At 60.5% G+C, this 103,519-nt stretch carries 75 protein-coding genes and 1 pseudogene (1 of these 76 only partly in view); 45 read left to right on the top strand and 31 right to left on the bottom strand.

Translation table 11 applies throughout. The annotated features are described in order from the left end of the window. Positions 1-257: 257 nt before the first annotated feature. Together HX855_RS22465 and HX855_RS22460 are read right to left on the bottom strand one after the other, a co-directional pair. The gene (locus tag HX855_RS22465) at positions 258-1,112 is read right to left on the bottom strand and encodes an NmrA family NAD(P)-binding protein (RefSeq protein ID WP_177086153.1); all 855 of its coding nucleotides are present in this window, start codon (positions 1,110-1,112) and stop codon (positions 258-260) included. Positions 1,113-1,208: 96 nt separating this feature from the next. Next, a pseudogene (locus tag HX855_RS22460) lies at positions 1,209-1,651 on the bottom strand (Lrp/AsnC family transcriptional regulator). Positions 1,652-1,781: 130 nt separating this feature from the next. On the opposite strand from HX855_RS22460, the gene HX855_RS22455 reads away from it, so the two are divergent. From HX855_RS22455 to HX855_RS22445, 3 genes are all read left to right on the top strand, one after another. Next, entirely contained in the window at positions 1,782-2,681 is a 900-nt protein-coding gene (locus tag HX855_RS22455; RefSeq protein ID WP_177086151.1) for a DMT family transporter, read from the top strand. A gap of 63 nt (positions 2,682-2,744) precedes the next feature. After that, a complete protein-coding gene (locus tag HX855_RS22450; RefSeq protein ID WP_177086148.1) occupies positions 2,745-3,662 on the top strand; it encodes an extracellular solute-binding protein in 918 nt (305 codons plus the stop codon). 1 nt (position 3,663) lies between these two features. Further along, complete coding sequence (locus tag HX855_RS22445) at positions 3,664-4,446, top strand: ABC transporter permease subunit (protein WP_309139802.1); 783 nt, start codon at positions 3,664-3,666, stop codon at positions 4,444-4,446. Here the strand turns inward: HX855_RS22445 and HX855_RS22440 are convergent. From HX855_RS22440 to HX855_RS22430, 3 genes are all read right to left on the bottom strand, one after another. Next, positions 4,418-6,406 carry a U32 family peptidase gene (locus HX855_RS22440; protein WP_177086143.1) on the bottom strand — a complete coding sequence of 663 codons (1,989 nt, stop codon included), beginning with the start codon at positions 6,404-6,406 and terminating at the stop codon, positions 4,418-4,420. The two genes, HX855_RS22445 and HX855_RS22440, sit on opposite strands and share 29 nt — an antisense overlap. A gap of 485 nt (positions 6,407-6,891) precedes the next feature. Continuing rightward, on the bottom strand, positions 6,892-7,272 hold the full coding sequence (locus HX855_RS22435; RefSeq protein ID WP_177086140.1) for a RidA family protein: 381 nt from the start codon (positions 7,270-7,272) through the stop codon (positions 6,892-6,894). A gap of 120 nt (positions 7,273-7,392) precedes the next feature. Then, positions 7,393-8,718: an OprD family porin gene (locus tag HX855_RS22430; protein ID WP_177086138.1), complete on the bottom strand. Its 1,326-nt coding sequence runs from the start codon at positions 8,716-8,718 to the stop codon at positions 7,393-7,395. A gap of 595 nt (positions 8,719-9,313) precedes the next feature. On the opposite strand from HX855_RS22430, the gene HX855_RS22425 reads away from it, so the two are divergent. After that, on the top strand, positions 9,314-9,979 hold the full coding sequence (locus tag HX855_RS22425) for a response regulator transcription factor (protein ID WP_003217793.1): 666 nt from the start codon (positions 9,314-9,316) through the stop codon (positions 9,977-9,979). Further along, the gene (locus tag HX855_RS22420) at positions 9,976-11,340 is read left to right on the top strand and encodes an ATP-binding protein (protein ID WP_177086136.1); all 1,365 of its coding nucleotides are present in this window, start codon (positions 9,976-9,978) and stop codon (positions 11,338-11,340) included. The genes HX855_RS22425 and HX855_RS22420 overlap by 4 nt, the downstream gene beginning before the upstream one ends. On the opposite strand, the gene HX855_RS22415 is transcribed toward HX855_RS22420, so the two are convergent. From HX855_RS22415 to HX855_RS22405, 3 genes are all read right to left on the bottom strand, one after another. Next, the gene (locus HX855_RS22415; protein ID WP_256353005.1) at positions 11,291-12,451 is read right to left on the bottom strand and encodes a carboxylesterase; all 1,161 of its coding nucleotides are present in this window, start codon (positions 12,449-12,451) and stop codon (positions 11,291-11,293) included. The two genes, HX855_RS22420 and HX855_RS22415, sit on opposite strands and share 50 nt — an antisense overlap. A 68-nt stretch (positions 12,452-12,519) precedes the next feature. Next, the gene (locus tag HX855_RS22410) at positions 12,520-13,317 is read right to left on the bottom strand and encodes a MipA/OmpV family protein (RefSeq protein WP_177086134.1); all 798 of its coding nucleotides are present in this window, start codon (positions 13,315-13,317) and stop codon (positions 12,520-12,522) included. Positions 13,318-13,408: 91 nt separating this feature from the next. Next, a complete protein-coding gene (locus HX855_RS22405; protein WP_177086132.1) occupies positions 13,409-14,362 on the bottom strand; it encodes a LysR family transcriptional regulator in 954 nt (317 codons plus the stop codon). Between the two features lie 109 nt (positions 14,363-14,471). On the opposite strand from HX855_RS22405, the gene HX855_RS22400 reads away from it, so the two are divergent. From HX855_RS22400 to HX855_RS22380, 5 genes are all read left to right on the top strand, one after another. Further along, positions 14,472-15,650, top strand: a complete 1,179-nt coding sequence (locus HX855_RS22400) for a M20 aminoacylase family protein (RefSeq protein ID WP_177086130.1) — start codon at positions 14,472-14,474, stop codon at positions 15,648-15,650. A 15-nt stretch (positions 15,651-15,665) separates the two neighbouring features. Beyond that, the gene (locus HX855_RS22395) at positions 15,666-16,952 is read left to right on the top strand and encodes an MFS transporter (RefSeq protein WP_218175835.1); all 1,287 of its coding nucleotides are present in this window, start codon (positions 15,666-15,668) and stop codon (positions 16,950-16,952) included. Positions 16,953-16,974: 22 nt separating this feature from the next. Then, complete coding sequence (locus HX855_RS22390) at positions 16,975-19,689, top strand: glycoside hydrolase family 3 protein (RefSeq protein ID WP_256353004.1); 2,715 nt, start codon at positions 16,975-16,977, stop codon at positions 19,687-19,689. Positions 19,690-19,788: 99 nt separating this feature from the next. Further along, a complete protein-coding gene (locus tag HX855_RS22385; protein ID WP_218175834.1) occupies positions 19,789-20,940 on the top strand; it encodes a porin in 1,152 nt (383 codons plus the stop codon). A 138-nt stretch (positions 20,941-21,078) separates the two neighbouring features. Next, positions 21,079-22,020 carry a cupin gene (locus HX855_RS22380; protein ID WP_177086128.1) on the top strand — a complete coding sequence of 314 codons (942 nt, stop codon included), beginning with the start codon at positions 21,079-21,081 and terminating at the stop codon, positions 22,018-22,020. Here HX855_RS22380 and HX855_RS22375 read toward each other — a convergent pair. Then, the gene (locus HX855_RS22375; RefSeq protein WP_177086126.1) at positions 22,013-22,918 is read right to left on the bottom strand and encodes a LysR family transcriptional regulator; all 906 of its coding nucleotides are present in this window, start codon (positions 22,916-22,918) and stop codon (positions 22,013-22,015) included. The genes HX855_RS22380 and HX855_RS22375 overlap by 8 nt on opposite strands. A gap of 145 nt (positions 22,919-23,063) precedes the next feature. Here HX855_RS22375 and treS point away from each other — a divergent pair, with 145 nt between their 5' ends. After that, positions 23,064-25,130, top strand: coding sequence for a maltose alpha-D-glucosyltransferase (treS, locus tag HX855_RS22370; protein ID WP_177086124.1), 2,067 nt, complete (start codon positions 23,064-23,066; stop codon positions 25,128-25,130). Here the strand turns inward: treS and HX855_RS22365 are convergent. The 4 genes from HX855_RS22365 to HX855_RS22350 all read right to left on the bottom strand — a co-directional run bounded on the left by HX855_RS22365 (position 25,108) and on the right by HX855_RS22350 (position 30,173). Then, positions 25,108-26,112: a nucleoside hydrolase gene (locus HX855_RS22365; protein ID WP_177086122.1), complete on the bottom strand. Its 1,005-nt coding sequence runs from the start codon at positions 26,110-26,112 to the stop codon at positions 25,108-25,110. The two genes, treS and HX855_RS22365, sit on opposite strands and share 23 nt — an antisense overlap. A 15-nt stretch (positions 26,113-26,127) precedes the next feature. After that, positions 26,128-27,117: a LacI family DNA-binding transcriptional regulator gene (locus HX855_RS22360; RefSeq protein WP_309139801.1), complete on the bottom strand. Its 990-nt coding sequence runs from the start codon at positions 27,115-27,117 to the stop codon at positions 26,128-26,130. 218 nt (positions 27,118-27,335) lie between these two features. After that, positions 27,336-28,670: an OprD family outer membrane porin gene (locus HX855_RS22355; RefSeq protein WP_177086118.1), complete on the bottom strand. Its 1,335-nt coding sequence runs from the start codon at positions 28,668-28,670 to the stop codon at positions 27,336-27,338. 117 nt (positions 28,671-28,787) lie between these two features. Further along, positions 28,788-30,173, bottom strand: coding sequence for an MFS transporter (locus HX855_RS22350; RefSeq protein WP_177086116.1), 1,386 nt, complete (start codon positions 30,171-30,173; stop codon positions 28,788-28,790). Between the two features lie 529 nt (positions 30,174-30,702). On the opposite strand from HX855_RS22350, the gene fimA reads away from it, so the two are divergent. The 21 genes from fimA (at position 30,703) to HX855_RS22210 (ending at position 58,811) form a co-directional block, all read left to right on the top strand. Continuing rightward, positions 30,703-31,248 (top strand): type 1 fimbrial major subunit FimA, encoded by a 546-nt coding sequence (gene fimA, locus HX855_RS22345; RefSeq protein WP_177086114.1) that lies wholly within the window; start codon positions 30,703-30,705, stop codon positions 31,246-31,248. A gap of 85 nt (positions 31,249-31,333) precedes the next feature. After that, positions 31,334-32,026, top strand: a complete 693-nt coding sequence (locus HX855_RS22340; RefSeq protein WP_177086112.1) for a fimbria/pilus periplasmic chaperone — start codon at positions 31,334-31,336, stop codon at positions 32,024-32,026. Positions 32,027-32,156: 130 nt separating this feature from the next. Then, positions 32,157-34,745, top strand: coding sequence for a fimbrial biogenesis usher protein (locus HX855_RS22335; RefSeq protein ID WP_177086110.1), 2,589 nt, complete (start codon positions 32,157-32,159; stop codon positions 34,743-34,745). 23 nt (positions 34,746-34,768) lie between these two features. Further along, on the top strand, positions 34,769-35,293 hold the full coding sequence (locus tag HX855_RS22330; protein ID WP_177086107.1) for a fimbrial protein: 525 nt from the start codon (positions 34,769-34,771) through the stop codon (positions 35,291-35,293). Between the two features lie 11 nt (positions 35,294-35,304). Then, entirely contained in the window at positions 35,305-35,805 is a 501-nt protein-coding gene (locus tag HX855_RS22325; RefSeq protein WP_177086105.1) for a fimbrial protein, read from the top strand. Positions 35,806-35,819: 14 nt separating this feature from the next. After that, the gene (locus tag HX855_RS22320) at positions 35,820-36,758 is read left to right on the top strand and encodes a fimbrial protein (RefSeq protein ID WP_177086103.1); all 939 of its coding nucleotides are present in this window, start codon (positions 35,820-35,822) and stop codon (positions 36,756-36,758) included. 163 nt (positions 36,759-36,921) lie between these two features. After that, positions 36,922-38,094 (top strand): EAL domain-containing protein, encoded by a 1,173-nt coding sequence (locus tag HX855_RS22315; protein WP_177086100.1) that lies wholly within the window; start codon positions 36,922-36,924, stop codon positions 38,092-38,094. Between the two features lie 156 nt (positions 38,095-38,250). Next, the gene (locus HX855_RS22310) at positions 38,251-38,877 is read left to right on the top strand and encodes a response regulator transcription factor (protein ID WP_177086098.1); all 627 of its coding nucleotides are present in this window, start codon (positions 38,251-38,253) and stop codon (positions 38,875-38,877) included. After that, on the top strand, positions 38,877-41,027 hold the full coding sequence (locus HX855_RS22305; RefSeq protein WP_177086096.1) for an ATP-binding protein: 2,151 nt from the start codon (positions 38,877-38,879) through the stop codon (positions 41,025-41,027). Before HX855_RS22310 ends, HX855_RS22305 begins: the two co-directional genes overlap by 1 nt. A gap of 172 nt (positions 41,028-41,199) precedes the next feature. Continuing rightward, a complete protein-coding gene (locus HX855_RS22300; protein ID WP_177086094.1) occupies positions 41,200-42,414 on the top strand; it encodes an EAL domain-containing protein in 1,215 nt (404 codons plus the stop codon). A 6-nt stretch (positions 42,415-42,420) separates the two neighbouring features. After that, on the top strand, positions 42,421-42,753 hold the full coding sequence (locus HX855_RS22295) for a fimbrial protein (protein WP_177086171.1): 333 nt from the start codon (positions 42,421-42,423) through the stop codon (positions 42,751-42,753). Between the two features lie 230 nt (positions 42,754-42,983). Then, on the top strand, positions 42,984-43,436 hold the full coding sequence (locus HX855_RS22290; protein WP_177086092.1) for a histidine kinase: 453 nt from the start codon (positions 42,984-42,986) through the stop codon (positions 43,434-43,436). 269 nt (positions 43,437-43,705) lie between these two features. Further along, positions 43,706-44,074, top strand: a complete 369-nt coding sequence (locus tag HX855_RS22285; RefSeq protein ID WP_177086090.1) for an autotransporter outer membrane beta-barrel domain-containing protein — start codon at positions 43,706-43,708, stop codon at positions 44,072-44,074. A gap of 276 nt (positions 44,075-44,350) precedes the next feature. Further along, a complete protein-coding gene (locus HX855_RS22280; protein ID WP_218175833.1) occupies positions 44,351-45,820 on the top strand; it encodes a TolC family protein in 1,470 nt (489 codons plus the stop codon). Positions 45,821-45,823: 3 nt separating this feature from the next. Next, a complete protein-coding gene (locus tag HX855_RS22275) occupies positions 45,824-46,528 on the top strand; it encodes a hypothetical protein (protein ID WP_177086089.1) in 705 nt (234 codons plus the stop codon). Beyond that, entirely contained in the window at positions 46,525-47,856 is a 1,332-nt protein-coding gene (locus tag HX855_RS22270) for an HlyD family type I secretion periplasmic adaptor subunit (RefSeq protein WP_177086086.1), read from the top strand. Before HX855_RS22275 ends, HX855_RS22270 begins: the two co-directional genes overlap by 4 nt. A gap of 52 nt (positions 47,857-47,908) precedes the next feature. Next, complete coding sequence (locus tag HX855_RS22265) at positions 47,909-49,507, top strand: hypothetical protein (RefSeq protein ID WP_177086084.1); 1,599 nt, start codon at positions 47,909-47,911, stop codon at positions 49,505-49,507. Then, positions 49,507-56,145 (top strand): calcium-binding protein, encoded by a 6,639-nt coding sequence (locus HX855_RS33050; protein ID WP_218175832.1) that lies wholly within the window; start codon positions 49,507-49,509, stop codon positions 56,143-56,145. Before HX855_RS22265 ends, HX855_RS33050 begins: the two co-directional genes overlap by 1 nt. Then, complete coding sequence (locus tag HX855_RS22220) at positions 56,129-57,823, top strand: peptidase domain-containing ABC transporter (RefSeq protein WP_177086082.1); 1,695 nt, start codon at positions 56,129-56,131, stop codon at positions 57,821-57,823. The genes HX855_RS33050 and HX855_RS22220 overlap by 17 nt, the downstream gene beginning before the upstream one ends. Before the next feature lie 158 nt (positions 57,824-57,981). Then, the gene (locus HX855_RS22215; RefSeq protein ID WP_177086080.1) at positions 57,982-58,227 is read left to right on the top strand and encodes a DUF2790 domain-containing protein; all 246 of its coding nucleotides are present in this window, start codon (positions 57,982-57,984) and stop codon (positions 58,225-58,227) included. A gap of 62 nt (positions 58,228-58,289) precedes the next feature. After that, complete coding sequence (locus tag HX855_RS22210; protein ID WP_177086077.1) at positions 58,290-58,811, top strand: DoxX family protein; 522 nt, start codon at positions 58,290-58,292, stop codon at positions 58,809-58,811. Here the strand turns inward: HX855_RS22210 and HX855_RS22205 are convergent. From HX855_RS22205 to HX855_RS22195, 3 genes are read right to left on the bottom strand one after another with little or no spacing between them, the layout of a single operon-like run. Continuing rightward, entirely contained in the window at positions 58,769-61,828 is a 3,060-nt protein-coding gene (locus tag HX855_RS22205; RefSeq protein WP_177086075.1) for an efflux RND transporter permease subunit, read from the bottom strand. The two genes, HX855_RS22210 and HX855_RS22205, sit on opposite strands and share 43 nt — an antisense overlap. Positions 61,829-61,837: 9 nt before the next feature. After that, the gene (locus tag HX855_RS22200; RefSeq protein WP_256353003.1) at positions 61,838-63,025 is read right to left on the bottom strand and encodes an efflux RND transporter periplasmic adaptor subunit; all 1,188 of its coding nucleotides are present in this window, start codon (positions 63,023-63,025) and stop codon (positions 61,838-61,840) included. A 29-nt stretch (positions 63,026-63,054) separates the two neighbouring features. Beyond that, positions 63,055-64,680 (bottom strand): efflux transporter outer membrane subunit, encoded by a 1,626-nt coding sequence (locus HX855_RS22195; protein WP_218175831.1) that lies wholly within the window; start codon positions 64,678-64,680, stop codon positions 63,055-63,057. A gap of 304 nt (positions 64,681-64,984) precedes the next feature. Here HX855_RS22195 and HX855_RS22190 point away from each other — a divergent pair, with 304 nt between their 5' ends. From HX855_RS22190 to HX855_RS22175, 4 genes are all read left to right on the top strand, one after another. Further along, on the top strand, positions 64,985-65,620 hold the full coding sequence (locus HX855_RS22190; protein WP_177086071.1) for a hypothetical protein: 636 nt from the start codon (positions 64,985-64,987) through the stop codon (positions 65,618-65,620). A 173-nt stretch (positions 65,621-65,793) separates the two neighbouring features. After that, positions 65,794-66,750 (top strand): ABC transporter substrate-binding protein, encoded by a 957-nt coding sequence (locus HX855_RS22185; protein ID WP_177086069.1) that lies wholly within the window; start codon positions 65,794-65,796, stop codon positions 66,748-66,750. Between the two features lie 23 nt (positions 66,751-66,773). After that, positions 66,774-68,099: an LLM class flavin-dependent oxidoreductase gene (locus HX855_RS22180; RefSeq protein ID WP_177086067.1), complete on the top strand. Its 1,326-nt coding sequence runs from the start codon at positions 66,774-66,776 to the stop codon at positions 68,097-68,099. Positions 68,100-68,289: 190 nt separating this feature from the next. Beyond that, entirely contained in the window at positions 68,290-69,912 is a 1,623-nt protein-coding gene (locus HX855_RS22175) for a methyl-accepting chemotaxis protein (RefSeq protein ID WP_177086065.1), read from the top strand. Between the two features lie 65 nt (positions 69,913-69,977). Here HX855_RS22175 and HX855_RS22170 read toward each other — a convergent pair whose 3' ends face one another. After that, positions 69,978-75,440: a WGR domain-containing protein gene (locus tag HX855_RS22170; RefSeq protein WP_177086063.1), complete on the bottom strand. Its 5,463-nt coding sequence runs from the start codon at positions 75,438-75,440 to the stop codon at positions 69,978-69,980. Next, the gene (locus HX855_RS22165) at positions 75,428-76,630 is read right to left on the bottom strand and encodes a M48 family metalloprotease (RefSeq protein ID WP_177086061.1); all 1,203 of its coding nucleotides are present in this window, start codon (positions 76,628-76,630) and stop codon (positions 75,428-75,430) included. The genes HX855_RS22170 and HX855_RS22165 overlap by 13 nt, the downstream gene beginning before the upstream one ends. Positions 76,631-76,852: 222 nt before the next feature. On the opposite strand from HX855_RS22165, the gene HX855_RS22160 reads away from it, so the two are divergent. Both HX855_RS22160 and HX855_RS22155 read left to right on the top strand, forming a co-directional pair. Continuing rightward, positions 76,853-77,497, top strand: a complete 645-nt coding sequence (locus HX855_RS22160) for a dTMP kinase (protein ID WP_177086059.1) — start codon at positions 76,853-76,855, stop codon at positions 77,495-77,497. 345 nt (positions 77,498-77,842) lie between these two features. Next, positions 77,843-79,030 (top strand): GGDEF domain-containing protein, encoded by a 1,188-nt coding sequence (locus HX855_RS22155; protein ID WP_177086057.1) that lies wholly within the window; start codon positions 77,843-77,845, stop codon positions 79,028-79,030. A gap of 29 nt (positions 79,031-79,059) precedes the next feature. On the opposite strand, the gene HX855_RS22150 is transcribed toward HX855_RS22155, so the two are convergent. Further along, entirely contained in the window at positions 79,060-79,677 is a 618-nt protein-coding gene (locus tag HX855_RS22150) for a TetR/AcrR family transcriptional regulator (protein ID WP_177086055.1), read from the bottom strand. Between the two features lie 126 nt (positions 79,678-79,803). On the opposite strand from HX855_RS22150, the gene HX855_RS22145 reads away from it, so the two are divergent. Then, positions 79,804-80,508, top strand: coding sequence for a glutathione S-transferase family protein (locus HX855_RS22145; RefSeq protein WP_177086053.1), 705 nt, complete (start codon positions 79,804-79,806; stop codon positions 80,506-80,508). A gap of 175 nt (positions 80,509-80,683) precedes the next feature. After that, complete coding sequence (locus HX855_RS22140) at positions 80,684-82,012, top strand: OprD family porin (RefSeq protein WP_177086051.1); 1,329 nt, start codon at positions 80,684-80,686, stop codon at positions 82,010-82,012. Positions 82,013-82,091: 79 nt separating this feature from the next. Here HX855_RS22140 and HX855_RS22135 read toward each other — a convergent pair whose 3' ends face one another. Genes HX855_RS22135 through HX855_RS22110 form a run of 6 tightly spaced genes read right to left on the bottom strand, consistent with a single transcriptional unit; the run spans position 82,092 to position 87,541 of the window. Continuing rightward, positions 82,092-83,321 carry a dienelactone hydrolase family protein gene (locus tag HX855_RS22135; RefSeq protein ID WP_177086049.1) on the bottom strand — a complete coding sequence of 410 codons (1,230 nt, stop codon included), beginning with the start codon at positions 83,319-83,321 and terminating at the stop codon, positions 82,092-82,094. 28 nt (positions 83,322-83,349) lie between these two features. Then, positions 83,350-84,138 carry an SDR family oxidoreductase gene (locus tag HX855_RS22130; RefSeq protein ID WP_177086047.1) on the bottom strand — a complete coding sequence of 263 codons (789 nt, stop codon included), beginning with the start codon at positions 84,136-84,138 and terminating at the stop codon, positions 83,350-83,352. After that, the gene (locus HX855_RS22125) at positions 84,135-84,728 is read right to left on the bottom strand and encodes a cysteine hydrolase family protein (protein ID WP_177086044.1); all 594 of its coding nucleotides are present in this window, start codon (positions 84,726-84,728) and stop codon (positions 84,135-84,137) included. The genes HX855_RS22130 and HX855_RS22125 overlap by 4 nt, the downstream gene beginning before the upstream one ends. Beyond that, positions 84,728-85,258 carry an aromatic-ring-hydroxylating dioxygenase subunit beta gene (locus HX855_RS22120; protein WP_177086042.1) on the bottom strand — a complete coding sequence of 177 codons (531 nt, stop codon included), beginning with the start codon at positions 85,256-85,258 and terminating at the stop codon, positions 84,728-84,730. Before HX855_RS22120 ends, HX855_RS22125 begins: the two co-directional genes overlap by 1 nt. Continuing rightward, positions 85,248-86,579 carry an aromatic ring-hydroxylating dioxygenase subunit alpha gene (locus HX855_RS22115; protein WP_177086040.1) on the bottom strand — a complete coding sequence of 444 codons (1,332 nt, stop codon included), beginning with the start codon at positions 86,577-86,579 and terminating at the stop codon, positions 85,248-85,250. The genes HX855_RS22120 and HX855_RS22115 overlap by 11 nt, the downstream gene beginning before the upstream one ends. A 17-nt stretch (positions 86,580-86,596) precedes the next feature. Further along, positions 86,597-87,541: a PDR/VanB family oxidoreductase gene (locus HX855_RS22110; protein ID WP_177086030.1), complete on the bottom strand. Its 945-nt coding sequence runs from the start codon at positions 87,539-87,541 to the stop codon at positions 86,597-86,599. Between the two features lie 402 nt (positions 87,542-87,943). Here HX855_RS22110 and HX855_RS22105 point away from each other — a divergent pair, with 402 nt between their 5' ends. Together HX855_RS22105 and HX855_RS22100 are read left to right on the top strand one after the other, a co-directional pair. Then, on the top strand, positions 87,944-88,957 hold the full coding sequence (locus HX855_RS22105; protein WP_177086028.1) for an AraC family transcriptional regulator: 1,014 nt from the start codon (positions 87,944-87,946) through the stop codon (positions 88,955-88,957). 10 nt (positions 88,958-88,967) lie between these two features. Continuing rightward, the gene (locus tag HX855_RS22100) at positions 88,968-89,963 is read left to right on the top strand and encodes an AraC family transcriptional regulator (RefSeq protein ID WP_177086026.1); all 996 of its coding nucleotides are present in this window, start codon (positions 88,968-88,970) and stop codon (positions 89,961-89,963) included. Positions 89,964-90,039: 76 nt separating this feature from the next. On the opposite strand, the gene HX855_RS22095 is transcribed toward HX855_RS22100, so the two are convergent. Beyond that, entirely contained in the window at positions 90,040-90,927 is an 888-nt protein-coding gene (locus tag HX855_RS22095) for a transporter (RefSeq protein WP_256353002.1), read from the bottom strand. Positions 90,928-91,257: 330 nt separating this feature from the next. Beyond that, on the bottom strand, positions 91,258-92,202 hold the full coding sequence (locus HX855_RS22090; RefSeq protein WP_177086024.1) for an AraC family transcriptional regulator: 945 nt from the start codon (positions 92,200-92,202) through the stop codon (positions 91,258-91,260). 198 nt (positions 92,203-92,400) lie between these two features. Between HX855_RS22090 and HX855_RS22085 the strand changes: the two genes are divergently transcribed. Next, positions 92,401-93,843, top strand: a complete 1,443-nt coding sequence (locus HX855_RS22085; protein WP_177086022.1) for an aldehyde dehydrogenase family protein — start codon at positions 92,401-92,403, stop codon at positions 93,841-93,843. A 40-nt stretch (positions 93,844-93,883) separates the two neighbouring features. On the opposite strand, the gene HX855_RS22080 is transcribed toward HX855_RS22085, so the two are convergent. Both HX855_RS22080 and HX855_RS22075 read right to left on the bottom strand, forming a co-directional pair. Continuing rightward, complete coding sequence (locus tag HX855_RS22080) at positions 93,884-97,567, bottom strand: hypothetical protein (RefSeq protein WP_177086020.1); 3,684 nt, start codon at positions 97,565-97,567, stop codon at positions 93,884-93,886. 185 nt (positions 97,568-97,752) lie between these two features. Continuing rightward, on the bottom strand, positions 97,753-98,565 hold the full coding sequence (locus HX855_RS22075) for an alpha/beta fold hydrolase (protein ID WP_177086018.1): 813 nt from the start codon (positions 98,563-98,565) through the stop codon (positions 97,753-97,755). Positions 98,566-98,935: 370 nt separating this feature from the next. Between HX855_RS22075 and HX855_RS22070 the strand changes: the two genes are divergently transcribed. Further along, positions 98,936-100,591 (top strand): carboxylesterase/lipase family protein, encoded by a 1,656-nt coding sequence (locus tag HX855_RS22070; RefSeq protein WP_177086016.1) that lies wholly within the window; start codon positions 98,936-98,938, stop codon positions 100,589-100,591. 118 nt (positions 100,592-100,709) lie between these two features. Further along, positions 100,710-101,492, top strand: coding sequence for a helix-turn-helix transcriptional regulator (locus HX855_RS22065; protein ID WP_177086014.1), 783 nt, complete (start codon positions 100,710-100,712; stop codon positions 101,490-101,492). 8 nt (positions 101,493-101,500) lie between these two features. On the opposite strand, the gene HX855_RS22060 is transcribed toward HX855_RS22065, so the two are convergent. Both HX855_RS22060 and HX855_RS22055 read right to left on the bottom strand, forming a co-directional pair. Further along, on the bottom strand, positions 101,501-102,262 hold the full coding sequence (locus tag HX855_RS22060; RefSeq protein WP_177086012.1) for an SDR family NAD(P)-dependent oxidoreductase: 762 nt from the start codon (positions 102,260-102,262) through the stop codon (positions 101,501-101,503). 173 nt (positions 102,263-102,435) lie between these two features. Continuing rightward, on the bottom strand, positions 102,436-103,519 hold the 3' portion of the coding sequence (locus tag HX855_RS22055) for an OprD family porin (RefSeq protein WP_177086010.1). 176 nt of this gene lie beyond the right edge of the window; the window shows 1,084 of its 1,260 coding nt (coding positions 177-1,260); the start codon falls outside the window, past its right edge; its stop codon occupies positions 102,436-102,438.

The raw sequence follows: 103,519 nt of genomic DNA, 5'->3' as shown, positions 1-103,519 counted from the left end.
CGGATCCAAAATTGGGAGCGGGCTTGCTCGCGAAGGCGGTGTGTCAGTCACCGAATGCATCAACTGAAAGACCGCATTCGCGAGCAAGCCCGCTCCCACATTTTTGACCGCGTGCGCCCTTGCTCTTGCTCTGGCTTCTACCGCTCAGGTCAGCTCTTTCAGGCAGAACAAAGGCCAAAGCGAACTCGGTCCAAAATGTGGGAGCGGGCTTGCTCGCGAAGGTCGTTAACGATGACGCTCCCCTGCTGATTCAACCCTCAAGCTTTTGTAGCCAACTCCCGCAACACCTTCAGTAACGAGGTTTCGCCCTTGACCACCTCGGCCTGCTCAAAGCAGATCCAACCTTCATTGAATCCATCAATCATGCGCATGCGCGGCATTGGGTTCTGCGCACCTTGCTCGCGAAACATCGGCTCCCAGGTATCCCGGGGCACCACCTGTGCCGTCACGCCGCGATTGAGCACTTCGCTCAATGTGCGGGCGATGTCGTTAGGGCTGACCCACTGGCCTTCCAGTTCAACCACTCGGCGACCGGTCCAGTGTTGCTGCAGCAGTTGCGCGGCGAGGCGGCCGACGTCGGCGGTGGCGATCATGGGGACGGCTTTGTCCAGCGGTTGCAGGAAGCTGTGGATCACGCCGTGATCACGGGCCGTGGCCACGTCATACGCCGCGTTTTCCATGAACCAGCCCGGGCGCAGGAAGGTCACCGGTAGGTTTAACGCGCTCAAGGCCTGTTCCATCAGGGTGCGTTGAGTCAGCAGGTTAAGGGGCTCGGCCTGGGCGCCAATGGTCGACAGGCACACGACTTTCTGCGGCGCGGCGGCTTCGATGGCTTGGGCGACGGCGGCAATGACGTTGCGCGCCTCGGGGAAGCCGGGCTCCGGATCAAAGTCCGATGGCGGCAGGATGAACACGCCGGTGGCGCCTTTGAAGGCTGCGGTAAGGGCCGCGGCGTCGTCCATGTGGGCAACGGCGACCTCGCAGCCCAGTGCGGCCCATTCGGCACCTTTGGCGGCATCGCGAATCACCGCACGCACCGGTTGACGATCGTTGAGGAGAAAACGCGCCAGGGCGCCGCCGACTTTGCCTGTGATTCCGGTAATGACATACATGGTGTTTACGCCTGTTGTTCCAATGGGTGGATCAAGCATAAGCAGCACGCGGCATTGACAGAATAGCGATCACGTCACTGCATCAGTGACTCAAAATCATGAATCCCCCAGCGGCGGCAACCGGCGTTTTACCGGGGTTTTCTTGACGATGGCGGTGTTGGTTTCGGCGTATGCGTTGAGCCGGTCCAACAGCGTGTCCAGTTGATCCATGGTGCGTACGTGCAGGCGCGCGATGAAGCAGTCGTCGCCGGTCACCTTGTCGCATTCGGTGAACTCGGGGATCGCCTGGATCTGCCGTTCCACTTCCTGCAGTTTTCCCGGCAGGGGGCGAATGCGCACGATGGCTTGCAGCAGATAGCCGAAATGCTTCGGGTCGATGTCCACGGTGTAGTTTTTCATACGCCGCGCTCTTCCAGGCGCCGCAGCCGCTCGCTGACGCTGGGGGAGGAGAGGCCGGTGATGCCCGCCAAGGCCTTGAGGGACAGACGGGAGTCGTCCATCAGCGCGGCGATCAGTTGCTGGTCAATGCTGTCAATCATGCCCGCTCCGAAAGTAATGACGTAGGTTTGCCTAATAAGAAAAGGCGAAAACCGGAGGTCGCCTTGTTTAGCGTCTGGAGTCGCTACAAACCAGATTGCCATAATTGAGCCTCACTTGAGGAGCTCTATCATGGACAAATCCATACGTCGTGGGTCCTGGGAAATGGTCGCCGCCATGTTGATATCCGGCACCATCGGCTGGTTCGTGCTGGTGTCCGGGGTGCCGGTTGTGGAGGTGGTGTTCTGGCGCTGCGTGATTGGCGCGCTGACGTTGCTGGTGGTGTGCGGGCTGATGGGTTATTTGCGCCTGGACCTGCTGAGCTACCCGACACTGGGGCTGGCGATGCTCAGTGGCGTGGCGATTGTGGGCAACTGGTTGCTGCTGTTTGAGTCGTACGCCAGGGCTTCAATTTCCATCAGCACGGCGGTGTATAACGTGCAGCCTTTCCTGCTGGTGATGCTGGCCGCAGTGTTCCTGGGCGAGAAAATCACCGTGCAGAAACTCGCGTGGTTGAGCGTGGCGTTTGTCGGGATGCTGGCGATTGTCACCGCCCATGGCGATCAGCAAAACACCGGGGATGACTATCTGGTGGGCGTGGCATTGGCGCTGGGGGCGGCGTTGCTGTATGCGATTGCGGCGCTGATCATCAAGCGCCTTAAAGCAGTGCCGCCGCATTTGATGGCCTTGATCCAGGTGACCACGGGCGCACTGTTGCTCGCGCCATTGATGCAGTGGCAGAACCTGTCCGCCTCGATGGATGCGTGGGCGGCGCTGTTGACCCTGGGGGTGGTGCACACCGGTTTGATGTACGTGTTGCTGTATGGCGCCATCCAGAAGTTGCCCACGGCAATCACCGGGGCGCTGTCGTTTATCTACCCGATCGCGGCCATTTTTGTCGACTGGATTGCGTTTGGGCATCGCCTGGGCTGGCTGCAATGGCTCGGTGTGGCGGCCATTCTGCTCGCCGCGGCCGGGCTGCAACGGGGTTGGTGGTGGCGCTCGAAAGTGGTGGCCGGGCATGTTTCATGAAGCAGTGATAGCACCTTGGTTATTATTCGCCGCTGTATACCTACCTTTACAGCGGAACCCCTCATGTTAAAGAAAAGTCGTGCATGGCTGCTCAGTGGCCTGGTGCTGTCGGTGGCGATGTCGGTGCAGGCCGAAAGCACGCTCCATGTGGCCTACGCCGGCTCCATGGGCGTGGTGATGGACAAGGCCCTGGGGCCGGCCTTCGCTGAACGCGAGCACCTGACCTATCAGGGGCAGGGCGAAGGCGCGTATGGCATGGCGCGGTTGCTGGCCTCGAAGAAGGTGGTGGCCGATGTGTTTGTCTCCATCACCCCGGGGCCGATTGAAGTGCTGCAAAAAGCCGGGCTGGTGGACAAGGCGCTGCCGGTGGCCAGCACCCGCATGGTCATCGCCTACAACCCCAAGAGCACCTTTGCCGCCGCGCTGGAAGCCAGCAAGAACCCTGGCTCGCCGGCCTGGTGGAAAGTGCTGCAAAGCCCTGGCCTGCGCTTTGGCCGCACGGACGCCGCCACCGACCCGCAAGGGCAGAACATCGTCTTTGCGGTAAAACTGGCCGAGAAGTACTACCGGCAGCCGGGCCTGGCCCGGCAGATTCTGGGTGACGTGCAGAACCCGCAGCAGGTATTCGGTGAAGGCGGCCTGTTGACGCGCCTGCAAGCCGGCCAGATTGATGCCGCTTCCGGTTACGAGAGCGCGACGATCTCGGCCAAGCTGCCGTATATCGCGCTGCCTGACGAGATCAACCTGAGCAACCCGGCCTTCACCCATGACTGGTACGACACCGTCAGCCTGCAACTGCCGGACAAGAACGGCCAGATGCAAACCCTCAAGCCGCAGCCGTTGGTGTTCTACGCGGCGGTGCTGAAAAACGCCCCCCACCCGCAACAGGCCCAGGCGTTCGTGACTTACCTGCAATCCCCTGAAGGCCAGAAGCTGTTTGAAGCCAACGGCTATGGCCAGCCGAAGGGCGGAGCGCTTTGATGTGCTGAAGGGCTCCCGCACGCTGTGGATGAGCGTGCCGGCGGCGGTGCTGCTGATCATTCCATTTGTGGCCCTGGCGGCTGCAACGTCATGGGGGCAGTTGCACCTGGCCTACGGCGATGGGTCGGCGGTGGGCGTGTCCCTGGGGCTGAGCAGTGTCTCGACGCTGTTGATTGTGCTGCTGGGCACGCCATTGGCCTTGTGGCTGGCCCGCACGGGTTCGCCTTTGCGCAGCGGGGTCGAGGCGTTATTGCTGGTCTCCCTGCTGACGCCGCCGCTGGCCATGGGGATTCTGCTGGTGACGGCCTACGGCCCGTACGCCACCCTCGGCGAAGCCTTGGGACGGCTGGGCATATCCCTGAGCAATAACATGCCGGCGTTTATCCTGGCGCAGCTCTACGGTGGCCTGGCCTATTACATCCTGTGCGCACGTACGGCATTCGAGGCGGTGCCGCGCGCTCTGGAAGAAGCCGCCCGGGGCTTGGGTTGCTCACCGGCACAGGTGTTTTTCCAGGTGACCCTGCCCGTCACCCGGCGGGCCCTGGCCAACGCCTTGGCGATTGTCTGGGTGCGGGTGATTGGCGAGTTCGGAATTGTGATGGTGTTTGCGTATTTCCCCCAGGGGATTCCGGTCAAGCTGTTCGTCAACCTGCAGAACGAAGGCGTAGACAGTGTCTACGCCCTGTTGTGGTTGCTGCTGCTGGTGACCTTGCCGTTTCCGCTGTGGTGCCTGCGGGTACGCCGGCGCGAAGGGATCAGTGGGGCGCGCGAGGGATGGTCTTGAGCAGGTCGTCCGGGCTGATGTAACCCACCACGCTGCCCGGTTGCGGCAGGCCAAGGATGTGGCCCTTGATCTTGCCAATCACATGCATCTCGCACGGCTTGCAGTCGAACTTCAGCGTCAGCACTTCATCGCCGTGAATCAACTGCATCGGCGCTACCTTGGTCTTCACCCCCGTCACACCCTTGGCCTGTTTCGGGCACAGGTTGAACGAGAACCGCAGGCAGTGCTTGGTGATCATCACCGGCACTTCGCCGGTTTCTTCGTGGGCTTCATACGCCGCATCGATCAGTTGCACGCCGTGACGGTGATAGAAGTCCCGGGCCTTCTGGTTGTAGACGTTGGCCAGGAACGACAGGTGGGATTCCGGGTACACCGGCGGCGGCGTGGTTTCCGCCTTGCGGCCGCCCCGTGGATGAGCCTGGATGCGCGCCTCGGTCAGGGCCTCAATCACCTCACGGCGCAATGCCTTGAGTTGCGAGTTCGGGATAAAGAACGCCTGCGGTGCCTCCAGCTCGATTGACGTGGCGTGGTACTGGGTGGTGCCCAGTTGGCCCAGCAGGTCGCGCAGGGTTTCCAGGGCCTGTTCCGGCTTGTTGGCCACGCCGAACGGGCCGGGCAGGGTGACGCTGGCACTGATGCCTTCTTCGCTGGTGACGGTCAAGTCCAGGCGATCTTCCTGCAGGCGGGCGGCCCACGACACACCAATACGGCGCTCGGCGGACGTCTTGAGCAATGCCTGCTGCCAGTTATGGTCCAGGTTACGGTTCAACGGATGGTTTGGGCGCAGCTGGTGCAAACCGGCCGGCATCTCGTTGGGCTCGACGCGGTAGCGGTAGCGTTTTTCGCCGTCTTCTTCGAACTCGCCTTTTGGCTCGGCGATGTTGGCGCGGAAACCCACCACTTCGCGCTTGATCAGCACATTGAGGCCGTCGCCGTTGGACAGCGGCTCGTGGGTCACCACCTGCAAGTCACGCTTGCCGGCTTTCTCTACCACACCCACCGGCAGGCCGGTAAAGGTCGGGGTGTCGAAGGCGCCGATGTCGACCTTGCGGTCGGTGACGAAGTAGTCGGTGCTGCCACGGTGGAAGGTTTTTTCCGGGTCGGGCAGGAAGAAATGCGCGGTGCGGCCGCTGGACGCGCGGGCCAGGTCGGGGCGGTCTTCGAGAATCTCGTCCAGGCGCTGACGGTAATAGGCCGTGATGTTCTTCACATAACCCATGTCCTTGTAGCGGCCTTCGATCTTGAACGAGCGCACGCCGGCCTCCACCAGGGCGCGCAGGTTGGCGCTCTGGTTGTTGTCTTTCATCGACAACAGGTGCTTTTCAAAGGCCACCACGCGGCCCTGGTCGTCTTTCAAGGTGTAGGGCAGGCGGCACGCCTGGGAGCAATCGCCACGGTTGGCGCTGCGGCCATTCTGGGCGTGGGAGATGTTGCACTGGCCGGAGAAGGCCACGCACAAGGCGCCGTGGATGAAGAATTCGATGGCCGCGTCGGTTTCATCGGCAATCGCGCGGATCTCTTGCAGGTTCAGCTCACGGGCCAAGACCAACTGCGAGAAACCGGCCTGGTCGAGGAACTTGGCCCGGCCCAGGGTACGGATATCGGTCTGGGTGCTGGCGTGCAGCTCGATGGGAGGAATATCCAGCTCCATCACCCCCAGGTCCTGGACGATCAGCGCGTCGACACCGGCATCGTAGAGCTGGTGGATCAGCTTGCGGGCCGGCTCCAGCTCGTTGTCGTGCAGGATCGTGTTGAGGGTGGTGAACACTCGCGCGTGGTAGCGCCGGGCGAACTCCACCAACTGCGCGATATCGCTCACGTCGTTGCAGGCGTTATGGCGTGCGCCGAAACTCGGGCCGCCGATGTACACGGCGTCGGCGCCATGCAGGATGGCCTCGCGCGCGATGGCAACATCGCGGGCAGGGCTGAGCAATTCCAGGTGATGCTTGGGCAAGGACATAGTTTTTTTAGTCAGGCTTGTCACGGAGGCGGGCATTGTAGCTGTGAAATGCCGGATCGACATCTACCAGGCCCTGGAATGCACTCCCCTGTGGACGCCGGGCGTGCCCGCGATGCAGGCAGCGCGGTGTATCCGTGACACCGAGGCGATCCCATCGCAGCCTCGCTGGGGCTCGACAGCTCCCACATTGGGGCGTCGATCCCCTTAGTCCTCAGGCCTAGATCGTTCCCACGCTTTGCGTGGGAATGCCGCCTCGGACGCTCTGCGTCCCGCTGGCGCTGTAGGGTTCAAGTCTTGCGCAATGATGACGCGGAGCGTCACGGGATGCGTTACCACGCGGAGCGTGGGAACGATCAGTCAACGGTGGGCGCCGGGCTTGCCCGCGATGCAGGCAGCGCGGTGTATCCGTGACACCGAGGCGATCCCATCGCAGCCTCGCTGGGGCTCGACAGCTCCCACATTGGGGGCGTCGATCCCCTTAGTCCTCAGGCCTTGGCCGCCATCGCGGTGACTTCAACCCGCATGCCTTGCACCGCCAGGGCGGCCACGCCAACGGCTGCGCGCACCGGCCAGGGCTTGGCGAAATAGCGTTTGTAGACTTCGTTGAACGCGGCGCGGTCGGCCATGTCCGTCAGATAGATGGTCAGGTGCATGACCCGGTCAATCGAGCTGCCGGCGCGTTCCAGGGCCACTTTCAGGGCTTGCAGGGTGCATTCGCTTTGCAGGGTGATGTCGCCCAGTTCCAGGCTGCCGTCGGCGCGGGTGGGGATCTGGGTGGAGACGAGGATGCCGTTGAAGCCGATGACGTCGGAGGAGATGGAGTCCGGATCGAGGTCAGGGGTGAACGCGAGGTCGTGGTTGGCCATGGAGGTCTCGTTTTGCTGCAGAGTGAGGCCGCGCAGTTTAACGCCTCCAGCAGAACTGCCAACCCAAATAGCTGTTCAGCGTGCCAGCGACCTGTGTCGCTGGCACGTCCCGGGAAGGGCTTACAGGATGTTGAACGGGTAGTTGACGATCAGGCGCGTATCGTTGACGTCGCCGCCACTGCCCGACTCGGAACTGCCGGTGTGGTAGGCCTGGCGCAGGCGGAACGCGAGGTTTTTCGCCGGCCCGCTCTGCACCACGTACTTCACTTCCACGTCGGTTTCGTGCTCCTTGGCGCCGTTGCCGTAGGCGCCGAGGTAGGCACTGTTGGCCGGGGTGTGGCTGCCGTCAATGTCGGAACCGTTGATGTAGCGGCTCATGAAGCTAAGCCCCGGCACACCGTAGGTCGCCATGTTCAAGTCGTACCGCAGGGCCCAGGAGGCTTCACCAGGGCCGTTGAAGTCGGACCATTGCACCGAGTTGGCCAGCAGGATCGAGTCGCCGGCCGCGGCGGCACCGTTGTCACCCGCACCGATGTAGTCGAACGGCTCGTTGCCATCGATCTTCTGGAACGACAGCGTCAGCGTGTGGGCCTGCAGGAACGAATAGGCCGCCGCCAGCGAGTACGCCGTGGTGTTGATCGTGCCTGCGTTGGCACTCCCGGTATCCAGGGTGCGGTACAGGTTGCCGTCCAGGGTCACGGACTGGCCATTGCTCAGCGGCAGCACGTAATTGAGGTTGGTGTAGTACTGGCGCCACACGTCCTGCAACTCGCCGGCATACACCGTGGCGCTCAAGTCCGGGGTGAAGGTGTATTTGCCACCGACAAAACTGGCACTTTTGGTCGCCACGTTGGCGTAGGTGGCAAAGATATCGTGCTCGTGGTTGGTGGTATCGCCGCTGTTGGTCGCGGTGAAGTGGCCGGCTTCAAGGTTCAGGCCGGCAATTTCGTTGCTGGTCAGGTCAAAGCCGGTGGCGGTCTGGTCGAGCAACCCGACACCCCCGACGGCAAACACTGGCGCGGTGGGCTGCATTTCACCGTACTTGAGCTGCGTCTTGGAGATCCGCAGCTTTATCGCTCCCCCCAACGAGCCGTAGGCGTCCTGAGGGTCGCCGTTGCGATCAAGGGGCAGGTTGCCGGTGTTCGCGTATTTGCGCTGGGAGTCGAGTTTCAGCCCGCCGTAGGCATAGGCGTCGACGCCAAACCCGATGGTGCCCTGGGTGAAGCCGGAGATGTAATTGGCCATGACCCCTTGGGTCCAGTCGCGCTGGTCGGCCCGGCCTTCTTCCCGGTTACGGTTCAAGTAATAGTTGCGCGCGACCCCGGTGAGGCTACTGCCATCGACAAACCCCGTGGCGGCGGCCTGATCCGTTACTGTGTCTGCCAAGGCTACTTGGCTCAGGCTGGTAGATATGACCAGCGCTAATAGGTTCCACTGTTTAACCATGGTAATGACTTCCCCGGATTAATTAATCGCTAAAAGTTGCGTGCACAGATGCACGACCTTATTTTTTATGGCGTATATAACTTTTCGGCAGGCGTTATTAAGGCTGGCGTTGAAGCCGGGTTTCGCGTCTTGTAGTTTTAGCCGGGCACCACCCTGGCGGGCAGTGCTGGCCTGTGTGCGATGGGCGATTTTTAACCGCTTTGCGGTAAAGAACCAGTGAAGGGATCTTAAACTCGATTAATTAATATTCACTTTTTCAGGCGGCAGGCTGGTGTAACTTTGAGCCTGTCTTAGCCGCTCTGCTTCGACAAAAACCTTTGGTTTGCCGCCGCAGGCTCTGCGGCGGATTTTTTATAAATACCCCATGTAAATTTATTTAGTGTCGGGTGTATAAAAGTACGGTGAGTGCTTTGTTTTCTATTAACTTTCACAACTAATGACCGGCGCTTTTATTGGCGCGACAGCACGTGAATCGATCAACTCCCTCCGTTTTAATACTTTCTTAAAAAAATCGGTCTATGGTTACGGCCCTTGCTCATCATCCCGTATGTGTGGATTGTGTTGCCCCATTCCAAGCAGCACACGAGGGCCTGCTGTGTATTTATTGTTGGTGGAAGACGACGCCATGCTGGCCGAAGCCATTTGCGATGGCGCACGGCAAAACAGCTGGAACATTGACCATGTCAAGGACGCCTCCCACGCGCGCCTGGCCTTGGTCGAACATACCTACAACGCGGTCCTGCTTGACCTGGGCCTGCCGGGTGAATCCGGTTTGAGCGTGCTCAAGGCCCTGCGCAAACAACACGACCCCACACCGGTGGTGATCCTCACGGCCAGCGGGCAGTTGAGTGCGCGCATCGTCGGCCTGGATGCCGGGGCCGATGACTATCTGGTCAAGCCGTTCCAGCTCGACGAACTGTGGGCGCGCTTGCGGGCCGTAAGCCGGCGCAGTGAAGGGCGGGTGATCTCACTGCTGACCCTGGGGGATATCGTGCTGGACCGTAGCCGTCACGTGGTGACACGAGGCGGCCAGCGGGTGGCATTGAGCGCGTATGAATACCGCACGTTGCTCGCGCTGCTGGAGCGCCCCGGTCACGTGCTTGCGCGTGATCATTTGCAAGCGGTGGTTTATGGCCACGCCAGCAACATCGAGAGCAATACCATTGCCGTGTATATCCACCAATTGCGGCGCAAATTGGGCGATGAGCTGATCACCACGGTCCATGGCCAGGGCTATATGATCGCCGGGGCCCGTCAATGAAATCCCTGCGCCAACGCATGATGCGTGTGCTGTTCCTGACCATCGGTATCTGCTGGGCGCTGGCCTTGACGGCATTGCTGATTTACACCCAGGTCAGCTCCAGCAGCATCTGGGACAGCAAGCTGCAAGCCATCGCCACCCAGCTGTTGCTGGCTGTCCCGCAGAACAATGAGCAGCTCCCGGGCAAGGACGCCAGCCCGCAACTACGCAGCGCCGGGCTGGCCGAAGCCGGGTTGTTGACCTACCAGGTGTGGGCGCGCCACGACCGTTTGCTGGCCGGTGCGCCGGGCGCTCCGTCGACGGCGTTGCAGGGGAGTTTCCTGGACGGTTTTTCGAGCCCGATGATCGATGGGCGCAAGTGGCGGGTCTATTCAATTTCCGACAGCAACCGGCAACTGACGGTCCAGGTCGGCTACCTGCACAGTGTGATCAGCGCGGACATGCGTCGAAAAGCCTTCGTGGCGCTGTGTATCGCCTCATCGCTGCTGGCGCTGGTAGGGCTGTTGATGTGGCAGGTCTTGCGGCGTGCGCTACGGCCGGTACTGGTGATCGAAAATGCCCTGCGGGGCAGGCATCGTTTTGACCTTACGCCGTTGTGGGTGGGCGCGCTGCCCGTCGAACTGCGCCCGCTGGTGGAGGGGTTCAATCACTTGCTGCGCCAACTCGACCAGGCACTGGAAGGTGAACGGCGTTTTATCGCCAATGCGGCCCATGAGTTACGCACGCCGCTCTCGGCCTTGCAGGCCCATGCGCAAATTGCCCTGCGGGCCACGACCCTGGCTGAAAAGGACGCGACCTTGCACAAGCTGCTGGCGGTGGTGGCGCGCAGCACGCGTTTGTCTGAGCAATTGTTGGACCTGGCGAGCCTGGAGGCGGTGCATAAACCCCATCGCACCCAGGTCGACCTGAGCGAACTCATCGGCTATGTCACCGATGAATTTGAGGTGCAGGCCGCGCAGGCACAACGCACGCTGCTGGTGGAGACCCAACCGTGCCTGATCGACTGCGATGTCGACGCCATGGGCATTTTGCTGCGCAACCTGATCGACAATGCCCTGCGCTACACCGCGCCAGGCGACCACGTAAAAATCAGCTGTGGCCCATCGCCCCAGGGGCCTTGCCTGCAAGTCGCCGATGACGGGCCGGGGGTGGCGGCCGCCGAGAGAGAGTCGATCTTCGAGCGCTTTTACCGCGTTCCCGGTAATGGCGGGCAGGGCAGCGGGATCGGCCTGTCGCTGGTGAAAAATATCGTTCAAGGGCACCACGCAAGCCTCATCACCAGCAGCGGCCTGGCCGGCAAGGGATTGTCCATCAGCGTGTATTTTCCTGGGGTTGTGCCGCCTCCAGCACCTGCGCCATAACCTGGGCCTGCCATTCAAAATAAGGGTTGTACGTGAGGCGGGCATGCACCTTGCCTGCTTCCCGATAGCCCCAATCGGAATACCACACAGCGGCCCCCGCCAGGCATTGCCGGTAGCCGTCGGCGTTCTGCCCGTTGGCACACATCGGCTGTTTGCCTTGGCGACCGTACTGGGGGTTGTCCGGCGAGAACAGCACACTCATATGGGAAAACTGGCTGATGTGTTCGGCGGGAAACTGATCACTGCGCACCAGCATCCGTGGATGGCGCTGCCCGGAAACCAGGTCGCCATACCAGATCATCCGGGATGCCGGGTTCGGAAAGCGCTGACTGAACGTCTCCCGCACAAACCCCACATCCACCACTGAATCATGGGCGGCGCTGACGATCAGCACTGGCCGGTCATAGGTCTGCATCGCCAGCCTGCTGCGCACGACGGTACTGGTGAGGTAGAACTGGGCAAAGCCGTTGGTGGGTACGTTTTGGTAGCGCAACGGCGTCTGCTGGGGGGCCGGGCCGTCAGGCTGGCGCAACCAGGGCTTGACCCTGGACAGCCACGGCAGCAACCAATCGAAGGGCAGGCGGGCCTTGAACGCGGGCGAAAACAGCAGCAGGCCAGCGATGGCCGGGTCGTCCATGGCGTATTCCAGCACCAGGTTGGCCCCGGTGGAGAAACCGCCCAGGTACACCTCGTCGGCGTCCTGGCGCAGCAACGCCACTTGCCGCGCCACGCTGTGTTGCCAGTCGGTGATATCGACGCCCAGCATGTCGGCGGGTTGAGTCCCGTGCCCGGGCAGCAACAGCGTGCGCACCCGATAACCCTGGCCGGCGAGCTGTGGTGCGATGTCAATGAACGAGCCCGGCGAGTCCCCCAGGCCGTGCACCAGCAGAATCCCTTTGCCGTTGGGGTGTTCAGGCAGCCATTCGCGAGGGGCGTTCCAGGCCAGTTCCAGGGCATGGTCCGTGCCCTGGAAGCGTCGGTCACGTTCAAGCAGCAAGAGGGTTTGCTGGCGGTAGTCGGCAAAACTCGCCGGCACCGGCGATACAGGGCTGGCCGGCAGCTCGGCGCAGCCGGCGATGCAGGACAACAACAGCGTCCCGAGTGATTTCATGGGGCCTCCGTGGGCGTGAGCAAGCACCGTAAAGCCGCCGCAGGCAGGGCCCGCGACGGCCATGTCAGTCAAAAACGGTACAGGTACCAAAGCCGAGCCGAGCCGAGGGTGGATCGGTCCACGATCGGGCTGTCTTCAATCTCACTGCCCAGGCGTGTGGCGCTCAGGTCCAGATAGACGTGCTGGTTGGCCTCCAGCTGATAACCAACGCGTACCCCTGCCTCGATATTGACGGTGGCGTCACCGGTGTAGGCCCGACGCGTCGCCGTGGCTTCGCGGGCGCGTACACCGTAGTAGTAAGCGACGTAATCTTCATCCAGGTGCACCGCCGCCAGGCGCGGGGTGAAGTCGAAGCTGCCCGCGGTAAAGCGTCGCTCGACGGCCAGCCGGATGATTTGCCCGTCACTGTTGCCTGACGCATCGCCTGCCCATTGCGCGGAAAACTGCGCGACCGGGCTCTGCCAGATGGCCTTGCCCCCCAGCCAGATGCCGGGATCACGGTCACGCATGCCGTCCAGGTCATCGGAATCGGAGGCGTCATAGCCTTCACCCAGCCCGTACCGGGCCTGCAAACGAAAGGACAGCGCGCTGTCGCTGGGAATCTTGAAGTCGATACCAGGGCCCATCACGCTGATCCAGCGATTTTCATAGGACACCGCCGGCAAGAGTTGGCTGTCGTTGTCATGGCCACGGTAGGGGGAATTTGTCACGGCGGCCCCCAGGCCCAGTCCCCAGCCAAATGCCTGGTCGCTTTCTGGCGCCGCGAGGGTGGTGATGGGCATTAGTGACAGGCTGGCCAGAAACAGTGTCCCGACAAACGAGGTCAACGCGTTCACGGGCGGCGATTTAGATTCGATGGGCGACATAGGTGTGTTCTCAGAGGGAGGGCTGAGGCGGAGTATGTCGGGGAGGATTTAAGAAATTTTTAGGCGGATTAATCGCTTGTTAAGAGGGCACTCAAAAGAACAAATCCTTCGGCGACAGCCTCTCGCTGAACGGTGAACCGGGATTCCTTGCGTGTTGCTTGATGACCTGCTTCAACACGCCGATGAAGGCCGTTGCAGCTTTGCTGCGCACGTTACCCCGGCGGCTGACCACGCCGAGGATCCTTGATTTGGAGCCTTTGAACGCACTCAACGGCGCAACCGCATCGGCAAAACACGCGGATTTGAGCAATAAGTCAGGCAGTACAGTCAGCGAGTCCGTCTGCAACAGCACCGGCAGCAAAATCCCCGCCGAGTGCACGCTCACCACATGACTGGGCGGGGGTGACAGGCGAAATTCCCGGTTCAGATCGCTGATAAACGTGTTGTGCAGCGAAGGCGGGTAGTTCGCCAGCCACTTCATGGCATTCAGTTCATCAATGGAGCTGGAGTGCCGTAGCGGGTGGTCTTTACGCCCCACCACATGGGCCTGGTAGGAAAACAGCGGTTCGATGGAGAACTCGTTTTCGGTAATGAAATTACTGGCCTGGATCACCGCGAAATCCAGATAGCCGTCCCGAAGCTGCGGCACCGAAATGCCGTGCAGCCCCTCGAACACCTCGAGGAATACGTGGGGGTACTCTTGCTGGTAGAGGCTCAGGCATTCCGGCAGAAAGCTGAAGTTGATAAACGGCGAGACGGCAATACGCAGGCGTTCGGCCTGCCCGCTGCGAATCAGGTTCAGGTCGGCCTTGGCCTTTTCAATTTCGCTGAGTATCAGGCGCGCGTGGTGCAGCAGGCTTTTGCCAGCCTCGGTAAAACGCACGCCGGTGTGGGTGCGCTCCAGCAATTCCACCCCTTGTTGCTGCTCCAGATCACGCAAGGTGCGGGTGATTGCGGCCTGGGTCAGGCCGACGGATTTGGCCGCGCTGCGGATGCTCCCGGTTTCGGCGACCGCCACCAAAGCGGTGAACTGGTTGGTTTTCATGCTGCCCCTGATGACAACTAAATGTTGTCATCGAGCCTAAAGGTTGTCTTTTCATTCTGTCAATACGGGTCAGAATCAAGCCCATATCGAGTCTGAGGAGACAACAAAAATGAAGATTCTGGCAGAGATCGAACAGATTCAGGACGAGATGATAGCCATCAGGCGCGCTATCCACGCTCATCCGGAATTGGGCTTCGAGGAGTTTGCAACCAGTGACCTGGTGGCGCAAAAACTTGAGGATTGGGGCTTCGAGGTGCAGCGCGGCCTGGCCGGCACCGGCGTAGTAGGGCAGTTGCGCAACGGTGACGGCCCGCGCATAGGCTTGCGGGCCGACATGGACGCGCTGCCGATTGCCGAAGAGACCGGCCTGGAATACGCCAGCACCCAGCCCGGCAAAATGCACGCCTGCGGCCATGATGGTCACACCGCCACACTGCTGGCAGCGGCCAACGTCTTGGCCAGCACCCGGCGCTTCAGCGGTACCTTGAATGTGATCTTCCAGCCGGCGGAAGAAGGCCTGGGCGGCGCCCGCGAAATGGTCGAGCAGGGCTTGTTCGAGCTGTTTCCGTGCGATGCAATCTTCGCCATGCACAACATGCCGGGCTTCCCCCAGGGCAAGCTGGGCTTTCTCGCCGGGCCGTTCATGGCCTCGTCCGACACCGCAACGATCACCCTGAACGGAGTCGGCGGCCACGGCGCGGTGCCCCACAAAACCGTGGACCCAGTCGTGATGGCGGCTACCTTGACCCTGTGCCTGCAAAGCGTGGTGTCGCGCAATATCGACCCACTGGACACAGCGATTGTCAGTGTTGGCTCCATTCATGCAGGTTCTGCTGCCAATGTGATCCCCGCATCGGCCAAGCTGCAAGTCAGCGTGCGCTCGTTGCGCGCCGACACCCGCGACCTGCTGCAAACCCGCATTACCACCCTGGCGCAGAACATCGCGCAGAGTTACGGCGGTAACGCAGACGTGCATTACAACCGCCGTTATCCGGTACTGGTCAATGATGAGCACGAAACCGAACTGGCCCGCAGTGCGGCGCTGGAATGGTTCGGCGAGGAGGGCCTGATCGAAAACATGCGCCCGCTCACCGGCAGCGAAGACTTCGCCTTCATGTTGGCGAAGTGTCCGGGCTCGTACCTGATCATCGGCAATGGCGACAGTGCGGATAACGTGATGTGTCACCATCCCAAGTTCGATTTCAACGACCAGTGCCTGTTGGTCGGGGCGTCGTATTGGGTGAAGCTGGTGGAAAAAATGCTCAAGCACACTCCTGCTGTTAATTGAGGCCCGGACCCGATCATGGAAACTACTTCATCTGAAGCGTCTGCCGTGCCCGCGTATTCGTCGGCGCCGGTCCAGCCCCGCAGGAAAAACCATATCGCGGCCGTCACCATTGGCAACGGCCTGGAGTTCTACGACTTCACGGTCTACAGCTTTTTTGCCACGGTCATCGGTAAGCAATTCTTTCCCATGGAAGGCTCAAACCAGCTGCTGTTGGCGTTCGCCACCTACGGCATCGGCTTTTTCATGCGCCCGCTGGGCAGTATTCTGCTCGGCCAGTATGCCGACCGGGTAGGGCGCAAGGCCGCGATGGTGTTGACCCTTTGGTTGATGGCCATCGGTTCGCTGATTTTTGTGCTGACGCCCACCTATGGGCAGATCGGTATCGCAGCACCTCTGTTGATCGTGTTTGCCCGGCTGCTGCAAGGTTTTGCGATTGGTGGCGAAGTCGGCGCCTCGACCACCTACCTGATGGAAAAAGCCGGCAGTCATGAACGCGGCTACTTCACCAGTTGGCAGTTCTTCAGCCAAGGCTTGAGCGTGTTGCTCGGTGCGGTGGTGGGCTTGAGCGTGAACTACGCCCTGAGCGAAGAGCAGGTGATGGCCTGGGGCTGGCGTCTGCCGTTTGTCATCGGGCTGCTGGTCATTCCGGTGGGCTCGTACATGCGCCGGCACCTGCAGGAAAGTGACCAGGTGAAGCGCGGCGTCAGCCATCGCTTGAGTTGGGGCGAGCATAAACGGGCACTGGTGGCCGGGATCCTCATCGCCATCGGCGGCACGTCGGGCTCCTACGTGATCTTGCATTACCTGTCGAATTTTGCCGTGGCGCAGTTGCATCTGCCGCTGTCGGCAGGAATCTGGACCGGGTGCGCGGCAGGCGCCGTGCAAGTGGCACTGGCGGTGGCTTCCGGCCGCGCCTGTGACCGCTGGGGACGCAAGCGCATGATCGTCTGGTCGCGGCTGGCCTTGCTGCTGCTGATCTACCCGGCGTTCGTGCTGTTGCAGCATTCGCCCACGTTGCCCGCACTGGTGATCGTGGCGAGCATCCTCGCCGCGCTGTTGGTGTGCAACACCGTGCCATCGCTGGTGCTGCTGGCAGAGATTTTCCCCGCCCAGGTCCGGGCCACCGGCCTCTCGGTGACCTACGCCCTGGCCAGCATCGTTTTCGGTGGTTTTGCGCAGTTCTTCTGCACGCTGCTGATCTCACTCACCGGCAACCCCAGTGCGCCGGCGTTCTACCTGATTGTGTGCGGGCTGGTTTCCCTGTTGGGCCTGATGCTCGTCAAAGAACCCACTCAACGTTAACCCAGAAGTAACGGAGCTACTTATGACCCCCTCATTTACGCGGTACGGGCGTGTTCGCCCTGGTTTTTTCCGGCTGTCGATACTGGCGGCGGCGGTGTTGTGTTCAACCCTGGCAGGGCCGTCCATGGCCAGGGAGGCCGACCAGGCCCGAGTGGATGCCCTGCTGAAAAAGATGACGCTGGACGACAAGTTCAACCTGATCCGTGGCATGACCGAAGCCGACGCCACCAACCAGGGCCAGGCCGGTTACTTGCCGGGGGTACCGCGCCTCGGCGTGCCGGCCCTGCGCATGGCCGATGGCCCGCCGGGCATCCTGACCCGCAAGGCCTCGATCATTCCCACCTCCACCATGGGCCTGGCCGCCACCTTCAGCAAACAGGACGCCTTTGACAACGGCACGGTGATCGGCGAAGAAGCCAAGCGCCTGGGCATCGACGTGGCGCTGGAGCCCTTCATCAACCTGTTCCGTGACTCGGGCTTTCGGCGTGGCTGGAATACTTATGGTGAAGACCCGCTGTTGACCGGCAGCCTGGGCGCCGAGGTGATCAAGGGCATCCAGGGCCAGGGCGTGATGGCCCAGGCCAAGCACCTGGTGGGCTACGACATGACCGGGTATGACGTGAGCATTCCCGAGCAAGCCTTGCACGAGGTCTACCTGGCGCCGTTCCAGGACGCCGTGGATGCAGGCGTGGCCTCGATCATGTGTTCCTACAACAAGCTCAACGGCGAGTTTGCCTGTGGCAACGAGCAACTGCTGGAGCAGGTATTGCGCAAGCAGATGGGCTTCAAGGGTTTTGTCACCTCTGACTGGGGCGGCGTGCACAGCGCCCAATACATCAAGCGTGGCATGGACATGGAGATGCCCGGACGCATCGATGAAAAGCACCCGTTCTGGGACATCATGCGTTCTTACTACGACAACACCGAGCAGCAACAGCCAGCGTTGCACACCTCCATGGGCAGCATGAAAAAGGTGTTCGCCCGGCCGATGCCGGAGGAGTGGATGGTCGGCCAGCGGCCTAACGTGCTGCTGGGCCAATTCCCCAATGACGAGAAGCCGAGCAACCTGTTTGAAGCCATGCGGGATAAAACCGTCAAGGAACAGGACATCGACAAGGCCGCCAGGCGCGTGCTCGGGCAGATGGAGCGCTTTGGCCTGCTGGACAAGGGCAGTCATCAGCCGCAATCGACCCCGATGGTTGCCGGGTTGTCCGCCATCGTGCGCCGCACCAGCGAGCATTCTGCGGTACTGCTGAAAAACCAGGACGAGGTGCTGCCGCTGTCGCAGGACGACCTCAAGGGCCTGGCGATGATTGGCCCAGGCGCCGTGCAGCCGGTGGCGCTGGGGGTTTCCGCCGAACACGCGATCGGCATGCCGCAGTTGCAAGTCGGGCCGGCCAATGCACTGAAAGCTATCGAGCCAAGCGCCATGATCAGCGTGGCTGTGGCCAATGACATGACCGGTGTCGCGATTCCGGCAGACCGGGTTTCGTTTGATGGCAAGCCGGGTTGGGTCAGAGCGGGCGAAGGGCAGGGCCAGCGCGACAACCAACTGGCATTCACCGGTGCCAATGCCCTGGCGGCCAACACCTTGCCGAGTTGGAAAACCCAGCTGACGATCGACCAGGAAGGGGATTACAACCTCAACCTGCAGATGCTCGGCGCCGGTGCAGTGCTGAAAGTCGACGGGAAAATCATCGGCGAAAGCAGCTCGCTGAAAAATGCGCTGCACGGTGACGTGGTGCATCCGGGACAGGATGCCTTGATGCCGACCACCGACGGGCTCAACAACGTGCGGCGCATGGTCAAGCTCAGTCGTGGCGAGCACTTGATCGAAGTCAGCACCTACAACGACACCTCCGGTGCGCCGGTTCAAGTACGCCTGGCGTGGGTCACGCCGGCCATGCGTGAAGCCAACCGGGCCCAGGCACTCGCGGCGGCGCGCAGTGCGAAGAAGGTGGTGTTTTTCGCCTGGGCGCGCACCGACCCGCAATTCGGTTTGCCGGGAGACCAGGACAAGCTGATCGAAGAAATCGCCGCGATCAATCCCAACGTCGTGGTGGTGCTCAACACCAGCACACCGGTGGCCATGCCCTGGCTGGGCAAGGTCAAGGGCCTGGTGCAGATGTGGTGGACCGGCGATGAAGGCGGCCCGGCGACCGCGAATATCCTCACCGGGCGCAGCAACCCCGCAGGCCGCTTGCCGTTTACGTGGGCCCGCAGCCTGCAGGACTACCCGGCCACTGACCCGCAGTACCCCGAGCGCGGCCAGCAACTGGATGGCGTGGTCAGCTACACCGAGGGCGTCAATATCGGCTACCGCTGGTTTGAAGCGCAGCACAAGGCACCGCTGTTCGCGTTTGGCTACGGGCTGTCCTATAGCCGCTTCGATTACAGCGGATTGCAAACCCGGCGCCTGGGCAACGGCGACCTGAAGGTCGACTTCAAGCTGACCAACAGTGGTCACGTTGCCGGCGATGAGGTGCCGCAGCTGTACCTGAGTGCCCCGCGACAGACGATCGAGGGCGCCGAGTTCGCGCCGCAGACATTGGTCGGGTTTGATCGCGTCAGCCTCAAGGCCGGAGAGACCCGCGACGTGTCCATCATCGTGCCGCTGCGCAAGCTTCAGTATTGGGCCGTGAAGACTCAATCCTGGGAACTGCCGCACGGCCAGCGCACGGTGAAACTCGCCAGTGCGTCGGACAACGTGAGGGCCAGCCAAGCCGTCTCGTTCTGACCGTTACACCCCATAAAAATAAAAATATCCAGGCTTTAGCGTCACCTACCTCTTGAACGTCTGCGCCATTGCCTGGTGGCGCAGCGGGAGCACTCATTCATGATTTCCCCTGTTCGTCGTGTTGGACAAGGCTTTTGCGTGCGTCATCGTTTTATCCTGGCGGGTCTTTTAGCCTTGGGCAGTGCCCAACCGGCCCTGGCCATCGACCTGATCAAAACCGACAGTGATCGCCTGGAGCTGCATGCCCAGGGCATTTTCGCCTCCAACGACAAGGTCTACATCCAGGGCCGCCACACCGGCAGCATCGGCCACCGTATCAACATGATCTACACCCACCAGCTCAACACGCAGTGGGCCGTGGGCATGCGTCAGGAGTGGGCCTACGACCCGTTCTACTACGACGGCACCGCCGCCCAGACCAAGCGTTTCCAGTATGTATTCGTGCGCAATGCGCGCTGGGGCCAACTCAGTTATGGGCAGCAAAAATCCCTGACGTTCGACATGGTCGGCTCGATCACTGACTGGTACCTGGGGTATGGCACCAAAGGCCAGGGCACCTTCAACGGTTATGGCGGCAACCAGTTACTGGGCTTTTCACGGCCGAACAAAACCCTGTACTACCGGGTAAGAAGCGACGATTTCGAATTTGGCGTCATGTATGGCCTGGGCACCGGCCCGGTGCACAATTCCGTCAACCCGAGCAGTGTGGGCGCCGGCAAGTTTGTCGACAGTTCCCGCGATGCCCTGTATCAGGTCGGCACGGTCTGGCGCCCGGCGGAGCATTGGTCGCTGCGCCTGGCCTACGGTTACACCGAAATGAGTGAGCGTTCACTGGACGCCCAGGCCCAACTCAACACCCGGCACCCGAATGTCGAAGGCTGGTTGTCCGGCGTCACTTACACCAACGCGCCCTGGTACCACGCCGTGGTCTATGGTGAGTACCGCAACCTGAACGCATCGGCACCCACCTCCAGTGGCTATCGCGAGGCCAAGGCGCTGGAGTCCTATAGCAGCTATTCGTTTCCGGAAATGGGCGAGCTGGGGTTCTTCAAGGCGTATGGCGGGGTAAACCTGTTCTCGGACAAGAACAGTTCGGGCCGCAGCGGCTATTCGGTAGCCGGTTTTGCCCTGATCACCCTGCATGACACCCTGGCGATTGGCCTGGAGCGAAAGTTCGATATGGCCAGGAACAAACAAGGCGACTACACCGGGCAGGATGAGTACGAGCTGGTGGCCAAGTACTACTTCTAAGGAGCGTTCCTGCCCCCTGTCGCACAACTGCTGTGCGGCAGGGGGGATTAATCCACCGCCGCGCAGTGCCTATAGTTCCATCACCGCCGCAACGTCCCACGAGGCGTCGCGAAATCCAGCCGTAGATGGATGACCATAATGAACCGTGAATTCAAGCCTGACGTGACTGATACCCAGCCCCTGCACCTGCTCGACGCCGAATACTTCGAATACAGCAAGGCCGCCAACCCCATCAGCGCCAACCTGATCACCCGGATTCCTTACCATAGCTTCCCGGCCTCGCTGTACGACAGCGGCCCATCCCGGGTTGTCCCGCTGGACCTCAGCGACGAGCTGGGCTGCGAAGGCCCGGCCTCCGGCCCGGGGCTGTGCGCAAACTTCATTCGCCTGAACGCCGGCGACACGCTGGACCTGCAACCCAACGCCACCTCACAGGTGTTTTATGTGATCGCCGGGGAGGGCAGCGTGGTCCAGGGCGAGCATCGGATCGAATGGTCCAAGGGGGGCTTTATTGCGCTGCCGGGCGTGCAGCAGGCGCATTTCAGCGCAACCGAGGATGCCCGTCTGTACTACGTGCATGACGAACCCCTGTTGCGTTATTTGGGCGTGACCCGCAGCACCGACCGCTTCGTGCCAACGCTGTACCCCGCAGACCTGGCCAACGCCAAGCTGCGTGAAGCCGCCGACGATCCCCGCGCCCAGGACCGCAGCCGTATCAGCATCCTGCTGGGCAATCGCAACTTCCCGCAAACCCGCACCGTGACCCATGTGCTGTGGGCGATGTACGGGATCCTGCCCGCCGGGTCGGTTCAAAAGCCTCATCGGCACCAGTCGATTGCCCTGGATTTCATCATTGATTGCCCAAAGGGCTGCTACTCGCTGGTGGGCACCGAGCTGGACGCCGACGGGCAGATCCGCAACCCGGTGCGGGTCGACTGGTCGCCCGGCCTGGCTTTCGTGACACCGCCGGGTTACTGGCATGCCCATTTCAACGAGTCCGACACCGAGGCATTCCTGATTCCGATCCAGGACGCGGGGCTGCAAACCTATCTGCGGTCGCTGGATATCCGCTTCAGCTGACGCGCTTCCAATACGGTGTTTCGCCGAGTTGCTCGACGATAAAATCGATGAAGCACCGCACCTTGGACGACACGATGCGCTTGGGTGGATAAACGAACCATACCGCCGGCTCGCGGCCCGCGATTCGGATAGTCCACTCAGGCAACCACACCACCAGCTCCCCGGCCTCAATCCCCTTGGCCACCAGCCAGTCGGGCAGCAAGGCGAACCCAAGGCCTTGCTGCACCGCGATCAACTGTGCGTCCAGGTCGTTGATCCGGATGCAGTCTTGATGCACCAGCGGCGACACCTCATGCCCGTTGGCAAAAGCAAACTCCGCCGCCCCCAGAATCGCCGGCAGCGCCGCCAGTTCAGCCGGGCTGGATGGGGCAGGGTGCTCCAGGCAAAACGCCGCGCTGGCCACCAGTCGGTAGCGTTCATCACAGATCTTGCGTGCCTTCAGGGTGGAATCCGCCAGGGTGCCAATCCGGATCGCCAGGTCGGCGCCGGCGTGGATCAGGTTGACGTGGTTGTCATCCAGCACCAGCTCCAGCTTGATCTGCGGGTAGCGGGCCAGGAACGTATTCAAGGTGGGCAGCACATGATGGCGGGCAAAGGCGGGCGGCAGGTTGAGCTTGAGTACGCCACGGGGCTGTTCGTTCAGCGCCGAGGTGGCGGCCTTGGCCTGGTCAAGCTCGTCCAGCACCCGGCGCGCGTGCATCATGAACGTCTGGCCGCCTTCGGTCAGGCGCAGCGTGCGGGTCGAGCGGTTGAACAGGGCGATACCCAGGTCTTGCTCCAGGTCTTTCACATAGCGTGAAACGGTGGACGCCTTGATGCCCAGCCGGTCGGCGGCACGCGAGAAGTTATTGCCCTCGGCGGCCTCGACAAAGGCGGTTAACGCCGCGAAGTAGTCCACATGCAGCCCTCAGTGTTGATGATGGGGGTGCGGCCAATGCAACGAATGGCTGCCCAGGCCCTCATACAATAACCAACGGTGCGGCGATGCAAGTTCAAATGCAGGCGCTGGAATCGAATGTTTCATGACCGCAGGTGATGGATTTATGACGGATGCTGAGAAGAACCATGTGGGCTGGCTGGTAGAACAATCGATGCTGCACGCCGCCAAGCAGCGGGCCAAACTCTACTCGGGGCAAGGCCGGTTGTGGCAACAACCCTATGCCCATACCCGGCCCCGTGATGCTTCAGCCCTGGCGTCGGTGTGGTTCACGGCGTACCCGGCGTCTATCGTGACGCGCGAAAACGGCAGTGTGCTGGAGGCCCTGGGGGATGAAACCTTGTGGCACGCGCTGTCGAAAATCGGCATCCAGGGCATTCATAACGGCCCGTTGAAACGCTCGGGTGGCCTCTCGGGCACCGAACACACGCCGACCATCGACGGCAACTTTGACCGCATCAGCTTTGATATCGACCCACAACTGGGCACAGAAGCCCAACTGCAGTCCCTGGCCCGGATGGCCGCCGCCCATAACGCAGTGATCATCGACGACGTGATCCCGTCCCACACCGGCAAAGGCGCGGACTTCCGCCTGGCCGAGATGGCCTACGAAGACTACCCCGGGCTCTACCACATGGTGGAAATCCGCGAGGAAGACTGGCCACTGCTGCCCGAGATTGCCGAAGGCCGCGATGCACAGAACCTCAGCCCGCCGCAGGTCGACGCACTGAGAGACAAGCACTACATCGTCGGCCAGTTGCAGCGGGTGATTTTCTTCGAGCCCGGGGTCAAGGAAACCGACTGGAGCGCCACCGACGTGGTCATCGGCGTGGATGGCAAACCCCGGCGCTGGGTGTACCTGCATTACTTCAAGGAAGGGCAGCCGTCGCTGAACTGGCTCGACCCGACCTTCGCCGCGCAGCAGATGATCATTGGCGACGCCCTGCACGCCATCGACGTGATGGGCGCGAAAATCCTGCGCCTGGACGCCAACGGCTTCCTCGGTGTGGAACGAAAACTCGACGGTAACGCCTGGTCTGAAAGCCACCCGCTGTCCATCACCGGCAACCAACTGCTGGGCGGCGCGATTCGCAAGGCCGGCGGCTTCAGCTTCCAGGAACTGAACCTGACGGTGGATGACATTGCCGCCATGTCCCACGGCGGCGCCGACCTGTCCTATGACTTCATCACCCGACCGGCGTACCAACACGCGTTGTTGATGGGTGACACCGAATTCCTGCGGCTGATGCTGCGGGAGATGCATACCCTCGGCATCGACCCCGGCTCACTGATCCATGCCTTGCAGAACCATGACGAACTGACCCTGGAGCTGGTGCATTTCTGGACCCTGCATGCCCATGACTCCTACCTGTATCAGGGGCAGACCTTTCCCGGCGGCATCCTGCGCGAGCACATCCGCGAACAGATGTACGAACGCCTGGCGGGCGAACACGCGCCGTATAACCTGAAATTCGTGACCAACGGGGTGTCCTGCACCACCGCCAGCATCATCACCGCGGCGCTGGGGATTCGCGACCTTGAGGCAATTACCCCGGCAGATATCCAGCAGATCCGCCAGATTCACCTGCTGCTGGTGATGTACAACGCAATGCAACCGGGGGTGTTTGCGCTGTCCGGTTGGGACCTGGTCGGCGCACTGCCGTTGCCGGCGGAGGAGGTCGCCCATTTGATGCGCGATGGCGACACGCGCTGGATACATCGCGGCGCCTATGACCTGGTGGACCTGAACCCGGATGCGGAGCAATCCGCTGGGCAGATGCCGCGCCCGAAAACCTTGTATGGCAGCCTGATCAGCCAGTTGACCGACCCGGACTCGTTTGCCTCCCAACTGCAAAGAATCCTCGCCGTGCGCCGCGCCTACGACATCGCCGCCAGTCGCCAGATCCTGGTGCCGGACGTGCAGCACCCGGGGCTGTTGATCATGGTTCACGAACTGCCGGCGGGCAAAGGCACCCAGATCACCGCGCTGAACTTCGGCGCCACGCCGATCACTGAAACCCTGCACCTGCCCGATATCGCGCCCGGGCCGGTGGTGGACATCATCAATGAGCGGGTAGAGGGTGATTTGACGCCTGAGGGAGATTTCACCATTACGCTGGATGCGTATGAAGGCTTGGCGTTGCGGGTGGTCAGCAGCTCGCCGATGCTTTGAGCGGCTGCATCGACAAGTACTGTTCGATGATGTCCAGCAGCAAGCGGTTGTCCACGGTCTGCAAGACGTTCACCAGCCCACTGGTCGGCGGTGTGATGCCAACGTCCAGCCGCAGTGGCTGCTTATAGCGCCAGGTTTTGCCCCGCGTGCGGCCGGCGCGCAGTTCTACTTCCGTGTAGTACTGCGTGGCGGTGGCGACGCGCGGATCCAGCAACCAGGCAACCACCAGGGCGTCATGGATCCAGCAACCGGCCAGGCTGCGGGTGGCCATTGAATAGTTGATCCAGGGCCTGAACGTCTCGCAGATGAAACGGGCGAGGGGCGTATCGAGTTGCTGGATACGGTCCAGGTCGTGGTGCGTCATCAGGGTTTGCGTGGTGACATCCAGGGGCACCAGGGTGATATTCGCACCGCAACTGAGGACACGGTCCGCCGCTTCCGGATCGAAGCCGAAGTTGGTGTCCTTGATGAAGTCATCCAGGGCGAAAACACCGCCCATGATCACGATTTGCCTGACCGCCTTGATCATGTCCGGGTAGCGTTCAATCGCCAGCGCCACGTTGGTCAGCGGCCCGATCGCCACCAGGGTGATTTCCCCGGGGTTCGCGCAAATCAACTGGCCTATGGCGTCGGCCGCTTCCTGGGCCGGAGCCTCGGCATCAAGGGGAGGGCGCACGCCATTCCATAAATGCGCGAGCTGGCGTTTATATACGGTGTTGTCCAGCGCATCGCGCCAGGGCCCGCCGGGTTCCTGCAGTGCCTGGGTGCTGCCCCTGACCACGGGCAGCGAGCGGCCGGTTCGACTCATCAGGTCTTGGGCGACGTTGTACCCCACGGCGCTGGGGGTGTTGCCTGCCACCGTGGTGACCAGTTCAAGCGACAGTTCGGGTGCGGCCAGTGCCAGCGCCAATGCCAGACCATCGTCAACATTGGCGCCTGCAATCCCGTTTCCGGGATCGCAATCAATAATTAAACGTTTCATTTCACCTTCTTTTTTTTAGACTCGCGGTGTTTGCACAGCGCCGCATCCGCAGGACTCACCAATCACCAGACGGTGAGAAAACTCTTGCAGCTTCACCTCGCCATTCCAGGCCAGCAGCATGGCAATGGCCGCTTTGGCCATCTCCCGCACGGGCTGGCACACGGTGGTCAGTGATGGGGCATAAAACGCCGACTCCTCGGTACCGTTAAAGCACACCAGGGCTACTTGTTCGGGGACTTTTATGCCGCGTTCCGACAGGGCCCGAATACAGCCGATGGCTTGTGCTTCGTTGGAGCAAAACAGCGCGCGGGCCGGGGGGCCGTCGGCCAACATGCGCTGCGTCGCGTCATACCCGCCTTGTCGGGTGTAGCTGGCGGGCACTCTCCATTCGGCACGCTCCTCAATCCCGTAGTCCGCCAGCGCGTCACGCCAGCCGTTCAAGCGGTCCTGGGCGTTGAGCATTTCCAGCGGGCCACAAATGATGCCTACCTCGCGGTAACCATGGCTCAGCAAATGCGCGGTGACTTGACGTGCAGCGCCACGCTCGTCCACCCGCAGCATATTGACGGCCAGGCTGGGGTTGACCCGGTCGAGCATCACAAACGGCGTGCCGCTGGCCTGGATCAGCTCGATATGCGGGTGGCGGTCGACGCTGGTGTAGAACAGGCCATCCACCCGCTGGCTCAGGAGGTTGTTGATCAGGTTCAGCTCACGCTTGCGGCAGTCACCGGAATCGCCCAGCAGGATGACCAGGCCGTTGTCCAATGCTTCCTGTTGCAGTGCATGGGCGAAAGAGGCGATGAAGGTATTCGAGATATTCGGAACCACCAGCCCATAGGTGCGGGTTTTGCCCGAGGCCAGTGCCTGGGCGACGCCATTGGGTCGGTAACCGGTGTGTTTTATGGCATCCAGTACGCGCTGGCGCGTGGCTTTGGCGACAGGCCTTGGGCCGTCGTTGATCACATAGCTGACGACCGCGACCGAGGTTCCTGCTTCGCGGGCCACATCATCGCGTGTGGCCCGGGTGGGATACTGTTTTGTCAAAGCGACCTGCCATTTCCTGTGAGTCGATGGGCACGCGGGCGGTACCCGGTAACGGGTCTACCCGCGTAGATGTTTGCGGCAAGAGAAGGGGCTGAGATGGGCGGCATTATCACTGCTGGTTTATTTCAGTTTGATGACCTGTGTACGGCTCCGTTTAGTCACCCGCAGCCCCTTCAGGATCAGAAGATCGCGTAGGTGTAGCTGAAGATCACACGCGCCTGGTCCACCGCACCCACGTTGGGAATGCCGCTGCGGAAACTGCCTTCGCGCAACGAGGTGCCAAGCCCTTTCAACGGACCGCTCTGCACCACGTAGTCGATGCGCATGTCACGTTCCCACTCCGAGTAGCGGCTGGCGCCGTCGACGGAGCGGATGTTGTCGCCATGCAGGTACAGCGCCGAGGCCGAGAGGCCGGGCACGCCCAGCGCGGCGAAATCGTAGGAGTACTGGGCAAAGTTGGTGTTTTCCCCCGCGCGGATAAATGAGTTATCCATCACGTCGGTAATCAGGTACACGCTGGCGCCGCCGTTGCCTTCGCTGTTGCCGGCGCCGCCCACCACGTTGCCCTGGTTCAAGTACACGGTGCCGCCGGAGTCAGACACCTGCTGGCGGCCGAGCATGAAGGCGTTGCCGCCCAGGTAGTAGGTGAACGCCGCACTCCAGGTGGTGTTATCCACTTTGCCCGGTTCGCTGGCGTAGCCGCCGTTGTTGTTGAAGAGGTAGCCGGTGGTGCCGTTTTTACCCTGGGATTGGCTGTTGAAGTAGCGCAGGTCGGTTTTAAAGCGGGCGTTTTCACCCAGCGGCGTGGTGTTCAACAGGCCAAGGAAATCCTGGGTGTAGTAGTCCTTCAGGTCGGCGCGGTAGTACTGCAGGGTGGTGGTGGGGGTGATTTTCCAGTCGGCGCCGGCATAGGTGAATGAGTTGCTGTCCTGGGTGCCACCGGCAATGGCCAACCCTGTGGCGTTGGACGACGCACGCCCCGTGGAGCGGTTGAGTTGCCCCGCATTGATCGTCAGGTTATCGATGTCTTTGGACGTTACCGTCACGCCTTCAAAGGTTTGCGGCAGCAACCGGCCGTCGTTGGCCACCAGGATCGGCAGGTTCGGCGACAACCCGCTGCCGGCGTGGAACTCGGTCTTGGACACGCGAAGCTTGGCATTGGCCCCAAGGCGACTCCAGCTGTCCACCGGCGTGCCGTCCGAATCGACCGGCGCGAGTGAGTTCGAGGTGCTGGCGCTCGGGTGCTGGGTACCACCGGAAAGGTTGAATGCCTGCATGGCTTGAACGTCGAGACCGAAGCCGACGGTGCCTTGGGTAAACCCGGAGAGATAGTCGAGTTTGAAGCCCTGGGTCAGTTCGTTCTGATCAACGCCCGGGGTGTTCGGGTTATCACTGCGAAGGTAAAAAGTGCGCGCGTTGACCGACGCCGTGCTGTCGTCGATAAAGCCTGCGGCCAGTGCTTGTTGCGCAAGGATACTGGTCGTCACTGCCAGTGCGAGGGTGGACCGTTTCATGTCAATGCTCCTATGGATTGCCGATTTACAGGCATGGCTTCGCCCGACTGGTGGTTGAACCGTCGTGCGGGTTTGCGCCTTTCTGCGAGGCGTCAGTGGTTGTTCAGGGGGGTGAAACTAGAGGGCATCTTCCAGCGCGTTGAGGTCGCGCCCACGGGTTTCCGGGGCGACAAAGGTCGTCACGAAACCGATCCCGGCCATGGCGACAAAGTACCCGGCAATCGCCCACCAGTGGCCGGTCCAGGTCAGCAGCGCGGCCGCCACCAGCGGCGCGGTACCGCCCGAGAGGATCGAGCCCAGCTCCTTGGCCAGGGCCAGTTTGGTGTAGCGGTTTTTCACGCCGAATATCTCGACGCTCCAGGCCGCCTGTACGCCGAAGATACCCAGGGACGCGAGGCCCATGCCGACCACGATGGTGGTCATGACAATGGCCGGGTCGCGGGAATCCAGCAGCATGAACGCCGGGAAGGCGTAGAGCATCAGCAGCAGGCAGAAACAGCGGTACACGATCCGTCGACCGAACCGGTCAGACAGCCAGCCCGCCAAGGGGATGATCACAAAGCCGAGGATCGACGCGATCAACACGGACTGGGTGGCGACAGTTTTATCCACCGCAAGCACCTTCACCACATAGCCGACGATAAACCCCTGCGCCAGGTAAGAAGGGCCGTTCTCGCCAATGCGCAGGCCGACCATGGTCAGAAAGGCCCGGCTGCCTTTCCAGAAACCAACCGGCTGTACCGGGGCGGTGAGGGCGCTATCGCGCTGGGCTTGCAATTGAGCCTTTCGAAGTTCGAACACCGGCGTTTCCCGCAGGTTGCGCCGCAGCCAGAGGGCAGCCAGGGCAATCAGCGAACTGCACAGGAACGGAATGCGCCATCCCCAGTCCTGCAGTTGCTGTTGATCCATTTGCACCACGGCAAGCCACACCAATGAAGCCAGCAAGGTCCCACTGTTGGAGCCCAGGGCAATCACCGAAGACACCAGGCCCCGTTGTTTGGCGGGCGCGAACTCGCCCAGCATTACCGTGCCCGCAGCCAATTCGGCGCCTGCACCAAAGCCCTGGGTAAAGCGCAGCAGTACCAGGCATGCCGGCGCCCAGATACCGATGGATGCATAGCTGGGGACCAAGCCGATCAACGTGGTGGAAGCGCCCATCAACACGACGGTCGAGACCATGACCACCTTGCGGCCCTTGCGATCACCCAGCCATCCGAAGAACAGCGCACCGATCGGCCGCGCCACAAACCCCACCGACCAGGTCGCGAAGGTGGAAAGCAACGCCATGGCAGGCGACACAGTGGGGAAAAACACATCGCCGAAGATAAGGCCCGCCGCCAGGCCATACAGGGCGAAGTCCGCATACTCCATTGCCGTGCCCAGCCAACAGGCGAGGGTGGCGCGATACAACTCCCGGCGTCCTTGCGGGGTTATCAGGCTTTCATCCGCTGCGCCCCATGCGACAGGCGCATCGGGTTGAGCAGCACTTGCAACTGTTGACATCAAAAAACTCCTGATCCAAGGAAGGCCCGGACATGACCATTAGGTGTGTTTGCTCTGTTTCTACAGCTATCTACGCGCGTAGATAACTGGCCTTGAAAATCGGCCCGGGGTAAACCCCAAAGGCCGATCATGGACATCCATGGCCGGATCTTAGGCAGGGTTGTATTGCAGTCGAATGACAGATTTGTCGGTGGATGTGCGCAAGGTAGCGCTGATTAGCAGCGGCGGGGGCGACAGGGGTTTCGTTGTAATACGATCCGGCCGCGTCGGACTAAACGGTGGTGCTGCGGGTACTGAATAGCTCGCCGATGAACTGCTGAAAGTGCATGGATAGTCGTAATACGGTCTTCCCGGAACGTGTGCGGAAATTTCTCCTGCGTGCCGAACTATCGCTTTAAACCCCAGAACTTTCACAAGAACCGGAGGGACCTCCTTCCATTCTTATTCCGGAACTGTCTCGTTATAGTTCGTGTGCTTGAGTTGACTTATACCAAGCGCTGGAATCCCCAAAAATATGGAGTTTAGATTTATGCGGAAAATTAATCTGATTAACAGCATGATTGCTGCCTCACTGCTTTCAGTTGGCGTGGCTCACGCCGATGCAACCATTGTTAATGGCGGTACCATTCACTTTCAAGGTGAAGTTGTTAACGCTGCCTGTGCCGTCGATACGGGCTCTGCTGACCAAACCGTACAACTGGGCCAGGTAAGAACCACAGCACTGAGCGCGAGCGGCCAGTACAGCACCCCTGTTGGCTTTAATATCCAGTTGAATGACTGCGATAGCAAGGTTTCAAGTCAAGCATCCGTCGCCTTCACCGGTGTAACTGATCCTACCAACGCCCTGGCACTGGCTCTGGAGAGCTCCGCAGCCGGCTCTGCCACCAACGTCGGCGTCCAGGTACTGGACAGCGCAGGTGCGCCTATGACGTTCGACGGCGCTACGTTCGGCAAGCAGTTGACCCTGAGTGATGGCACCAACACCTTGCCGTTCCAGGCACGTTACATCGCGACAGGCCCAGCCACTGCGGGTACTGCCAACGCCAACGCCAACTTTAAAGTGCAGTACCAGTAACAACCCGTTGACAGGGATGTGCGCAGGCCAAGGAGGCCATTTTTCGCAGAAAATTCGTGTTCGCCTACAAGATTGACGTGAAAAAATGATGATGACTACAAAGACAACTAGAGCCCTGATCGTGTTGGCGGTGGTTGTACTCGCCAATCGCGCGGAAGCAGGCGTGGCCCTTGGTGCGACGCGCGTTATTTACCCTGCCGATCAGAAGCAAACGTCGTTAGGCTTAAGCAATAGCAATGATAAAGACACTTTTCTTATCCAGTCATGGGTGGAGAACAGTGACGGAAAGAAAGACGGTCGTTTTATAATTACACCGCCGTTGTTTGTGATGCAGGGAAAAAAAGACAATACGTTGCGCATTGTCGATGCCACCAACAGTAGCCTGACGAAAGATCGGGAAAGTTTATTCTGGATCAACGTAAAGGCAATCCCTTCTGCAGAAAAGGCGCAACAAAAAGACAATACCCTGCAACTGGCGATTACCAGTCGGATAAAGCTCCTGTATCGCCCACGCGCCCTCAGCATCTCCCCGGAAGACGCGCCGGGAAAGTTGACCTTCAAGCGCAACGGAAAATCGCTGGTTATTACTAATCCAACCCCTTACTTCCTGACCATCACGGAGCTGAACGCCGGCACACAGGCACTGGAAAATACCATGGTTCCGCCAATGGGGTTTGTGAATGTGGACCTGTCTGGCAGTACAAGCAGTTCGATTACTTATCGAACGATTAACGATTACGGCGCGTTGACTGCAGTGATGAAGGGAGCGCTTCAGTAAACACTGTTGCGCTAATAAACCCTTGATTATGGATCTTGCATCAGGCGGGTAAATCCAGAGCTAGCATGGAAGTTTTTTGTGCGGGAGGGGCTATGTCGTACCTGGGTTATATAACTGGCGATAACGCAAAATGAAAAATGGAACCCGGGATTCAGCACTTCAACGATTACTCTTGTCACCCTTGGCATTGCTTCTGGTAGGCCCCGTTTTTTCTGCGCGTGCAGACAACTATTTCAATCCTCGATTCCTGTCCGATGATCCTGCATCAGTCGCGGATCTATCCGGCTTTGAAAAAGGCTTGGAGGCGCCTCCCGGCACCTACCGAGTCGATATCTACATGAATGACGGTTACATCACGACCCGGGACATTACCTTTGATAAAAGCGCCAATGGGCAGCAACTGGAACCGTGCCTCACGCGCGCTCAACTCTCGTCCTTCGGCGTCAATACGTTAGCCGTGCCCGATATTGTGGCGATGAAGAGCACCGCCTGTGTTCCCTTTACACGGCTTATCACCGATGCCTCCAGTAGGTTTGATGTTGGGTTGCAGCGGCTTTACCTCAGTGTTCCCCAGGCATTCATGGGCAGGCAAGCCCGTGGTTACATTGCGCCTGAGCTATGGGATGACGGCATTACGGCGGGCCTGCTTAATTACAACTACACCGGCAGCGAAGTACGCAGCCAGCAGGGCGGGGTGTCCAACTATTCGTACCTCAGCCTGCAAAGCGGCCTCAACCTGGGCGCCTGGCGCTTGAGAGACACCAGCACGTGGAGTTACAGCCATGGCGTGGGCGTAACGGAGAGCCAGTGGCAACACACCAACACCTATCTGGAGCGGGGTATTTCCTCGTGGCACAGCCGATTGACCCTGGGTGACGGTTACACCGCTGGAGATATCTTTGATGGCATTAACTTCCGAGGTGTCCAAATTGCCTCGGACGACAACATGCTTCCGGACAGTCAACGAGGCTTTGCACCTGTTATACGCGGTATAGCGCAAGGTACTGCCAAGGTTTCGGTGAAGCAGAATGGGTATGAAATCTACCAGACGACAGTACCCCCGGGGGCTTTTACCATCAACGACATTTATGCGCCCGGCACCAACGGCGACTTGCAGGTCACTGTTGTAGAGGCTAACGGCTCAACACAGACGTACACGGTGTCTTATTCATCTGTGCCGATGCTGGAGCGTGAAGGTCAAGTGAAGTATTCGCTGACAGCGGGGCAGTATCGCAGCGGCAACACGCAGCAAGACAAACCGGAGTTTCTTCAGGGCACTGCATTATGGGGCTTGCCACATGACTGGACGGTCTTCGGAGGCACGCAGGTCTCGAACAACTATGACGCCCTGAACATTGGCGTGGGTAAGAACCTGGGCGACCTCGGCGCGATATCGGCCGACCTGACCCAGGCCCGCGCAACGTTGTCTGACGACACCCAGCATCAGGGGCAGTCGCTGCGGTTTCTTTACAATAAATCCGTTAACCAGTGGGGTACCAACCTGCAACTGCTGGGCTACCGCTACTCGACGAAAAACTTCTACACCCTGGCTGACACGGCCTGGAGCCGCATGAGTGGCTTCACGGTGGTCAACCAGGATCAGTCTATTCAGATAGCGCCGCAAATCACTGATTTCTACAACCTGAACTACAGCAAACGGGGTCGCTTCCAGGCCACCTTGACGCAACAGATGGGTAAGACTTCCACGATGTATTTAACCGGTAGCCAGCAGAGCTATTGGGGAACGGGGCAGTCAGACGAACAACTCCAACTCGGGTACAACAGTACAATAGGAGACATCAGTTGGGGAATGAACTACAGCCTGACAAAGAGCGCTTGGGCAGACAATAAAGATCAGCAGTTGGCTTTCAACATCAGTATTCCGTTTAGCCACTGGATGCGTTCGGACAGTTATTCCTCCTTTAAAAGGACCAATGCCAGCTTCAATACATCCAGTGATCTAAAAGGTCGGGACGCCAGCACGGCCGGGCTCTATGGCACATTGCTGGACGATAACAACCTCAGTTATAGCGTGCAGACAGGATACGCCAACGGCAGTAACGAGGACGTCTCGAAAACCGGCAACACTGCACTGAACTACCGCGGCCCTTATGGCAATACCAACATTGGCTACAGCACCAGTGAAGACTACAGCCAGGTGTATTACGGCCTCAGCGGTGGCGTATTGGCGCATGCGGACGGCGTGACCTTCGGCCAGCCGTTGAACGACACCGTGGTGCTGATAAAAGTACCGGGGGCGGATCACGTCGCAGTCGAAAACCAGACGGGTATACGGACCGACTGGCGCGGGTATGCGGTGCTCCCCTATGCGGTGGATTATCGTGAAAACCGGATCGCCCTGAACACCAACTCCCTGGCCAACAACATTGAGCTGGAAGACCCGATATTAAGCGTCGTGCCAACGCGCGGGGCGGTCGTGCGCGCCGACTTCAAAGCTCGCGTCGGGATGAAGGTCCTGATGACGCTGAACCACAACGACAAGCCCGTACCGTTCGGCTCAATCGCGTCTTACGGCGAGGGCCTCGCGGGGAGCATCGTGGCTGATGATGGGCAAGTTTATCTGACCGGGCTGTCGCCGACCGGGCAGATCAACGTGAGGTGGGGCGATGCTTCGAACGAACGATGCACCGCAACCTACAGCCTACCGGCTGAAAGCCAGGCGCTGGCCTTGAGTTATGCCTCTGCGGAATGTCGCTAATCGGAACAGGAACGAGTCGACCCATGAACAAGTATTTTGCTTTTTTGTGCCTGATTTCCTGCCTCGTAAGTAACGCTTACGCAGCGGACACTGTGATCACCATCAAGGGGTATCTTAAAGACAATACCTGCTCAGTTTCAGTCGACTCCAGAGACTTTACTGTGGACTTGATGAACAACGCGACAAAACAGCTCAGTCGTGTGGGGGCAACTACCGTTCCAGCGCCGTTCAAGATCGTCTTTGACAAATGCGGCGGTTCAACAACAGCGGTGAAGGTTACCTACGGTGGAGTTTCAGATAATGACAATGACGCCCTGCTGAAACTTGATAGTGGCGTCAATGCGGCAAGTGGCATGGGCATACAGATACTGGACAGTAACAAAAACTCAATCCCGTTAAAGTCGGGCATGCAGTCACTCAGCTGGACCAACCTGATCGCTGGCCAATCAAATACGCTGGGGTTTTATGCCTGCCTGATGGCAACACGTTCCCCTGTAACCGCGGGAGTTGTGAATGCGACGGCTGATTTCACTCTAGAGTTTCAATAAAGGGGCTGGGAATGAACGGTATAAAGTCTGCGCTGTTGACGGGGTTATTGCTGGTTGTCGGGGGCGTGAACACCTATGCGGCAGACGTGGATATTACCGTCAACGGGCGCGTTGTGGCGAAGCCTTGTACGGTCTCAACTCCGCCAGCAGCCGTTATATTGGAGGAGCTGTTTGCCCCAGATTTTGCTCAAGCGGGATCAACTTCGGGCTGGCACAACGTGATGCTGAATTTGACGAACTGCCCTGTGGGAACATCAAGCGTGACAGCCACATTTACAGGGGCTGCTGACGACACGGGCTATTACGCAAACCAGGGGGATGCGCTCAATCTTCAAGTGGAGCTGCGGGATGCCAATGAGAACATTTTAAATAACGGTAACTCGACTATGGTCAAGGTAGATGATTCGCAGTCGATAAACCTGCTGCTGCATCTTCGCGTGCTATCCGTCAAGGGCAATGCAACGCAAGGCAGTATTCAGGTCAATATTAATGTAGCGTATACGTACTCCTAGTCATGGTGGAAAATATGAAGATAAACGGTGGTGCCACACTATTATTGTTGCTCGCACTGTTCTTGTCAGAAAGCGCTTATGCTGTAAATTGCCAAGCGCCGGGAGTGCAGGCATCGGATGCTAAAGGAGGAACTTTTAATGTCTATGTACATGTGGGACCTATCTATTACGGGGACCGTTTTGTTATTTATCTAGGAGACTATATACAATGTGAGAGTCATTCTGCCACCGGGAATGCAAGTGTGCTTCCTCCGGGAGACGATCTGTGGAGAATTCAGAACGCCAGTCTGTCCCCAAGTCTTGTGGGTTTTTCTGGTTCTATTAATTTTTTTAATTGGTATGATCTCCCTCTTATGGGAAGCACCGCTTCAGAGTCGTATCAGACAAACCTTTATAACAAAATCAGTCTCATGCTGGCTTTGCAGTTTGCTACTGATGGTGCGCCTGGAGTCACAGTCAATGCAGGTCAGTTGCTGGCCACATTTACTATGGCGAGTCGAGCAACGGCAGGACCTAACAGTGCTTATCAAGAGACTTTACCCATTACGTGGAATATATATGCTCAAAACGACGTCAGTTTTAACGCGCGAGGTTGTGATGTTTCATCAAATAACATGACGATAACCCTACCAGATTATCCGGGAACTGCGGAAATTCCGTTAAGCATACACTGTGATCAAAGTGTAAATATCTCCTATTACCTGACAGGCACTACGACAGATAGCGCTAACACCATCTTCAGTAATACTGCCTCCGCATCCCCCGCAACGGGTATTGGCGTGCAGCTATCAAGTCGTACTGGCGTCATTGCGACCAACAACAATATCTCACTGGGTTTGGTTGGAACCAGCCCCGTAGACCTTGGAATGACGGCGTCCTATGCGAGAACCAATGGACAGGTCGTCGCAGGCAATGTGCAGTCCCTGATCGGCGTAATGTTCATTTATCAGTAGACGGCTGCACTGGCAGGCTCATCGACCTGGGCGTCGAAGCCGGCGAATAAAAGCCTTCTGCCATACCCTCGGAAATTTCCGTGCGGCATGCAGGAAAACGGCTTTCGTAATTCGCCAATAAAGACGGCAGCATGGCCCCAATGAAAACAGGGTCTGTACCAACATGATTTCTTTACGAATTCTCGTCCTCGAGGACCGCCTGCCGCGTCGCAAAGTCATCACCCGCGCGTTGACGGAGCTCGGTGTGCGTGCGATTTTCCTCGCGCCAGACGGTGATAAAGCGTTGGACCTCATCACCCGCGCCGAAGGCGTGGATGTGGTCATCTGTGACTTGAGCAACGAGAAACCGGGTTGTTTCAATTTCCTGATGGCGGCAGGCCGTGCACGCCTGGTCAATGCGTTGATTTTAGGTTCGGCGCTTGAGCCCCAGTTTTTGCGGGCGCTGGAATGTATCAATCAGTCCTCACAGATCAGACTGATCGGTGTGCTAGGAGATGATGCGCCTCGGCAAGCCTTGGATTCGATCCTGCGTGTTTACCTCAAGCACAGAACCTTTGCACCGCTGTTGACCCTCGACGGATTCAAGTTGCCTACCGAGTCCGAGGTGAGAAATGCCCTCGAGTCGCGAGAATTCAAGGCGTGGTTCCAGCCCAAGTTTGACTTGCGCTCGGGCGCCTTGTGCGGTGTGGAGGCGTTGGCACGCTGGGAGCACCCAACCCGCGGGTTATTGCTGCCCGGCGAATTTCTGCCGGCGGTGCTGGCTTACGACCTGATCGACGAGATGTTCAAGCAGGTCTTTGCCCAAGGGCTTGATCTGCTGGTCTCCCTGCGTGGGCGTAACATCTCGCTGCAGGTTGCGTTCAACCTCCATGCCTCGCAGTTGGCCCGTTTCGATTTGGCGATGTACATCGAAAATGCGTTGATCGAGCACGATCTGCCAGGCTCGGCGTTGATGTTTGAGTTGGCCGAAAACGGCCTGCTAGATATGCCGGTGGTTACCCAGAAAAGTTTGCTGTGTTTGCGGCTGTTGGGATGCGACCTGTCCATCGATGATTTCGGCACGGGATTCTCCTCGTTGACGCTGCTGTGCCAGCTGCCTTTCCAGGAGTTGAAACTCGACAGTTCGGTGGTCCAGGATCTGTCCGATCTGCGCAGCAGGGCCATGATGCTCAGCACGATCGCGCTGGCCCGAGCGCTGGAGATCAACCTGGTGATAGAGGGCGTCAGCACCCAGGCAATACGTGACCAGGCCTTAGACATGGGAGGCACGTTTGCACAAGGTTTTCACCTGGCCAAACCCATGAGTGCAAGCCGCTTGAAAGAATGGCTGGAATGACTGAGTCAATCTGAACGTGACGGCGTATTAAGAGCAAAATAATCAACAGAGACTCGATGCGGTTGGACTAGACTCTGCCGGTGTAGTCGCTTGCCTCTCTCTATGCCTTCTCGTTTCGTGATCTGTGCCCAGATAAACAGAATAAGTGAGATAGATATGCGCAAGGCGCTGGTAGTGGATGACCACCCGATCGTTCGGGCAACGGTCAAAATGGTCCTGAAACAGGAAGGTTTCGAAACGGTGGTAGAGGCGGGCGATGGTGCTGATGCGGTACAACAGGCCCGTCAGGAATTGCCCGACCTGGTGGTACTGGATATCTCGATGCCCAAACTCGACGGCCTGGAAGTCATCCGGCGCATTGTCGACCTGAACATTGCCACGCGCATTCTGGTACTGACGTCCCTGGAGGCCAGCCTGTACCTCAAGCGTTGCATGAGTGCGGGGGCTGCCGGCTTCATCTCGAAAATCGACGACCTGGATGACCTGCGCCGGGCCGTCAAAGTGCTGATGTCAGGCTATACGCATTTCCCCAATCTGGCCATCGGTTCGGTCCGGCGCAGTGACGTCGAGATAAATGAAGCGCGAGTGATCGAAAACCTGTCGGATCGCGAACTGGTGATCCTCAAGCACCTGGCCCTGGGGCTCAGCAACAAGGAAATCGGCGACTCCATGCTGCTCAGCAATAAAACCATCAGCACTTACAAGACGCGGCTGTTGGAGCGCTTTGAAGTGACCTCCGTCGTGTCACTTTCGGAAGTGGCCAAGCGCAACAGTATTATCTGATGAAGTCCGCTAAAACGATTGTTGCCGCGTTGCTGATGGCCGGTTTGCCGTTACTGGTACAGGCGGAACCGCACATTGCCGGTACCCCTGATTTTGAACTCGACATGGTGGTTCGTACCCAGGGCCGGTCCACACTTTATTGGGGGATGGCCCTGGCGGGGCTGGGTTCTATCCTCTGTTGGCATTTTGGCGGGCTGCTGTGGCGGCGCCGAACCGACGATCCCCGCAGGGTCCTGGCGACGTTTGTCGCCAACATGCGCCAGATGATCGATGACGTCCCGCGGCCGGTATTCATCCGTGACCAAAAGGGCCGCCTGGTCGCGTGCAACGACAGCTACCTGGATTTCCTGGCCATGGACCTGAACCAGGTCCTCGGCAAGCCCATCACCGACTTGCAACTCATGCCGCTGTCCGAGTCCCGGCAGTACCATGAGCATTACCTCAAGGTCATACGCGATGGGATTCCGCTGATCGGCAGTGGCAGTCTGGTGGCGCCCTACGGTGAAACGCTGGCACTTTTTTACTGGATTTTCCCATGTTTCAACGCCCGTGGACGGGTCGTCGGGGTGATTGCAGGGTGGGTCGATGTCAGCGACCGCGAGCAGCTGATGATTCAGTTAAAGGCCTCACAAAAAGAGGCCGACGACGCCAACACCGCCAAGACGTTATTCCTGGCCACCATGAGCCATGAAATCCGCACCCCAATGAACGCCGTGCTGGGCATGCTCGAAATGGCCACCAAACGGGCCGAGCAAGGCATTATCGATCGGGTCTCACTGGACATTGCCTCCAGCGCCGCCAACAGCCTGGTGGATTTGCTGGGTGACATCCTGGACATCGTGCGCATTGAGTCCGGCCAACTGACGTTGACGCCGAAGAGAGCCAACCTGCACGACGAGGTGCTCAAGGTCGCGCGCATCTTTGACGGCGTGGCGCAGCAGAAATTTCTCGAACTGCAGATTGAACTCGACCCCCAGGCCGATTGCGAAGTGCTGGTGGACGCCATGCGGATCAAGCAGGTGCTGTCGAACCTGTTGAGCAATGCGATCAAATTTACCGTTAAAGGCCAGGTGCGTTTTTTCCTGCGGTGCACCCCGGTGGTGGACGGCTCGGAGTTGGACCTGACGTTCAGCGTGATCGACACCGGGATTGGCATTTCACCAGAAGATCAGGCGCTGCTGTTCAGCCCCTTCACCCAGGTTGGCCAGCCGGGCGAAGCCATGCGTACCGGGTCGGGACTGGGGCTGGCGATTTCCCGCACGCTGTGCGAGATGATGGGCGGGCGGCTGACCTTGACCAGCGAACTGGGCCGGGGCACCCGCATCGACGTGACATTGCGTTTGCCGATTCTTGAAAACCTTGGCCCGCCTGTGCTGGATGCCATCGCGCCAGTGGTTCGAGCGAAGCGCTTGAGTGTGCTGGTGGTCGACGATTATCCGGCAAACCGTTTGCTGCTTTCGCAGCAGTTCACGTACCTGGGGCATGACGTCAGTGACGCGGAAGATGGCGCACACGGCCTGCGGGCCTGGCGCCAGGGTGCCTATGACGTGGTGATCACCGACAGCCATATGCCCATCATGAACGGCTATGAACTGGCCCGCGCGATACGTGACGAAGAGCAGCGCCTAGGCTCGAAACCCTGCGTCATCGTGGGCTTGACCGCCAACGCACAGCCTGAGGAGAAACAGCGGTGCCTGAATGCCGGCATGGACGACTGCCTGTTCAAGCCCATCCGGCTCGGAGAACTGAGCGCCCGGATGTCGATCATCGAACCCCTGACGCAGCCGAATGAAGCGCCCATCGCGATGATAGGGCAGGGGATCAACCTGGACCTTACCTCGCTGATTCAACTGGCGCGGGGCGACGAAGACTCGGTCAACGCCATCATCAATAACCTGGCACTCAGCCTGGAAGAGGACATGAGCGTGTTGATGCAATGCTATGCGAACAAGGACGTCGAAGGGCTGGCAACGCTGGCCCACCGTATAAAGGGTGGTGGGCGGATTGTCGGTGCGCAGAACGTGCTGATTCGGTGTGCGCAGCTGGAGGCGGCGTGCGAGGAGGCCGAGCCGGAGCAAGTGACCGCGGCCACCCTGGCCCTGGAGCAGGCCATGATTGCATTGAAGGCTGCCTTGATTGCCCTGACGTGAGATCCGGGGGGGCGAATTTGCCTGGATGACGAAGCGGAAGTTTCCTGTTTGTGTCGGAAATTTCCGTTTCGCACAGGGAGTTTTTCCAGATCCTATTAGGAGCGATCCTAAATACAGGGCAGGGGTGGGGCGCAATAATTTGCCGGTCGCCATCACCTGTGTAACCACTGTCATGCCTTTCCTACCGATACGCGTTCTGGTCATTGAAGAGCAGCCTTTCAAACGACTAATCGCCACCAGGCTGTTCCAGGACCTTGGGTGTGAAGACGTGGCTGCGGTGGCTGACGGTGCTGCCGCGCGGGAACTGCTGGCACGCACGGGGCCGGTGGACATCGTATTGTGCAGTTTGAAACTGCAATGCACGCTCGGACTGTCGTTGATCGAGGACCTCAGCCGGGGCGGGCTGCTCAAGGCGCTGATCATCTGCAGTGTGTATCCGGCGAACTTGCATGGTGCCCTTGACCGGATGCTGTCCATGCATGGCGTGAAGGTGCTCGGGTATGTCGATACGCCTGTGCGCGCCAGCGAACTCGGGCCGCTGGTGGGCGGGTTCCTGGAATGGATTGCGGTGCGAAGAACGGACGTTTCAAGCTCGATCAACTTGAAGTGGTTCACCCAGTCCGCCTTGAAACGAGCGATCCTGGAGAACGAGTTCAAGGTGTTTTTTCAACCCAAATTCAACTTGATCACCGGTGCGGTCGACAGTCTGGAAGCCTTGGCACGGTGGGACAACCCCAGCTACGGATTGTTGTCGCCCGCTGATTTTCTGCCATTGCTGAGCAGTTTTTATCTGATGGACGACCTGTTTTTCACCCTGTTTGAGCAAGGTTTGATGGTGTGGCAGGACGTCCAGGCCAGCGGACGACAGCTGAACCTCGCGTTTAATCTGCAGGCGGAGCAATTCAGCAACCCGCAATTGGTCGCACGCATCAGTGGGCTGATCGAGCGTTATCAGGTGCCGGCGTCCTACCTGACCTTTGAAATCACCGAGAGCGGCCTGCTCGAAACCTCCCCGGCGGTGCTGGAAAGCCTGATCCGTTTGCGCATGATGGGGGCCGGGTTGTCCATCGACGATTTCGGCGTGGGGTTCTCTTCCCTGGAGCGCCTGTGCCAACTGCCCTTTACCGAGATCAAGCTCGACGGCAGTTTCGTGCAAAACCTCGACACCAACGCCGCCAACCGCGCCATTGTCAGCAGCACCCTCGCACTGGGGGCAGCCCTGAGCATGTCGGTCGTGGTGGAGGGCGTTGAAACCGAAAGCCAGCGCCAGTCATTGATCAAGCTGGGGTGTGTCCAGGCCCAGGGTTATCTCTGTGCACGTCCCATGAGCGCCAATCGGTTGTTGTCGTGGCTGGACTCCCAGCGTGCGTCGATCAATAACGTCTGACACGTTATCCGCGCTATCCCCTGCGAAAAAGTTGAGGCTAACGGAAGAGTCTTAACCGTCAGCCTTCGACTGGATCCGATCGGCCCGGTGATCGACGCCACCAACGGCGTGCTGAGCTTGACGCCGGGTGCAGGCACGGCGACGGGGGTGGGCCTGCAAGTGCTGCATCTTTCAGGCGGACCGTGGATGTTGTCGCAGAACCAGTTGCTCAATACCGTCCTTGGCCCAGGAACCACTTCATTAAACATCCCGATGAGCGCGCGTTACTTGCAAACGGCAAGCACGATCACCCCTGGAACAGCCAATGCGGTTGCTACTTACACCATTATCTATCAGTAGATGTACTGGTCTCCCCGAAACAATGCGGTGAAGCTTCGGAAATTTCCCTTAAGCGTGGGAAGTTTCCGAATTGTGCGCGGAGTTTTCTATTAAGTCTTAGGAAGGATCCTAAATACAGGGCGGGGGTGCGGGCGCAATACTTCGCTCGCCATCATCCTATGTGTAAACACTGCCATGTCTTTTCTACCGATACGTATTCAGTTCTTCTCAACGGGAAACAAGGATGTTTCATGGTGAATCCCAAGTTACGCATCTTGTTGGTTGACGAGGAGCACACCCGGCTGGTGGGGATGGAGAAAAATCTCTCGAGGCTTGGCTATAACCGCGTCGCGCCGCTGACATCCCTACGGGAATTGCTGGTGATACTGGATAACGCCTTAACGCCGTTTGACCTGCTGATCATCCATGAGGCGGTGTTAAATAACGCGGGCGAAGTGCTTGGAGAGTCCGTGCGACGTTCACCGGCAATCAAACACCTACTTTTTTACCGCGCCGATACAATTAAAATTTTATGCACCGTTGAATCATCGCCGTTATCGATGCGTTTTGCACTGCCTTGCCCGCCTGATCGGGAGGCTATAAGGCAACTGATGGATGTTGTTGAACGAACTGAGCTACATGAGATATACGGTAAGAAGTGTGTGTATCCGGAAAAACACGCGATGCGTGAACACGATAGTTGAAACCACAAACTCCATCTTTCCCCTGTAAAGAAGTTACGTCCCTGATCAGTGCACCTGCTGGTTCCAACTGTCTGCCAAGCGGCTGCCGGGACGCTTTTTCGACTGGGCGTTTTCCCTAAATGGAAGGAAATTTTCCATGCGAATTCATTCTTCGCTGCCCAGCCTTCCCGTTCAGGCCCCCCTGCCGCCGCCACACACCACTGCGCAGCACGGTGGCGATGCGTCCCTGTTGGTGACGATCCTGATGCTGGCTTTTCCCGGCTCCAGCCATGCCGGTGGCACTGCGGGGGGGGAACACCTCACTTGCTGCACCCACTGCCCATGGCGGCGCCGGCGCCGGCCTGGACCAGACACTCAAGTCAACGTCCGGTGCCAGCACCGGCCAGGTGTTTACGGAATTGGGCTACGCACTGCCGCTGAACGCCCGCGCCACGGTCGAACCGTTTGCCGGTGCCGCCTTCAGCGACCAGCGCCTGCGCGGCTTCTCGGAGTCGGGCGGTTTTGCTGCATTGGACGGCGAAAGCAAAACCAACGATGTGACCACCACCCTGGGCCTGCACGCACAGATGGCCTTCACCGCCCTGCAGCTGCAAGCCCACCTGCATGGCAACCGTGGGCGTGCGTCATGCCTTCGGTGATGTAACGCCCGAGACGACGATGGTGTTCGAGGGCAGCCTGCCCTTTACCGTCGCGGGCGCCCCATCGCACGCAATGCGGGCGTAACGGAACTGGGTGCGGATATCACCGTGAGCAAAAAACACCACGGTGGGCATTACCTACAGCGGCCAGTTTGGTGCGGGCTACCGGCAGAACGCAGGCAACGTCAACACCAACTGGCGGATCTGAGATTCATGACTCCTATGCGGATCCACGCCAGCAAATCAGCAGAAATTTGAAGCAGGAAACATCCAACCGTGAACAGTATTAACAACCTCGGATGGCTCGTCGGCCTCGTGGCCCTGGCCTCGCAGTGCAGTTTCGCCTTGCCCGCGCCGCAGACGGATCAAGCCTTGGGCGACTCATTGCTCAGCTTGAACCAGCTGTGGCTGATGACAGGCTCGCCCGACGGCACGCTGGAGATTGACCGTTCCGGTCTCTCGGCGGATGTGGCGGATGGCGAAACACTGGAAACCCTGTCACTCAATGAGGCCCGTCGCCGCGCCGTCGAGGAGAGCTACACCCTGGGGGCTTCGCACTCCAAGGTGCAGGCCGCCTCCGACCTTGCGCGTGCGGCCTATGCCGGTGTGCTGCCGTCGCTGGATGTCCGGGTGGCCAATGGGCCGGAGACCTCTACGCCGTCATTGCGCCTGAACGATGCCACAGGCCAGGCGCTGTCCAAGAGCACGCAGACCCGCAAAGACCTGTATGCGGTGATCAGTCAACCGCTGTTTGACCTGTCGGCGGTTGCAGACATTCGCAACGCAGCGGCGATCAAGCGCGCCAGCGCAGCCAGTGAAGACGGGGTTCGGGGCGACGTTAACTACGACAGCACAGCGGCTTTCTACAACGCGATAGAAGGCGCACTGGCCCTCAAACTCTACCGGGCTCAGCAAAAGCGCCTGGAGCGACTTGACGACTGGGTGATCGCACGGGCCAATGCAGGCGGGGCCAGCGGCGCAGACCGTGAGCGCATCAAGGCCCGCGTGCTGGCCGCCAAGTCCTCCGTGCAAGACGCCATCGCCCAGGCCAACCAGGCCAATATCAACCTGAGCCGGCTCACGGGCAGCATGCCCCACGCCTTGCAACTGCCGATGCTGGCGGACGCGCAGCCGGTGGGCACACTTGAAGACGCCTTGAACTTGATCCCGACGGGCAACCCGGCAGTCCTCACGGCCCGGGAAAATGGCGAGGCCGCCCGTGAGGAGCGGCGCAAATATCAGGCGCACTTCCTGCCGGTGGTGAAGTTCGAGTTGTCCAGCGACAAAGTGGCCAACGACGGCGGCGTGGAGGGTTGGCAAAACGATCGAGAGGCGGCTGTCGTCCTGACCATGCCGTTGTTCTCCGGCGGCGCCGACTATTACAAGCAACGTGCGTCGCTGGCCAAACAGCAAGAGTACGAATACGACCGCATGGACGCCGAGCGAGAAGCCCGTCGCAGCCTGCAGATTGCGTTCAGCGGCCTGGCATCGGCCCACGAAAAGATCAATTCGTTGCGTCAGCAGGCGCAAGCCCAGGCCCGTGTCGTGGCCGCCTTTGACGCCCAGCTTTCTTCCACCACGCGCAACCTCCTGGATGTATTCGACGCCTATCAGCAGTATCACCAGTCACAGTTGGACCTGGTGCACACGAGTGTGCAAGCCGTACTCCTGGAGCAGCAGATCCTGCGGGTGACCGGGCAACTGGCGGCGAACTCCTTCAGCACACTGACCGCGGTAAAGGAATAAATCATGGCCGGAGGCAGCGCTTCGTCGCGCGAACAGAATTTTTGGCCCGGGTTTGTGGATGCCCTCACCAACGTCGTGCTCGTCATGGTGTTTGTGGTGGTGGTATTCGCCATTTCCATGTTTGGCAGCATGCTCAAAATCAGCAAGGCGAAAGTCGCCCAAGGCATTGCGCAACAGGTGGAACAACAGCAGGCACAGGTCGAGGCGTTAACCCGTGAGGTCCGCGCCCAGGCCCAGTCTGATCATGAGAAAGCCGAGCACTTGCAAGAGGAGAATCGCCAACTCACCGCCGACCTGAGTGCCGCGCAGCAGGCGCTGTCGCTGGTGAAACTGGCCGAGGGCGGCGCAGGCGTTCCGGTCAGAGAGGCTGCGCCCAAGTCGCCGGTGGTGATCTCCGGTCGCGCGCCTGCACTCGATGTGAGCTATGCGCTGGGCGTGACCACCCTGGAGAAAAAACTCATGGATGCCCTGGATGGTGCCTTTGGCAATTTTGGCACGGCAGGCCAATGGCAGGTGTCGCTGCAAGCGACCATGGCCGAGCCTTCGCCAAGCGAAGCACGGCGCCTGGCGTTTTACCGCTTGGCGGTGCTGCGTGATCACTTGGTGTCCAAGGGCGTTGCACCGAGCCACATTGAGACACTGATTCTGAATGCACCCTCTACGGACGGGCGCAGTCACGTCGCCATCCGCCTGCGGAAACAGCCATGATGCCGCCGGGGAAGGCGTCCGAGCGCTCTGCGGGCCGCCAACACCGCCAGGCCGTCATACTGGCGCAGTTGCGCGCGCCGCGCCGCTGGATCGTGGGCTTGTTCATCCTGGTGGTGCTGCTGGTGACGTGGGCCGCTTTCGCGCCGATGCGGATGGTGGTGCGCGCCGAGGGGCGCGTCATTCCCTCGACCCGAAGCCAGGTGGTGCAGCACCTGGAGGGCGGGGTGGTGATGTCCATCGACGTGGCCGAAGGCGACATCGTCCAGCAAGGCGATTTGCTTGCACGCATCAGCGACGTCCAGGGCAATTCGCAGATGGGCGAGCGCCGCGTGCATGAGCAAGCCCTGATCGCCAAGGTGGCTCGCCTCAAGGCCGAAGCCACCGGCGAAAACATGGCGCCCCTCGCGGCGTCCGGCCCCCCCGACAGTGATGCCGCACGCGCGATCCGTAGTGAGCAGGAAGCGTTGCTCGCACGGCGCCAGCGGCTGGATCAGGATCAGCAGGTCGCCGCCGAGCAGGTCACGCAAAAGCGCTCCGAACTCGCCGAACTGAACAGCCGCCGCGCCAACCTGACCTCTGAAGTCGACCTGGCCCAGCGTCAACTGCAGATTGCGGCCGACATGTTGCAGCACGAGGCCGCCTCCAAACTGGAAGTGTTGGACGCACAATCGCGGGTACAGCGACTGAAGTCCATGATCGCTGAAGCCGACACCTCCTTGCCCCGGCTGCGTGCCGCGGTGGCGGAAGCCGAAGGGCGCAGCCAGGAAGTGCAGTCGCGCTTTCGCGCCGAGGCCCGTACCGACTTGATCGCCGCCCAAACCGACCTGCAAGGCGTGGAGCAAGAACTCAAGGCCAGCAATGACAGGGTGGAGCGCACAGAACTGCGTTCGCCTGTCTCGGGGGTAGTCAACCGGGTCAACGTGACGACCGTAGGCGGTGTGATTCGCCCCGGCGACGGGCTGTTCGAGATCACGCCTTCCAGCGGGCGCATCGTGGTGGAGGCCCGGGTGCGGCCGGCCGACCGGGCAGAATTGCAACCCGGTTTGCCGGTTAACGTGCGCCTGTCTGCCTACGACTATGCCTCCTTTGGCGTGGCCGAAGGGCGCTTGACCGAGGTCAGCGCCGACACCATGCCGGATGAGCGTGGCGAGCGGTTTTACCGGGTTCGCGTAAGCCTTGACGGCGAACGTCATCCGTTCGCCGGGCGCCCCATCATGCCGGGCATGGTGGCCACCGCCGAAATCGTCGTAGGCAGCCGAACCGTGCTCGCCTACCTGTTATCGCCGTTGAACCGCTTTGCACGCACAGCCCTGAGTGAGCCGCGCTGAGTGCTCACGCACAGCGCCGCCCATGTTATCTATTAAAGACACGAGCCAAACCATGAAAACACTTAGAGCCATTCATAGGCGTCACCTTTTCCTTGCCTCGGCGCCCCTTGCCCTGATTGGCGTAATGGGCGTGATTTTTCGCGAGTTTGTCGTGCATTCCATCCTGACCAACGTCATTCTCAACTGCATCATCCTCGGCACGGCGCTGGGTGGCGCCTTACTGATGATGCTGCGCATCCAGGCGATCCGTAACGAGTGGCAAGTGTTCCAGCAGTTCGCGTTGCTCGACCCTGAGCAGGACTCCCATGCCGAGCGCATGCAGCTCAAGTCAGTGGCGTCCCGCCTGCTCGCTAACCTCGGCCGTATCCGTCGCACCCGTGAGACCTCGGCGATTGAGCAATCGCAGATACAGGAAGAGCTGGAGGATGTTCATCGGGTCCTGGAGAGTCGCCAGGAAGTGGCCCAATACGTAGTGGGCCTGATGATCGCGCTGGGCCTGCTGGGTACGTTTATTGGTCTGTTGGAAACCCTGGTGGCGGTCGGCAATTTGATTGGCGGCTTTGCCAACACCGATGCCTCCCAAGACATGGACAAGGCCCTAGCCACCCTGATCGGTAATCTGAAATACCCGCTGACCGCCATGGGGACCGCCTTCAGCGCCTCGATGTTCGGCCTGCTCTGTTCGCTGACGTTGGGCATCATGATGCTGTCGGTACGCGCCTTCCAGGTGGAGTTCCTGCAGTTTGCCCGCAGCGTGGTGGACGGGGTGACCGCCCATGTGCACATACCGCAAGGCGACACTCAGGGTAACCAGGCCGAGGTCGGCGCGCAGTGGAAGCATCGGGTCGCCGACCTCCAGCTCCAGCATGAAAACCTGCACGGGGAGGTGAGGGGCATCGTCCTCCAGAGCAAGCGCAATGAAGAGCGCCAGGCCCTGTTGCTCTCCAGTGTGGAGGGGTTGGTGGCGTTGGCGCAGCAAGCAGAAGAGAAAGCAGATGCGATGGCCAGCCACTTGGCGGCTTTGCCCGTGCTGGTCAACAAAACTGAGGAAGGCCATCAGTGGACAGCCCGGTTGATTGAAACCATGGTGCAGTCCCAGCGTCAGGGCGACCAGCAACACAAGGAGCTGGCCCATGGTTTGACTCATCAGATGAGCCAGTTTGCGGCGCAAATCGATCATGCACATGCAGAGTATGCACGGCGCACCTACGAGGCGGTGGTCGAAGTGCTGAATCAACGGTTGGCCGCTGCCGTGGCGCAGCATGACCAGGCCGACGCGCTGACCCGCTCCGTATTGCGTCAACAGGAATTGCTGGAGCATGTGTTTGATGGTTTTGGTGAACTCAACACCGCCACCCGGACGCAGGTGCTGCGCGGGCAGCAAGACTCGCTTGCATTGGTGCAGGCGCTGCAAGACTTCGCGCACACGGTCGGCGCCGCCCTGGCAGAAGCCAAAACCCAGGCGCAGACACTCAACCAGACCTTGCTCAAGCCTCACAGCGATGCAGCGGGTGATCAGGTCGCGTATGAGGTGGCCCAAGGCGCCGAACGTCTTGAACGAGAGCTACGCATCGGGCTCTCGGCGATCCTGAGTGTGCTGCGGGACGAGACGCTCAACACCGGGCGTGATCCTTCACAGGAAGCCTGCTGATGAGCACCCTGAAAACCATCACGCGCCAAGAAGGCAAGTTCAAGCTGCCGTTCAACCAGGGCGATATTGCCGGGGTGTCTGTCTCGGATGTCGACTTGGTGATTGTGCTCAAGAACGGCGAACACCTGGTGTTGTTGGGCGGCGCGCTGGATGCCATGACCGAAAATCCGCCGCCGGTGCTCTTTGCCGACGGGCACGCCCTGGCCGCCAATCAGTTGCTGCACCTGGTCAGTGAGTTTGGCGCTGCCGCCACCGACTCGCCGCTGGCGGCCGCTGCGGTCAGTCCGGTGCCTGTGGAGCCTCCCAAGGCCGTGCCGAACGAGCCGCCTGCCGAGCAACAGCCGCCGCACCCGCCGCAGGAGCCAGAGCCGGTAGACGCAGTGCCCCCGGCAGCGACGGCCCAACCGAGCCCGGTCGACGCGACGTCCGAGGCGCTCAAGGCGTTGAGCAAGCCCAGTGCGCCGCCCGAGATCGCCCAACCGATCAATGATCCCAACCCACCCCAACTGGTCCTGCCACCTGGGCGGGCCGGCAGCGTACCGATACCGGTGCACAGTGACGGACCTGCGCAGGTCAGCGGACTGTCCCTCTTCAACGTCACCGGTGACCGTCAAGACGGAGCGACGCTCTACGGTGCCGGCGGAGATCCCTCTACGGCCACTGACGGCAGCCTTGAGGCGCAGTCTGCGCCCGAGCATCTGGTCGGCACGCCGGGCAATGACGTGATTTTCGGCGATGACGCCCAGCGCCTGGGGACTGGCTTTGCCAAGGAAATGCAGCTCACGGTGAGCAACACGGCGAGCGTCAACAGCTATTCCGTTTCGGGCCTTCCCAGCGGTTATAGCTTTGAAGGCGGCACTGTCGATGCCAACGGCGTCTGGCACCTGGACGTGCCGGCGCCCCAGTCAGGCGCATCCTTCGACGGCACTTACCAGATATTAAGCAAGCTGATTTATCCCACTACCGAGGTCACCGACAGCACCGGGTTTGCGCTGAGCTTCGTGATCACTATCGACGTGTCGGTGACCGACCTGTCGCACCAAACCGTGGACTTCGAAAAAACCGCCACCGTGATCGTCAAGGACGTCAACACGCCCAGCGACCTGCTGGTGGGTTCCCTGGGGACGGATTTCACCCTGGTACTGCCGGCGCAGGGGCTGTCCAACATCATCGAAGGCGGCGCCGGCAACGACACCTTGTATGGCAGCGCTGCCAACGACACGTTGGACGGCGGCACTGGCAGCGACCTGATGATGGGGGGCGCCGGCAATGACACCTACATCGTCGATGATGCGGGTGACACCGTCGTCGAGGCCGCTGACGAGGGCACCGATACGGTGTTGGCCTCGGTCAGTCATACGCTGTCGGCGAACGTGGAGAATCTCACGCTGGCCGGCACCACCCCGGGATTGGTCGCCACCGGTAATGAGCTGGCGAACGTAATAACCGCCAACGATGCGGGCAGCACCTTGCTCGGCATGGCGGGCAACGACACGCTGGTGGGCGGCGCCGGTAACGACATCCTCGACGGTGGCGGCGGTGCCGACTCGATGGCGGGTGGCGCCGGTGACGACACCTATGTGGTGGATGATGCCGGCGACACCGTTACGGAACTGCCCGATGGCGGGACGGACCTTGTTCAAAGTAGCCTTTCCTACACCCTGGCGGACAACGTCGAAAACCTCACCCTAGTCGGCATGACGGCGGGCCTGGTGGGTAGCGGTAACGCGCTGGCCAACGTGCTCACCGCCAACGATGCGGGCAACACCCTGAACGGCATGGGCGGCAACGACACCCTCATTGGCGGTGCCGGCAACGACACCCTGGATGGCGGAACAGGGGTTGACGTCATGAAGGGCGGCGCCGGTGACGACACCTATGTGGTGGATGATTCAAACGACAGCATTACGGAAACTTCCGGTGAAGGAACGGACAACGTACAGGCGAGCGTGAGCTATGTGCTGTCGGCGAACATCGAGAACCTGACGCTGACCAGTACCGCCGACATCGACGGAACCGGCAATGACCTGGCCAACGTCATTGAAGGCAACAGCGGCGACAACCGGCTGTCCGGCGGATTGGGCGACGATACGCTGATGGGCGGCGCGGGTAACGATACCCTCGATGGCGGCGCCGGTGCCGACGCAATGGCGGGAGGTACGGGAAACGATGTCTACGTTGTGGACGATACGGGCGATGTGGTCACCGAGGCTCCCGGCGAAGGCACAGATCTCATCGACTCAAGCATCAGCCACACCCTGGAAGACAACGTTGAAAACCTCACCCTCACGGGGAGCACCCCAGGGCTGGTCGGTACGGGCAACGTGCTGGACAACGTCCTGACCGCCAACGACGCGGGCAGCACGCTGCTGGGCATGGCCGGCGACGACACGTTAATAGGCGGCGCCGGCAACGACACACTGGACGGCGGCACGGGCGTCGACTCGATGGCGGGCGGCGCGGGCGGCGACACCTACGCCGTCGACGATGCCAATGATGTCGTCACCGAGGCGGCTAACGAGGGCACCGATCAGGTGATGGCCTCGGTGAGTTATACACTTTCGCCCAACGTCGAGAACCTCACGCTCACCGGTTCCAACTCAGGCCTTGCGGCGACCGGCAATGAACTGGACAACACCCTGCAAGCCAACGACGCAGGCGGCACACTTCTGGGTATGGCGGGGAATGACACCCTGCTTGGCGGCCTGGGCAACGACACTCTCGATGGCGGCACCGGCGCCGACACCATGACCGGCGGAACCGGCGACGATACCTATTACGTCGACGACGCCAACGATATCATCAGCGAGGCCTCCGGCGCAGGCACCGACCTGGTCATCTCCAGCATCGACTACGCGTTGGGGTCAGACAGCAACCTGGAAAACCTCACCCTGGCCCCGGGACGAGTCAACCTTAATGGTACGGGCAACGAGCTTGCCAACGTGCTGACCGGCAACGACGGTGACAACCTGCTTAGTGGCGGTGCCGGCGACGACACCCTGACCGGCGGCGCGGGCAACGACACCCTCGATGGCGGCAGCGGTGCGGACGCGTTGATCGGCGGCACCGGCGACGATGTCTACGTGGTGGACGATGCGGGTGACGTGGTCACCGAGGCGCCAGGTGAAGGCACAGACCTCATCAATTCAAGCATCAGCCATACCCTGGAAGATAACGTTGAAAACCTCACCCTCACCGGGAGCACTTCAGGGCTGGTAGGCACGGGTAACGTGCTGGACAACGTCCTGACTGCCAACGATGCGGGCAGTACGCTGTTGGGCATGGCCGGTAACGACACGCTGTTGGGCGGCGCAGGCAACGACTCGCTGGACGGTGGTACCGGTGTCGATTCGATGACCGGCGGCGCAGGCGACGACACCTACATCGTCGACGATGCCAATGATGTCGTCACCGAGGCGGCCAACGAAGGCACCGACCAGGTGATGGCCTCGGTGGCCTATACGCTGTCGGCCAATGTCGAGAACCTCACGCTCACCGGCACTACCGCCGGCCTAACCGGCACAGGCAACACGCTGGACAACACCCTGCAAGCCAACGACGCCGGCGGCACACTCCTGGGTCTGGCCGGCAATGACACACTGCTTGGCGGTGCCGGCGACGATAACCTCGACGGCGGCACCGGCACCGACACCATGACCGGCGGGCTCGGCGACGATACCTACTACGTCGATGACGCGGGTGACCAGGTGATCGAGGCCGCTGGGGGTGGCACCGACACCGTCGTGTCCACCCTCGCGTATACCCTGGCCACGGGTAGCAATATCGAGAACCTTACGCTGGCGGGTACAGCGTCCCTCAATGGCATCGGCAATGAACTGGCCAACGTCATCACCGGCAACGACGCAGGGGACAGCCTTTCCGGCGGCGCGGGGGCCGATACGCTGATCGGTGGAGCAGGCAACGACACCCTCGATGGCGGGACCGGCGCGGATGCCATGTCGGGTGGGGCCGGAGACGATACCTATTACGTGGACGATCCGGGAGATGTGGTCACCGAGGCGCTCGCTGCGGGCACGGACCTAATCAACTCAAGCGTCAGCCATACCCTGGAAAATAACGTTGAAAACCTCACCCTCACCGGGAACGCCGCGGGGCTGACCGGCACAGGCAACGCCCTGGCCAACGTGCTCATCGCCGATAGTGCAGGCAGCAAGCTGCTGGGGCTGGCCGGTAACGACACGCTGGTGGGCGGCGCCGGCAACGACACCCTTGACGGTGGCGCGGGGGCCGACTCGATGACCGGTGGCGCGGGCAACGATACCTACTACGTGGACAACGCAGCGGACGTGGTCACTGAATCGCTGAACGCCGGGACGGACCAGGTCTTCAGTACCGTCAGCTATACGCTGTCCTCCGATGTGGAGAACCTCACGCTCAATGGCACTGCCGCGAACCTGACGGCAACGGGCAACGCCCTGGCCAACGTGCTGGTTGCCAATGCCGCGGGTAGCAGCCTGATGGGCTTGACCGGCAATGACACTCTGACGGGAGGCGCGGGCAACGACATCCTGGATGGCGGCAGTGGCAATGACACCATGGCGGGCGGTGCCGGCAACGACACCTACTACGTGGACAGCACGGGTGATGTCGTGACCGAGGGCTCCGCCCTGGGCACGGACCTTGTCAACAGCAGCGTGAGCTATACCCTGGCTACCAACGTTGAAAACCTCACCCTCACCGGCACCAGCGCAAACCTGACCGCCACCGGTAACACCCTGGGCAATGTGCTCACCGCCAACAACTCGGGCAGTACGCTTACCGGTTTGACCGGCAACGACACCCTCATCGGCGGCACGGGCAATGACACCCTGGATGGCGGTGCGGGCACCGACACGATGACCGGCGGCGCGGGTAACGATACCTATGTGGTGGACTCAACCGGCGATGTCGTCACAGAGACCCTCAACCAAGGCACGGACACCGTACTCGCGAGCATCGCTTACACCCTGGGCGCCAACGTCGAAAACCTGACCCTCACCGGCACCACCGCAGCACTGACCGCCACCGGCAACAGCCTGGACAACACACTCATTGCCAACAACGCCGGGAACACCCTGTCCGGCATGGATGGCAACGACACGCTAACCGGCGGCACCGGCAACGACACGCTCGACGGTGGCACCGGCGCCGACACGATGGCCGGCGGTGCCGGCAACGACACCTACTTCGTCGACAATGCGGGCGACGTCATCACCGAACTACTCAATGCCGGTACCGACCTGGTCAACAGCAGCATCAGCTACGCGCTCGCAACCGGCAACAACGTCGAGAACCTGACACTGACCGGCACCGCCGCGATCAATGGCACCGGCAACGAACTGAACAACACCCTCACCGGCAACAGTGCCGCCAACACCCTGATCGGCGGCGCCGGTGACGACATCCTCAATGGCGGGGCAGGGGCCGATACCATGGACGGCGGGTTGGGTAACGACACGTACTTCGTGGACAACACCGGCGACGTCATCACGGAAGCACTCAATGCCGGTACCGACTTGGTCAACAGCAGCATCAGCTACGCGCTTGCAATCGGCAACAACATCGAGAACCTGACCTTGACCGGCACCGCCGCCATCAACGGCACAGGCAATGAACTCGATAACATCCTGACCGGCAACAGTGCAGCCAACACCCTGACCGGCGGTGCAGGCAACGACACCCTGAATGGTGGCGCGGGGGCCGATACGCTCATCGGCGGGACGGGGGACGACACCTACCTCGTCGACAATGCCAACGATGTGGTGACCGAAGCGACAGGCGAGGGCACCGATCAGGTCATGGCCTCGCTCAGCTATACCTTGGCCGCCAACGTGGAAAACCTCACCCTCACTGGCACCGCAGCAAACCTCACGGCGACCGGCAACAGCCAGGACAACCTACTGACCGCCAACAGCGCAGGCAGCAATCTCCTCGGCATGGCGGGCAACGACACGCTGCTGGGCGGCGCCGGCAACGATAACCTCGACGGCGGAACGGGTGCGGACTCGATGGCTGGCGGTGCCGGCAACGACACCTACACCGTGGATGACTCGGGAGACACCATCACTGAAGTCGTGGGTGCCGGGACTGATCAGGTGCTCACCAGCATCAACTACACGCTAGCCCCGAATGTGGAGAACGGAACGATCGCCGCCAACAGCTCTGCCGTCACCTTGACCGGCAACGCGCTGGACAACGTGCTCACGTCCAGTACCGCCGCAGACACTCTCAGCGGCGGCGCGGGCAACGACACGCTGGTGCTCAACAGCACCAACTACCTGAATGCCATCGTGGACGGCGGCGCCGGTACCGACACGTTACAGATTACCGGCCTTGCCGCTAACAGCAGCGTGAACCTGAGTAACCTGGTCGGACGCGTCACCAACACCGAGTCCGTCAACGTCAAGGATGGCGTCAACGAGTTCATCTCGGTTTCCGCCTCGGCGGTCCAGAGCATCGTGGGGCAGGGCGCGAACTCGGCGCTGACGATCCATCTGGATGCCAACGACAGCATCGTCGTGCAGGCCGGTAATTTCTACACGGCCAACGCCAGCGGCTCTGTCTACACCTTCTATAACTCGGACCCCACTCTTGGAGGCGCGTCTCAAATTGCGCAAGTCAATGTCAGTACCGTTTGATGGGGCCGTGCAGGCGCCCCGGCACCTGCGCCTGTTGCGGGCCATCGCGCCGTTTGCGGTGGAAATTGGCGTGTCCAGTTTGTTGATCAACGCCTGTGGTCTGTTGATGCCCGTGTTCTCGATGCTGGTCTACGACAAGGTGGTGGGCAACGGCAACGATGAGACGCTATGGACCCTGGGCGCCGGGATGGTGCTGGTACTGATGCTGGAGTTTGTCCTGCGCATGACCCGCAGCTACGCGGCTGAACGGCTCGGTGCGGTAGCCGAGCTGCGTATGGATGGACGGCTGGTGGACCGCGTGCTCCAGGCAAATGCGCAGCAAGTGGCCGCCCCCGGCGTGCTGATGTCACGCTACCGGGACCTGGCCGGTGCCCGGGATGCGCTGCTGGCCCAATATGCCATCGTCGCAGCGGACTTGCCGTTCCTGCTGATGTTTTTAGTGGCACTGGGGTTTATCGGCGGGCCGTTGGTGGTCGTCCCCGTGCTCTACGCGTTGCCTATCATGTTGGGGCAATGGTTCACCAGCCGGCCACAACGGGATTATGCCGCGCGAGGGCAAGTGGCCTCCGCCAGCAAGGCCACCTTGTTATCCGAAATGGTGGGGGCCCTGGCCTTTTTGCAAACCTCACCCCTGCGCCACGTCTTCGCCGACCGTTGGGAAAAGGAAGTCCTGCAAGGCGCGGTGTTGCGCAGCCGCCAGCGTTTCTGGCAGACCGCCTCCCAAGGCTGGGGCGGGATGTGTGTGGGGTTGGCCTCGGTGACCTTGCTGGCGTCCGGGGTCTTGCGTATCGAGGCGGGCGCAATGAGTGTCGGCTCGCTCATCGCCTGCTCACTGATCCAGCTGAGGGCCATGATGCAGATCGCCTCCGTCGTCTCGCTGGCGCTGGGCTGGAAAGACCTTAGCCGTACGCAACGTGAACTGGATGCGGCGGCCATGCCACAGCCGCAATCATCTTCGTGCGAAACATCTGCGCCCGCAGGCCCGGGGAACATTTCGGTCCTGCACCTGACGTGTCGCAGCCAGCAGGGGGACAGCGCGTTGCACGACGTCAACCTGCAGATTGCCCAGGGCGAACGCGTGGCGATCATCGGCCGGCCCGGCTCGGGCAAGTCCACGCTGCTGCGCTGCCTGGCAGGCATACAAGTGCCGTCCGACGGGCAGGTGCTGGTCAGCGGTATGCGCATCCAAGCCTTTGCAGCGGATGAACGTTCGCAGTGGATGGCCTACAAACCCCAGGAGCCAATCATCATGGGCCCCACGCTGCAAGACGATCTGGCACATTTGCAGGGTGAGCGTGCCGAGCAGGCCCTTTTACAGACGGGCCTTGGCGCCATGCTGTGCGACGGTGAAATGCGCCGCGACCAGGTGCTGTCGGCCAGCGCAGGGCAACCCTTGTCGGGCGGCCAGCGGCAGATCGTAGCGTTGGCTCGTGCGCTGGCGTCAGATGCGCAGATTTTTCTGCTCGACGAACCCACTTCCGGGGTGGATGCCGAGACGGAGAACCGCTTGACCCAGGCGGTTGATCAGCTCACGCGTGGCCGCACGGTGGTCATCGCCACCCACAGCACGGCGATCCTCAACAAGATGGATAAGATAGTTGTCTTGGAGCGGGGAAAAGTCGTGGCTTACGGTCCGCCTGCGCAATTGTTTGCACCTGCAGGTGCGTTGGCTTCATGACGGCCAGGGGAGTGTTGTTAAACAGGCATTAACGCATCGAGCAAATAACTCATTCAGAGTTAACGAAAACGTTAGATCTAGTTAACCCTCGGATAACGGTCCAACTCAATACTTGATATCTGTTTTAAGCAACCTCTCCTTACTTATAAAGAGCTTTTATGAAGACTCCATTTTTTGCCATCGCGCTGGCCTGTTCGTTACTGAGTGCAAATGTTTTTGCAGGTGATCAACCCCCCACGGTGGTAGCGACGTTTGACAGACATGATGTTGCCGAAGTACTTCGCGTCGATTCAGATCCGCGTGCTTGTGGCATTACCGATGCCTCAATGATTTACAAGACAACATCAGGCGAGTTAAAGCAGTTTAACTATAAAGTCTGGGGCGACGGGTGCATGGGCGGCTGAAGTAACGGTAATGAATCAATGAAGCATTTTTTCAAACTTCAAGTGCCTATGAGTCAACTGCCATGACGCATCAATCAGCCCCCGCGTGGAAAACCTTTTTGCGTGCCTGCGTGCATCGTCCATGGGCGCCGCAGCTTAGCGAATGGGCCCCTGTAGTCATCCGCCTCATCGTTGGCTACGGCTTCATGGCCCATGGGTTTGCAAAGTTCTTGCGAGGGGCCGACTCCTTTGCCGTCGTACTCCAGGCCATGAGTGTTCCCGCGCCGCACCTGATGTCATGGATTACGATTGCCATCGAAATCTTTGGTGGCCTGGCTACATTGGCCGGGGCTTTTGTGACGTTTGCCAGTATCCCTATGATCATCGTTCTACTGGTCGCGATCTTCACGGTCCACTTACCGTATGGGTTCAGCTCAATCAAACTGCTGGCGGTCACACCGCAAGGCGCGCAATTTGGCCCACCGGGGTACGAAACCGATCTTTTGTATATCGCCGGCCTTGTTAGTTTAGGACTCGGCGGTGCCGGCCGGTTCTCTGTCGATTACGCAATATCCCGGCCCAGCGCCGGCTGTTCAACCTCCTGATGATGCGTCGAACCAATAAACATATACATCGCCGGCACCATAAACAGCGTCAGCACGGTACCGATCGACAACCCGGCGAAGATCACCAGGCCCATGTCATGCCGGCCCGCAGCCCCGGCGCCAGACGCCCACACCAGCGGCACCACCCCCAGCACCATCGCCGCGGTGGTCATCAGGATCGGCCGCAGACGTACGCCGGCCGCTTCCTCTATCGCTTCACGCTTACTGTGCCCCGCGCGCTGCAGCTCATTGGCAAACTGCACGATCAGGATCCCGTGTTTGGTGATCAACCCCAGCAACGTCACCAGCCCAACCTGGGTGTACACGTTGATGGACGCAAACCCCATGGTGATAAAGGCCAGCGCGCCAAAGAGCGCAGGGGGTACCGAGAACAGGATCACCACCGGGTCGCGGAAGCTTTCGAACTGGAAGGCCAGGGCCAGGTAGACGATCAGGATCGAGAACATCAGCAACCCGAAGAACCCGCCCGACTCCTGCATGAACTGGCGCGACTCGCCGGAGAAGTCCGAGGTGTAGCCCGTGGGCGCAATGTTGGTCAGGATGGTGTTGAGTTTCGCCAGCAGTTCGCCCTGGGCCACGCCGCTGACGCCCGACAGGGTGGCCGAGTTGAGTTGCTGGAAGTGGTTGATGGATTCCGGCTGGGTCGAGGTCTCGATGTGTGCCACGGTGCGCGCCTGGATCATGCTGCCGGATGGCGTGCGGATGTAGTAATCGAGAATTTGATCAGGGTTTAGACGGTCTACCTGCAGCACTTGGGGAATGACTTTGTACGAACGCCCGGCGGTGGAGAAGTAGTTCACGTAGTTGCCGCCCAGCGCAGCGGACAACGCCGCACCGACGTCAGCCTGGGTCATGCCCAGTGCGGCGATTTTTTCCCGGTCGACCACCAGTTTGGCTTGTGGTTTGTCGAGTTTCAGGTCCATGTCGGAGAAATAGAACAGCTGCTGTTTCGTGGCCTCGGCCACCACCGCCTGGGCGACTTCATTGAGGTTTTCCACCGAGTCGGTGGTGGTGATCACAAATTGCACCGGCAACCCTTGGGCACCCGGCAGCGACGGCAGCGGGAAGGCCGCGATGGTGGCGCCCGGTACCTGGTTCCATTTTTGCTGGAGGTCCAGGATCAGTTGGGCCTGGGAGCGCGTGCGGTCGCCCCAGGTTTTGAGCAGCACGCCGCCCAGGCCCTGGTTGAGGATGGGCAGCCCGGTCAGTTGGAACATCTGTGCGTATTCAGGCTCTTTGTTGGCAATCTGGAAAGCCTGGTCGGCTATGCGCTCCATCTGCTGGGGCGAGGCGGTCGGCGGGCCTTTGATCTGCATGAACACCAGGCCCTGGTCCTCGGTGGGCGACAGCTCGCTTTTGGCGGTCATGCCGCTGGCGGCCACCAGCAGGAACAGCAGGAAACCAAACGTCACCAGCACCGGCCACACGTTCAAGCCGCCCGAGAGCACGCGGTGGTAACGGCCCCGCAGCCAGTCAAAGTACTGATCGAGCTTGCGCGCGAAGCGGCCTTCTTCCTGGCCGGATTTGAACAGCCGGGACGTCATCATCGGCGAAAGCGTCAACGCCACCACCGCCGACACGGTCACCGCACCCGCCAGCGAGAAGCAGAACTCCTTGAACAGTGCACCGGTCAGCCCGCTGCGCAACCCGATGGGCACGTAGGCGGCAATCAGCACCACGGTCATCGCGACGATCGGACCGCCCAGTTCCCGCGCCGCGATCAGTGCGGCCTCCAGCACGCCTTTACCTTCTTCCTTGATATGCCGGTCGACGTTTTCCACCACGATAATCGCGTCGTCCACCACCAGGCCGATGGCCAACACCAGGGCGAGCAGGGTCAGCAGGTTAATCGAGTACCCCAGCAGGTACATGATGAAGAAGGTCCCCACCAGCGACAGCGGGATCGCCACCAACGGCACGATCACTGCGCGGAACGAGCCGAGGAACAGGTAGATCACCACCGAGACAATAATCATCGCCTCCACCAGGGTTTTCACCACCTCGTAAATCGAGGTGTTGATGAACTCGGTGGAGTCGTAAACGATCTCGCCGCGCACGCCCGTGGGCAATTGGGACTGCAGCTCGGGGAAGGCCTCGCGCACGCTGTCGGCGACCGTCAGGATGTTCGCATTCGGCGCCGCCTTGATGCCGATGAACACCGAGCGTTTGCCGGAAAACGCCACGCTGCTGTCGTAGCTTTCGGCGCCGAGGGTGACGGTGGCCACATCCTCCAGGTACACCAGGGCGTCGCCTTTCTGCTTGATCACCAGCCGCTTGAATTCATCCACCGTGTGCAAGTCGGTCCCGGCCGTGAGGTCCACCGTGACGGTTTGCCCGCGGGTGGAACCGACGGCAGACAGGTAGTTGTTGTTGGCCAGGGCGGTGGACACGTCCTGTGCCGTCACGTTGTGCGCCGCGAGCTTGTTGGGGTCCATCCAGGCGCGCAGGGCGAACTGGCGCCCGCCGAGAATCTCGGCGGTTTGCACGCCCTGGATCGAGTCCAGCTTGGGCTTGACCACCCGCACCAGGTAATCGGTGATGTTGTTGGTGGGCAGGCTGTCGCTGTAGAAACCCAGGTACATCGCGTCGGTGGTCTGCCCGACGGCCACTGTCAGTACCGGTTCCTGGGACTGGGCCGGCAGTTGGTTCTTGACCGAGTTGACCTGGGTATTGATCTCGGTGAGCGCCTTGCTGGCCTCGTAGTTCAGGCGCAGCGTGGCGGTAATGGTCGAGACCCCCGTGATGCTGGTTGAGGACAAGTAGTCAATGCCCTGGGCCTGGGCGATGGCCGATTCAAGCGGCTGGGTGATAAAACCGGCCACCGTGGACGCGTCCGCGCCGTAGTAGGCGGTGGTGATGGTGACCACGGTGTTTTCGGTGCGTGGCCACTGGTTCACCGGCAATTCGAAGATCGAGCGCAGCCCCAGGATCAGGATGAACAGCGAGACCACAATGGCCCACACCGGTCGCTGAATAAAGGTATCGGTAAGCTTCATGGGACACCTTTAGTGTTCTTGGGGAGTCGGCGCAGGGTCGTTCAGCGGCGCGCTGCTGTTATCGACTTTCACCGGCGAGCCATTTTTCAGCTTCATCTGGCCGCTGGTGATCAACAGGTCGCCTTCCTTCACGCCCGACAGGATCGCCACCTGATCGCCCCGGGTCGGTCCGGTGGTGATAAAGGTTTGCTGCGCGGTGAGTACGTCCTCACCCTTGTCGTTCTTGGCCGAGGTGGCGATGAACACCGTGGTGCCGTAAGGGTTGTAGGTGACCGATGTCTGCGGAACGGTGAGGTAGCGCTGCGTCGCCCCGGAGGTGACCACGGCGCGGGCAAACATCCCGGGCACCAGGTTTTGCTTGGGGTTGTCGACGGTGGCTTCCACCGTCACGTTGCGCGTGGTGGCGTCGAACTGGGTATCGATGGTGCTGATCTTGCCGGTGAAGGTTTGATTGGACAGGCCGTCCGCCGTCACCGCGACGCCCTGGCCGATGGCGATGGCCTCCAGTTGGGTCTGGGGCACCGTGAAATCGATGTAGATCGGGTCGAAGGTTTGCAGCGTGGCGATCTTGTCGCCGGGGTTCAGGTATTGGCCCGGGTTGACGCTGGTAATCCCGATACGCCCGGCGAACGGTGCGCGAATGGTTTTTTTCGCCACCAGCGCCCGCTGTTGCTCGGCGGCGGCGAGTTTAGCCTTAAGGTCGGCGGTGTCGGTGTCGACTTGTGCCTGAGAGATGGCGTTGACCGCCAGTTGGGCCTTGTCCCGCTTGAGCACGATCACCGCCAGGTCGGCCGTGGCCTCAAGGGAATGCAGTTGGGCGATGTCCGAATCGGCATTCAACTGCACCAGCAGCGCCTGGGCTGCCACTTCTTGCCCGGGCTTGAAACCAAGGGTGCGCACGATGCCGCCGACTTCCGTGGTCACATCCACCCCTCTGACCGCCTTCATCGACCCCACAGCGGTGACGTTGGGTTGCCAGTCGCTGAAGGGCACCTTCATGGCCGTGACCACGGAGGCGGGATGGGGCATTTTGGACTGGGCGATCAGTGCCGAAATCTGCACGAACTTCACCCCGGTAATGATCGCGACAATCACCAGCACCACCACGATCATGAGGATCATCGGCCGCCACAGTCGACGCTTGCGCGGTGCGCCGGGCTCGGGTGGCAGGGGAGAAGCGGTAATGACATCAGCCATGGGTGTTCTCGCTGTTTCAAGAGTTCAGTTCAGTCGAACCGTGCCGAATCGGCAGGCGCTGCCTTGTTGCTGGCCGGCATGATTTCTTGCCACGACGGCAGGCCGAATCGATCAGGATGGCCCTTGGTGGCGGGGTCCACATCCGTCCGGTTCCACCAGCCGCCCCCCAATGCCTGGAACAGCGCAGTGGTATCGCTGTAGCGAGAAGCCTGGGCCTTGACCCGGGCCAGCACGGTGTTCTGGTAGGTTTGTTGGGCCGTGAGCAGGTTGATGTACGCCACCGCGCCCAGTTTGAATTGCGCCTGCACCAGGTCCAGGTTGGCTTGGGCTGAGCGCTCGGCCACCACCTGCTGGTTAAGCGCATCGGCGTCGGCTTCCAGTGCCCGCAGCGCGTTGGCCACGTCCTGGAACGCACCAATCACGGTGCCTCGATAGCGCGCCGCCGACTCGTCATAAGCCGCCACGGCCGCACGTTTGCGATGTTCGAGTGCGCCGGCGTCAAAGATCGGCTGAGTGATCGACCCGGCCAGGCTCCACACGCCACTGCCCGCCGAAAACAGCTTGGTCCCGCTGGCCACCGTGGAGCCCACCGACCCGGTAATGCTGAATTGGGGCAACTGATTGGCGACCGCTACACCAATGTTGGCGCTGGCCTGATGCAGTTGCGCCTGGGCCGAACGCACATCCGGCCGCTGGCCGACGATGGCCGAGGGCAGGCTGAGTGGCAGCTCTTCCGGCAAGTGCAGGGAGGCCAGATTGAAGCGCTCATCCCGGTCCTGATTGGGAAACCGTCCGAGGTAGGCCATCAATTGGTTACGGGTCTGCGCCAGTTGCTTTTGCAGGGGTGGCAAGCTGGCGCGGGTTTGCGCCAGTGCCGTCTGCTGCGTCAGGACGTCGCTATCACCGATGGCACCCAGCCGCCGCTGCGACTGCAGCACGTCGAGCTGGTCGCCCTGTAGCCGGATGATTGCCTCGGTTGAGGCGATTTGATCGCGTATCGACGCCAGGCTGACTGCGGTATTCACCACGTTGGACGTCAAGGTGAGGTACGTCGCCTCCAGCTGGAAGCGCTCGTACTCGGCTTGCGCCGTGGTGGATTCGATTTGCCGGCGCGTGCCGCCGAACACGTCCGGGGCATAGGACACACTCAACGACGCCGAACTTACCGTGAGAATCGGCGACTCCGGAATCCCCGAGGTCACCCCCGAAACTTTCTCCCGGGCTTTCTGCACATTGCCGCTGACGGAAGGGAACAGCGACGCCTGGTCGGCATAGACCAGCTCATTGGCCTGGCGCAATGCCGCTTGAGCAGCGGTGACATCAGGGTTGGCGCGCAAGGCTTCTTCTACCAGGGCGTTGAGGGCTGGCGAACGGAACAACGTCCACCATTGCCCGGGAATATCCATCCCGGCGATCAGGCGCTGCGCCGCGCCACCGGCGTCGATATCCGCCTTGGCGGTGGCGGTGAGCTTTTCACGTGAGTAATCAGCGTTAGCGGGCACATCCGGGCGCGCGAAATCAGGCCCAACGGTGCAGCCCGCGAGGGCAATGCACAGCAGGCTCAACGGAGCCAGAAGGTGTGGTTGTCGAAAAAGCGCACTGAGGGGCGCCACTGGTTGCGGTCCGGATGCAAGCTGCCGAGGCTGCTCTTTCATATTTACTCTGATTAATCAGTTGGTTAACTGTTTGGTTGAGCAATGAGTGGCGGTGCATCAGGCCGGCCCGGGAAGGGCGCGGGTTGACTGGGTAATGTCACGCTGGTCAGGTGGGTTGAACGTTAATTCAAGATCGCGGTAACCGCCAATAGAGGGAATCTTTATCAGGTGGGGTTGGGTGAGGTTCGGGACTATCTTGTGTCGGTGGCATCAAGCATGGAGGCATACCGCGAATGACCTGTATGACGTTAAAGTGCCCGCTCCAGATAACGCGTTTTAACTTCGAAAGGGACGTCGATTCACCATGAAAACAGCTTCTCGCATTCTGCTGACCGTTCTTTTGCTGGGTGTCGGCGCCGCAACCCAGGCTGCGGAAGGTTTCATCGGCACCGGCACCAACGCCGGTAATGGTTACGCGCCTGATGGCCACGGCGGGTTAAGGGGCACCGGGGGCAATCAGGGCGGTGATTACGAACTGCAAAAGGATGGTTCGCTGAAGGGCACAGGCAGCAATATTGGCAAGGGCTTTGTCCCGGCCGATGACGGTGGCCTGACGGGCACCGGTTACAACCTGGGCAAATCGTTCAGCCCCGATGGCTCGGGTGGCTACAAGGGGCGCGGCGCCGCCTATGGCGAAGACTACAAGTCTGACGGTCAGGGCTATTTCCGCGGTGAAGACACGGCCCTGGGTGGAAGCTGGAGGTCCGATGGCAAAGGTGGCTTTGAGGGGACTGGCGCCAACCGCAAGCGCGGTTACGAATCCGATGGCCGGGGCGGGTACATCGGCACGGGAAAAAACCGTGGCCGAGGCCTGGAATCCGATGGCAAGGGCGGTTTTATCGGCACTGGCGACAATGCGGGTGGCGGCTGGGTGCCGGATGGGTATGGGGGCTACAAGGGAATCGGCAACGTAAAAGGGGAACACTGGCGGCCTGAGTGATGCTCAAATAAATGCATTATTTGCATTCTTATTGAATTAGGTTATGCGTAATCAGTATTTTACACGCAGCTTTCGGGGCTTCATCGTACAGCCCGCTGCATGACCTATAAACACTGCCGAGACCGCACGCGCGGATCGACTTTGAATGCTTGAGAAGGCATCTGGAGACGAACGTGCGTTATCTGACAAAACTGGCGGCCGGGTTGGCCGCTACCCTGCTGTGCCTGGCCGCGAACGCGCAAACGCTGGTGGTGGGCGACCAAAGCTACAACGCCCAGGCCGTGATGGAAGCGGCGGGGGTGCTGGACGATCTGCCCTATACCCTTGAATGGAAGCAATTCACCGCCGGGGCACCGGTCGCCGAAGCGCTCAACACCAACAGCCTGGACCTCGGCTTGCTCGGTGATTCGCCGGCGCTGTTCCTGGGTGCACTGGGCGCGCCGATCAAGGTGATTGCCATCAGCCAACAAAACCTCGACGGCGTGGCCATCCTGGTGAAAAAGGACTCGTCGATCCACAGCCTTGCGGACCTTAAAGGCAAGCGCGCCGCCGTGTGGAAAGGCTCCTGGAGCCAGCAGCTGTTACTGACCGCACTGGATAAAGCCGGTGTGCCAAAGGACTCGCTGGAGCTGCGTTATCTCAGCGCGCTGGATGCCTCCCACGCGCTGGAAGGCGGTTCGGTTGACGTGATCGCCACCTGGGAACCCTACGTCACTCAACAGGAACGCCAGGGTGCACGGGTATTGGCAACGGCTGAAGGGCTGATCCCGGCCCAGAGTTTTATCGCTGCCACCAACAAGGCCGTCGATACCAAGCGTGGGCCCATCAGCGATTTTCTCTTGCGCCTGAAAAAGGCCCGTGACTGGGCTGGCCAACGCCCGGCCAACACCGACGCTTACGCGGATGCCTGGGCCAAACGTACCCGCGCCGATGCCGACATTGCCCGCGCCTGGTTCGCCCGTGCGCGTACCACGGTCGAACCTGTGACCGCCCAATCGCCTGTGGAAGCGCAAAAGACCGTGGACTTTTTCGCCAGCCAGGGCCTGGTCAAGTCCTACCCGGCGGCTCGTCTGTTCGACGATTCCTTTGGCGCGTCCTTGCAGCCAGCCGTCGCTAAAAACCAGCCCTGAACGCTTTGAGGAATACGTTAGACATGACTAAAAGACAGCTCAAACTAGGCGCCTTGACCATGGGCTGCGGCGGGCCCGGCCGCCATAATCTATGGCTCGACCCTCAACTGCCGGCCGATGCCAGCGTCAACGTCGACTGGTACATCGACATCGCACGCCAGGCCGAGGCGGCACTGTTCGACCTGATGTTCATCGTCGACAGCCAGTTCATCACCCCGGGCTCGCCGTCCCACTACCTGAACCGCCTGGAGCCGCTCACGCTGTTATCGGCACTGGCCGTCTGCACCCGGCATTTGGGCCTGGTGGGCACCCTGACCACCTCTTACAACTCGCCCTATAACGTCGCGCGGCGCCTGGCGTCACTGGACCTGATCAGCAAAGGCCGCGCCGGCTGGAACGTGGTCACCAGCGGCGATGCCGGCACCGCCGGCAATTACAGCCGCGACGAACATTACGACTACGACACCCGCTATGGCCGCGCCGCCGAACACGTCCAGGTGGTGCAGGGGCTGTGGAACTCCTACGAGGACGATGCCTTTGTGCGCGACCGCGCCACCGGCCAGTTCCTCGACCCGAGCAAACTCCACAGCCTGAACCACAAGGGCGAACACTTTTCCGTGGTGGGCCCGCTGAATATCCAGCGCTCACCCCAAGGCCAGCCGGTGATCTTCCAGGCTGGTGATTCGGAACAAGGCCGCGACCTGGGGGCCGCCACTGCCGATGTCATCTTCACCCACGCCGCCAGCATCGAGCAGGGCCAGGGGTTCTACCGGGACATAAAGGGCAGGGCGCAGCGACACGGCCGCGACCCGGAGCAATTGCTGGTGATGCCCGGCGCCGAAATTTATGTGGGCGATACCGACGAACAGGCCCGTGAAATCGAACAGCACTACCATCAGGCCGACCACAGTTTTGAGCTGGCGTTGAAGGAATTCGGGCGCAATTTCGGCTGGCATGATTTCAGCCAGTACGACCTTGATGCGCCGTTCCCCCAAGAGAGCCTGGAGGCGGCACGCAGCAGCTTTTTCACCAATGCCAAACGCATTGCGGATCAGGCCCGGGACAAGGGTTTTACCTTGCGCCAGGCGGTGGAATTTGGTCGGCAGCTGCGCCCGGGTGCCTTTGTCGGGTCGGCGCAGACGGTGGCGAGCAAGATGGCGGACTGGTTTGAAGCGCGGGCGGTGGATGGGTTCAATATCTACATTGGGCATCCGGAGCAGTTCAAGCGGTTTACGCAGGAGGTCATCCCGTTGTTGCAGGCCCGTGGCGTGTATCGCACGGCGTATGAGGGAACGACGTTGCGCGAAAGCCTGGGGTTGGAGATTGCGCGAGGGGTTCGTAAAAGGTAGTCGATGTCGCCATACCCTCACGATAAAAGTGCCCACTGAAAACGCTGCTCAGGTCGAGTCTTTGTGCTAAAGGTTTTCGGTTTTCTACCGACAGTAACGGAGGTGGCCAAGTTTTCCGTTTGACGGATCCGCCCGATGTTACCTGCCAAGATTGCCGCTAAATGCTTTTCGACCCTGAGCGAAAAAATCCATGTTCTTAAGAAATATACGAATCGCCGCCAGAGCGTTCATCGCTTTTGCCGCTATTGCGCTGCTGAGTGTGCTTCTCGGCCTCTTCGCGTTGAAGCAGATTCGAGAAGTTCAGTTCCAGGCGGCTGACATTCAGAACAACTGGATGCAGCGGGTCAGGATCCTCGCGCTGGCCAATGCATCGCTAGACCGTTTTCGCCTGGGTGAGATGGCACACATCCTGTCTTCAACCAACGCAGACATGCAGACCTACGAAGAAAAATCAGCAGGGCGCCTGAAAATCGTCAAGGAACAACTGACGCAGTACGCAGGATTACTCAGTACGACGGATGAAAGATCACGTCTCGCTGTGTTCAACCAGAGTCTTGATGTTTATGCGAAGAACCATATCGAGATGCTCCGGCTCTCGCGGGCGGGCGATAAAAAGGCTGCCGTAGAGTTTCTCAACAGCATACGAGACAGCTATGAGCAGATGACAAAGAACTTCGATCAACTCATAGACCTTGCCAATAAAGGTGCCGAACAGGCTGGCCAACAGTCTGTAGACGCTTACGAGCATGCCATCGGCGGTATCGCAATCGTGATTCTGCTGGTGAGCGCGGGAACAGTGATTGTTGCCTGGCTGCTGACCCGAAGCATTACCGCGCCCATCGTCGAAGCGATGCACGTGGCCGAGACCATTGCCAGAGGCGATCTGACCCAACCCATCAACCCCACCGGTAACGACGAGGCCACACGCTTGCTCAGGGCGCAGGAGGTGATGCGCGATAACCTTGTGCAGACACTCCGGCAGATAACCGGCTCCTCCAACCAACTGGCCGCTGCGGCCGAAGAACTGAATGCTGTCACCGCCGAGGGCAGTCGCGACTTGCAACAACAGCATGGGGAGATTGAGCAGGCAGCCACGGCGGTCACGCAGATGACAACAGCCATTGAAGACGTGGCGAGGAACGCCGCGTCGACTTCCGAGCTGTCACAGGAATCGCGAAACATCGCCTTAAAAGGCCAGCAGCGAATGGTTGAGGCTTTAAATTCGATTCGATCGCTGACACAGGGTGTCGAGCTGAGTTCCGAGCAAGTCGGCGGCCTTGCCGATCAAGCCAAGCGTATCGGCAAAGTCCTTGATGTTATTCGGGCGATTGCCGAACAAACCAATCTTTTGGCGCTGAACGCTGCCATCGAGGCCGCACGTGCGGGGGATGCGGGCCGTGGTTTCGCGGTGGTGGCCGACGAAGTGCGTGCCCTGGCACACCGTACGGCCCAATCCACCCAAGAAATTGAGCAGATGATCGGAGGCATCCAGACCGGGACCGCCAACGCCGTCAACACCATGCACGCCAGTAGCAGCATGACTCAACAGACCCTTGAGTTGGCCGAGCTTGCGCAAAAAGCCTTGGCGGACATTGTTGCAGCCAACGACGAAATCAATGACCGTAACCTGGTGATTACCACCTCGGCTGACGAGCAAGCGCATGTCGCGCGGGCGGTGGATCAGAACCTGCTGAATATCCAGCAACTGTCGATTCAATCCTCGGAGGGTTCCAGCCAAACGACGGCCGCGTCACAGTCTCTTGCAACCCTGGCGTCTGAGCTGAACACAATGGTCAAGCATTTCCAGATCTGATCAGCCTTGGGATCGCCACAGCGCGTTCTGATTGAACGCGCTTATCCCATTCATGCCGGATCTACTCAGAGCGGCTCGGTGTGATTGACCCCTGCCTGCTCTTGATAGCCTTTGCGCAGTTTCTCCGCGATCAGCTTTTCCGCTTCCCGCACGGCGCGCTCGGGGCTGTCGAGGGACTTGATCAGGGTCTGGCCCTTGGTGCCGATGCGGCCGAAGTGCACCACCACCTCTGCCTCGGTGACGCCGATCCGCCAGAACTTGTTGGAGTTGCCTTCACCAAAGGTGAATTCGCGCATCGGGGTCGACGCTTCAGGGGTTGGCGCCGGCTCGACTTCAACCGTTTCCGGTTCGACCTCCAGTTCCGGCTCTGGCAGCGCGGGCGTTTCTTCACCCCGTAGCAGCGCTTCGATGCGATTCAGCACGTCTTCCGGGTCTCGCAGCCAGTCATGGCTGGGCACGTCGATGATCTTCCAGCCGAAACTGCGCAATACGGTCGGGCGGAAGATATACCGCTCACGCACGTCAGCAGCGGCTGCCGTATTGCCGTCCAGCAGCACGCCAAGGCTGAAGTGTTCACCGCTGGCGTCACTGATCGCCAGGTCGCAGCGGAACTGCGACCGCCCGACGGTTTCCTGCACCGTATGCCCGCGCTTGCGCAGCGCGGCGGCGAGGGCGCCGCGCAGGCCGTCCTTGGGCAAGCTCACGGCAAAGGATTGCTTGGCGCCCGGGTTGAGGTTGGCCAGGATCCCCTGGGAACGCGGCGCATCCCCGCTGGCGCTGGCCTGGGCGAATTGCAGGAACGCGCGCAGTGCAGCGGCACCGTCGTTGTGGGTGTTGGTGATGGCCTGCGCCTCGATACTGGAGACGATCGCCATGCGCTTGCGTGCGCGGCTGAAGATCACATTCAGGCGTTTTTCCCCGCCGCGCTGGTTGATCGGGCCGAAGTTCATCAGCATCTTGCCGTTCGGGCCCGGCGCGTAGCAGATGCTCAGGATGATCACGTCCCGTTCATCACCCTGCACGTTCTCCAGGTTCTTGACGAACAGGCCATTGAACTGCCCGGCGTCTTCGCGCACGTACTCACGCTCCAGGCGGGTGGCAAAGGCCGAGTCGCTGGCGGCCAAGTCCTCCAGGGCTTGTTCGATAGCGCCTTGCTGGGCTTCGGAGAAGGCCACAATGCCCAGGCTCAAGCCGGTCTCGCGCTGCAGCAGCTCGCGCACCAGCTGGGCGATATACCGCGCTTCGGCCAGGTTACTGCGACCGAGGTAGACGCCATCGCTCATCTTCAAAAAGCTGATGGGACTGTCGAGCAGCGTGTCGGCACCCTGCGTCACTGCCAGGGCATCCGTGGAGTCCAGTGCGGCATGGGCCGGGGCAGGGCGCTCGATACGCCGGTCGGGGATGGTGATCAGCCGGCCTTCGTAGAACGCCGCGTTGGAAAAGCTGATCAACGCTTCATGCCGGCTGCGGTAGTGCCAGGCCAGCAGGGTCGCCGGCAAATTGCGTGCGGCCTGGCTCAGCAGGCTGTCGGCATCGAGGTTGATCGCAATCTGTTCGCCGTCTTCCATGGCAATCAGTTCGTTATCGTCCTGGTCCCCTGCGCTGGAGAAGAAGTTGGTCGGCGGCAACTGCATCTCGTCACCCACCACGATCACCTGCTGCGCGCGGCTCAAGGCCGGCACGGCTTCTTCGCTGGGGATCTGGCTGGCTTCGTCGAAAATCACCACGTCAAACAGGTCCGGGGTCAGGGGCAAGGTGTCAGACACCGACAGCGGGCTCATCAACCAGATGGGCTTGAGGTCGTTGATCACCCGGCCACTGTCCCCACTCGCCATTTCGCGGATGGAGCGGTAGCGCATGGTCTTGCCCAGCTCATGTTCCAGTTCGCGACGGCCCTTGGCGTAAGTTTTCTTGAACTCACGGGCCTGGGCATCCAGTTGGGTGACTGACATCGCCGATTGCTTCACATGCTCCAGGAAACGCTGGTGCAGCGTGGCGCTGAGCACATGGGCGTTGTGCTTGAGCAGGCTGCTTTCCGCCTGGCTGACCTGACGGGCTGCCAGACCCAGGGCCGGGCCGTCGAAGCGCGCCAGTTGCGGGTTGGCGCGGTACAGGCGGGTGAGGTTTTCCTGGGCAATCACCGCCTCCAGCGCCCGTTGCGCCAACCCATGCTGTTGCACGGCCAACAGGCAGACGGGATCGGCCTGGTGCAGCTCAACAAGCAGGGGCAGGCTGTCGGGCAGCTCGTCGATTTCTTCTCGCAGGTCCCGCAGGTATTCGGCCAACACGCCCAGGCTCGGCGCCGGCTCGAACACACAGTGTTGCGCAACCAGTTCGGCCAGGCGTGCAACCGGCTGGCGCAGGCTGGCTTCCTGGCGCACGCCGGGCAGGGCATTCGGGTTACCGCGCAAGCCTTCGACCCACTGGCGCAACAACGGTGATGCGCTCAGTTGCTGGAGCAGGGCCTGCAGGTTGTGCACGAACAGGTCGATGTCCTGGATACCGTAGCGACTTTGCAGGCGCTGCTGTTCGGCCTGCAACTCGGCGGTGGCGCGGTGTTCGCCGGCCAGGTTGTCGAGCACATTGCGGTAGCTGGGACGGACTGCGTGCTGGCTGAAGTCGTAGCGCCGCTGCAGCTCGCCACGCAGTCGCCACCACGCCGGTTGCAACCACCGCAGCAGCGAGCCTTCCAGGCGCTGCACCAGATCCTGGGCGGCCTGGGTGTCCTGGGGCGCGAGTTTGTCGCGCCAATGGCGGGTGCCTTCACCGGCACTGTGTTGCTGCACGGTCAGCGTCTGCAACCCCGCTTGTTCGGCGTGCAGCGCCTGGGAGCCCGGTGAGCCCGGTTCCAGCAGGTCCAGGTGCGACGCCAGGTTGGCGCCGGTCAGTTGCTCGGCGGCCTGGGTCAGCACGCACGCATCCGCCAGGCGGGTATCACTGGACAGCAGGCTGGAGGATGACTCCATCAACTGCTCGACACTGTCCATCAACCCGCTGGCTTCATCCAGGAAGGCCTTGAGCTGGCCATAGGCGTGCTCGTGGGTAATGAGACTGGAAGCCAGGTGGCTGAAAGGGTGGCGCGCAAAACTGTCGAGGCCGAAGCGCTCGTTGATCGCCTGATACAAGCGCCCGGTCAGTTCGTTTTGTGCCTGCCAGCGACGCCAATCGGGCAAGCGCTCCAGGGCCTCGGGGGGTAACTGTGCAGCCACGGCCGGCAGTTCGATGAGATGCCGCACCAGCTCACGTACGGAGCAGGCCAGGGTCTCCGGCACTCCGGCCATGGCCTGTTCAAAGCGCTCGATCAGGCCCAATTGTTGGGTCAGGGTGGCCAATGTGGCGCTGCGCCGGGCTTGCAACTGCGGCGATTGCGCGTCGCCGGCAATCCAGCGTTCATAACACTCGCGCAGGTTGCCGACGAAAGCCTTCTTGTCGGTCTGGGAGTCGTGAATCAGGCAGCACAATTCCCCCAGCTCACTCTGTTGCAGGCGATGGAAAACCACGTCCAGGGCCGCGCGCTTTTCACACACAAACAGCACCCGCAGGCCGCGACCGGCGTAGTCGGCGATCAGGTTGGTGATGGTCTGGGACTTGCCGGTACCCGGCGGGCCCTGAATGATGAAATTGCGCCCGGTGCGGGCCAGGCTGACGGCCGCATTCTGCGTCGCGTCGCCGGCTACCACGTTCCATTGTTCGGGCAGCGGGATCGGGTCCGGGGCCTGGACTTCGACGTCCCGCGGCTCGATGGAGAACATCCGGTCAAACGCTTCGTTCTGCGCCGGCTCGTCGATCAACTGCGCGTAGTCGCGCACCAGCGACATCTTGCGATAGTTGAAGTTGGCCAGGGTGACCTGGGTCAGGTCGATGTCCCAGGCGTAGCGATGCCCCTGGTTTTCGGGCAGGGCAAAGGTGCTGTTTTCGGTGCTGCTGGCGACCATTTGCGGATGCTGGGCCTGCAGCGACGGTTTGCCGCCCACCGCGAGGCGCAGCGGAAATTGGCTGGGCAGTACCTTTTGCTGGAACAGTTGCAGGCCCAGCGGGCGGTAGTCTTCGCGGTCGTAGCTGAAATCCGGCTTCACCAGGGGCATGGCCGAGCGCTGACGAGCGCGGCGGCGCTGGAAATGGTGCAGGTGCTGCACCGCCTTCTGGTGGATCAGTTCGATTTGCGGTTTGCTTTGCAGGCGCAACTCCACGCCAGGCTCGGTCAGTTTGATCTGGCGCGCAATGTCGGCGTGAATGTCTTCCAGGGAGGTCTTTTGCAGGTCAACGGTTTCCGGCAACTGGATATCGTAGAGCTGGCGCAACTGATGACGCAGCACCGGGTTGAACTCCGCCTCGGTTTCATCGCACTGCAACATGAACTGGTCGCGCACGCCTTTTTTACGGCTCAGCTCCACCGGCAGCCACAGCAGCGGGGTGACGATGCGTTCTTCCGGGGTGTCCTTGAGGTTGTGCCAGCGCATAAAGGCCACCACTAGGCGCAGGTTGCTGAAGCCGAACTCGGCGCGGTCGCGACGGGTTTCCTGGATGATGCGTTCCAGGGACGCCTGCAGCCAGGTCTGGTCTTCAAACCGCAGCCATTGCTGCAGGCCAACGGGCTTGCCGCTCAATACCTGCTCGGAGAACCCCCCCAGGGTCGGTTGCCAGGTGCACAACGCGTCGGGCCGGATGCTTTCAATCTGCATCACCAGCGGCACGCTGGCCACGGTCAGGTTGACGCTGGCCTGGGTCGGCCGGAAGTGCAGCAGGCGATTGCGCCGCGACAGGTCGAACAGCCGGTTGCGCAGGTGCTCCAGCACCACGGTGCGCCGCGAAGCCGGGCCTTCGGCCTGGGCCAGCACGCGCTCCACATCCAGGCTGGCCGGCTGCTCACGCCAGGATTCCAGGCGCCGGGCCAGGGAACTGACATCCGTGGCGCGCTCATGCCGGTTGAGTTCGGTCATCTCGACGATGAGGTTGGCCAGCACCGGGTTGAGCCGGCCATTGAGCTGGAACAGGTTGCGCCGGTGCCGGGCAAAGGTCTTGAGGTCGTTGATGTCGGCAAAATCCAGCCCGCAGGCCAGGCACGCCAGCAACTGGCCGAGCTGGAAAATATCGGTGATTTCGTCGTGGTGCCCGAGGCGATGCTCCCAGCTGTGCAGGTCGGTGAGGAACACCGGGTGGTCGATGGTCTGGTGCGGGTCCTCCTGGACTTGCAGGTCGGTAATCGCCACGCCGGTTTCCGAATCCCGGGTCAGGCGCACCTTGCCGACGATATTCAGTGCCGACTCCGGATTGGGCTGTACCTGCTTGATCGCCTCCAGTGCCAGCCGGGGCGGCACGCCCTCGGGGTTGCGCAGGTGCAGGGTGCGCTCTGGCCCTTGCAATACATCAAGGAAACCGAGCTGGGCGACACGCCCCAGTTCATGCAGTTGCGCCACCTGGCGCAGCAGCGGCAGCGTCAGGAACAACACGTCGTCGATGGGCACGGCGGCGCCATCGTGGCTCAGCAGCAATTGTGTGAACGTGACGGGCTGGGTTATTGGGTCCATGTGTCGACCTCCGCTTTGAGCGCGCGAACGATCGGGTCGAGCTCACGTTTGGGTAATTTGATATCGCGCTTGAGCACGCTGATAAAGTCGTCGGCGCTGCCGAGTTTCTTCGCGGTGCGCGCGGCATGCAGCAATGCCTCATCGCGCAGGTCGCGGTCCACCAGGCTCAGATCGAGCATGATGAAGTGCAAGTACTCGTGGATGCTTGCGTCGATCCGCTCGGCATTCAGGGTGCCGAGGTCCAGCGGTGTTTCAGTGTCTTTCCAGTCGGGAAAGAAGCCACGCACCTGATTCAGCACACCCTCCGACTGCAACACCGCAGCGTCGATAAAGCTCGCGATAAAACCGCGGGTGAGGGCGGTCAGCTCGACCTGGTCGGTCACATCCAGGCGACTGAGGGACAGCGGCCCGCGCAACCGGCGGTGCAGCCAGGCATCCGTCTCCGGGAGCTGCTGCCACCAGCTGTCGACCGCCTGGGAACGCAGAAACGTCTCCGGGTGCGAGGTGCCCTGGGACAACTGCGCATCCTTGCCATCCAGCTCGCGGGCCTGCTGCAGATAACTGGCGGCGTCGACGCTGACAATCCCGGTGTGAACCTTGACCAGGGACGTGATGGAGGCTTCCGGCCCGCTGGCCACCAGGGCCGCACCACGGTCGGCGTAGATTTCGGTGTGCAGGCTGTATAAGCGTGCGGTCTGTTCCAGGCTGGGCGGCGTGTACACGTCGGCCATCGCATGGTTGAGAATGCGCTCGGCGGTGAGGTAGTCACCGTCGTGCTCCGACCATAACCGGTAATGGGCCAGCTCATGCCCCAGCAACGCCAGCAACTCCTGGGCGTCGAGCCGCTCAAGGATCGGCCCGAAAAACACCACGTGCACTTCACCGGCCAGGTAATACAGGCTCGCATTCATCGCACCATCACCGGCCTGGTAAAGGGTGGCGGGCGCCTGGATCTGCAAACACTGCAACGCTGTCTCGCACGCCTGGTAGGCCAGCGGGTGGGTTTCGGGGCTCAGGCGGTAGGTGTCTCGCAGCAATTGCGCGCGCACATCCTGGGCATGTTCCTGCTGAACCCCCAGGGATGAGGCCCAGTCCCATACGGCAGGTTCACGGGTTTTCAGGTACTCGACCACCTGTTGGTGGTAAGGCAGCGGCGTCAGGCTGCTGATGTCCAGCGCGGGGGTGCTCATCGTTCGAACGTCCTTGAGGATACGGCTCCATAAACTGCGCCTGGGCAGCAGAGGCGTGGGCTGGCATCCCGGTATCAGTGGTCGGCAATAAACGCGGAGCATACCTAGGAAGGGCACAGACGTCATTTAAATAGGGACAGGCCGTCACCCAGGGTTTTGAGCACCCTCAGCCAGCAATTCAGATAGAGTTCACCGATTCCCCTCTCAATCATTAGTTGAAGTATGAATCGTCCGCTGTTTGTTTCTCTGGATGGGCCCAAGGGGACCGGCAAAACCACGCTGCTGGAAGCCGTGACGAAAGCCCTGAGGGCCGCCAATCACAAAGTGATCCGGCTGTGCGAGAAAAAAAGCGATCCCTATCGGGGTGAAACAATGGCCCTGGTTAACCAACTCGTCAGAAACCCCGACCGGGCATTGGAGTGGGAGGTGTGTGAGCGATTGGCGGATAGCCGTGCCTGGATCTCCCAACACGTGCTCCCGGAACAGCCACCCGGCAGCATCGTCTTGATCGATCGTTGGTACCCGTCTGATGCGGCGTTTCGCCGGACGGTCCCGTTTGCCGAAATCCTGCAGTTGAATATTGATCGAAACGTGCGCGTGCCCGACCTGCATGTGGGGGTTGTGACCACGCCTGAGGTTTCATGGGCGAGGGCGGCGGCACGCCGGCGTGGGCTGGGCAGTACGGTGATCCATCAGTTGCAAGAGCATGTCGCGTGTACCCAGGCGTTCGAGCAAGCGATTGCCGATAACGGTTGGGTGTTATGCCGCAATGAAGGAACGATCGAAGAGGCAACAATGCAGGTGGTGGCTGCGATCTGCCGTTGTCAGGCGTCACGCTTTAGCAACGGCGACGCTGTATCAACTTAGTGCAAAGGGTGTAGAGGGAGAAGAGAAAGGTCGCGTAAAAACACAACGCCATGAGCAAAAAAATGAACGCTGCAGAAAGCACGATTTTTCGATAGTTCATGATCCCTTCCCTGCTCGAATGAAATGCGGGCAAGCCCCGATCGAATAGCTCCATAGGCCCGCACCGACACGGCGGGTGTGGGGTGTAAGGCGGAGTATGGCGACCAACTTTTAAGAAAGTATTAGGCAGGCCACGTGCACGCAGGTCGGGGAGGGCAGACGCTGTTATCCACGACAGCCCCCATGTTTGGCCCGTTCAACTAAACTGGCGCCCATACACTTCCTGCCAGCGCCCGGTGAGACGCCATGATCGCCCATACCCCCACGCTGTTTGCCTGCGTTGCCCTGGTGGCGACGATCATGGCGTTTTGTCTGATTCTGGTCGGCCAGTTCAATCGACGCGACGGCCTGCTGACCATTGGCTGTGGTCTGTTGGCACATGCCCTGGCCTACGTGGGCTACACCTTTTATGGCCATGCTCCGTTGTGGTTTACCTACGGCGCCGCCAATACCTTGCTGGCGGTGGCGCTGGCCTTTTATGGGGCCAGTGTCTTTCGGGTTGTGGAGTTGCCCGTGTGCTGGTGGCGGGTATTCGCGCCCGCGGCGTTGATGCTGCTGTTGATGGTCGGCCTGATCGACACCCTGGAACCGCGAATGCTCGCGGCCACGATTGTGTTGATGGTGCAGTGCGCATTGATCATCCACTGGACTCGCCGCTATGTCCCCGCCCAGGGCCGGGCGCGGATGCTGTTGATCATCGGGTCTAGCATCAGCCTGATCGGCTTGGGCATGCGGGTGGTGGCCGTGCTCGGCGGAGGGGCGGCCGAGATGCGTTACGACGTCAGCAACCTCAAGCAAACCATCTCGGTCAGTATCGGCACGTTCACCGCGATGATGATTTCCCTGGGCCTGGTGTTGTTGTCCAAAGAGCGCAGTGAATCCTTGCTCCAGCACATGGCGTTGCGCGATGTCTTGACCGGCATTCTTAACCGTCGGGCCATCCTTGATCAGTTTTCCACCGAGTTGGAACGTGCGCGCCGCGACGGCTCCTGCCTGGCCGTGGCGATGGTCGACATCGATCACTTCAAACAGATCAATGACCGGTATGGCCACCTGGCGGGAGACGAAGTGATTTGTCACTGTGTCAACCACCTCACCCAGCGCCTTCGTCAATCCGACAGCATTGGTCGTTATGGTGGTGAGGAGTTTCTGTTATTGCTGCCGGGCACAGACGCAGAGGGCGCCATTGCCGCCCTGGATACACTGCGCGCGTCCCTGGCCGAATCACCGGCTCACTATGGTGATTCAACCATCTCACTGCGCATCAGCATCGGTGTTTGCTGCGGGGTGCCTGAGGAAGGCGACACCACCGCCAGCCTGCTTGCCAGGGCGGACGCGGCGCTTTATGACGCCAAGGGCGTGGGGCGCAATACCTTGCGGTTGGCACCGCCGTATTTCCAGCCGAGTGAAGCGCCGCTCAGCCCGGCCTCCTGAAAGTGTCGATGTCCGGCGGCATGCGTCGCCTAAGGTGGTGTAGGCACACGGGGTTGGGAAATGCCCGCATCCAGCAAGGCAAGGACAGGCCTCACCACACTTTCCAACAATGGGCGCTGCGGCTTGGCGCGGGCCAGCACGCGAATGCCCAGCAGCACGCCGAGTAACAGCCGGCCAAGATCTTCGGCAGGTTGCAAACAGGAAATGCTGCCGTCGTGTTGACCGGCCTCAACACGGCCACGGAAAAATCCCTCAGCACGGCTCAGGAAGTCATCAATGATGTCTTGTGCTTCGGGCGCATCAGGAACCGCTTCCAACGCCGAGTTCACCATCAGGCAACCACGATGCAGCGAGTCGCTCATCGAGCGGTCGATGATCTCCTCAAAGAACAGTTCAATCGCCTGACGCGGCGCCGCGGTGGCTTCAAGGCGAATCACGCGCTCGCCGAAACTGCTTCCAAGGTAGTGCGCCAACGCCCTGCGATACAACGCGCGTTTGTCGCCGAAGGCGTTATAGACACTGGCGCTGGTCATGCTCATGCGATCAATCAAGTCGCGCATCGACGTGGCCTCGAAACCCTTGGCCCAAAAGCATTGAATCGCCGCATCGAGGGCGATGGCTTCGTCAAATTCCCGGGGTCTGGCCATGGCCGATTTCCTTTTGCGGCAGACGCAAGCGTTGCGTCGCATCCAACAGTGCGCCTAATATAGATCAGTCGTTCTAAAACGCAATGTGCCTGGTTGCCACAGCCCTTACTCACCCGAGATGACGCCATGATCCGTTTCTATTTCCACCCCACACCCAATCCGGCAAAGGTCGCGCTGTTTCTGGAGGAATCAGGTCTGGCGTACGAACTGATACCGGTGGACACCAGCAAAGGCGAGCAACACCTGCCCGCGTTCCGCGCGATCAACCCCAATGGCAAGGTGCCAGCAATCATTGATACCGAGGGGCCAGGTGGCAAGGAAGTGCGGGTGTTTGACTCCAGCGCGATCCTGCTTTACCTGGGGGAGAAAACCGGCCAGTTCATGGGCGCTCCCGAAGACAAGCCGGAGCTGCTGTCGTGGTTGTTCTTCATCGCCTCTGGCCTGGGTCCGTTTTCCGGTCAGGCGGTGCATTTTCAGTACGCGGCGCCAGCCGGGAACGACTACGCAGTGAATCGCTACCGTCGTGAAATCGAGCGCCATTACGAAGTGCTGGACGAGCATCTTGCGGGCCGTGACTACATCGTCGGCGACCAATACACCCTTGCCGATATTTCGACGTGGGGCTGGCTGATTCGCGCACCGAGGATCATGAAAGGCAAGGAGGACGCACTGGCGGATTACCCGAACCTGAAGCGCTGGTTCGAACGCGTTGACGCTCGTCCCGCCGCAGTTCTGGCGAAGGATGTGGGCAAGGACCATAGCTTCAAAAAAGAGATGGATGAGCAGGCAAAACAGGCGCTGTTTCCCTCCAACTATCCAAAGACCGTGTGAATGGAGGAGGAGGGCGGCGATGCGGTTTCGACCAAAAGCAGCCGCTCTCTAATCACAATACGGCCTGTTGAGTTGCCAGGCCTGGTATCAAAATATTCATCCAGTTTCATTTGTTGGCGGTTTGAGCTACCGCCTTAATGCTCCGACACACACCTGTGCACTGGAGCAAAAAATAATGAAAAAACGCCAACCGCTACTTCAGCTCAATACCTTGGCCGTGGCGCTGGCATTTGCCTTGCCGGCCATGAGCTATGCCAGCGATCAGTCCGACTCCAAGGGTTTCGTCGCGGACAGCAGTTTGAATGTGCTCAACCGCAACGTGTTCTGGAACCAGAACGGCAGCGGCAACCACACCCGTGACTGGAGCCAGGCGCTGATGGCGACCTACAGCTCAGGTTTCACCCAAGGCACCATCGGTATCGGCATTGATGCGTTTGCCGACCTGGCGTTGCGCATCGACGGGGATACCGATCGTGCGGGCGGCCCGAACATTCCATCCGACGCCAATGGCAATCCGGATCGCGGCTTCGCGAAGGCCGGTGGGGACGTCAAGTTTCGTATTTCCAATACCACGCTCAAGATCGGCGACTTGCAGCCCACCTCGCCGGTGTTCGCCACCGCCGATAACTACCTGATGCCGCAGACCGCATCAGGCTTCCAGATCGACAGTCATGAAATCACCGGCCTGAACCTGGAAGCCGGCCATTTCACCTCCGGTACCGGTAACACCACCACGTCCCGTAGCGGTGACATCCTCGCCAGCTACGCCGGTGTGGGTGCGGCGTCGGCCAGCTTCGCGGGTGGCAAGTACCAGTTCAGCAAGGAGTTCACCGCTTCGCTGTACGGCGCGCACCTGGAAGATGTCTGGAATCAGTACTACGTCAATTTGAACCTGGTGCATCCGTTGACCGCTGACCAATCCGTCGCCCTGGACTTCAACCTCTATCGCACACTGGACGATGGCGAAGCCAAGGCCGGTACCATCGACACCACCGCCGCCTCGCTGGCCGCTGCCTACACCCTGGGCGCACAGACCTTTACCCTGGCCGGCCAGAAGATCGACGGTGACGAGCCGTTCGACTATGTCGGCTTTGGGGGGACCAACGCCGGTGTCGGTGCCGGCCGCTACGGTAATTCGATCAACCTCGCGGACTCGGTGCAGTACTCCGACTTCAACGGCCCGGGCGAGCGGTCCTGGCAGATGCGCTATGACCTGGACATGAGCACCTTTGGCGCCCCCGGCCTGAGCTTCATGGCCCGCCATATTCGCGGCTCCGGCATCGACGGTACGCATACGCCCGGCAACTCGGCCTACACCGGATTCTATGGCGCCAACGACCAGGAACACGAAACCGACGCCGAAGTGAAATACGTCGTACAGAGCGGTCCGGCCAAGAAGCTGACCTTTCACCTGCGAGAGGCTTGGCATGACGGTGATGCGTCCACCGGCGGGCATTTGGTGCAGACGCGCCTGATTACCGAGTACCCGTTGAATATCTTCTAAAGAGGCGGGCCTGCACCGTTAATGGATCAACCGGGCAGGCCACGACGGCATTGAATCAGCTTCAAGTGCCGTGTCAGCGCTATTGGTCAGTCCGCCAGTTAGCCATCAATGTATTGGACGGCCGTTGCTCATCGAGCAGTTTGCGCGCCGTCTCCACGCCCGCCACCGGCAGCCCGGTGGGGTCGAGCAGGCCGATTTGCACCAGCACGCTGGCCTGATCCCAGTAGATGTGCTCGTGGTAGAGCTTGTCACCGCGAAACTTGATCACCCCCAGCATCGGGATTTCCACGTAGTGGCCGGTGGGCGCGACGTTGGGCAGCATCCAGTCGATGGCGGTGGTGTGGGTGAAACACATGATGAACTCATCGACGATTTGCAATGCCCCCACGGTGCGGGAAATGGGGATCAGCTTCATGTCGGGCGGGTTGCCGTGCACAAAATGGTGTTGATAGAAATGGCTCAATTGCTGGTAACCGACGCCGCCGGTCATGGTCGGGATATGGTTGACGTAGGGTTCGGCAACCATGGTCGCCATGGTCGCCGGCACGTCGCGGGTGCCGAATTCGTGCTGGATATGGGTTTCCCATAGCGCCGACAGGTTGAAGTGCGGGCCGATCTCACGTTTGAGCGCGGCGATGCTGCGTTCATGGGCCATCATCGATGCCGGCTTGTCGTAGTGCATGCCGCCGACCCGTGCAAAGGCATGGTCGACGCCGGGGTACAGGTAAATCTCGACGTTCTGCCGGTCGGCCAGGCGTGCGTTGATTTGCGCGCGGGCCTTGGCGTCACAGTAGCCGTCGTTTTCGGCAAAGTGCAGCACCAGGCGACCTTTGAGGTGTTCGGCCTCGTCCAGCAGGTGTTCGATGCCCATGCCGTAGTAACCCACCGCGCACGCCACCTGGGTGCGGGTCGCGGTCAGCCAGGCCAGTTTGCCGCCCATGCAGAACCCCACGTAGCCCAGGCCGGCGCCTTCGACTTCGGGCATGGCGCGCAGGGCGTTGAAGCTGGCGTCGATATCGAGCACGGCCTTGTCGATGTCCATGCGCTGGAACAGGTCGATGGCCTGGGCGAAATCCGCCTCGGTGTAACCCAGGTCTATTCCCGGCGTCAGGCGCCAGAACAGGTCGGGCACCAGGGCCACGTAACCTTCCTCGGCATAAAAGTCGGCGACGGCGCGCATGTTGGCGTTGATGCCGAAGATCTCTTGGCCAATCACCACCCCCGGGCCTTTGCCACTGGCCGGTAGGGCCAGGTAACCGGCAAATGTGGCGTTGCTGTCAGTCGCACGGATTTCAATCATGTTGCCCATGTCATCTGCCTCATTCGGTTATCAGGGTTTATTGCTGTTCACGTTGTTGTTCAAACCAGATACGCGGCGACACGCCACGGTCCGGCCCTAGAATAGAGAAGCCGCCATCCACCGGGACATCGACGCCGGTCATCCAGCTGGCGCCGGCGCTGCACAAAAACGCAATCACCGTGCCGACTTCATGCCCACGACCAATGCGGCCCAAGGGATGGAAGGGGGCGCCGACCTGATCCGCCAGTTCCAGGTCATTGCCGCTGAACTCGGCCACGCTCGGCGACCAGGTCCAGGCCGGCGACACGCTCAGCACCCGAACGCCGGCGGGCGCCAGGCTGACGGCGAGGTTTTTGGTCAGCTGCAGGATGCCGGCTTTCGAGGCGGGGTAGAGCGCCCGTCCGGCAGCGCCGAATTTGCCACCGGTACTGCCCACATTGATCACCACGCCACCGTCGGGCAGGTGAACGGCGACCTTCTGTGTGAAGATCGCCGCCGACACCAGGTTGACGTTCAAGGTCTTCAGCCACTGCGCGCGATCGGAGGCCAGCCCCTGGTCGGCATACAGGCAGGCGTTGTTGACCAGGATGTCGAGGCGGCCATAGCACGCCAGGGTGGCGGCGATGCAGGCGTCGATCTCGTCGTCGCGCTCCACGTCACACACGCAAAACCCGCAGCCCAGCTCAGCGGCCAGCGCCTGGCCGGTCTCGGCACTGCGCCCGGCCAGCATCACCCGGGCGCCTTCGTCGAGCAATTGGCGGGCGATGTCCAACCCCAGCCCTTGGGTACTGCCGGTCACGATCGCGACCTTGCCGGTGAGCATCATGGGTAGCCCTCCAAGGCTTGATTAACGCTTTGAATCGAGGCAATCAGCGCCATGCTGTGCAGCGAAGCGGCGTGCACGCGGCTGTCGGCGCTGGCGCATGCATCGGCCAGTACCGTGACTTCAAAGCCACAGTCCACCGCGTGGCGCACCGTGCTTTCCACCACTGAGTGCGTCGCCACCCCTGCGATCAATAGCCTGGAGGGGTTGAACTGGCGAACCAGGGTTTCCAGCGACGTACCGTAAAAGCCATTGATGCGCTGGTGGGTCACGACAAACTCCCGGGGGTTATCCCACGGCGCCAATTCAGTGAAAAACGCCGCGCCCCAGCTGCCCTCCTGAACGGCGCCGATGGCGGCGACGTTGCGCAGGATCGGCGCGTTCTGAAGCAGGTCGGCATAGTCGGGCCGGAAGGCCACCCGCACGTGCATGATCGGCCAATGCCGCGCCCGGGCTCCGGCCAACAAGCGGCCGGCGGCCTCCAGCAGCGCGGTGCGCGCCGGTTCATCGGCGGCCAGCCCCACGCGAATCTTGCCGTCGGCGTGCAACACGTCGTTTTGATAGTGCAGGGCGATCACCAGCGGCGGGGTCATCACACGAACACCTCAAGGTTGGCGAAAACGTCGTTGCAGTTAATCAGGTCGACGCGCTTGAGCTGGATCTGCCAGCTGTCACCCCGGGGCGCGAGCTTGTAGGTATAGCGCCCGGCCAATTGGCGTTGCTCAAGGCGCCATTCGCTGTACTGGAAGCTCGCACTCACCACCAGCAACCCCTGGGCATCCAGGCCTTCGACCATCACATTGCCGACCAGGTGGGCCGTGCGGGTCGGTGGCTGCTGGGACCAGTTGCGCGCATTCTCCACACGGCGGATGCGCACCTCCCGCAGCATGCGGTTCTCCCAGAACAACGAGATATGGTCGAACGGGTTGCCTTGTCCATGCTTGTGCGGCACCCAGTACATGCCGGTGTCGGTGAACAATTGATCCCATTCCCAGAAGCGCCGCTCATCCAGCAGACGCGCTTCGTGGTACAGGAACTGTTCCAGGCGCTGCCGGGTTTCAACCGGCACCTGGGCGGCGCTCAGTGGGCGGGTGTCGACGTCGATCCGGCGGTCAAGCAGCATGGGTGCTCTCCTTGGCGATCAGGGTGGCGGTCATGAACTGTTTCCAGGCAGCGAATTGATTACGCATCGGCAGTTCACTGGTGCCATTGGTCGATACCGCACCGTCCTCCAGCAGCCGATCGGTGCCGACGTAGCGGTGCATGCTGATCCACTCACCACCACGGGTCATATTGCCTTCCTGGCAGCGCGCGTACACCTCGACGTCATCGGGCATCACGTTGGAGGAGGGCGAGTTGATCACGTTGGCGTAGGTCAGCGCGCGGTCGAACACCGCGTCGGGCGCCCCCTTGCAGCGGAACGTCTGGATTTCCACCAGCGTCTGGTCCACCGCGATCGGGCGAATCACCCGGAACTGCATGAACACGGTGTGGGGTGAGCCGCTGCCATAGATCACGGTGTTGTGCCGGTTCATGCCAAGGATGGCCTTGGCGCGCTCGTCGCCGTAGGCCTGGCTCAAACACTCGAAATGCGCGCGGGACACTTCATCGCGCTCGGCGGCGGCCGGGTCGAAGATCGCTTCCATATAGCCGTGGCCGTTGTGATAGGCGCGCAGTTCGAGCTTTTCCCAGAAGTCGTAAGGCTCGCCGTTGCCGTCCATGATCAGCAGCTCGAAGGGCATTTCACCGATGGCTTCGGCCTCGCCGCGCGCGGCGTCCACCGATGACTCGTGGGTGACACGGGCGTGCATGGTGTCGTGAAGGTTTTCGTAGAAGACCTTCCAGTTCGAGCGCTGCTGCACGCGGAAGATGCCACCGGCCACTTCGACTTCGCCTACCGGGGAGCGGTCGCAGAGGTTGTCGATGGAGGTGATGACGCCGCCGAGGAAGGTCTTGAGGTCCGGCCCGAATGAGGCCTGGCTGGCGAACACAAAGCCGCGATAAGCCTCGACCCGCGCGACGCTGGCCATCGAGAAGTCCGGGTGCTTGGGGTCGTAGCAAGTCCCTTCGAAGCCGCTTTTCAGCGGCGCCGAGAGGTGCTGGCCGTCGAGCTTGAACGTCCAGGCGTGGTAAGGGCAGCGGAAAAATTTGCCGACACTGCCGTCACCCTCGGCCACCAGCTTGGCGCCTTTGTGCGGGCAGCGGTTGTAGAGGACGCTGACCGCCTGGTTGGCGCCGCGCACCATGATCACGTCCTGGTCGCCGATGCGCGTGGTGTGGTAATCACCGGGATTTTTAACCTGGCTTTCATGGCCGACGTAGATCCAGGCACTGCCATAGATGCGCTCCATCTCCAGCTGGAACAGGACCGGATCGGTATAGACGCTTTTGTGCACGCTGTCGTCGCGGATCAAGGCAGCGATTTGCTCGTTGGTCGGTATCACGGAATATCCTCGGCTCGTCACAGATCAAGCACCAGCAGCGAACTGCCGGCACGGGAAACACAGGTGCAGAAACTGCCGCCGGCGCGGTCGCGCGCCGACAGGCAAATGTCACGATGGTCAGGCTGCCCTTCGATCACCTGGGCGACGCATACGCCGCAGTCGCCGCGACGACAGTCAAACATCGGGTCCAGGCCCGCCTGGAGCATGGCGTCCAGCACACTTTGGTCGGCGGCCACACGCAGGTTGATGCCGCTGGCGCGCAGGAGCACGTCAAACCCCTGGTCGCCAGCGACTTCCAGCGTGCCGCTGAATAACTCGTAATGCAGATGATCCTCCGCCCAACCCAACCCGCGGGCGATGCTCAGCACGCTGTTGAGCATCGCCGCCGGGCCACAGATGTACAGGTGCAGGCCTGGTTCGGGCGTGGCGAGAAGGTCTGCGGCGGGGAAGCGTTTGGCCGGGTCGCCCTGGCTGATCCAGCAATGGCTGTCAGGGTATTCGAGGACCTGCGGCAGATAGGCCATGTGCGCGGCTTCGCGACCGGCATAGTGCAGGGTGAACGGGGTGCCGGCCGCCTGCAGCGACCGGGCCATGCCAAGCATCGGCGTGATGCCGATGCCTGCGGCAATCAGCAGCACGTGCGCAGGGTTTTCGCACAAGGCAAAGTCATTGCGCGGGGCCTGGGCCTGCAGCTCGTCGCCGACCTGAAGCGAGTGCACCCAGCGCGAACCGCCGGTGCCTCCCTCTTCCAATTGCACAGCAATTTCGTAATGGTCGGCCCCGGGCACGTTCACCAGGGAATAGGCCCGGCGCTGATTACGATCGCCCGGCACCTGCAACGCCAGGTGTGCCCCGGCGGTGAAGGTCGGCAGGGGCGTGGCATTGCCGGCGACCAAGACCAGGCGGCGGATTCTAGGGGTCAGGTGCTCCACCTGTTGGACCCGAAGCAAGAGGCTGGACATAAGCAGTTCCTGTCTGAATTCAGGGCCACTGTATGAATCCAGCGAGGTGCAAAAAAGCCGCAAACGGCAAACCGGTATCCACTTCTGGCTAGAATGAAACCGCCACTCAACCGTTTGTCTCGGTTTTGCCGTGGAAATATTGGTAACGCCCTGGCCCCCAAATCCCTGAGGCCGGCGGCTTGATTGAAGCCAACGGTAGCGATTCGGGCATGACGCGTGCGGCCAGTGCACCGTTGGCGTGCGCTCAGGCAACGCCGATCACAGGCTGTATCCGGATAGTGTGGGGTTTTTAGCCAAAAGGTGCGAAAATCCCCGGTTTCAATGGGCCGGGCATAACCCTTGCACGTGTTCGGGGGTACACGCCGCAGAGTGTGTCGATATCCATTGCCGTGGGTGCCCGTCATGACCGAACAGAGTTTTGTGCAATTCAGAGACATCCGTATAGACCGCTATGATCTGGCCGGAGCACGGGCCTGGATGGCGGGGGTTTGCGGGCCGCATGAATTGCAGGCGCACCAGCCAAACCGCATCCGGTTTCACCATAAGGCGAACGTGTTCAAGTCCATGTCCACCACACTGGGTTGGATGGCTTATGGGGCAGACGTGACCGTCGGCATAGAAGACGTTGAGCGGCTCAATTGCTATAGCCTCAGCTTGCCGGTTCGCGGCGAGCAGGAGCTGATCATGGGCGGGCGCCGGTTGTTCTCCAGCCAGGACCAGGGCCTGATTGTGAGCCCCCACGATAACCAGAAACTGCAGATGGCAGGCGACTGCCAAAAGATGTCGGTGGTGATCACCCGTACGGCCATGCGCCATACCCTTGAAGGCATGCTGCAGCGTTCGTTGGAAACACCCCTGAAGTTCGAGTCGGTGATGGATGCGGTCAACGGTGCTTCAGCCTCGTGGTGGCGGTTGATCCGTTACTACATCGAGGAACTGGAACGCGGCCACGAGCTGTTCGAGCAGGTGAGCTTCGCCCGGGATATCGAGAGCGCACTGATCAAGGGCCTGATCCTGTCGCAGCCCAATAACTACACGGAAGAGTTGCGCGCCCAGTCAGGCGCCAAACTCCCGTACTACCTGATACGCGCCAGGGACTTCATCGAAAACCATGCCCGTGAAGACCTGCATCTGGAGGACGTGGAAGCCGCCGCGGGTATCTCCCGCTTCAAGCTGTTTGAAGGCTTTCGCAAGCACTTCGGCGTCTCGCCCATGGCGTATTTGAAGAAGTTTCGCCTGACGTCCGCCCGCCAGGAAATTCTCGAAGATGCGTGTGCGCGCAATATTTCAGTCATCGCCATGGGCTGGGGGTTCTATCACCTGGGCCGGTTTGCCAGTGAATACCGCAAATTGTTCAACGAAGCGCCGAGTGCCACGCTGCAACGCATCGAAGCCCGTCGCAAGCGGTCGCTCTAAGATGGGCATGATGAGCGAAACCAGCCTGGGCAATGCGGGCCTGGACTTGTCGTTGATGTTTCGTAAGCCGGTGTTTGTCAGCCGCTCGGCCCAGGAAACCCAGAGCCGCCTGGCGCTGGCGCTGGCCGATCATGAGTTGAATTGGCAACCCGGTTCAGTGGACACCGAGTTTTACCATGGCCCCGTCGGGCGCATGGAACTGTACGCGTTGCGCTACGGTGCCGAAGTGGAGATCCGGCCTCAGCCGTTCGATGACTTCGTGCTGGTGCAGATGCCGTTGCGCGGCAGTGCAACCTTTCACGCGGGCGGTAAGCAGCATCGGGTCGGAGCCGGTGAAGTGGTGATTCTGGCCCCCGAAGAAAACACCAGCATGGTCTGGCATCAGGGCTGCGAGCAGTTGATTCTGCGCCTGCCCAATGCCCTGGTCAGTCAGACCATCACCCAACTGGCAGACGAGGGTAACCTGACCGGTGACTTCCGGCTGCCGGCGGTCAGTACCCTGCAACGCCCGATTGCCAATCGCTGGTTCGGTCTGGTCGCCGAGCTGCTGCAGTTTCTGCCCGGCGGCACAGGCAGCGTCATGCAGTCACGCTGGCTGAAACACCTGGAAGAGTGCCTGCCGTTGTTTTTGCTCAGCCATCTGACCCCCAGCGATACGCGGGTGGAACGCAGCCCGCCCCCCAGGATGTGCGCGCGCCAGCTGCAGAAAATTGACGTATTCATGCGCGAGCATGTGAGTCAAAGCATCACGCTCACGGCGTTGGCGGCAGCGGGCGGAGTAAGCGTACGCAGCCTCAATACCCTGTGCCGGCGCGAGTACGGGCAAAGCCCCATGGAACGCCTGCGCGCGTTGCGTCTCGACGCGGCACGTGAATGTTTGCTGTTGAACACTCACCTGAGCATCACCCAAGTGGCACTGGACCACGGGTTCAGTCACATGGGGCGCTTCGCCAGCTACTACCAGCAACGTTTTGGCGAGTTGCCCAAAGCCACCACGTTGGCGTGAAGCCTGCGTTCTTTTGTACGCTGCAATGCAAAAGGCTGAACCGGTGGGTTCAGCCTTTTTTGGCACTGAAGCGGCGTTACAACTTATGGATCCAGCGCATCACAAAACGGTCGCCCTCGGGCCGGTTACGCACGTCGGATTCAAAATACATATTGGCGACCACGATGTCCTCACGAGAGAAGGCATACATCGCCCCTGGCCCGATCGCGAAGACTTTCTCCCGGCGCCCTGAGACTTCATGGCCGTCGATCTTGGTATCGGTGAACTGGTTCAGCCAATAGCCGTTGACGCCGGCGGAGAACGCCGGGGTAAACGCATACAAGCCGTTGAAGTTCAGGTGCACGGCTTGACCTGCCTGAACATCATCGGCATTCGCACCGTAGGTTTCAGGCGAGGGGTCATTGTTTTTGCCGTTCCACAAGTAGTGCAGGCGCCAGGAAATAGTCGTATTGGGTGTTGCCCAGTACGTCGCCGCCCAATAGGGGTTGAACGACCAGAAATTGGAGCCGGGGTTGATGGCGGTATGTTTGTCGTAATCGCCCACAGGTGCGATCACATCCGCTTCGATCCGCTGCGCGAAGACTGGGCCGTGCTCACCCATGATCGGTTTGAACTGCAAGTACACACCGACATTGAGGTCTGCCACGCCTTCCTTGCCGTCGAGCACCGCATTGTTCAGGCCGTCATTGACGTCGGCTTTGGTGACCACTGGCAAGATCGCCGAGAAGCCCCAGTCGCCATTCAGAGGACCGCCTTCGCCCTGATAGACCAGTTGGGTCAGCACGCTATCGATATTGGTCGTGGACTTGGGCAAGCCAATCGCGTGCCCTTTGTTATCAACGATCTTGCTGCCGTTGTAGTTCTGATAGAACAGTGACGTCGTCCAGCCTTTGCCACCGGGAATTTCGGCACCGTCGTAAAAGCTTGTGGCGCCGAGATTGACCACCGGGAGGTCGGTGGCCAACACGCCAGTGCTGATTGAACAGCCTACGAGTAACACTGAAATCAGCTGACTGCAGTGGCGAACACAATCATCCCCAACATCCGAAAAATGTTTCACGCTGCTTGCTCCAAACGGTTTTTAGTTGTGCACAGGTCTACGAACGAAAACCTGGCTGGTTCGTGAGGTCAGTGGAAAGTAGTGAGTGCGGTCGGCTCGTTATTAAGGTCGAGTCTGTGGCCGACTGAGGGGATGGTGCGCTGTTGAGTCAACGTTCTCTAGCCGCGTTATACCGTTTTACTATCCTGTTTTTTTGCGCAGAAACAGGACGGAAATGGGAGGCCGTTCAGTCCTTCAACTGACGTTTTCACTGCGTCGTTGCTCGCCCGGGGTCATGCCAAAGCGGCGCCTGAAGGTTCGGTTGAAATACGACAGATCGGAAAAGCCGACACGGTACGCCACCTGCGCCACCTGCAATTGAGGCGCCCTGGCCATGAGCTGGCGGGCGGTGAGCAGGCGCAACTCCAGCAGGGTTTTGGTGAAGGTGGTGTGGTGCTCCTGGAACAGGCACTGGAGCGTGCGCGGTGCCATATGCAAATGGGCCGCAAGGTCCAGGGGGGAGAGTGCCGCATCGCCCTGGTGTTCGATCAAAAAGCGACGTGCCCGCTGGTAGAGCGCCTCGCGCACACTGCTGCGGGTGTTCTCGTCAGGGGCGTGATGGCTGTCGACCGCCAGGGCCAGCAGGTCCATGAGGCAATGGGTGGCCTGGGGGACCTGCCAGGCCTGCAGCGCGTCGATGCTCTGTGCCAGGTGATGGGCATAACCGACAAACAGCTGGGTGGGCGCGCCGACCGGCAGCGGCCTGGCCACTGCGTCACTCAGGCGCTGGGTGCGCGAAGCCAGAAGGGCCAGTGGCAGACGCAGGCAGGTGATGCCCAGCCCTGCGGCGAAACTGAAGTCGAACGGCGAGCACCCCAGGTTGAGGCTGACATCCCCGGGGCCGATCGACTGCTCGCGCCCGTGCTGGCGCAATTGGCAGGTGCCTTGATGATGCAGGTTGATGAACGCCCATTCGTGGGTGCTGTCGCCGCCGCCTGCCACGCTGTACGACGGGGCTTGCAGTCGATTCACACAAAGCTCGCCCGCCTCCAGTGATTGCAGGCGCGCATTGAACACAGGGTGATGTTCCCGTCGCTCGGTGCGCACGTCGAGGAACGCCGAAGAGATCGCCTCGTTCCACACCACCAACGCCTTGTCCACCGGCAACCCGTCGGTATTCCAGACCTTCCACTGCCCCATGGCTCACCTCCGGGTTCTGTGCGCTCTTGACCTGTCAGAGCGGCGCACCAGTCCAAGACCGAGGCGCCGGGCGTTGCCAATAATGGCCCCGCTACCGCGCCCCGGCTGGCTCATCTTAGGGTTGAGCAGGGGTGGCGACTATCCAGTTAATCGGCAAATTTGCGCGACCGGTACCGACCGGAACACAGGAGTATCACCATGAAGACCTATTACCCCTACATCAATGGTCGTGCGTGGGAGTCTGCCGGGCAGCCCGTGCAGGACGTGATCAACCCGTATACCCAAGCGATCATCGCCCGGGTGCACCTGGCGACGGCGGCCGACATAGAAGTGGCGCTGGCCAGTGCCGAACACGCGCAGAAGGCCTGGGGCAAGACGTTGGCCAGCGAGCGCGAATCGATCCTGTGCAAGGCCGCCGATATCATCGAACGGCGGCGCATGGAGATCGCCAAGGTGCTGATCGAGGAGGGCGGCAACGTGTTCGGCAAGGCGATGTTCGAGTGCGACTACATGATCAGCACGTTCCGCATCGCCGCCGGGCAAGCCCGTGATGTAAGGGGCGAGACGATGCCTGCCGACATGCCCGGGCGTATTTCCATGTCGATCCGCCAGCCACTGGGAGTCGTCGCCGGCATCGGGCCGTTCAATGCCCCCTTGCTGCTCAACGGAAAAAAACTCGCCCCGGCGCTGGCGGCCGGTAACAGCTTCATCCTCAAACCTTCACCCTATACGCCGCTGGCCGCCTTGTTGTTTGCCGAAACTCTTGAGGAGGCCGGGCTGCCACCGGGCGTGCTCAGCGTGATCCCGACGACGAACGAGGCGATAGGTGACACGCTGTTTGCCGATACCCGGGTAAAACTGGTGACGTTCACCGGTTCCGCAGCGGTCGGGCGAGTGCTTTCCGAGTTGGCAGGCCGTTACTCAAAACGGCTCGTCCTGGAGTTGGGCGGCAAAAGCCCGGTGGTGATACTGGCCGATGCCGATCTGGACTATGCGGTGCGCTCGGCCGCCTTCGGGATTTACTTCAACCAGGGCCAGGTGTGCATGGCCAACTCGCGAATCATCGTCGAAGCGCCGTTGTATGAGCGCTTTTGCGCCGCGTTCGCCGAGAAGGTCCGCAGCATCCCGTACGGTGACCCGGCACTGCCGACGACGGCCGTCGGGCCGTTGATCAACCCGCAACAGGCCGATTTCATCAGGGGGCATATCGACGATGCACTGGCCAAAGGTGCGACCTTGCTGGCCGGCGGAGAACGCCATGGCACGGTGTTCGAGCCTTCGGTGCTGGTTGGCGTCAAGCCCGGCATGACGGTCTACCAGGAGGAGAGTTTCGGCCCATTGGCGTCGATCTACGAAGCCCGCGATTATGAGCATGCGCTGGAACTGGCCAACGACAGTCGTTATGGCTTGTCTTCCGGCATCATCACCAACGATCTGCAAAAGTCGTTTGATTTTGCCCTCCGGGTGCAAGCAGGGTCTGTGCACATCAACGACAACGCCTTCGACGACGACCCCAACGCGCCTTTCGGCGGCGTGAAGGACAGCGGGCACGGCAAGGAAAACGGCCGCTATTCAGTCCAGGACATGACCGAACTGAAGTGGGTAACCGTGCAACTCGGTGAGCGTCAATTGCCGTTTTGAGGCATAAAAAAACCCAGGCCAACGCCTGGGTTTGCTTTGACTAGCTGCCCCCTAACCTGGGCAAACCGTCTTCCTCGGGTTCGAAATAGCCATAGCCACTGATGTAGGTATGCTCTTTGCCTTCATCATCAAGAAAGGTGTAAGCATGGCCACTGGCGAACGCAAAATCTTTTGACCTTTCGTTTAACCCGTCGCCTATGTAGTCGTTATGGGTACTGTCTTCGCCCTTGAATTCCTTCTCGCGAAAATCAAAGATGCTCTGCCCGACAGGTGCGTCGCGCTGGCGATTATTGGCGAGGTAGGTTTGCAGCCAAACATAGTTGTTCGCCCCATTGGGTTGCAGCAGGCCATCTTTCTCGAACTGCTTGAGCTGGTCCCATTTCTGCCCGGAAATCTTGTGCAGCTTCTTGGATTTGATGGTGCCGAGGATGGCCCCGACAAAACCAAGCACTGCGCTGGCCACAAAGCCTACCGGACCCAGGGCGCCGATCACCCGGCCGGCCGCACCGCCGATCAGGCCCCACGCACCGTTGACGCTGGCGATACCTGCCACCACGCCGCTGGCACCGCCGAACACCCCCAGAAAGCCTGACGCCGTCTGCAGCGAGTCATGGTTCTTCAGCCCGTCACGAATACCGAAAGCGCCGAGCACGACCCCGGTGACGGCCCCCGCCAGGTCGGCAGAAGAGCCAATGAACCGCGAGACCGAGCCTGCGATCCGGCTGGCGTTGCCAGCACCGGCGATGCGGTACTTGGTGTTGTACTCACCGTTCAGGTAACCGGACTTGAATGCCTCGGCGTCGTAGTTGGCGTAGGTGGCGGCTTTGTCCAGGCCGGTACCGCGCACAGCACCGCCACCGTTGGCATCGGTAATCCAGGACCCACCGCTATTGCCCCCGCCCGACTGGACGCGGAAACCGCCCTTGCCGTCGGGAATCCGCATGTCCGGCTTGTCGGGCAGGAAGTCCTGATGGGCCAAGTGTTCGGCCAGGTCGGATTTGATGTCGATGGGCGGCACCGGGCCGCCGGGGGGTTGGCGCCACATGTCGGGAATGGCTTTGCTCAAGCCCAGGTTGTCGTAAATCTTGGTCTTGAGGATCAGGTCGGCGGTTTTTGAGCCCAGGGTGAGGAACCCGTTGGAGAAACTGGAGAAGGTCATGAAGTCGGCGGCGATGCCCAGGCGTCCCTCCGGGGTATCGGCCATGTGCCCGGCATTGCCATGCAACTGGTAGATCCCGCGCGCCAGCCCGAACAACCCGGACATGGAGCCCAGCGTGCCGGTGTCTTTCATGGTGGTGAACATCTTGGTGAGGCTGTCTTTCTCGGTAGAGGAGAGTGACTTGAAGACGTTTTTCTCGGCAGAGAGCGCGTCCTGGATGTCCGCCTGGGTGATGCTGCCGCTGCGCATGTACTTATCGCCCAGCTCCGCGTAGATCTTGCTGAAGGCCGCGGCGTCGGCCTTGTTGTTCATGAATTTCTGGACCGTGGTTTCCCAGGTGTTGATCAGTTGCGTCGGGATGTCGGTCATGCCGCGTGCGGCCCGCAGCCAGTATTTGGTGGTGTCGATGGCTGCCAATGCGCTGTTGTCTTCGGTGATTTTGCTCGGGTCCCCGATGATCGCGTCGAGGTCCATGATCATGGTGTCGCGGCTGAGGTCGCCCTTGAACTGTTCAGCAATGGCCGGATCGATCTGCGCCAGTCCCAGGTAGGTTTGCTGGATTTCCTGCTGGGCCAGTTCGGTCTTGCCGCTGTCTTGCAGGGACTTGATGTAGTTGCGAAAGCCTTCGGAGTTGGCGCTGCTTTTGAGCGTGTCCTCGACTTCCGTGATTTTGCCTTCGCCACCGTCCACTTTGGTCCTGGCGTCCTTGTCGAAGCGGTCCATGTCGGCGGCGATGGTCTTGTCGCCACTGAGTTCGGCCAGGGTTTGGTCGATGGCTTGGGTGTCGAAGATTTCATCGCGCACATCGCGGCTGGTGACATCGATGGGGTCGCTGGCATCGGATTTGTAGCCACGGCCATGTTCCGGGATCACCGTCATGCCGTTATCCGCCATGCTTCTGGCTTCCAGGGCCCGCAGGAACTTGGCGCGTGGATCGTCGGCGCCGATGCTGCCGTTCTCGACCCCCGCGCGGTATTCCTTGACCAGGTTCTGCAAGGTCAGGTCCTGAATGCTCAGCGCGTTGCCGTCTTCATCCTTTTCCGTGGTGGGCAAGTCATTGACGTTCAATTCGCTGGAGGGCGGCAGGCCGTACTGCTTGCGCAGCTCATCGACGTCGTTGATCTGTTCAGTGATGTCATCACGGTGCCCGGCAATTTGCGCGAACATATCCGGCGTGCTGGCTTGACTGACCACGATTTTTTCCAGCTCACCGCCCGGCTTCTGGTAGGTGAACGCGATCAGGCCGGGGCCATACTCGCCGACGCCGCCCACGCTGGAAATGTCCTCGGTGGAGGGTAGGTAATCCGCCTCGGTGGCCAGGCGATAGCCATCGCCTTGGGCGCGGTTGATGCCGTCCAGGGTCTTCGCGGATTCGGCATAGGCCTGGAATGACTGCGGTGCAAGGGCTTCGATAACGGTGATGGTCTTGCCGTTTTTCAGGGTGACCACCTGCACGTCGCCTTCGCTGTAGGCATGGATGTTGTCGATATCGGCCACGGAGGAGGGCGCCTCGGTATCGTGAGCCAGGTAGTCTTTGTTCTTGATCGCGTTGACCAGGGCATCGTGGGCCACGCTGCCCTCGGTCTGCTTCAGCGCACTGAGCAGCTCATACAGGCGTGTGCCGCGCATTTCCAGGCTTGGGGATTTGTCATTGGCACCGGCCAGGCCGATCCGAATGCCGGGTGGCAGGCTGACTTCCGCTTCATTGGCGTCGCCGGGTGGCAGCAGGTATTTCTGCCCGTCGTACTGGAACTGGATCACACCGGTGTTTTCATCGATGGACTCGACGCTCAGCTTGCTGATGTCGTAGTCGGCAGGCAGTGAAGACACCAGCCCGTAACCCTCGGCCTTGCCTTTATCGAGGAGCTTTTGCACATCCCCCTGATACCCCAGTTGTGCGGAGAGCTCAGGGTTGAGTGCCTCGGACACGGCGTAGCGTTTGCCGTCGTTGGTTTCCACCAGGATTACGCCATTGTCCTTGTGCACGATGCTTTTATAGTCACTGCTGCTTGCCGGCAGTGTCTGGGCGCTGCCCACCAGTTGATAGCCTTCCTGCTTGAACGCCAGGGCATCCTTGGCATGCATCAAGCGGTTGAAGGTGTCCGGGGTCAGGGTGTTGTTGATGACCCACTGGTTGGCGCCGAATGTGTAGGTGATCACGCCTTTGTCGGCGTGGCGGGTGTCGATCTCGGTGATGTGGTCGGCGTAGCTGAGGGTGTCGCCGTTATCCAGCGAGACGTTGTAGCCACTCAGCTGGGCCTGCTGGGTGAGTTGGTCCTTGAGGACTTGCTCGTACAACTTGGGCGCGGTGGCTTGGTTGACGACGACATTGTCACCGTCATGGGTGGTGTAGCGAATCGTTCCCTTGCCATGTTTGCCGGGCGCCTCAATGGTCTGGTACTCCAGGAAGGCCGGCGCGGACTCATCCGCTTTCGCCTCGCGCGGTGGTGTGGAGTCTGGCTTTTTCGCGGCTAAGACCCTGGAGTGCTCCAGCGCTTTCTCGAAACGCGAACCTGCCTTGGTAGTGTCGGAAGAAAGGGGGATATCACTTTGGATCTTCGCCATTGTTTGCGCCTCAAAAGTGCAATTGTTCGGCACGTCATTGCGTGTCTGCTGAGGCAAGCCTAAGGCAATGGGTCATTGATGACGTTGTTGTGAACGGGCGTTTCACAACAATTCGCACCGTCTGCCAGGGTTCACAGTCGTCTTGATCATGTGCGCAAGAGGCCCATCCATGGGCGACCGTCGTATCAGGTATGGCTGGCAAGCCACGGCAAAACGCTTTGCGCGACGTCCTTGCCGCCTTGCCCCAGTAGCACGTTATGCCCCAGGGCGGTCTCCAGGCGGTGTTCGGCACCAAAGAGTTCGGCCAGGCGCTGGCCGGTGCTGGCGGGCGTGAGGGCATCCAGCGCTCCGGAGATAATCAACGTGGGCATGCGGATACGCTCGACCGTCACAGGCAACGTCCAGCGCGTCGCCTCAAAGCAACGCAGGGGCGACTCGGGTACCAGCATGGGATAGAAATGCGCGCACTGCGCATCGTCCAGCCCCTGGAAAAACAACGCCTTGGCCATCTCCAGCGGCAAGGGCCCCCACGGCATCGAATAATCGATCGGCAACTCGATGATCGGCGCGTTGACTTGGCTTGGAACCACGGGCGTCAGCAGCAACAACGCCTTGACCGGAAAGTCCTGGGCATACAACTGGCAGGCCAGGCCGCCCATCGAATGGCCGATCAGTATCGGTGGTTGCTCGAATTGGGCAGCAACGGCCGCAATGTCCTTCACCACATCGGCAATCGATGCGGTGAGAAACCATTCAGGATCCACAGCGGCCGAGCCGTTTCTCCCACGCCAATTGAGGGCATGCACGTCAAACCCGCCTTGCTGCAGCACCGGCGCAAAATCGTCCCAGCACCATGACGCCTGGCCACCACCGTGTACGCAAATCAGCGGCACCGACGGCCCAGGACCGCTTCGCGGATACCGCTCTACACGAATGCCCTCTATCAGGTACTCATCTTTACCTGCCAGCGCCGAGTGTGGGGTAGGGGATAGGCTCATAGGTGAAACGCTCCAATCGAGGACGAATTGAGGGCAAGGCCAGGGCGCTGTGGATCGCCCTGGAATGCAGGCGTTCTCGACTGTATCCAGTACTGCGCGACAGCACTATCCAGATAGTGTGGAGATAGTGGCCTGGAAATAATTGGGCGCCTCACTGATGGCCGCGTGGCTTCGACTCGGCATCAATGGCAGATAGTACTTATTGTGCCCATCAGGGGATATTCCTACTCTTATGGCAACACTTTGTCAGGTGCTCCCGGCGCCACTGACCTACCTTCCGATACTTGCGACGCTATCACGTTGAATTGATGTCGATTGGGCAACTAATGCTCTGGCTTCCCGTGGCCAAATAACCTGTTTGGAGAGTTCCATGTTAATCATACAAACTGCTGATGGCCCTCTGATGGGATCCACTATCGACGGCGTTACGGTATTCAGAGGCGTGCCGTATGCTGCCGCGCCCATCGGCGATCTTCGTTTTAAAGCGCCGCGCCCGGTAGTTCCATGGACCGATATACGCAATGCAAAAGCTGCCAGCCCTGCGTCATTGCAGACCAATCGGAACAATCTGCAACGGGTGCAGGAACATATCGCGCAGATGGACCCAGGTGTTACGGGATTGATGGCCTGGCCTCCTTATGTGGGGGCAACATACGAACAGCCGTTGGCCAGCGAAGACTGCTTGTATCTTGATATATGGGTCCCCGAGAAGAGGCCCGAGGCGGGCAGCCCGGTCTATGTCTACTATCACGGTGGCGCCAACGTCGTGAGTTCAGGCTCCTTCGTCCTTGAGCGGGGTGAGAACCTGGCGCGGGAAACCGGGATGATTGTTGTGCGACCCAATAATCGGTTGGGAGCGTTGGGTTGGGTTCATTTCGGTCTGCTGGATGATCGTTTTAATGAGGCGATCAATCTCGGGGTGCAGGACCAATTGGCCGCGCTTCGTTGGGTCCACCATAACATCCAGGCGTTCGGGGGTGACGCCGACAACATCACCATCGGTGGCGAGTCAGCGGGCGCGACGGCGGTCTCTCATCTGCTGTGCATGAGCGAGTCGGCCGGCCTGTATCGACGTGCCATTCTTCAGTCACTGACACCTTTCAACCCTTGGTGCACACAGCAGTTGCCCGACGCCAAGTGGGTGGCGCAAAAGTATATTGAGCTGTTGGGCCTCACCGATATCGGTGAGCTCGCGCATATTGATCCCGAGCGTTTGTTGGCGGTACAAAACATCATGGGGCGCTATTTTGCAGCGGACATGGCCATTGCGTGGCGCCCTTTGGGGGCCGTGGCAGGTGGCCCCCTTGTCGAGGTTACTCCCGCCATCCGGTTATCGACCGAAGTCCTTTCGGCTCCGCCAGCTGAGGTGATGATTGGTTTTGCCAAGGATGAATGGCAGTTCTTTCGTGGCCACTCAAAGACCGTTCGGGAGGGAAGCAGGGAAGATGTCTTGACTGTCCTGGAGCAGATATTTGCCGACAAGGCCGGTGAAGTATTGGAGTGCTACGAGCGTCTGCATCCCGGCCACCCTGAGGGGCATTGTCTTTCCGACATCATGTCGTTCGTGTATTTCAAGTACCCCTCTCTTGCCATTGCCGATAATTTATCGAAACAGGGCGTCCGGACATACGTCTACCAGTTCTCGTTTGACTTGCCAGGTGTAGACGGCGAACTTCGCGCTGTTCATACCGGAAACATACCCTTCCTATTTCGTAATATGACTGCCTTGGATCTGGCCTGTTTTCCCTCTTTTGAAGGTATTGATCGCGATGCCATGGAGCAGTCTTCAGCACACATGGGCCGGCACTATTCCAGCTTCATTGCCAGCGGTGCTGCCGAGGGTGATTGGCGTGAGTATCAGGCCGAGGCGCCCGATATCCTCTGGTTTGGCGAGGACGTCAGGACGGTGAGTCATCTACTCAGTGGAGAAAAGCTGGCTGTTGAACAGGGGGGTGTTTCGGGTGTGCTTGCCCTTGAACGGTTGTTGGTCGCGAACCTTCGGCAATCCCGGCAGACTGAACGCTAGGTTCAATTTTTTTGACGCCCGCGGGGCGTCTCCTTAAGTGAGCAACCTGGCGTCAGGCTGGAAAGTGGCCGCCCCGTGCATAATACTGATGGAAAGCCAAGGCGAGTGGGAAGCAGGCATGCCATCAGAACTGACCGAATTGATCGGCCTTCCACCGGAACCCATTTCTTTTCGAATCGCTGACATCCCGGCGGGCACCCACTTTCCATCACGAAAGTTTCCATGGGGAAAGTTGCTTTACTCCATCAGTGGCGTCGTTCAATTGACAATCGAGGGCAAGCTTTTTCTTTCACCCCCGGCCTACGCCATCTGGATACCGCCTGATATCGAACACTACTCCAGCGTCAACCAGGACATTTGCTACGCTGCGCTCTACGTGGAATCAAGCCGATGCTCCGAATTGCCGGACCAAGCTTGTACACTTCTACTCAGCAGTATTTTCAAGGCAATCACGGCGGACCTTGAGATTCGCTGCGTTAACCTGCCTCTTAGTTCCATGGACAAGCGTTTGGCCGACGTATTGATCGACCAATTGCAGTTGGCACCACGGTTCGACAGTTATTTGCCGCTGTCGAACACCCCGGAGATTGCATCCATTATCACGGCCCTCCAGTTGGCGCCCGGTGATCGCAGGGCCCTGGGCCAATGGGCGGAGATCGTCGGGACCACCGAACGAACGCTATCGCGATGGTGGAAAGCCGAGACCGGTATTTCCTTTCATGAATGGCGTCAACGCCTCAAGCTGACAACAGCACTGTCATTATTGGACCGGGGCGTTTCAGTTGAAGAAATAGCTCGGCGCTTGAGTTACAACAATGCTTCTGCCTTTATTGCCATGTTCCACCAATTCATGGGCAGTAGCCCGGACCGCATGCGGCGAGCCCCGCGGGATGGAGCTTGAAGCCTAACCTAGGTCAGATTTAATCCGCCGTCTGACAGAAGTATCTCACCGGTTAAGTAGTCCGAATCAACCAACATCGCAACAGCGCTGGCAATGTCGTCCGGGCTGGCGGCCCTGCGCATGGGCGCGCGATCTCGCCACAACGCCTGGGCACCTGTCCACTCTGCGGTCAGAGGCGTGTCGACCAAGCCTGGCGCCACGGCATTGACGCGAATGTCTGGCCCAAGTGACACCGCGAGCAAGCGGGTCATGTGATTGAGCGCAGCTTTGCTCACCGCGTAGGGAATGGATGCGCCCTTAGGCCTCACACCCGCATGCGAACTGATGTTTACGACGCTACCTGCTCGACGGTAACGGGCGGCTTCGCGCAATGCCGGTTCGGCCAATGCGACCAGGTGGAATGGCGCCACTACATTTATCTCGTTCAGTTCGTGCCACACCGCCGAAGTGGCAGAGGCCAGGTCGCTGTGGGGAATGACTCTGCTGATGCCGGCGTTATTGACCAATACGTCCAGCTGACCCCACGCCGCGATCGCCTCGTTAACCAGCCTGACCCTGTCCGCTTCACACGCAAGATCAGCTTGCACGTAGATAGCCTGCTTCATTTCGGCCGCCATGGCGCGCCCCGTATCCGCAGAGTTTCGCGAATGGAGGACCACCGCATAGCCTGACCGGCTCAATCGACGTGCGATGGCTGCACCGATACCGGAGGTGGATCCTGTCACCAACGCTACGCGTAATCCGTTATCGACTGGCGAATTGGGTTTCATAGGGAAATCTCGAATGGGGTGCCGTTGGGGCTCACAGTTGCGCAGCCGGTTTTGAAAACGCAGCCTGGCTATCCCAGTGTGCACCCGCTTCACCCGTTATTGATATTTTTTCGAGGCCACGGAAGGGACAACAAGGCTGTGAGAACGTCGCCGGACGGTTGCAATCCGAGGCGTTAAAAAAGATTCATCGCGTAGTTAAAAATCAGGCGATTTTCATCAATGTCCGTGCGCCAATTAGAACGGACGGTCGAGTTCCTCCAGCGCACATTGAGGTTTTTAAACTTGCCGCTTTGGATCGTGTAAGAAAGTTCTAGATTGCGTTCCCATGTAGTCCCGGACACTCCGTTTGACAGGGTGGAAACATCAGCGTTGCCTCCATGGGTATACCTGGCCATGGACTGCAGGCCCGGAATGCCAAGGCCGGCGAAATCATAGTCGTAGCGTAGCTGCCATGATTTTTCGTCGGCCGCGTCAAAAGTGCTCACGTTCGCTTCATTTGCCAGCGGGCTGAGGTTGGCGTACACCCGGGCAAAGCCTTGTCGACCGAACATCGTCTGGTAGCCGACCGAGAGCGTGTGTGCACCATGCTGCGCAGACACGCGCCCGTAGAGAGCCTTGTTGTCTATCTCGCCGGCGAGATCGCGCCCGGTTTCCTGGGTATCGAAATAGCCAAGGTTGCCACCCAACGTCCAGCTTCCAAGCGGCTGACTGTGTCGAAAACTGAAAAAGCGTTGGCTGTATATGTCCTGCAGCTCTGCATACCAAAGGCCAACCGCGGTGCGGTTGTTATTGAAGCTGTAATCGCCCCCTGCATAAGTAAAATGATCGGCGTTGACGGGGCGAAGAGTGAAGGCAATCATCGGTTGAAGACGCTCGTCTCCGGCCTCGTTGCGCAAACTGGTGGTGTTGAGTCGCCCGGCTTGTACGGTCAGCCCCTCGATCTCGTTTGTCACAATGCTCGCGCCTTGGTAGGTCGCAGGTAACAGCCGGTTATCACTTAAAAGAAGAACGGGAAGATTAGGCTGCAATTCACCTATCTTCAGTTCTGTTTTCGATACACGCATTTTCAGCGCCGCGCCAGCCCGACTGTATTCATCCGCAGCTTGACCATCATGTACGGGCAGCAACCCGGAGTTTGTCCGGCCGCGACCACTGTCGAGCTTAATGCCCCATTGACCAATAGCATCGACACCAAAGCCAACCGTGCCAGGTGTATACCCGGATTTTAAATTGAGCACGAAGCCTTGTGCCCATTCT

The organism is Pseudomonas sp. IPO3778 (genome assembly GCF_013386825.1).
In the GTDB taxonomy this organism is placed as follows: Bacteria; Pseudomonadota; Gammaproteobacteria; order Pseudomonadales; family Pseudomonadaceae; genus Aquipseudomonas.
Note: the sequence above shows the minus strand (reverse complement) of the source record. Positions and strands in the feature narration are given on the sequence as shown.

Coding starts and splice junctions, on each gene's coding strand:
- HX855_RS22380 (WP_177086128.1), top strand. CDS start 21,079: ATGAACCGTGAATTCAAGCCTGACGTGACTGATACCCAGCCCCTGCAC.
- HX855_RS22150 (WP_177086055.1), bottom strand. CDS start 79,677: ATGGCCAGACCCCGGGAATTTGACGAAGCCATCGCCCTCGATGCGGCG.
- HX855_RS22465 (WP_177086153.1), bottom strand. CDS start 1,112: ATGTATGTCATTACCGGAATCACAGGCAAAGTCGGCGGCGCCCTGGCG.
- HX855_RS22330 (WP_177086107.1), top strand. CDS start 34,769: ATGAACAAGTATTTTGCTTTTTTGTGCCTGATTTCCTGCCTCGTAAGT.
- HX855_RS22325 (WP_177086105.1), top strand. CDS start 35,305: ATGAACGGTATAAAGTCTGCGCTGTTGACGGGGTTATTGCTGGTTGTC.
- HX855_RS22220 (WP_177086082.1), top strand. CDS start 56,129: ATGTCAGTACCGTTTGATGGGGCCGTGCAGGCGCCCCGGCACCTGCGC.
- HX855_RS22135 (WP_177086049.1), bottom strand. CDS start 83,321: ATGGGCAACATGATTGAAATCCGTGCGACTGACAGCAACGCCACATTT.
- HX855_RS22175 (WP_177086065.1), top strand. CDS start 68,290: ATGTTCTTAAGAAATATACGAATCGCCGCCAGAGCGTTCATCGCTTTT.
- HX855_RS22395 (WP_218175835.1), top strand. CDS start 15,666: ATGGAAACTACTTCATCTGAAGCGTCTGCCGTGCCCGCGTATTCGTCG.
- HX855_RS22335 (WP_177086110.1), top strand. CDS start 32,157: ATGAAAAATGGAACCCGGGATTCAGCACTTCAACGATTACTCTTGTCA.
- HX855_RS22060 (WP_177086012.1), bottom strand. CDS start 102,262: ATGAAACCCAATTCGCCAGTCGATAACGGATTACGCGTAGCGTTGGTG.
- HX855_RS22410 (WP_177086134.1), bottom strand. CDS start 13,317: ATGTCGCCCATCGAATCTAAATCGCCGCCCGTGAACGCGTTGACCTCG.
- HX855_RS22130 (WP_177086047.1), bottom strand. CDS start 84,138: ATGATGCTCACCGGCAAGGTCGCGATCGTGACCGGCAGTACCCAAGGG.
- HX855_RS22415 (WP_256353005.1), bottom strand. CDS start 12,451: ATGAAATCACTCGGGACGCTGTTGTTGTCCTGCATCGCCGGCTGCGCC.
- HX855_RS22200 (WP_256353003.1), bottom strand. CDS start 63,025: ATGGCTGATGTCATTACCGCTTCTCCCCTGCCACCCGAGCCCGGCGCA.
- HX855_RS22275 (WP_177086089.1), top strand. CDS start 45,824: ATGGCCGGAGGCAGCGCTTCGTCGCGCGAACAGAATTTTTGGCCCGGG.
- HX855_RS22125 (WP_177086044.1), bottom strand. CDS start 84,728: ATGACCCCGCCGCTGGTGATCGCCCTGCACTATCAAAACGACGTGTTG.
- HX855_RS22390 (WP_256353004.1), top strand. CDS start 16,975: ATGACCCCCTCATTTACGCGGTACGGGCGTGTTCGCCCTGGTTTTTTC.
- HX855_RS22285 (WP_177086090.1), top strand. CDS start 43,706: ATGCCGGTGGCACTGCGGGGGGGGAACACCTCACTTGCTGCACCCACT.
- HX855_RS22350 (WP_177086116.1), bottom strand. CDS start 30,173: ATGTCAACAGTTGCAAGTGCTGCTCAACCCGATGCGCCTGTCGCATGG.
- HX855_RS22140 (WP_177086051.1), top strand. CDS start 80,684: ATGAAAAAACGCCAACCGCTACTTCAGCTCAATACCTTGGCCGTGGCG.
- HX855_RS22315 (WP_177086100.1), top strand. CDS start 36,922: ATGATTTCTTTACGAATTCTCGTCCTCGAGGACCGCCTGCCGCGTCGC.
- HX855_RS22195 (WP_218175831.1), bottom strand. CDS start 64,680: ATGAAAGAGCAGCCTCGGCAGCTTGCATCCGGACCGCAACCAGTGGCG.
- HX855_RS22120 (WP_177086042.1), bottom strand. CDS start 85,258: ATGCTGCTTGACCGCCGGATCGACGTCGACACCCGCCCACTGAGCGCC.
- HX855_RS22170 (WP_177086063.1), bottom strand. CDS start 75,440: ATGGACCCAATAACCCAGCCCGTCACGTTCACACAATTGCTGCTGAGC.
- HX855_RS22065 (WP_177086014.1), top strand. CDS start 100,710: ATGCCATCAGAACTGACCGAATTGATCGGCCTTCCACCGGAACCCATT.
- HX855_RS22430 (WP_177086138.1), bottom strand. CDS start 8,718: ATGGTTAAACAGTGGAACCTATTAGCGCTGGTCATATCTACCAGCCTG.
- HX855_RS22435 (WP_177086140.1), bottom strand. CDS start 7,272: ATGGCCAACCACGACCTCGCGTTCACCCCTGACCTCGATCCGGACTCC.
- HX855_RS22165 (WP_177086061.1), bottom strand. CDS start 76,630: ATGAGCACCCCCGCGCTGGACATCAGCAGCCTGACGCCGCTGCCTTAC.
- HX855_RS22110 (WP_177086030.1), bottom strand. CDS start 87,541: ATGTCCAGCCTCTTGCTTCGGGTCCAACAGGTGGAGCACCTGACCCCT.
- fimA (WP_177086114.1), top strand. CDS start 30,703: ATGCGGAAAATTAATCTGATTAACAGCATGATTGCTGCCTCACTGCTT.
- HX855_RS22355 (WP_177086118.1), bottom strand. CDS start 28,670: ATGAAACGGTCCACCCTCGCACTGGCAGTGACGACCAGTATCCTTGCG.
- HX855_RS22385 (WP_218175834.1), top strand. CDS start 19,789: ATGATTTCCCCTGTTCGTCGTGTTGGACAAGGCTTTTGCGTGCGTCAT.
- HX855_RS22100 (WP_177086026.1), top strand. CDS start 88,968: ATGAGCGAAACCAGCCTGGGCAATGCGGGCCTGGACTTGTCGTTGATG.
- HX855_RS22270 (WP_177086086.1), top strand. CDS start 46,525: ATGATGCCGCCGGGGAAGGCGTCCGAGCGCTCTGCGGGCCGCCAACAC.
- HX855_RS22455 (WP_177086151.1), top strand. CDS start 1,782: ATGGACAAATCCATACGTCGTGGGTCCTGGGAAATGGTCGCCGCCATG.
- HX855_RS22365 (WP_177086122.1), bottom strand. CDS start 26,112: ATGAAACGTTTAATTATTGATTGCGATCCCGGAAACGGGATTGCAGGC.
- HX855_RS22210 (WP_177086077.1), top strand. CDS start 58,290: ATGACGCATCAATCAGCCCCCGCGTGGAAAACCTTTTTGCGTGCCTGC.
- HX855_RS22265 (WP_177086084.1), top strand. CDS start 47,909: ATGAAAACACTTAGAGCCATTCATAGGCGTCACCTTTTCCTTGCCTCG.
- HX855_RS22320 (WP_177086103.1), top strand. CDS start 35,820: ATGAAGATAAACGGTGGTGCCACACTATTATTGTTGCTCGCACTGTTC.
- HX855_RS22440 (WP_177086143.1), bottom strand. CDS start 6,406: ATGTCCTTGCCCAAGCATCACCTGGAATTGCTCAGCCCTGCCCGCGAT.
- HX855_RS22215 (WP_177086080.1), top strand. CDS start 57,982: ATGAAGACTCCATTTTTTGCCATCGCGCTGGCCTGTTCGTTACTGAGT.
- HX855_RS22180 (WP_177086067.1), top strand. CDS start 66,774: ATGACTAAAAGACAGCTCAAACTAGGCGCCTTGACCATGGGCTGCGGC.
- HX855_RS22450 (WP_177086148.1), top strand. CDS start 2,745: ATGTTAAAGAAAAGTCGTGCATGGCTGCTCAGTGGCCTGGTGCTGTCG.
- HX855_RS22155 (WP_177086057.1), top strand. CDS start 77,843: ATGATCGCCCATACCCCCACGCTGTTTGCCTGCGTTGCCCTGGTGGCG.
- HX855_RS22420 (WP_177086136.1), top strand. CDS start 9,976: ATGAAATCCCTGCGCCAACGCATGATGCGTGTGCTGTTCCTGACCATC.
- HX855_RS22075 (WP_177086018.1), bottom strand. CDS start 98,565: ATGAGCCTATCCCCTACCCCACACTCGGCGCTGGCAGGTAAAGATGAG.
- treS (WP_177086124.1), top strand. CDS start 23,064: ATGACGGATGCTGAGAAGAACCATGTGGGCTGGCTGGTAGAACAATCG.
- HX855_RS22085 (WP_177086022.1), top strand. CDS start 92,401: ATGAAGACCTATTACCCCTACATCAATGGTCGTGCGTGGGAGTCTGCC.
- HX855_RS22105 (WP_177086028.1), top strand. CDS start 87,944: ATGACCGAACAGAGTTTTGTGCAATTCAGAGACATCCGTATAGACCGC.
- HX855_RS22300 (WP_177086094.1), top strand. CDS start 41,200: ATGCCTTTCCTACCGATACGCGTTCTGGTCATTGAAGAGCAGCCTTTC.
- HX855_RS22205 (WP_177086075.1), bottom strand. CDS start 61,828: ATGAAGCTTACCGATACCTTTATTCAGCGACCGGTGTGGGCCATTGTG.
- HX855_RS22070 (WP_177086016.1), top strand. CDS start 98,936: ATGTTAATCATACAAACTGCTGATGGCCCTCTGATGGGATCCACTATC.
- HX855_RS22405 (WP_177086132.1), bottom strand. CDS start 14,362: ATGAAAACCAACCAGTTCACCGCTTTGGTGGCGGTCGCCGAAACCGGG.
- HX855_RS22305 (WP_177086096.1), top strand. CDS start 38,877: ATGAAGTCCGCTAAAACGATTGTTGCCGCGTTGCTGATGGCCGGTTTG.
- HX855_RS22145 (WP_177086053.1), top strand. CDS start 79,804: ATGATCCGTTTCTATTTCCACCCCACACCCAATCCGGCAAAGGTCGCG.
- HX855_RS22340 (WP_177086112.1), top strand. CDS start 31,334: ATGATGATGACTACAAAGACAACTAGAGCCCTGATCGTGTTGGCGGTG.
- HX855_RS33050 (WP_218175832.1), top strand. CDS start 49,507: ATGAGCACCCTGAAAACCATCACGCGCCAAGAAGGCAAGTTCAAGCTG.
- HX855_RS22090 (WP_177086024.1), bottom strand. CDS start 92,202: ATGGGGCAGTGGAAGGTCTGGAATACCGACGGGTTGCCGGTGGACAAG.
- HX855_RS22310 (WP_177086098.1), top strand. CDS start 38,251: ATGCGCAAGGCGCTGGTAGTGGATGACCACCCGATCGTTCGGGCAACG.
- HX855_RS22080 (WP_177086020.1), bottom strand. CDS start 97,567: ATGGCGAAGATCCAAAGTGATATCCCCCTTTCTTCCGACACTACCAAG.
- HX855_RS22190 (WP_177086071.1), top strand. CDS start 64,985: ATGAAAACAGCTTCTCGCATTCTGCTGACCGTTCTTTTGCTGGGTGTC.
- HX855_RS22290 (WP_177086092.1), top strand. CDS start 42,984: ATGGTGAATCCCAAGTTACGCATCTTGTTGGTTGACGAGGAGCACACC.
- HX855_RS22160 (WP_177086059.1), top strand. CDS start 76,853: ATGAATCGTCCGCTGTTTGTTTCTCTGGATGGGCCCAAGGGGACCGGC.
- HX855_RS22400 (WP_177086130.1), top strand. CDS start 14,472: ATGAAGATTCTGGCAGAGATCGAACAGATTCAGGACGAGATGATAGCC.